At 34.2% G+C, this 96,522-nt stretch carries 87 protein-coding genes and 1 pseudogene; 44 read left to right on the top strand and 44 right to left on the bottom strand.

All coding sequences use genetic code 11. The annotated features are described in order from the left end of the window. Positions 1-254: 254 nt before the first annotated feature. Genes HNP36_RS18445 through HNP36_RS18425 form a run of 5 tightly spaced genes read left to right on the top strand, consistent with a single transcriptional unit; the run spans position 255 to position 3,645 of the window. Positions 255-575: a hypothetical protein gene (locus HNP36_RS18445; RefSeq protein ID WP_184167294.1), complete on the top strand. Its 321-nt coding sequence runs from the start codon at positions 255-257 to the stop codon at positions 573-575. Positions 576-590: 15 nt separating this feature from the next. Then, on the top strand, positions 591-1,667 hold the full coding sequence (gene ribA / locus HNP36_RS18440; RefSeq protein WP_184167292.1) for a GTP cyclohydrolase II: 1,077 nt from the start codon (positions 591-593) through the stop codon (positions 1,665-1,667). Between the two features lie 3 nt (positions 1,668-1,670). Next, complete coding sequence (locus HNP36_RS18435; RefSeq protein ID WP_184167290.1) at positions 1,671-2,183, top strand: thiamine pyrophosphate-binding protein; 513 nt, start codon at positions 1,671-1,673, stop codon at positions 2,181-2,183. After that, positions 2,173-2,772 (top strand): thiamine pyrophosphate-dependent enzyme, encoded by a 600-nt coding sequence (locus tag HNP36_RS18430; protein WP_184167287.1) that lies wholly within the window; start codon positions 2,173-2,175, stop codon positions 2,770-2,772. Before HNP36_RS18435 ends, HNP36_RS18430 begins: the two co-directional genes overlap by 11 nt. A 15-nt stretch (positions 2,773-2,787) precedes the next feature. Further along, the gene (locus tag HNP36_RS18425; RefSeq protein WP_184167285.1) at positions 2,788-3,645 is read left to right on the top strand and encodes an inositol monophosphatase family protein; all 858 of its coding nucleotides are present in this window, start codon (positions 2,788-2,790) and stop codon (positions 3,643-3,645) included. Here HNP36_RS18425 and HNP36_RS18420 read toward each other — a convergent pair whose 3' ends face one another. Further along, complete coding sequence (locus HNP36_RS18420) at positions 3,646-4,047, bottom strand: NUDIX hydrolase (protein WP_184167283.1); 402 nt, start codon at positions 4,045-4,047, stop codon at positions 3,646-3,648. A 135-nt stretch (positions 4,048-4,182) separates the two neighbouring features. Continuing rightward, the gene (locus HNP36_RS18415) at positions 4,183-4,428 is read right to left on the bottom strand and encodes a hypothetical protein (protein WP_184429296.1); all 246 of its coding nucleotides are present in this window, start codon (positions 4,426-4,428) and stop codon (positions 4,183-4,185) included. Between the two features lie 52 nt (positions 4,429-4,480). Between HNP36_RS18415 and HNP36_RS18410 the strand changes: the two genes are divergently transcribed. The 5 genes from HNP36_RS18410 (at position 4,481) to HNP36_RS18390 (ending at position 12,182) form a co-directional block, all read left to right on the top strand. Further along, on the top strand, positions 4,481-4,936 hold the full coding sequence (locus HNP36_RS18410; RefSeq protein ID WP_184429294.1) for a DapH/DapD/GlmU-related protein: 456 nt from the start codon (positions 4,481-4,483) through the stop codon (positions 4,934-4,936). Next, entirely contained in the window at positions 4,933-5,856 is a 924-nt protein-coding gene (locus HNP36_RS18405) for an aminoglycoside 6-adenylyltransferase (protein ID WP_184167279.1), read from the top strand. Before HNP36_RS18410 ends, HNP36_RS18405 begins: the two co-directional genes overlap by 4 nt. Next, positions 5,853-7,187, top strand: a complete 1,335-nt coding sequence (locus HNP36_RS18400) for an MATE family efflux transporter (protein ID WP_184167276.1) — start codon at positions 5,853-5,855, stop codon at positions 7,185-7,187. The genes HNP36_RS18405 and HNP36_RS18400 overlap by 4 nt, the downstream gene beginning before the upstream one ends. A gap of 741 nt (positions 7,188-7,928) precedes the next feature. Then, positions 7,929-9,269, top strand: coding sequence for a T9SS type A sorting domain-containing protein (locus HNP36_RS18395; protein WP_184167273.1), 1,341 nt, complete (start codon positions 7,929-7,931; stop codon positions 9,267-9,269). Between the two features lie 672 nt (positions 9,270-9,941). Beyond that, positions 9,942-12,182, top strand: a complete 2,241-nt coding sequence (locus tag HNP36_RS18390) for a T9SS type A sorting domain-containing protein (protein WP_184167270.1) — start codon at positions 9,942-9,944, stop codon at positions 12,180-12,182. Positions 12,183-12,588: 406 nt separating this feature from the next. Here HNP36_RS18390 and HNP36_RS18385 read toward each other — a convergent pair whose 3' ends face one another. The 3 genes from HNP36_RS18385 to HNP36_RS18375 all read right to left on the bottom strand — a co-directional run bounded on the left by HNP36_RS18385 (position 12,589) and on the right by HNP36_RS18375 (position 16,350). Then, positions 12,589-13,338: a hypothetical protein gene (locus HNP36_RS18385; protein ID WP_184167267.1), complete on the bottom strand. Its 750-nt coding sequence runs from the start codon at positions 13,336-13,338 to the stop codon at positions 12,589-12,591. 286 nt (positions 13,339-13,624) lie between these two features. Next, positions 13,625-14,347, bottom strand: coding sequence for a LytR/AlgR family response regulator transcription factor (locus tag HNP36_RS18380; protein ID WP_184167265.1), 723 nt, complete (start codon positions 14,345-14,347; stop codon positions 13,625-13,627). A gap of 5 nt (positions 14,348-14,352) precedes the next feature. After that, positions 14,353-16,350, bottom strand: a complete 1,998-nt coding sequence (locus HNP36_RS18375) for an ATP-binding protein (RefSeq protein ID WP_184167262.1) — start codon at positions 16,348-16,350, stop codon at positions 14,353-14,355. Positions 16,351-17,231: 881 nt separating this feature from the next. Between HNP36_RS18375 and HNP36_RS18370 the strand changes: the two genes are divergently transcribed. Together HNP36_RS18370 and HNP36_RS18365 are read left to right on the top strand one after the other, a co-directional pair. Then, positions 17,232-17,969, top strand: coding sequence for a hypothetical protein (locus HNP36_RS18370; RefSeq protein WP_184167259.1), 738 nt, complete (start codon positions 17,232-17,234; stop codon positions 17,967-17,969). A gap of 114 nt (positions 17,970-18,083) precedes the next feature. Continuing rightward, on the top strand, positions 18,084-18,683 hold the full coding sequence (locus tag HNP36_RS18365) for a helix-turn-helix transcriptional regulator (RefSeq protein WP_184167256.1): 600 nt from the start codon (positions 18,084-18,086) through the stop codon (positions 18,681-18,683). A gap of 132 nt (positions 18,684-18,815) precedes the next feature. Here HNP36_RS18365 and HNP36_RS18360 read toward each other — a convergent pair whose 3' ends face one another. From HNP36_RS18360 to HNP36_RS18340, 5 genes are all read right to left on the bottom strand, one after another. After that, positions 18,816-19,139 carry a helix-turn-helix domain-containing protein gene (locus HNP36_RS18360; RefSeq protein WP_184167253.1) on the bottom strand — a complete coding sequence of 108 codons (324 nt, stop codon included), beginning with the start codon at positions 19,137-19,139 and terminating at the stop codon, positions 18,816-18,818. Then, positions 19,117-19,560 (bottom strand): transposase, encoded by a 444-nt coding sequence (locus HNP36_RS18355; RefSeq protein WP_184167250.1) that lies wholly within the window; start codon positions 19,558-19,560, stop codon positions 19,117-19,119. Before HNP36_RS18355 ends, HNP36_RS18360 begins: the two co-directional genes overlap by 23 nt. Positions 19,561-19,709: 149 nt before the next feature. Continuing rightward, positions 19,710-20,552 (bottom strand): hypothetical protein, encoded by an 843-nt coding sequence (locus tag HNP36_RS18350; protein ID WP_184167247.1) that lies wholly within the window; start codon positions 20,550-20,552, stop codon positions 19,710-19,712. A gap of 581 nt (positions 20,553-21,133) precedes the next feature. Beyond that, on the bottom strand, positions 21,134-21,469 hold the full coding sequence (locus HNP36_RS18345; RefSeq protein WP_034701927.1) for a DUF3276 family protein: 336 nt from the start codon (positions 21,467-21,469) through the stop codon (positions 21,134-21,136). 99 nt (positions 21,470-21,568) lie between these two features. Further along, on the bottom strand, positions 21,569-23,230 hold the full coding sequence (locus HNP36_RS18340; protein ID WP_184167244.1) for an ABC transporter ATP-binding protein: 1,662 nt from the start codon (positions 23,228-23,230) through the stop codon (positions 21,569-21,571). Between the two features lie 90 nt (positions 23,231-23,320). Here HNP36_RS18340 and HNP36_RS18335 point away from each other — a divergent pair, with 90 nt between their 5' ends. The 4 genes from HNP36_RS18335 to HNP36_RS18320 all read left to right on the top strand — a co-directional run bounded on the left by HNP36_RS18335 (position 23,321) and on the right by HNP36_RS18320 (position 26,195). Beyond that, positions 23,321-24,226 carry a transcription antitermination protein NusB gene (locus tag HNP36_RS18335; protein ID WP_184167241.1) on the top strand — a complete coding sequence of 302 codons (906 nt, stop codon included), beginning with the start codon at positions 23,321-23,323 and terminating at the stop codon, positions 24,224-24,226. Between the two features lies 1 nt (position 24,227). Next, positions 24,228-24,749, top strand: a complete 522-nt coding sequence (locus HNP36_RS18330) for a DUF1573 domain-containing protein (protein ID WP_184167238.1) — start codon at positions 24,228-24,230, stop codon at positions 24,747-24,749. A 9-nt stretch (positions 24,750-24,758) separates the two neighbouring features. After that, the gene (yajC, locus tag HNP36_RS18325) at positions 24,759-25,121 is read left to right on the top strand and encodes a preprotein translocase subunit YajC (protein WP_184167235.1); all 363 of its coding nucleotides are present in this window, start codon (positions 24,759-24,761) and stop codon (positions 25,119-25,121) included. A 339-nt stretch (positions 25,122-25,460) separates the two neighbouring features. Further along, entirely contained in the window at positions 25,461-26,195 is a 735-nt protein-coding gene (locus tag HNP36_RS18320; protein ID WP_184167232.1) for an SDR family NAD(P)-dependent oxidoreductase, read from the top strand. Here HNP36_RS18320 and HNP36_RS18315 read toward each other — a convergent pair. The 10 genes from HNP36_RS18315 to HNP36_RS18270 all read right to left on the bottom strand — a co-directional run bounded on the left by HNP36_RS18315 (position 26,192) and on the right by HNP36_RS18270 (position 34,728). Then, positions 26,192-26,731, bottom strand: a complete 540-nt coding sequence (locus HNP36_RS18315) for a hypothetical protein (protein ID WP_184167228.1) — start codon at positions 26,729-26,731, stop codon at positions 26,192-26,194. The genes HNP36_RS18320 and HNP36_RS18315 overlap by 4 nt on opposite strands. 49 nt (positions 26,732-26,780) lie before the next feature. Then, positions 26,781-28,646 carry a DNA ligase D gene (gene ligD, locus HNP36_RS18310; protein WP_184167225.1) on the bottom strand — a complete coding sequence of 622 codons (1,866 nt, stop codon included), beginning with the start codon at positions 28,644-28,646 and terminating at the stop codon, positions 26,781-26,783. Positions 28,647-28,717: 71 nt separating this feature from the next. Further along, positions 28,718-29,320 (bottom strand): DNA polymerase ligase N-terminal domain-containing protein, encoded by a 603-nt coding sequence (locus tag HNP36_RS18305; RefSeq protein WP_184167222.1) that lies wholly within the window; start codon positions 29,318-29,320, stop codon positions 28,718-28,720. Further along, a complete protein-coding gene (locus HNP36_RS18300) occupies positions 29,320-30,105 on the bottom strand; it encodes a Ku protein (RefSeq protein WP_184167219.1) in 786 nt (261 codons plus the stop codon). Before HNP36_RS18300 ends, HNP36_RS18305 begins: the two co-directional genes overlap by 1 nt. Before the next feature lie 241 nt (positions 30,106-30,346). After that, on the bottom strand, positions 30,347-31,078 hold the full coding sequence (locus HNP36_RS18295) for a carbon-nitrogen hydrolase family protein (protein WP_184167216.1): 732 nt from the start codon (positions 31,076-31,078) through the stop codon (positions 30,347-30,349). A 44-nt stretch (positions 31,079-31,122) separates the two neighbouring features. Beyond that, positions 31,123-32,877: an aspartate--tRNA ligase gene (aspS, locus tag HNP36_RS18290; RefSeq protein WP_184167213.1), complete on the bottom strand. Its 1,755-nt coding sequence runs from the start codon at positions 32,875-32,877 to the stop codon at positions 31,123-31,125. Between the two features lie 107 nt (positions 32,878-32,984). Next, entirely contained in the window at positions 32,985-33,431 is a 447-nt protein-coding gene (locus tag HNP36_RS18285) for an ankyrin repeat domain-containing protein (protein WP_184167210.1), read from the bottom strand. A 10-nt stretch (positions 33,432-33,441) separates the two neighbouring features. After that, positions 33,442-33,645 carry a helix-turn-helix domain-containing protein gene (locus HNP36_RS18280; protein ID WP_184167207.1) on the bottom strand — a complete coding sequence of 68 codons (204 nt, stop codon included), beginning with the start codon at positions 33,643-33,645 and terminating at the stop codon, positions 33,442-33,444. Positions 33,646-33,647: 2 nt separating this feature from the next. Beyond that, positions 33,648-34,232: a DUF2975 domain-containing protein gene (locus HNP36_RS18275; protein ID WP_184167204.1), complete on the bottom strand. Its 585-nt coding sequence runs from the start codon at positions 34,230-34,232 to the stop codon at positions 33,648-33,650. Between the two features lie 130 nt (positions 34,233-34,362). Then, positions 34,363-34,728: an ankyrin repeat domain-containing protein gene (locus HNP36_RS18270; RefSeq protein WP_184167201.1), complete on the bottom strand. Its 366-nt coding sequence runs from the start codon at positions 34,726-34,728 to the stop codon at positions 34,363-34,365. Between the two features lie 112 nt (positions 34,729-34,840). Between HNP36_RS18270 and HNP36_RS18265 the strand changes: the two genes are divergently transcribed. Then, a complete protein-coding gene (locus tag HNP36_RS18265) occupies positions 34,841-36,235 on the top strand; it encodes an MATE family efflux transporter (RefSeq protein WP_184167198.1) in 1,395 nt (464 codons plus the stop codon). A gap of 128 nt (positions 36,236-36,363) precedes the next feature. Here HNP36_RS18265 and HNP36_RS18260 read toward each other — a convergent pair whose 3' ends face one another. The 3 genes from HNP36_RS18260 to HNP36_RS18250 form a co-directional block, all read right to left on the bottom strand. Next, positions 36,364-37,017: a DUF937 domain-containing protein gene (locus tag HNP36_RS18260; RefSeq protein WP_184167194.1), complete on the bottom strand. Its 654-nt coding sequence runs from the start codon at positions 37,015-37,017 to the stop codon at positions 36,364-36,366. Positions 37,018-37,097: 80 nt separating this feature from the next. Further along, positions 37,098-38,357, bottom strand: a complete 1,260-nt coding sequence (locus HNP36_RS18255; protein WP_184167191.1) for a protein O-mannosyl-transferase family — start codon at positions 38,355-38,357, stop codon at positions 37,098-37,100. Positions 38,358-38,360: 3 nt separating this feature from the next. Beyond that, on the bottom strand, positions 38,361-38,870 hold the full coding sequence (locus HNP36_RS18250; protein ID WP_184167188.1) for a DUF2480 family protein: 510 nt from the start codon (positions 38,868-38,870) through the stop codon (positions 38,361-38,363). A 78-nt stretch (positions 38,871-38,948) separates the two neighbouring features. Here HNP36_RS18250 and lpxB point away from each other — a divergent pair, with 78 nt between their 5' ends. From lpxB to HNP36_RS18195, 11 genes are all read left to right on the top strand, one after another. After that, positions 38,949-40,052 carry a lipid-A-disaccharide synthase gene (gene lpxB / locus HNP36_RS18245; RefSeq protein ID WP_184167185.1) on the top strand — a complete coding sequence of 368 codons (1,104 nt, stop codon included), beginning with the start codon at positions 38,949-38,951 and terminating at the stop codon, positions 40,050-40,052. Positions 40,053-40,085: 33 nt separating this feature from the next. Continuing rightward, positions 40,086-41,174 (top strand): glycoside hydrolase family 99 protein, encoded by a 1,089-nt coding sequence (locus HNP36_RS18240; protein ID WP_184167182.1) that lies wholly within the window; start codon positions 40,086-40,088, stop codon positions 41,172-41,174. A gap of 280 nt (positions 41,175-41,454) precedes the next feature. After that, a complete protein-coding gene (locus tag HNP36_RS18235; RefSeq protein WP_184167179.1) occupies positions 41,455-43,224 on the top strand; it encodes a ComEC/Rec2 family competence protein in 1,770 nt (589 codons plus the stop codon). A gap of 143 nt (positions 43,225-43,367) precedes the next feature. Then, entirely contained in the window at positions 43,368-44,030 is a 663-nt protein-coding gene (locus tag HNP36_RS18230) for a succinate dehydrogenase cytochrome b subunit (RefSeq protein ID WP_184167176.1), read from the top strand. Between the two features lie 15 nt (positions 44,031-44,045). After that, positions 44,046-46,058, top strand: coding sequence for a fumarate reductase/succinate dehydrogenase flavoprotein subunit (locus tag HNP36_RS18225; RefSeq protein ID WP_184167174.1), 2,013 nt, complete (start codon positions 44,046-44,048; stop codon positions 46,056-46,058). A 24-nt stretch (positions 46,059-46,082) separates the two neighbouring features. After that, positions 46,083-46,850, top strand: coding sequence for a succinate dehydrogenase/fumarate reductase iron-sulfur subunit (locus HNP36_RS18220; protein WP_184167172.1), 768 nt, complete (start codon positions 46,083-46,085; stop codon positions 46,848-46,850). Positions 46,851-47,156: 306 nt separating this feature from the next. Then, the gene (locus HNP36_RS18215; protein WP_184167170.1) at positions 47,157-48,680 is read left to right on the top strand and encodes a TlpA family protein disulfide reductase; all 1,524 of its coding nucleotides are present in this window, start codon (positions 47,157-47,159) and stop codon (positions 48,678-48,680) included. 119 nt (positions 48,681-48,799) lie between these two features. Continuing rightward, the gene (gene rlmD, locus HNP36_RS18210; protein ID WP_184167168.1) at positions 48,800-50,206 is read left to right on the top strand and encodes a 23S rRNA (uracil(1939)-C(5))-methyltransferase RlmD; all 1,407 of its coding nucleotides are present in this window, start codon (positions 48,800-48,802) and stop codon (positions 50,204-50,206) included. Positions 50,207-50,236: 30 nt separating this feature from the next. Beyond that, positions 50,237-50,713 carry a DUF6452 family protein gene (locus HNP36_RS18205; protein ID WP_184167166.1) on the top strand — a complete coding sequence of 159 codons (477 nt, stop codon included), beginning with the start codon at positions 50,237-50,239 and terminating at the stop codon, positions 50,711-50,713. Next, positions 50,679-51,347: a DUF6048 family protein gene (locus HNP36_RS18200; RefSeq protein WP_184167163.1), complete on the top strand. Its 669-nt coding sequence runs from the start codon at positions 50,679-50,681 to the stop codon at positions 51,345-51,347. Before HNP36_RS18205 ends, HNP36_RS18200 begins: the two co-directional genes overlap by 35 nt. Before the next feature lie 470 nt (positions 51,348-51,817). Beyond that, positions 51,818-56,200, top strand: a complete 4,383-nt coding sequence (locus HNP36_RS18195; protein WP_184167160.1) for a GEVED domain-containing protein — start codon at positions 51,818-51,820, stop codon at positions 56,198-56,200. A gap of 99 nt (positions 56,201-56,299) precedes the next feature. On the opposite strand, the gene HNP36_RS18190 is transcribed toward HNP36_RS18195, so the two are convergent. From HNP36_RS18190 to HNP36_RS18165, 6 genes are all read right to left on the bottom strand, one after another. Next, positions 56,300-58,408: a peptidase domain-containing ABC transporter gene (locus HNP36_RS18190; protein WP_184167157.1), complete on the bottom strand. Its 2,109-nt coding sequence runs from the start codon at positions 58,406-58,408 to the stop codon at positions 56,300-56,302. Further along, on the bottom strand, positions 58,395-58,922 hold the full coding sequence (locus HNP36_RS18185; RefSeq protein WP_184167155.1) for a TlpA family protein disulfide reductase: 528 nt from the start codon (positions 58,920-58,922) through the stop codon (positions 58,395-58,397). The genes HNP36_RS18190 and HNP36_RS18185 overlap by 14 nt, the downstream gene beginning before the upstream one ends. Before the next feature lies 1 nt (position 58,923). Further along, on the bottom strand, positions 58,924-59,568 hold the full coding sequence (locus HNP36_RS18180; protein WP_184167153.1) for a hypothetical protein: 645 nt from the start codon (positions 59,566-59,568) through the stop codon (positions 58,924-58,926). Positions 59,569-59,936: 368 nt separating this feature from the next. Next, positions 59,937-60,098: a hypothetical protein gene (locus HNP36_RS18175; RefSeq protein ID WP_184167151.1), complete on the bottom strand. Its 162-nt coding sequence runs from the start codon at positions 60,096-60,098 to the stop codon at positions 59,937-59,939. 14 nt (positions 60,099-60,112) lie between these two features. Continuing rightward, positions 60,113-60,274, bottom strand: coding sequence for a hypothetical protein (locus HNP36_RS18170; protein ID WP_184167149.1), 162 nt, complete (start codon positions 60,272-60,274; stop codon positions 60,113-60,115). Between the two features lie 259 nt (positions 60,275-60,533). Beyond that, positions 60,534-62,171 carry a helix-turn-helix domain-containing protein gene (locus HNP36_RS18165; protein ID WP_184167147.1) on the bottom strand — a complete coding sequence of 546 codons (1,638 nt, stop codon included), beginning with the start codon at positions 62,169-62,171 and terminating at the stop codon, positions 60,534-60,536. A 470-nt stretch (positions 62,172-62,641) separates the two neighbouring features. Between HNP36_RS18165 and HNP36_RS18160 the strand changes: the two genes are divergently transcribed. From HNP36_RS18160 to HNP36_RS18150, 3 genes are read left to right on the top strand one after another with little or no spacing between them, the layout of a single operon-like run. Then, positions 62,642-64,834: a prolyl oligopeptidase family serine peptidase gene (locus HNP36_RS18160; protein ID WP_184167143.1), complete on the top strand. Its 2,193-nt coding sequence runs from the start codon at positions 62,642-62,644 to the stop codon at positions 64,832-64,834. A gap of 1 nt (position 64,835) precedes the next feature. Further along, entirely contained in the window at positions 64,836-67,079 is a 2,244-nt protein-coding gene (locus HNP36_RS18155) for a lantibiotic dehydratase family protein (protein WP_184167139.1), read from the top strand. A 2-nt stretch (positions 67,080-67,081) separates the two neighbouring features. Next, on the top strand, positions 67,082-67,924 hold the full coding sequence (locus HNP36_RS18150) for a thiopeptide-type bacteriocin biosynthesis protein (protein WP_194304158.1): 843 nt from the start codon (positions 67,082-67,084) through the stop codon (positions 67,922-67,924). Between the two features lie 49 nt (positions 67,925-67,973). On the opposite strand, the gene coaE is transcribed toward HNP36_RS18150, so the two are convergent. The 4 genes from coaE to ruvB are packed head-to-tail and all read right to left on the bottom strand — an operon-like array spanning position 67,974 to position 71,133. Beyond that, positions 67,974-68,603 carry a dephospho-CoA kinase gene (gene coaE, locus HNP36_RS18145; RefSeq protein ID WP_184167137.1) on the bottom strand — a complete coding sequence of 210 codons (630 nt, stop codon included), beginning with the start codon at positions 68,601-68,603 and terminating at the stop codon, positions 67,974-67,976. A 9-nt stretch (positions 68,604-68,612) separates the two neighbouring features. Beyond that, positions 68,613-69,479 carry an MBL fold metallo-hydrolase gene (locus HNP36_RS18140; protein WP_184167135.1) on the bottom strand — a complete coding sequence of 289 codons (867 nt, stop codon included), beginning with the start codon at positions 69,477-69,479 and terminating at the stop codon, positions 68,613-68,615. A 14-nt stretch (positions 69,480-69,493) separates the two neighbouring features. After that, positions 69,494-70,105 carry an FMN-binding negative transcriptional regulator gene (locus HNP36_RS18135; RefSeq protein WP_184167131.1) on the bottom strand — a complete coding sequence of 204 codons (612 nt, stop codon included), beginning with the start codon at positions 70,103-70,105 and terminating at the stop codon, positions 69,494-69,496. Positions 70,106-70,110: 5 nt separating this feature from the next. Beyond that, positions 70,111-71,133 carry a Holliday junction branch migration DNA helicase RuvB gene (ruvB, locus tag HNP36_RS18130; protein ID WP_184167127.1) on the bottom strand — a complete coding sequence of 341 codons (1,023 nt, stop codon included), beginning with the start codon at positions 71,131-71,133 and terminating at the stop codon, positions 70,111-70,113. Between the two features lie 217 nt (positions 71,134-71,350). On the opposite strand from ruvB, the gene hutI reads away from it, so the two are divergent. The 4 genes from hutI to HNP36_RS18110 all read left to right on the top strand — a co-directional run bounded on the left by hutI (position 71,351) and on the right by HNP36_RS18110 (position 76,033). After that, complete coding sequence (hutI, locus tag HNP36_RS18125; protein WP_184167124.1) at positions 71,351-72,577, top strand: imidazolonepropionase; 1,227 nt, start codon at positions 71,351-71,353, stop codon at positions 72,575-72,577. Between the two features lie 2 nt (positions 72,578-72,579). Then, entirely contained in the window at positions 72,580-73,677 is a 1,098-nt protein-coding gene (locus tag HNP36_RS18120; protein WP_184167121.1) for a DUF695 domain-containing protein, read from the top strand. Between the two features lie 10 nt (positions 73,678-73,687). Continuing rightward, a complete protein-coding gene (gene hutG / locus HNP36_RS18115) occupies positions 73,688-74,602 on the top strand; it encodes a formimidoylglutamase (protein WP_184167118.1) in 915 nt (304 codons plus the stop codon). Positions 74,603-74,740: 138 nt separating this feature from the next. Continuing rightward, positions 74,741-76,033, top strand: a complete 1,293-nt coding sequence (locus tag HNP36_RS18110) for an aldehyde dehydrogenase family protein (RefSeq protein ID WP_184167115.1) — start codon at positions 74,741-74,743, stop codon at positions 76,031-76,033. Positions 76,034-76,150: 117 nt separating this feature from the next. Here the strand turns inward: HNP36_RS18110 and pyk are convergent, their stop codons facing one another. The 5 genes from pyk to HNP36_RS18085 are packed head-to-tail and all read right to left on the bottom strand — an operon-like array spanning position 76,151 to position 80,328. Beyond that, complete coding sequence (pyk, locus tag HNP36_RS18105) at positions 76,151-77,596, bottom strand: pyruvate kinase (protein ID WP_184167112.1); 1,446 nt, start codon at positions 77,594-77,596, stop codon at positions 76,151-76,153. Continuing rightward, a complete protein-coding gene (locus HNP36_RS18100) occupies positions 77,589-78,062 on the bottom strand; it encodes an IPExxxVDY family protein (RefSeq protein ID WP_184167109.1) in 474 nt (157 codons plus the stop codon). Before HNP36_RS18100 ends, pyk begins: the two co-directional genes overlap by 8 nt. Beyond that, on the bottom strand, positions 78,040-78,801 hold the full coding sequence (gene rnc, locus HNP36_RS18095; RefSeq protein ID WP_184167106.1) for a ribonuclease III: 762 nt from the start codon (positions 78,799-78,801) through the stop codon (positions 78,040-78,042). Before rnc ends, HNP36_RS18100 begins: the two co-directional genes overlap by 23 nt. Before the next feature lie 9 nt (positions 78,802-78,810). After that, positions 78,811-80,055: a beta-ketoacyl-ACP synthase II gene (gene fabF / locus HNP36_RS18090; protein WP_184167103.1), complete on the bottom strand. Its 1,245-nt coding sequence runs from the start codon at positions 80,053-80,055 to the stop codon at positions 78,811-78,813. A 33-nt stretch (positions 80,056-80,088) separates the two neighbouring features. Further along, the gene (locus tag HNP36_RS18085; RefSeq protein WP_002976354.1) at positions 80,089-80,328 is read right to left on the bottom strand and encodes an acyl carrier protein; all 240 of its coding nucleotides are present in this window, start codon (positions 80,326-80,328) and stop codon (positions 80,089-80,091) included. A 746-nt stretch (positions 80,329-81,074) separates the two neighbouring features. Between HNP36_RS18085 and HNP36_RS18080 the strand changes: the two genes are divergently transcribed. The 5 genes from HNP36_RS18080 (at position 81,075) to HNP36_RS18060 (ending at position 86,115) form a co-directional block, all read left to right on the top strand. Further along, positions 81,075-82,367: a phage integrase SAM-like domain-containing protein gene (locus HNP36_RS18080; RefSeq protein WP_184167100.1), complete on the top strand. Its 1,293-nt coding sequence runs from the start codon at positions 81,075-81,077 to the stop codon at positions 82,365-82,367. Positions 82,368-82,377: 10 nt separating this feature from the next. Further along, complete coding sequence (locus HNP36_RS18075) at positions 82,378-83,868, top strand: hypothetical protein (protein WP_184167097.1); 1,491 nt, start codon at positions 82,378-82,380, stop codon at positions 83,866-83,868. Between the two features lie 117 nt (positions 83,869-83,985). After that, the gene (locus tag HNP36_RS18070; protein ID WP_184167094.1) at positions 83,986-84,255 is read left to right on the top strand and encodes a helix-turn-helix domain-containing protein; all 270 of its coding nucleotides are present in this window, start codon (positions 83,986-83,988) and stop codon (positions 84,253-84,255) included. A gap of 117 nt (positions 84,256-84,372) precedes the next feature. Beyond that, on the top strand, positions 84,373-84,687 hold the full coding sequence (locus tag HNP36_RS18065; RefSeq protein WP_184167091.1) for a hypothetical protein: 315 nt from the start codon (positions 84,373-84,375) through the stop codon (positions 84,685-84,687). Between the two features lie 204 nt (positions 84,688-84,891). Further along, positions 84,892-86,115, top strand: a complete 1,224-nt coding sequence (locus HNP36_RS18060) for a BT4734/BF3469 family protein (protein ID WP_184167088.1) — start codon at positions 84,892-84,894, stop codon at positions 86,113-86,115. A gap of 107 nt (positions 86,116-86,222) precedes the next feature. On the opposite strand, the gene HNP36_RS18055 is transcribed toward HNP36_RS18060, so the two are convergent. After that, the gene (locus tag HNP36_RS18055) at positions 86,223-87,914 is read right to left on the bottom strand and encodes a hypothetical protein (protein ID WP_184167085.1); all 1,692 of its coding nucleotides are present in this window, start codon (positions 87,912-87,914) and stop codon (positions 86,223-86,225) included. A 221-nt stretch (positions 87,915-88,135) separates the two neighbouring features. On the opposite strand from HNP36_RS18055, the gene HNP36_RS18050 reads away from it, so the two are divergent. From HNP36_RS18050 to HNP36_RS18035, 4 genes are read left to right on the top strand one after another with little or no spacing between them, the layout of a single operon-like run. After that, on the top strand, positions 88,136-89,356 hold the full coding sequence (locus HNP36_RS18050) for a DNA cytosine methyltransferase (RefSeq protein ID WP_184167082.1): 1,221 nt from the start codon (positions 88,136-88,138) through the stop codon (positions 89,354-89,356). Continuing rightward, positions 89,356-91,818 (top strand): sensor histidine kinase, encoded by a 2,463-nt coding sequence (locus tag HNP36_RS18045; RefSeq protein WP_184167079.1) that lies wholly within the window; start codon positions 89,356-89,358, stop codon positions 91,816-91,818. Before HNP36_RS18050 ends, HNP36_RS18045 begins: the two co-directional genes overlap by 1 nt. Next, on the top strand, positions 91,818-92,516 hold the full coding sequence (locus HNP36_RS18040) for a hypothetical protein (protein WP_184167076.1): 699 nt from the start codon (positions 91,818-91,820) through the stop codon (positions 92,514-92,516). Before HNP36_RS18045 ends, HNP36_RS18040 begins: the two co-directional genes overlap by 1 nt. Then, on the top strand, positions 92,509-93,150 hold the full coding sequence (locus tag HNP36_RS18035) for a hypothetical protein (protein ID WP_184167073.1): 642 nt from the start codon (positions 92,509-92,511) through the stop codon (positions 93,148-93,150). The genes HNP36_RS18040 and HNP36_RS18035 overlap by 8 nt, the downstream gene beginning before the upstream one ends. 41 nt (positions 93,151-93,191) lie before the next feature. Here HNP36_RS18035 and HNP36_RS18030 read toward each other — a convergent pair whose 3' ends face one another. From HNP36_RS18030 to HNP36_RS19380, 5 genes and pseudogenes are all read right to left on the bottom strand, one after another. Beyond that, positions 93,192-93,713, bottom strand: coding sequence for a very short patch repair endonuclease (locus HNP36_RS18030; protein ID WP_184167069.1), 522 nt, complete (start codon positions 93,711-93,713; stop codon positions 93,192-93,194). A gap of 124 nt (positions 93,714-93,837) precedes the next feature. Then, positions 93,838-94,218 carry a hypothetical protein gene (locus tag HNP36_RS18025; protein WP_184167066.1) on the bottom strand — a complete coding sequence of 127 codons (381 nt, stop codon included), beginning with the start codon at positions 94,216-94,218 and terminating at the stop codon, positions 93,838-93,840. A gap of 1 nt (position 94,219) precedes the next feature. Further along, a complete protein-coding gene (locus HNP36_RS18020; RefSeq protein ID WP_184167063.1) occupies positions 94,220-94,672 on the bottom strand; it encodes a hypothetical protein in 453 nt (150 codons plus the stop codon). Positions 94,673-94,938: 266 nt separating this feature from the next. Continuing rightward, the gene (locus HNP36_RS18015) at positions 94,939-96,054 is read right to left on the bottom strand and encodes a hypothetical protein (RefSeq protein ID WP_184167060.1); all 1,116 of its coding nucleotides are present in this window, start codon (positions 96,052-96,054) and stop codon (positions 94,939-94,941) included. Between the two features lie 162 nt (positions 96,055-96,216). Beyond that, positions 96,217-96,465, bottom strand: a pseudogene (locus HNP36_RS19380) (hypothetical protein); the annotation flags it as partial. Between the last annotated feature and the right edge of the window lie 57 nt (positions 96,466-96,522).

Genomic DNA, 96,522 nt, shown 5'->3' with positions numbered 1-96,522 from the left:
CTCCTTGTTGACATAACTTATTTGATGTTAAAATTAAACTTTTTTTTGCTAATTTCATATCTTAAATTACTGTCTTAATTTTGGGGAGTATTATACTTTGTGCAATAAATTAATGTTATCAAATAACGAATATTTAGAAAGAAACGAATTTATTATAAAAGTAAAATCAATAAATGAAGAGATTAAAGATATTGGTTTAAAAAAAATATGTGAACAAAAATTAAACAAATTAACAACTAATTAAAATTTAAATTATGGAACAAATTGATGTAAAAATCGGAGAAATTGGAACAAAAGTATTATTTGAAACTGAACACGTAAAAGTTTGGGATTTAACTTTAGCTCCTGGCGAAGCAACCAAATGGCATAAACACCAAATGGATTATATGTTCGTTGTTGTCAAGAATGGAAAAGTTGCTACAGAATATATTAATGGAGAAATTGAAAATCAAGATGATGAAATTGGAATTGTTGATTTTAGAAAAAAGGACATTCCTCATAGATTAGTTAATAATGATAATCAAGAGTACAAGAATATAGTTGTTGAGTTCAAAGCAACATTTAGTGAAGATTGATAAAAATTTTAGAAGATGAAAGATAGTAACGATATTTTATTCTATGACGAAGATGGATTGTTTTTTGAATTTAGTAACTTTTATCCATTACCAGTTAAAATTGATGGGGCTTTCTGGTTGACTTCAGAACATTTCTATCAAGCACAAAAATTCATAAATGACTCTTCAAAAGAAAAAATTAGATTAGCAAAGACCGCTGAAGAGGCATACTTATTAGGTAATAATCTTCAAGAAAGTCGAGTAGATAATTGGGAGAATAGAAGAGTCCAAATTATGGAAAGGGCAGTTTATGAAAAATTTTCTCAACATGATTTTTTAAAAGAAAAACTGTTGGAAACCGGAGAACTTCTAATAAAAGAAAATTCTCCTACAGATAGTTTTTGGGGAATCGGGAGTGATGGGTTAGGGAAAAATGTTTTGGGCAGGATTCTAATGGATATTAGGAATAAATTTAAAAACCTAGAGGAGGCAAAACAGTCAGTAAAGCCAAAGTGGATGTGTATTGAAGACTCTGTTGAAATACCCACAGAATATGGTAAAATGTTTTTTAACGTATATATGGATCATAAAGGGAAAGAACATTTAGCAATTATCTCTGGTAATATTGATGTAGATGAGCATGTTTTAGTGAGAATACATTCTGAATGTATAACTGGAGATGTTTTTAAATCTAGTAAGTGCGATTGCGGAATACAATTAGATAGGGCTTTTAAATTCATAGGAGAAGAGACGCAAAAAGGTAAGGGAGGAATAATCTTATACATGAGAGATGAAGGAAGAGGAATAGGACTTGGAAATAAATTAAGAGCTTACAAGTTTCAGCAACAAGGTTTCGATACGATAGATGCGAATAAAATAATACAAACTCCTGTAGATGATAGGAACTATGTATTACCATCACAAATATTAAAAAGTCTTGGTATTAACAAAGTGAGACTAATAACAAATAATCCGTTGAAAATAAAAGATCTAGAAAATGAAGGTATAGAAGTAAAGAGAGTAAAAATAAATTCTTCAGTTACCCCATTTAATAAAGACTATCTTTCTGTTAAAAATAATATTATGGGGCATAATATAGGAATTGATTACTAGCTGATGAGACCTGAAAAAACTATACATAACTGTTTGGTACAAGAGAAGGTTAAATATGCTATATGTTTACCAGATTCATTAACTTCTCCATTAATCAACGAAATTAGAAATAATGAATCTATTTTTTATGCGCAGGCTACACACGAATCTGATTGCGTAGGTGTTAGTACTGGTTTGAATATTACTAATAATTTAAGCGTTGTAATAATGGAAAACTCTGGAATTAGAAATGCTTGTGAAACTATTGCACGATTTCACTTATCCCATGCATTATACAATATCTACCTAATATCTTTTAGAGGAAATTTTGGGGAGAGAAATTGGTGGGGACAAGCTCATTCAACTACGATGCAGCCGTTGTTAGATTTGTTAAGATTTAGATATGTTTTTATTGATGATATAAAAGATTTTAAGAAAGTATTTAAGGATGCTGTGAATGATTTTCAAGCTAGACAATCAAGTGTTGCAATAATATTGAAGCCTAATGTTTTAAAAAACATCAACAATGACAAGTAGAGAAGTAATTAGTTATCTCAGTAGTAAAATTGATAAAGACACCTCTATAGTTAGTTCTTTAGGCAGAACATCCCAAGAAGTCTATAATGTGTTACCAAACCAAACATTATTTTTGGATTCTATGGGTGATATTGTTTCAATATCTTGTGGGATAGCATTGGGACTAGAAAATAAACCTGTTATTGCTATTGATACAGATGGAAGTAATTTAATGGGTATTAGTATTTTGTCACTTATCTCATCTATTAAAGAAAGGATACACAATTTATCTATCATAGTTATAAATAATAAGATACTGGAATCTGGAGGTGGTATCGAAACAACAGTGAATGATCTTAAGTGGGAATATTTAGGTAAAGCGTGGGATATTAATATTGTTGAAGTTAATACCTTAGATGATTTGAAAAAGAATTTTGAAGCCTTTGCTTTTAAAGAGCTAACTTATTTTGTAGTAAATGTTGATAACACAAGTCTTCTTCAAAGTGACTCTACAAAGTCAATTGATGGGATAGAATCTAAATATATATTTTCGAGACACCTTGAAAAGGTTAGAAAAGAAAAGTTTATAAAGCCATGTTTGAAAAATTAATTAAAAAAGATTAAAATGGAATTAGAATCAATAATGAATTACACTATTGGTCTTGCATATAGGGCTGGTAACTTATTACTTAATCATGAAAACAATCATGTATTCTCAAAAAAAAACGAATTTAATGATATTGGTGCTTATGTTTCAGAAATGGATAAAAAAAGTGAAGAGTTGATTATGAAAATGATTAGTGTACAATTTCCTTCGCATAATCTATGTGGTGAAGAAAGCGGATTGATTGATAAAAATTCAGAGTACACTTGGTATATCGACCCTTTAGATGGTACATATAATTATATTAGAGGATATCCGATGTGGGGGGTGAGTATTGGATTGTCAAAAAACCAAACTCCAATTATAGGAGTTCTGTATTTTCCAAAATTAAATAAATTAGTATATGCTGGACAAGAGCTTGGAGCATATAATAATGAGAAAAAACTACAAGTTTCAAAATTAGATTATACTGACGGTTGCTATTCAGTCCCTACTTATAAGTATCAAGAGAAACAGCAGGCAATTATTGAATTAATTGAAAAGATGAGTACAACCAAAATTCATCACTGTTCTAGTTTTGATTTTGCCTGTTTAGCGGAAGGTAATACTGAGGTTATTCTGAGTGGTACTTTAGCACCATGGGATTCGTGTGCAGGAGTCTGTATTGTTAGAGAAGCTGGGGGAGTTGTTGTTAATTTAAATGGAAATGATTGGATTATGTCTAGTGAGTATATTATAGCAATGAATAAATATGACAATTCAATCATTGAATTAATAAAAAATAAAAAATTAGAAATTCTTGAGAAAAATTTTCTTATCCCAGAAATTAAAAGGTCAGAAAAAAACAACCCCAGTCAAATAGAAAAATTAAAACATTAGTTATCTGATTAACCCTTTACTATGTAAGTCATCAAAAATTAATTGATCAACAAATGATGTTTTTTCTTTGTCTTTAAATTCTAGCCAACTAAAACTTTCTATCTCATTATTAGGCATTAAATCACCCGTGAAATCAGCAAAATAGCATAACATTCGTACAATTACATTATCAGAATGTCCGTATGCTGGAGCTTCAAAACAACCAAAAAAAGTAATAGAATCATTAATTAATTTTACATTTAGTTCCTCGAAAATCTCTCTTTTCAAACACTCAAAATCAGTTTCGCTATTTTCCCTTTTTCCGCCAGGCAAAAAGTATCGGTCTTTACTTTTAGAAATGGTGCTTAAAATCTTATAATTATTAATATGAATCAATGCAACTTTATCAATAATGTTTTTCATTTGCTTATGATATTTAAATTAAAAACAAATGTAACATTTTATTAAACAAAAAAATATGAAAATTTATTTTATCCGATTTGTTTTTATTTTCCTTGTCAGATTTATTATATATTTAATTTCTATAATTCCTCTTGCTTATTTTCTTGCTTTTACTGAAACTTCTTTATTAAAATTATTTTTAATAATATTTTCATTGCTAATTATTCCTTTCATAATTATTTTATTTTCAGGATTACTATACAGGGTTACACCAAAGGTTGGTGTAGGAGCATATCCTCCATTTTCTAAGCCATTTATTAAATGGTTCTTAAGAGATTTAATATCTGATGTTGTATTGTCTTCGAGTTTTTTAAATAATATTACAAATAGAATCGATTTCATTAAGATTATATACTATCGACTTCTTGGGGTAAAAAACATTTCATCTTTGGTTATGGCATCTGGAGTTTTAATATTGGATCCAGATAGATTCGTTTTTGGTAAAGATATATTTATAGGATATTCAACATTGATTAGTGGTCACTTTGTAAAAAATCGTAAACTAGTATTAGAAATGGGAAAAATTGGAGATTATGTACAAATTGGAGCATGTTGTAAAATTGCACAAGGTGTTAAAATAGGAAATAACTCAATAATAGGATTTGGTGTTACAATTGGCGTTAACTGTATAATTGGGGAAAATGTTAAAATTTACGATGCAAGCGTATTAGATGACAATTCTATTATTGGAGACAATTCAATTATTGGAAAAAAGTGTATTGTTGGTAAAAGAACGGAAGTGAAAAATAATTGTTACATAGGAAATTATAGTTCAATTGGATCAAAATTAGTAATTAAATCAAATACAAGAATAGAAGAACTATCTACTATTAAAAACAACATCGTATGATAGATATTATTGCAAAACAATTAAATGATAGTAATATCAAAGGAATTATATCCTTTGGCTCATTTCATTCTGGTACTTCTAATAAAGATCATAATGATGAGTTTTCAGATTTGGATTTGTTTGTTTTTACAAAAAATCCGAACATTTCATTAAACATAGATAATATTGGATGGCTTAAATGTCTTGGGAAGCCTATTTCGGTATTGACTATAAAAAATCCAGTTGAAGGGAATATGATTACTCGTATTATGTATGAAAATCTTTTTAGTGTAGATGTTATTCTAATTAGTTACAGCAAGTTTAATTTGATAAAAATTTATTTGTTTTTTAAAAAGATGAAATTAAATAAGTTTATCCCAGACTATATCAATATTGAAAAGGAACTGACAACTTTTAATGCATATTTAAAAAGAGGATACTCTATTGTTTATGATAAAAAAAATATAAAGAAAACCGTTTCAGACATTAATCAATTTTTTCCAATAGTTGAAGAAAAATTAGATGAGAAAAAATTTTTAGAATGCTATGATGAATTTTGGCAGACTGCATACCGATTTTTAGGAAAAATTGTAAGGGGTGATATTTACTACGGATTAATATTACTTGATAATGTGCTTAAAAATAGGATGGTAGAGATGATAGCTTGGGAAAGTAAATATTTTTTTGATAATAAAGATGACTTATACTATTATGGAAAAAAAATAAACTCATGGGCAGACAAACATACTATCTTAAAACTTTCAAAGACAACCTTTTCAACTGATTATAAAAATAATCTAGAAGTTCTAAATAATCACATTTTAATATTCAAAAACTGTAGTAAAAATGTAGCTGTAAAAAAAGGATATAGTTTAAATAATGTACTGGAGCACAAAATATTGAGTAAAGTTGGTGATTATTTAAAAAATTTCGAACAATGATAACTCTTCTAAAGGAAAACATAAAACTTGCGACACCAATATTTTTAGGGCAAATATCTTTTACTTTAATTGGATTTATTGATAATATAATGATAGGCAGATTAGGAGCAGTATCTTTATCAGCTTTCTCATTAGGTAACAATATTATGTTTTTAGCTTTTGCTTTAAATATTGGATTTACTATGATGTTTACCCCTCTGATTTCTGAAATGTACAGCTTAGGTAAAATAAGAGAAACAAAAAATATTTTTTTTCATGGCATTATAGTATACTTAACTTTGGGATTTTTTTTATTTTTTTTACTTAAAATTGCATTATTAAATATTTCTAGTTTAGGGCAATCAGAGGAAGTAGTAATAATTTCAAAACCTTACTTGTCCGTTTTACTTTACTCATTCATACCTGCATTTTTGTTTCAAATGCTAAAACAATTTTCAGATGGTTTAAGTAAAACAAAAATAGCAATGTATTGTATTTTAATTTCTTTAATATTAAATGTATCAGTTAATTATTGTCTGATTTTCGGGAAGTTTGGACTGCCTAAATTTGGCATATTAGGATCTGCAATAGGGACATTGATATCAAGATGTTTTTTATTTTTACTCTTTTTGATTTGTTTATTAAAAAATACGCAAACAAATATTTTTTTTAAAAATTTAATAAATCATAAATTCAATTTTAGTTCTGCAAAACAAATAATAAGTTTAGGGTCGTTTTCAAGTTTTCAAGTCTTTTTTAAAATAGTATTACTGACGGCAACTGTTATTTTATCTGGAAAATTGAATATAACTTATCAGGCATCTAACCAAATAATGCTAAGTTTATCAGCTATTATGTTTGCAATACCTTTTAGTTTGGGAACGGTGTCAGCAATACAATCAAGTAAATTTTTAGCTCAAAAAAATATTTTATTTTTTAAACAATCAATAAAAACACTTGCTATTTTGTCATTAATTAGTTCAATTATTTTCACAATAATTATATTTGTTTTCAGAGATGAAATTCCCTTAATTTATATAAAGGATAATTCCGTTATAATGACTGTGTCAAAGACACTTATTTTTTTATCAATATTTCAACTAATAGATAGTTTAGAAACAATAGTTTTAGGAACCTTAAAAGGAATAAAAGATACCTATATTCCTTTTTTTGTAACATCAATTGCTTATTGTGTTATTTCTGTTCCACTATCGTTATATTTATCAAATATTATATCATTAAAAGGTATTTGGTTAGGCTTAACAATTGGAGTGTTTGTTTCGTTTATATTTTTGATTATTAGAATTTTCAGAATGGTTTCGTCGTATGAAGAGAATATATCTAAACGATAAAATTGTTAGAGTTGTAAAAATAGAGATAAGGATGCATGTTTTTTGAATAAAGACGCAAAAAATGAAAACAAATGGTTCGAGACCCATAAGGGGTTGTAAATCAGTGTAATTATTTGATAATCAAAGACAAACGGTTCGAGGTGTGACCTATGATCCACCCAAGAAAAGTACACTTTTTAAAGTGTACTTTTTTATTTCTGTACACTGAACACATCTCAACTTAAGAAAACATTATTCCTTAATTGTTTGATACTCCACAAGAAAAGTATATTTTTGCGATCCACAACATAAGGTCATAGTGATGATACGTGTTGTCACTAAAAACCTGAATTTGAAAAACAATTAAATCATGAAAAAACTATCCTGAATTTTATTCTTTTAATTCATTAATACTGATTGTTCCCAGCAATTTAGAATCCAAACAAATTTTCAGAATTTCTTTAAAGATACACGTTGTGTGATCAATAGGTTTTATTTTAGTAATCATACAAGAAACTGTATCAGTCTGGAGGAAACTTCCAATGTTCTACAGATAATAATCCGGTATTATTTAATCAACAAGAATACTTTTAAAATCAGACCTTGATCAAAGCCTATTTTTCAAGAATGAATTTGATTTTGAAAAATTTTCATTTCATATGGAGAGCTTAGAAACTATTCAAACGAAGCGAAACCAAAAAACTAAACAAGTAGGAAAAATATTATAAAAACTTAAATATGAAGAAAATTCTTTTTTTATTAGTGTTAATCAGTTTACAGTCATTTGCTCAATGCTGGCAAAGTGTGAGTGCAGGATGGAGCCATTCGGCAGGAATAAAAACGGATGGAACCCTTTGGATGTGGGGAAGAAATAATTCCGGACAATTAGGTAACGGAACAACAACCGATGGACTTATTCCAACACAAATCGGAACAGCAAATAATTGGCTAAAAGTAGCTGCCGGAGGTTATCAGACTTTTGCTATCAAAACAGATGGAACACTTTGGGCATGGGGGGATAATCAGTATGGGCAACTCGGAGATTTAACTGTGATTAATAAACTTACTCCAACACAAATCGGAACGGCAAATAATTGGCAAAATGTTAGTGCAGGAGGCTTTCATACTCTTGCCATTAAAACCGATGGAACCCTTTGGACATGGGGCAGAAATGATGATGGGCAATTAGGTGATGGAACAGTAATTTCAAAAGCTTTCCCAATACAAATCGGAACAGCAACAAATTGGCAAAGTGTTAGTGCAGGATATGGTCATTCGGAAGCAATAAAAACAAACGGAACACTTTGGGCTTGGGGAGATAATGGTGATGTACAACTTGGAAACGGAACAGGAACTTCAAGTAAAGTTCCAATACAAATCTTTGGTGCGGCATCTCAAAATGTTTCAGCAGGAGATATCCATACTATTGAAGTAAAAGCAAATGGGACACTATGGGCATGGGGTTGGAATTACTATGGGCAATTGGGCGGAAGTACTGCAACCTTTCAATCTTCTCCAATACAAATCGGAACAGCAACAAATTGGCAAAATATTAGTGTAGGACATACTTATTCGATAGGAAAAAGAACAGATGGAACATTATGGGCGTGGGGTGATAATGATTATGGACAATTGGGAGATGGAACTAATATTGATAGGAAAAATATCCCGACACAAATCGGAACGGCAAATAATTGGCTAAAGATAGCTGCTGGAAATTCCCATGTTCTTGCTGTCAAAACGGATGGAACACTTTGGGCGTGGGGTAGTAATATGTATGGACAATTGGGCGATGGCTCTAATGTTGACAAAAATGTTCCAACAACTATTGCCTGTCCAACTACTTTGAGTGTTGATGATTTTACAATGTCGAACAACACCGTAAAGGCTCACCCGAACCCGGTTAATGACAAACTCATTATTTCGTTTGATCAGAAGATTTCTTTGGTATCGGTTTATAATGTTTTGGGTCAGGAAATGCTGAATAAAACAATAAATGCTAATGAAGGTACAATAGATTTTTCGGGCCTGGCAACAGGAGTTTATCTTGTTAGAGTAAATTCAAATGATGATGTAAAAACATTAAAAGTTATTAAAAAATAAAATAAACTCATACAAAAATTAGATCCGTGAATCATCAGACTCATGCGATTCTAGCTTGTGACGATGATTCACCTAAGAAAAGTACACTTTTTAAAGTGTACTTTTTTTATTTCTATACACTTTATCAATATCAACTTGATAAAACACTATTTGGTGTGTAAATTCTCATTAATTGTTTGATACTCCACAAGAAAAGTATATTTTTGCAGTCCACAACATGAAAATCATAATCATGATACCTGTTGTCACTAAAAACTAAATTAGAAAAACCATTAACCATGAAAATGAAAAAATACCCTGAATTTTTATTCTGTTAATTCACTAATACCTATTATTTCCGGCAATAGAACTAAAGTAAATCCTCAGGATTTCTTTAAAGATATAAGTGTTGTAAAACTCACTGTATTTGGTGTCAATAATCATAAAAAATTATCCATACGGAGGGAATATCGAATGTTCTGTCGGTAATTATGTAGTATTATTTAATCAACAAAAATACTTTTCTAATCAAAATTTAATGAAAGCCCTTGGTTTTTTCATGACGTTGATTTTGGAAATTTTCATTTCATATGGAGCTCAGAAACCATTCAAACGAAGCGAAACCGAAAAGCTAAACGAGTAGGACAACTATTATGAAACTTAAGCATGAAGAAAATTATTTTATTAAAAACTATGAAAAAACTCTACTTTTTACTCTTAATCCTCAGTTCAATTTCTGCATTTGCACAAACGTATAGTTACACAACATACAATACTTCAAACTCAGAAATAGGGAGCAATTACATTGCGGATATTAAAACCGATGCCAATGGCTTGTTATGGTTGGCGACTTATAATGGAGTTTCAACTTTTAACGGAACTACTTTTACCAATTATAATACGGCTAATTCCGGTATCGCATCCAATTCAATTATAAAAATTCAAATTGATGGATTGGGCAGAAAATGGATTGCCTCTCAACTCAACGGAATTATTTTGTATAATGGAACAACCTGGACTAATTATACAACTTCCAATTCAGGATTGCCAACTAATGCGATCAATGATATAGCTGTTGACGGGCAAAATAATCTTTGGATTGCAACAGATTCAGGGCTTACAAAATTTAACGGGACTACCTGGGCTACTTATACTGCTGTAACAAATCTGAAGTCTGTGGCAACCGACAGTAACAATGGCGTTTGGGTTACAAATGATGGTGTAATGTATAAATTTAATGGAACTGATTTTGATTTTATAGCTCAAGGTACCCAAAGAATATTAAGAATTGCCAATAATACAATCTATGTAAAAGGTTCTGATAGTTTAATTACGTTAACAACAAGCGGAACTAACATTACATTCACCTATCAAAGCAATTCTTGCCTTGCAGGATATAATCCGAACGCTCTGGATGTTGACAGTAATAGCAAAGTATGGATTGGATTTAATGGAGCAGGTTTGCAAAACTTTACGAATTGTACAACTTATACCACGACAAGTACAAATTCTGGTTTACCCGATAACTATTTTAGTGCAGTTAGGACACAATCTTCAGGGACTATTTGGCTGGGAACCTTGCAGCTTGGTTTGGTGAAAATGTCGCCAAGTACTGTTCAAACAGGCTGCTTTCAAAAAATAAACGCAGGTAGTTTGCATAGTGTAGCCATAAAAACAGATGGAACATTATGGGCCTGGGGAAATAATTATTCAGGACAATTAGGAAATGGTACAACTACTAATACATCAACTCCAAAACAAATAGGAACAGGTAATAACTGGAAAGAAATTGCCGGGGGAAGCAATCATACAATTGCTCAAAAAACAGATGGAACACTTTGGGCCTGGGGAGCCAATTCAGGTCAGTTGGGTAACGGTACAAATACAGATCAGCATACACCAATACAAGTAGGAACTGCTACTGATTGGAAAACTTTTGATAGTGGAATGTATCATACAGTGGCAATAAAAAATAATGGAACGCTATGGGCCTGGGGCCTCAATCCTTACGGTCAGTTAGGTACTGGCAACACGACTACCAGTTTGGTGCCGATTCAAATAGGAACTGCTGCCAACTGGTTAGCTGTTCAATGCGGACAGGATTTTACCGTTGCATTGAAAACAGACGGAACGCTTTGGGCCTGGGGAAGTAATACTTACGGGACTATTGGAGACGCTACCAATACTAATAGGTTAGTACCTACTCAAGTTGGAACTGCCAGCAATTGGCAAAGTCTTGGTGTTGGGGCACTTCATGTGGCTGCATTAAAAACGGACGGAACATTTTGGGCTTGGGGATATAATGCCAATGGACAATTGGGAGACGGAACAACTACAAATAAGAATATCCCAACGCAAATCGGAACAGCTACTAACTGGCAGACCATTGCTTCAGGAGGAAATCACACCACTGCTATAAAATCCAACGGAACACTTTGGGCTTGGGGAAGAAATCAATATGGCCAATTAGGAAACGGACTTACGACAAACAGTAATGTTCCTGTACAGATAGGCAACCTTACAACCTGGAAAAATATTGCAGGTGGAATATCGCATACATTTGCCTTAAAGAGCGACGGAACTGTTAATACATGGGGGTTAAATCTTTATGGACAATTGGGTGATGGCTCTAATGTTGACAAAAATGTTCCAACAACTATTGCCTGTCCAACTACTTTAGGTGTTGATGATTTTACAATGCCGAACAACGCTGTAAAGGCTTACCCGAACCCGGTTAATGACAAACTCATTATTTCGTTTGATCAGAAGATTTCTTTGGTATCGGTTTATAATGTTTTGGGTCAGGAAATGCTGAATAAAACAATAAATGCTAATGAAGGTACAATAGATTTTTCCGGCCTGGCAGCGGGAGTTTATCTGGTTAGAGTAAATTCAAATGATGATGTAAAAACATTAAAAGTTATTAAAAAATAAACTCATACAAAAATTAGATCCGTGAATCATCAGACTCATGCGATTCTAGTTTGTGACTATGGTTCACTCAAAAAAAGTACACTTTTTAAAAGTGTACTTTTTTATTTCTATACATTATATCAATTTAATAAAACACTATTTGGTGTGTAAATTTTCATTAATTGTTTGACGCTCCACAAGAAAAGTATATTTGCAGTCCACAATATGAAAATCATAATCATGGTACCTGTTGTCATTAAAAACCTGAATTTGAAATAGATTAATACGGATATATGATTCGATCTCCACTATGTGGTCATAGTCTTTACTTCCGATTCTGTGTAAACATCAGTTTTAATCGTATTCAAACCTATATCTGAAAAGTATAAGGGCAAAGGAAAGTTAATCACTCTGCCCTTAAGCTGTATTACCAGAAGTATAAAGCATTGTAATTTGACGCATCAGGATTTAATGGTGCCATATTATCAAGAAATGTAGATAAATCCATACTTTTTATTTGAGTATCAAAGTTACCGGTAGCAGTATCCAAAGTGTTGGTATACCATACTACCGATCCTGTACCTCCTTGTTTCCAATCAATGCTCCACACTGTATAATAATGCCCGATTCTTCCTCCGGTTGATTTTGGAACAGATGAAATGACGATAAAAGGTGTCTGGCGGGTATCTATGTGATTTAGCATTGATTTAATAAAATTAAACCTTCCCGTGCTGTTATCGCTTTTAGAATCCAATGAGCATGATATTTTACCGGAATCGTTACTGAGACAATAACTTTGTAATTTAGTAATTATTGAACTACTTCCACACCAATTTTTTACTGCTGTAATTTGAGCATACGTGGCGGGATATGTATATCCTTTTGTTCTGGCAATTGCTCCGGCACATAAAGTATAATTAGTCCAGCTACACTCACCGCTTTTCTGTAAAAGATGTGTGTAATTTGTTTTATATGCATTATTTACACGGTAAAATTTAGAGGGAATATCACTGGCTGTCTGCGCAGATAGAATATTAGTTACCAATCCTGTCTTATTACTTAACGAATTGGCTTCGTTATTGCGAATACTCTCTTGTTCGTTCAAACTATCATCCTGATTACAAGAAAATAGTGACACAATCAGCAGGCTTACTGCCATGATTTTTAATGATTTCATTTTGTATTAATTTTTGGGTTGATATTTTTGTTTACTCTTTCCATTTCTTTATCACTACAGTTTCTAATGAGCTAGGTTTCCTACAGCAATAATTTGTTTTTTTAATAATTATTGAGATCGTATGATTATTATACATTCATTGGAATTATGCTTTTTCAAGTGAAATTGTTTTTTCAAACTTACAAGAAAAAACCACCATGAAATATAGGTGGTTACATTGTAAGTGGTGTATTGTACAGTCCTTATACTGAGTGGGGAAGTTTATTGAGTGAATTGGTGAATTTATTTAGTTTGATTTTGCAACCAAAAGCGTTTGTTTTACTTTTTCCATATACAAATCACTAATTGGCAGTTCAATGAATTCATTTTGCAAGGAGATACCTTTTAACTGAATGAACTTTTTTGTGGTATTCAGCATGTGTATATATTGAGTATTTACTATATAGCTTTTATGGATTCTGATAAAAGGCAGTGGTAAAATGGTTTCTATTTCTTTAAGTGTTTTGGTAACAAACATTTGTGTATTATCCTTTTTGATAATTCTGCAACAATTATTATCGGATTGTATGTGATGTATTTCTTCCAACTGCATAAAGAAATGTCCCTCTGTATTTTTGATAGTAATATGACTTTGCATTTCGAGATATTTTTTTTCAAACTTATGTAATGCAATAATCAACTCATCAGGATCAACAGGTTTATCCAAAAAATAAAGCACATCACTATTCACCGCTTTCTTCGCATATTTGTCATAATGGGTGTTCATAATAATAAATGGCATTTCGGAGGTGAACTGTCGGATTTCTTTTATCAGGTCGAATCCTTTTTCATCACCCAATTCTACATCCAAAAAAATAATATGCGGTTTGGCGGAAAGAGCTAAAGAAATTCCTTTAGAAACCGAATGTGCAACCCCTGCCTCCTTAAAATTTTGATGTTGTTTCATTGCTGTTTGCAGGTTTTGTAAACTGCCTAAGTTATCTTCTACAATAATATAATTATAATTCATGGTTATTAGCTGTATTTATAATCTTTCGGTATTTTTACTTCTACTTTTGTTCCTTGTTCTTTATCAGTGATTTCAAAAATAGCGTTTTCTTTATTTTTTTGATTAAGAGTGGTAAAAAGTTTCTGATATGTTGAAGTTCCGATTCCACTATCTGATAAAATGTTTTGGTTTCTTCCTTTTCCAGAATCATCAATGCTGATAAAAATGAAATTATCTTTTTCCAGTAATTTTACTTTTATTTTACCTCCATTTTCCTTTCCTTTAATACCATGCTTTATAGCGTTTTCCACCAAGTTTTTCAACATCAGTCTTGGGATTTGTACATCTTCATTTTCTATTTTATTTTCAATGGAATATTCTAAGGGTTCAGATAACATACTTTTTTCCAAACTTAAAAAATCTTCAATTTGATTAATTTGTGTTTTTATACTTTCTGTCAAAGAATGGCTGTTTAAACTTGCTTTTGTAATGTTGAATAATTTCAGCATATTTTTATAAGACTCCGGAGCTTTCTCCTGAATTTCGGGAGAAATGAAAGCCAGCAGATTTTTTATTTCATGAGGATCAAGTTGTTTATTCAGACTTTGAAGTTCCATTGCATTGAGGCTGTGCTGCAGACTAAGCAATGTATTTTGATTCTGGAGCTCTTTTTGTTGCTGATGGTTTTTGAAAAATAAAAATCCTCCTCCCGAGAGCAGTAATAAAAATCCGATACTGGAAATCGCAACATTCCGATTAGTTTTTTCTTTTTCAAGTTCTAATTGTTGGGATTTAATTTGATCCTCTTTTTCCGCAGTTTGGTATTTGGTATTCCAGTTAGTAAAATACATTTTGTTTTCATCGCTATTAATTTTCCTTTCTATAGAGTCATATTTTTCCAGAAGATGAAGTAACTCTTTATCATTGTTCTTTTTTAACCGGAAATGCAAATAGTCATAAATGAGATCTTTCTCTCCTGTTTTATTCTGATCTTTTTGCAAAATATCCAATGATGTTTCAAAATGAATTTTTGCTTCTTTAAAATTACCAGAGTTAGCCATAAGATTAGCGTATAAATGATAGTAACTTAATGGCATTTTATTATTCTTATGAGTTGCTATTTTTCGTAAGTCTTTTAATGCATCATCAAAATTCCCTTCCTTATATTTTATTAAAGCTAATTGCAGTCTATTTATCAATAAATTGTTATCACTTTTCAGTATCCGGAACTTATCAATAGCAAGATTATAATATTCTTTGCTAAGCTTGTAATGTTTTAATTCGGCATATTCTGTTGCAATATTTGCTAAGGTATAGGCTTCGTTTTCCATCAAGTTGTATTTTCTATCGATAGAAAGTCCTTTCTTATGATATTCAATTGCTTTTTCATTCATCGATAAACTGCCAAAATTAACACCAATTCTACCATATACAGCACTTAACCCTAACCAGTCTTTATGCTTTTGAAGAATAGGGATCGTTTCTTCGTATAGTAAGGTTGATTTGAAAAAATTATTTTGATTGGCATATAGATAGCCAAGATTTAATTTTATTCTGGCAATTGTCTTGTCATCATTTATTTTTTTGTAATTATTAATTGCTTTTTCATATTCTAGTATTGCCTCTTGTAATTGATGTTTATAAAACAAATGATTTCCATAATTATAGTAATAAATACCTTTTAATTTAAATTCATCAGATGGGATTTTATTGATTATTTTTTTAAAAATTGAATCCGATATGTCCATTTTATCTATGGCTTCATAATTCACAGCGGTATAAATTTCGGAGATGATGATACCATTAAGATGTTTTTTTTCCAAGGAAAGTTTTTTCAATCTATTAGTATAGCTAAACGCAGAATCAATACTTTCTGTCCAATATAGAGTAATTATTTTCTCATATAAATCAACTTTTGATTCTGTATCGGTTTTGCTTTTTAGTTCGTTTTTCAAACTATCGATTCTCTTATCTTGTCCGAAAGCAAAATAATTCAGTAAAACAAAGAATAGGATTTTTCTCATTGTCTGTCGGTATTTGTGTTTGGTTATTTAATTTTTTAGTCAAAAGGCTAGTTTTTTATTTCAGATAGTAAATCTATTGAGGGATAGGTTTTATTGATTGAAATTCAGTGGTTTAAGTGTTAAAATTAACAAAAAAAGCCATAAAAAAGAAATTTATATGGAGTAGGATATTAGCAATTCTAAAATCATATAAATCGGGGCAGATCTCCAAAGATATATTTCGGAAATATTGATTTCACTATTAACCGTTACGCGATTGGGAAAAGAATTTCGGAGGGATAAGCAAAACAAAAACTGGCAAAGACTAAAGAGAATTCTATGAAAAAGATGTTTACTAATTTAAGTTTGTAATATGAAGTCGGTTTGTCAAAAAAGGGACAAAGCCTGTCAAAAAATGTGAAATTGTAGAATATATGATCCAAGGGTACTTTTTGAACATCAGAAAGGTTGCAGTTATTTGCTAGTTGGAAAAGAATAGTTGTTTATTATCATTCTAAGCGAAAAGAAGATTCTGGTCTCATAACTTGCTTGAAACAAATTTTCAGAGAAACATCCAGGCTATGGATTCAACAAAATTTTACAAGACCAACAACATCGGAATGAAATATTTTATAGCTTTACAAAAAACACTGATACCCATCATTCACCCCAAGAATCCTGCATTTTTATGCAGGATTTTATATATATATCTTTTTATTTATTCTTAAACTCATATAAAAAATATTTTTCCAGAGGTAAAAAGAGGAAAATCTTGACATGAATTTATTCTTACTTTAACAAAAGACTTGATTTTTTTACAGAATCTACATAAATTTCAATTTGTTTTTAAACATCAGATAAATAAATGGGGAAAATTGTTAATTTTGAAGAAATTCCCTCTCATGAAAACAAAGCTGCTTATTCTTATATTCTTTCCTCTTGTTTTTTTGTCGCAAAGTTTTTCTAAACAAAGAATAGAGTTTTTAACAAAACAACTAAAAGGAGAAAATATTGATGCAAGATTTGGAGAGGAAAAAGCTATCTCAATTTGTAATGAGCTTTACATGCTTTCAAAAGAAGAGAATGATAAAAGTGGGATGTTGATAGCTATAACGTATCGTTCAAGAGCATACATCACCAGAATGGATACGAATGCGTGCTTAAAATCTGTAGAAGAAGGATTACCCATAGCAGAAGAATTAAAATCGTATAAAGACTGGGTATCCCTTCTTCTATACAAAGCGAAGTCGTTAATGCTTGTGAAAGATTTTGATAATGCCCGTTCCTGTTTTTCCAAAGCATTTAAGATTGTCAATCTGATTGATGATAAAAATACAATGCATAAAGAAAAATATTATATTTATGAAAATCTTGCATTATATTCCATACCTCTTTTTAAAGACTACAATAAAAGAAGTTATAAAGACTCCATTTTATATTTTGCACTAAAAAGCTATTCTGAGATATCAAAAGTGCCTGATCCATGTCCTCAGAAAGGACAATCGCTCCAGAATATAGCATTTGCCTATGATACACAGGGTAATTATAAGGAAGCAGATAAATATTATGATTATGCCGAAAAAAGACAGATAAAAGAAAACGATAAAAGATATATAGCGAATGTGTATGCACTAAGATGAAATCATAATTTTGATTCGGGTAATGATCAGGAAGCCTTAAAATATTGGAATGAAAGCCTGCCCATTTATAAAGAATACAAATACTCAGACGGATTATTGGTCATTTATCCCAAAATGATAGAATATTATAAAAAGATTGGAGACAACAAAATGGAAGCTTATTATCTTGAAAAAAATATGCGACTAAAAGATAGTCTGGGAAGAATCAATCAATCTGCACTTATAACCCAAAATAAAATTGATAAAAAAGCTTTATTAACTCAAAAAAAAGACAACCCATTATTTTATTTACTAGTTCCTATTGTATTGCTTGTTCTGCTGTCACTTATTGTAATCTATTTTTACAGGAAAAAGCAGCATAAAAAGTATATTTCGCCTAAGCTGCCTGATAGAAACACAGATTTACAGGGGGATACTTCAGATGGAGATAACCTTCTTTTATTATTGGAAATGGTCAAGCGTAATGATAAACATTTGCTCGCGGTTTTCCAGAATGTATTTCCATATTTATACAAAAGGTTATTGGAATTTCCGGAACTTACACCACTAGATCTCGAAATGTGTGTATATCTAAAATTGAATATCCAGACTAAAGATATTGCTACTTATATGCGGTCTTCAATAAATTCTGTAGACAGCAGAAAGTATCGTTTGCGAAAAAAACTGAATATTCCTCAAAATACCAATTTATATGTGTGGATCAATAAACTTTAGAAAGGCTTTCAGAAAAAATTATAAAAGCCGATAGTTAAAAACTATCGGCTTCATTTCATTGTGTTTTTGACCTTCTTGATTTGGTAAAGTTATTTTTAATTGGTTTCTGTCATTTATGCGAAGTTAATAAAGTTATTGTGAGAGCATTATATAGTTTTTTTTCCATTTGGCAATGGTATTCCTGCTTACTCTAAAGTGAGCCGCTGTCTTTTTGTTAGAATAACTGTATTTTTTTTGAAAGGTTAAAATTTCCAATATTGAAGATTCATCATACGAACGATGTTTTTTATCTTCATTAACAGGACTGAAAATTAAATCATTTAGTTGTATAATGTCCAACAGAGTCAGTTTAGCTTTTGATAAAATTCCGTTGCATAATTCTTTTTTTTCGGGATATTTTAGTGTAATAATATCCTGATATATTTTTCTATAATCAGGTTGGGTTTTCTTTTTCATCCACGTAGTTGTTGTATTTTTTCATCCAATTATATAAAGTTGTTTTCGGGATTTTGTATTCCTCAATCACCTGATCTATACTTTTTGTTTCAGCTTCTATAAGCTCTAAAACAAAATCAATAATCTCTTTTGTATAGAGGTTCTTTCTAAACTGAGGGAGGCTTTGTTTTTTTTGCTGATCTATAGCTCGAGGTGGGGAATACAAAATAAGATGCTGAGAGTATAACCTGAAAAAATCATATTTCAACAGTTTAGACCATTTGAGCAAAACTCTGGTATCTAAGTCTTTTTGCTTAAACATATCCATTATGTATTCCTCTCCGTAATTAAGAAAGTTGCAGGCCCTTTCCATATTAATTTCAGATTCCAGCATGCGCTTTTTAATAAGACTACCTATATGAATGTCTTTGAAATTTATCATAATATTGATCTTTACTAAATTCTAAAACTGCCTCCTCGAAATTAAGGCATTATATCATTTCGTCTCATCTAACTAAAAGCATACTTCAACAGAAAAGAATGTCGGTTGCAAAAATTTATTTCTCATCAGTAGTCGTTTGTTATTTAGGATTAGAATTTCTCAGCAATCAATGCGAAAGTATAAGGGGCACTGCTTCCTGATACATAAAACGTTACCCTGTAATATTTGCCATTTGTTGTATCTATGAGGTGTATGATATTTAATTCATTTGGAGCCAAACTAACACCACTTGCCGGAATATCTCTGAAAGTCGAATAGTTTGCAGCAGTAAAAGAGAGAGCATTGTTCGCATATTCAAAGCCATCTAACGAATAGAGCTGGTTAACGCCCACATTTACATTAACAGTAGTTCCGGGAGTATTAATCATCGCGATCTGAGGAGTGACAGCTGATGGAGAACCTCCACTAAATCTGAATATAAAATTACCAACTATAGTAGTTTTAGTGGTATCTCCGTTGTTTCCGGAATAAATGACCTGTCCATTATTTGACTGATTCACATTGGTATCTGTCATGTGCGTTATCATCCAAGTTTTTCCACTTGTAGCGCCTGTATTTTTAATAGTTATTGCATACCCTCCAGGAACATTAAATGAACTGATGGAGGAACCTATATTATCTATCGTTTCAGCGTTGCTGGTTTGAACTGTAACCGTATTACTAAGTCCCCCATTACGAATCTGATATTCCCTGCCAACAAAATTTCCATTGCCTGATATTGCTGCTGGCAAAGTAAAAGTACCTGAACTGGTAAAATTGATTACAGATTGGTTTTTGTCTCCGGCAGTATTTGCCGCTACTGATTGTAAAGGTGTTGCAAAAGAGCCTCTAAGATCGAATGTACTTCCAGGATTTGGGGTATTAATCCCAACTTGAGCTAAGAGGCTTGTACTTATAAAAAGAAGGACAAGCCGGATAAATTTATTTTTCATTATAAAAAGTTTTTAGATTTTCATCGATTAGTAAGGCAAAGCTATAATTGTTGGAGAAAATTTTCAAAAATTCATCCTTTCAACATTTGTTGATTTTCTGTCAAAAATCGTCAATCACTGATATTCAGTTGATTATATTTTGTCTTAGAAGGTTGGAAATGGAATTTGTGAAAATTAGCTTTTAAAAGAATAGTATCATTAAACATTTCAACAGTTAAATTACAATTAAGAAATGGTGGAACAAAAAAACGAAACTGCAAACGGCCAACACCTAAAGCAACCTCTTCGATGGAGTCCTTTTAAAAATGGCAATGAGTATTTTGCTCCTTCAAAAAAGGAATTATGATCAACTACAGAGTTCGGAGTATTGAAGGCTTATCAATCAGTTGAAAGAGAATGGTGTCAATGTGCTTATTGAAATTTCGAGCTGCGATTACGGGAAATTTGTTCATATCATGGGTGCTGAAGGAAACAAGATCGCGATGGGAGGAAGTTGTAAGTAATATTATAATACTATTCTTAATTGACGGGCATAAAAAAAGCATCTTTTTCAGATGCTTGTGTTTTTAGAATATTCTTTTTTAAACTTCGTCGTCAGAATCAATTGTGAATGATTTGCTTTTGAAGTCCTTGTCATGTTTTTCTGATATTACATCCTCACCTTTTTCGTTAATGATGAAATCTGTGGATTCATTAAACATCTCCTGGAAACTTTTAAAATCCTCTTTATAAAGATAGATTTTGTGCTTCTCGAATGTAGCTTCCCCATTCTCCCCGAAGTTCTTTTTACTTTCGGTAATCGTAAGATAATAATCTCCTGCTTTCGTCTCGCGCACATCAAAGAAATAAGTTCTTCTTCCTGCTTTTAACACCTTCGTGAAAATTTCATTTTCATGGCGTTCCTTGTATTCACTCATTGTTAGATATTTTTTAATCTTGTTAAGAACAAATATAAAAGAATTCTTTTAATCACAAAATTTTTTTTATGATTTATTTAACAATTGAGAACGAAATGGCTAAGCGGTTACAGAATTGGTAATTTCGGTAAGATTGATAATTTTATCGGCTCTTTGAGCGCTAGACTCTCTGTGTGTGATAATTATAGAGGTGGCGTTGCTGATTTTCCTGTCAATATTTTCAAGGATATTCTGCTCGGTTTCCGTATCCAGTGCAGACAGGGAATCGTCAAAAATAATGATATTCGGGTCCTTAATTAAGGCTCTTGCAATACATATCCTTTGTTTCTGTCCTCCGGAAAGCATTACCCCGCGTTCACCTACGAGTGTTTTATACTGTTCTTTAAATTCAACAATATTTTTATCTACGTCTGCAATCTTAGCGTACTCTACTACTTTTTCATGAGACGGATTGTCGATGGCAAAACCAATATTATTTTCAATGGAGTCGGAGAATAAATAGCTTTCCTGGGGAATATATCCAATAAAGTTTCTGTAATTCGTAAGATTATGGTCCTTCAGATTTTTACCATCAATTAATATTTCGCCTTCCGTAGGATCAATAAATCTGCATAAAAGAAGAGCGATTGTAGATTTCCCGCTTCCGGTTTTACCCATGATCGCAAGAGATTCACCGGCCTTGATCTTAAAGCTTAAATTATCCAGTGCCCTGATTCCTGTATTCGGATAAACGTAGGAAACATTTCTGAATTCGATATCTCCTTTAATAGAGGAGTTTTCAAAATTTGTATTGATAACCTCTGACTTTTTATCCAGAAACTCATTAATTCTCTGCATAGAAGCTTCAGCTCTCTGGTTCACGGAAGTTACCCAGCCTACCATGGAGAACGGCCAGATCAGGATATTGATATACATGAAAAAATCGGCAATTTTACCAACACTCAATCCTCCTGCAATATATTTTTGCCCGCCAATCAGTATAACAGCAACGTTCAATAACCCAATTACAAATAAGATGATAGTAAAGAAATACGCTTCTGTTTTAGCTAAATCCAGCGCTTTATTCTGATAATCGGTTACTTTTATGCCGTAGTTTTTCTTGATGTAGTTTTCTTTGGCAAAAAACTTAACAACCCTGATCCCTGAAAAACTGTCCTGTACAAAAGTGGATATCGCAGACTGGCTTTTCTGCATAATCTTCGATTTCTGATTGATAATTGAACTTACCTTAAATATAACATAAGACAGCACAGGAAGTGGCAACAGCGTCCATAATGTCATGGAAACATCCGTTTTGAGCATATAAATGCTGGTGATCAGAAGAAGGATTACCAGGTTTACCACATACATCACACCAGGACCCAGATACATTCTCACAGCAACAACGTCTTCGCTTAACCTGTTCATCAGGTCACCGATGGTTGTTTGCTTGTAATCCGTAAGAGAAAGCTCCTGATAATGCCTGTAAATTTTATTTTTCAACTCGTATTCAATTCTTCTGGACGCAACAATGATCGTCTGGCGCATCATGAAAGTGAAAAATCCTGTGAGAAGCGAGCAGCCTACGATAATGGCTACATACACCAACACCTGTTTATTGAAACCCAGATTTCCACTCTTTGTAAGTTCATCTACAGACTTTCCAACAAACTGGACCTTATAAATATTAAAGAAATTACTGGCAATGATAAATAACAACCCCCAAAACAATAATATTTTGTGCTTCCAAAAGTAAGGGTTTAAGGTTTTTAGCGCTTTCATAAAGTTTTACAAATTTACAAAAATGTAGACAGACTACGAATTTCATCAATTTTAATTTTTGTATCTTTGCACCCATAAAAAGCTCTTTGAATGTTAGGAAGACGACAAATCCGTGAAAAAGTAGTACAGACAGTGTATTCTTATTACCAGAATCCTGTAAAATTTGATGTTTTAGAGAAAAACATGTTCTCAGGAATAGAGAAAATCTATAATCTCTATATCTATCAGCTTAATTTTTTAGTAGCTCTGAAAGAATTGGCAGAGACTCAAATTGAAATCGGAAAGAACAAATACATTAAAACCGATGCTGATATTAATCCTAACCAAAAATTCATCAATAACCAGGTACTGAACAAGCTTGAAGAAAACCCTGAAAGATTGTTTTTCACAGGACAGCAGAAGCAGTTGAAATGGGATCTGCACGATGATCTGCTGGTAAAAACTTTCCAGAGAATCACAGCAGGAAAACGGTATCAGGATTTTATGAAAGAAGACGGATATTCTTTTGAGGAAGATCAGAAATTTATCGGAAAGCTGTTTTTAAGATATATCGCTGAGAATGATGATTTCCAGGACTATCTTAGTGATAAGGAACTTTCATGGTATGATGATATCCACATTGCCAACTCCATGGTACAGAAAACAATCGGTTTCCTGAAAGAAGATGAGGAAAGCAGAACTTTAATCAAGATGATTAAAGATGAAGAAGATAAAACTTTTGCCGGAAAACTTCTTAGGGATACTCTTAACAATTGGGAAGCCAATGAGAAGAAACTAAGTGAAAGATTGGAAAACTGGGACCTGGAAAGAGTTTCTTTAATGGATAAAGTAATTTTGGCAACTGCTATTTCAGAACTGGATAATTTTCCTTTTACCCCTTCAAGAGTTATTATCAATGAATATATTGAAATTGCAAAAGTATTTGCAACAGACCGTTCCAATATCTTCATTAACGGAATTTTGGATAAATATTGTAAAGATCAAAATAGAATTTAACATGAAAAAGACGTTATCAATTATCGCTTTGTCTATTATAGGCCTTGGTTTGGTTTCTTGTAAAAAAGAAAATCAGCAAGCTGCTGCCGGTGCAGAAGCTGCTAATATTACAGATTCTACTGCCGGTGCAACCAATTTGGCTCCCACTAACCCTACCGCTGCTCCGGTTTCAGCTGAAACTGCCGCTGCAGCTCCGGTTTCTAACCAGCCATCAACATCTGTTGCACTGTCTGAAAGCAATTTCGATTTTGGGAAAATCAAAAAAGGAGAGAAAGTACAGCACATTTACGAGATTACCAATACAGGAAAAAATCCATTAGTGATCTCTGAAGTAAAACCTGGGTGCGGATGTACGGCTCCTGATTTTACAAAAGATCCTATCCTTCCTGGTAAAAAAGGAAATATCACTTTGCATTTTGATTCTTCAAGCTTTGACGGAAACGTTCAAAAGTATGCAGATGTATTTGCAAACGTAGATAAAGCTCCTATTAAATTAACGTTCACAGCGAACATTCAACCATAATTATAAAATATGCTGACAATCTTTTTACAGGCACAGCCACAGGGATCTTCATCAATGATGCTGATCATGATGGGAGTGATGTTTGTTGGGTTTTATTTTCTGATGATAAGACCACAGATGAGAAAACAGAAGCAGGAGAAGAATTTCCAGGAAACCTTAAAAGTTGGAACAAGAGTCGTTCTTACTTCCGGTCTTCATGGAAGAATTGCTCAGGTTCAGGATGACGGATTTGTTATTGAAACTTTATCCGGTAAACTGAAATTTGAAAAAGCGGCTGTTTCAAGAGAATTTACTGAAGCCCGTTTTGGAGACAAAGCAAAAGCTGCAGAAAAAACAACAGAGAAAAAAGAAATTGAAACTGAAAAGAAATAATTTTTTAGTTTGAAAATATTGCTCGGCGCGGTGAACAAAGTTCACCGCGCCGAGCTTTTTATAAGGATAAATGTTGTTTTTTATTTAATGCAAAATTTTATTTTGATATTGCAGATTAGAAGAATACAAAGAAGAAATCAATCTTTGACTGATCTGATTAAGCAGATGAATAAATGCATACTTAATCAGTGACCTCTTGCTTAACTTAAAATAATACATTCAGCATTTAAATCTTTGCGTTAAATAAACTTAGTTACAGCATACTTTCAGATTTGTATTTAAAACTCGAACTTTTCTTAAAATCTACGTTTCATAAAATCAAATAAATATCTTTGCACAATGAATCAAAATACAGGCAAAACCGTTCTTATTTTAGGAGCCAATTCAGATGTAGCCAAAGAGTGTATCAAACAGTACATAGAAAAAGGATTTTCGGTATTGGCAGCTTCGCGGGATACTGTTTCGCTGGAAAAATTTGTTGCGGATAATCATGTAGATCATTCAAAGATGAATATTCTTTATTTTGATGCTGTAGATTTTGATTCTCATCAGAAATTTTATGATGATCTTCCTGCAAAACCTCATATTGTGGTGTATGCTGCCGGTTTCCTTGTTGATAATGAAAAAGCGCTGAAAGACTTCAAAGGAACGAAGCAGATGATGATGGTTAATTATATGGGAGCTGTCTCCATCCTGAATAGGATTGCAACAGATAAAAGCAATACAAATCTTGAAAGAATTATAGGGCTTTCTTCCCTTTCAGGAGTAAGGGGAAGGAAGAGTAATTTTGTGTATGGAAGTACAAAAGCGGCATTTACTCAATATTTAGCAGGTTTAAGGCAGGAATTGGCATCAAGAAAAATAAAAGTTAATGCTTTGGTTATCGGTTATATCAGAACAAAGATTAATGAAGGCTTGCAACTCAATGAATCCCTGATTATGGAACCGGATTATGTGGCGAAATTTATTGTTAATGCCGGAAATTCCTTTACTATTGTTCCGAATTTTAAGTGGAAAATCATTTATTTTATCCTAAAAATACTGCCGGAAAGCTTGGTGGCAAAACTCCCTTAATTTTGTTTTTTTGAATATTTTTGAAGATAATTTAATATGATGTCAAATTCATTATTTTTAAATTCTGGTTTTTGAATAATAAAGGATAAGGTATTGATTGGATTAATGATAATAGTATCATTTGATTCTATATAAGAAACTTTTTCCCAAACGGAAGAGATGGTATAGAATACATTTTTAAATTTAATACTGTTATCATCTAAAATAATGAAAGAAGACTCATTCTTCGCCTTGAAATCAGCGATAATCTGATCAATTTCTTTTCTGAATTTCTTTCTGGAAACAAAATAGTGATTGACTAAAATGGAACAATATCCAAATAGAAAAATACCGACATATTTACAGATGTAATAGAGTAAATTTTTATCAAAGTTTTCTATTGGATAAAATCCTAAGAATAAAAATACTAAGGTGAAGAGTGCAATTTTCCACCAGTTTTTTATCGTTTTACCCCATACATATTTAAAATAAAAATCTTGGTTTTGTCTTTCAAATTTCTCATTAAAAGGAATTTGAATTGTAATAGTTTCGTTCATTGCTATTAGTGATTATGGTCAATTTTTTGACCATTTCAAAAATAGAGTTTTAATCGCCGTCTTGCAACAACTCCAATGCCTTCATTATATCAATTCCTTTTCCTAAAACAGGTTTAAATAAATCCCCTTTTTCTTTAATTCTCTCCAAGGCATTATCAATAGTGAAATCAGTAGGCTTTAATCCGGGTTTCAATTCTTCCCATTCCAGAGGCATTGAAACAGATGCACCTTCTTTTGGTCTTAAACTGTACGCACTTGCCAAAGTCTGTCCGGTTCTGTTTTGAAGATAATCCAGATAGATTTTATTATCATCTCTTTTCTGTAAACTTCTTTCCAGTGTTGTTATCTTGGGAAGCTTTTCGTTGACCTGCTTCATCAGGATATGGGCAAAGTCTTTCACCTGGTCAAAATCATATTTCCCACCCATCGGAATATAAATATGTATTCCCGTGCTTCCGGAAGTTTTGCAATACCCTTTAATTTTGACTGAACTTAAAACTTCGTTGACCTGCAGTGCAGTTTCAATCACATCGTCAAATGTATTTTTCTTTGAAGGATCGAGGTCCAGGACCAGGTAATCAGGATGTTCAAGATCAGGAAGAGCACTGTTCCACGGGTTCATATCAATACAGCCTAAATTATTCAGATAGGCTAAAGTTGCTTTATCATTGCAGTAAACATAATCAATATATTTATCATTGGATTCCGAATAAACTTTGGTAGTTTTAATCCATTCCGGCATATTGTCTCCTGCATCCTTCTGGTAAAATCCCTTTTCCTCAATTCCATTTGGGAAACGGTTAAGGGATAAGGGACGGTTTTTTAAATAAGGCAAAATATAAGCAGCAACAGATTGATAATACTCTATTACATCACCTTTTACAATCCCATCTGTTGGAAAATAAATTTTATCTTGGTTGGTAAGTTTTATTGTATGTTTATCCAGTGTAATTTCCTTTTCTGAATTTTCTGTTTTCTTTGATGAAGTTTTAGCTTTCATTTTTTTAGGTTTTTCGTTAATCAGGGTAGATGTAATTTCTTCAGGCTCTTTGTCTTCCCGTACGGCTATGAAAACAGGGTGGCGGTAAATTCCGTCTTTCGTTATTTCGGAATATTTGATTTCACAGACCAGTTCAGGTTTGGTCCAGGTTACGGGCATATTGGTTTTGGGGATTGTTTCAAAAGGGGATTTTTTTATAATAAACTCTTGCAGCCTGTCATAAAGCTGTTTCAAAGATTCATTATTGAAGCCTGTTCCCGTATGCCCACAATAAATAAGTTTGCCGTCAATATATTTGCCCAAGATTAAAGCTCCAAAGCTTTTACGTGAACCTCTGGGCTCTGTAAATCCGCAGATAATTGCTTCATCCGTGTTGGTGAATTTTATTTTAAGCCAGTCGCTAGTTCTGCTGTTTTCAACATATAAGCTGTCCGCTTTTTTCGCGATCATTCCTTCCAGCTTCATTTCCTGCAGCTGCTTAAAAAAAGCAGTTCCTTTTTCCGGAATGTGGTCGCAGTATTTGATAATGTCTGTTTCCGTTAAAGCCTCTTTTAAAAGTTCTTTTCGTTGTAGAAGAGGAAGTTCTTCTGTAGAATGGCCGTTCAGCCAGAGAAGATCAAAAACCTGGTAAGTCAGGGCAAGATTGGGGTTGTCACCAATCTGTTGTAAAAGTTGAAAATTAGGCTTTCCATGTTCATCATATGCCACAATTTCTCCATCGAGGATCATGCTGTGCTTTTGATGTTCAAAACCTTCAGTAATCTTCTCAAATTTTAATAAAAATGAAATCCCGTTCCGGGAATAGAAAAGGGGTTCCTTATGACTGAGATCGGCAATAGCCCTGTAGCCGTCCCATTTTATTTCAAAAACCCAGTCTTCATCATCGAAAGCCTTATCAGAAGATCTGGCCAGCATAGGTTTGATAAATGAAGCAAGCTTCTTTTCATTCGTTAAAGAATTGAAGTTCCTGAACTTGCTTTCTGAAGTTATGACTTCTTTTCTTCCTTTATTTTCAGGCTTTTTTTTTCCTCTAAAAATTTCGTTACCAGGGATTTTGATGAAGTGTTTTCTTCGGCATCATAAGGACTTTCTGTAAATTCATCTTTATGCTTGATCAGCAGCCAGGCATTATCCTCGGTATTTTTCATTTTAACAAGGGCAAATTCACCTTTGAGTTTTTTACCGTGCAAAATGAACTTTAATGACCCTGAATGCAGTTCTTTTAAAAGTTCTTTTTCATCAGATAATTTGGTTTCTTCCAGGGGTTCATAAGTTCCGCTGTCCCAGATTTCCACCTGTCCGGCTCCGTAATTTCCTTCCGGAATGTTTCCTTCGAAATCTTTGTAATCATACGGATGATCTTCCACCATCATGGCGAGCCGTTTATCTTTCGGATCGAGGGACGGTCCTTTAGGAACGGCCCAGCTTTTCAAAACACCTTCCATTTCCAGCCGGAAATCATAATGAAGCCGGGATGCTGCATGCCTTTGAATGACAAAAATAAGCTTGTCTTTACTTTTTTTTGTTTTCCCTTCAGGTTCTGTGGTTTCGTTGAACTTACGTTTTTCGTTATAATCTTTGAGAGCCATTACGATGCGGATTTGGATTTGGAATGTTGTAAACTGGCTTTTAGCTGAGCCATAAGATCAATCACTTTGCCTTCTTTTACAGGCTCGGTTTTTTGAGCTTTTATATTTTTACCTTTCGCTTTCTGCTTAATGATCTTCATCAGTTCATCAGAATAAGTATCTTTATACATAACAGGATCAAAATCCTGGGAGAGTTGCTTGATAAGGCTCACGGCCATTTTAAGTTCTGCAGGTTTGGGAGCTTTCTGAGCCGGAATTTTGAGATCTTTATAGTCTCTGATTTCCTGATCGAATCTGAGTCTGTTCAGAACCAGAATCTCTTCATTGTAAGGCCTGATCATCCCGATTGCCTCACTTTCACGGAGTACAAAAGTACCAATGCCTGCCATTTCTGTTTCCAGGAGTGCTTTTAGCAGTAGCCGGTAAGCATTTTCACCATTTTTCTGAGGTTCAAGAAAGTAGGGATTTTCAAAATATACGCTGTCTACTTCCGATTCCTGTACGAATTGGTCAATGGAAAGTATTTTTGTTTTTTCGGGGCTTGCAGCCTCGTAATCTTCTTCATCGAGAACGATGTATTTATCATCCATGAGATAACCTTTTACAATATTTTCCCATTTCACTTCCTTTCCTGTAGTCTCATTTACTCTTTTAAATTTGATATTGGAATAATCAGATTTATCGAGCATGTCGAGATCAAGTTTAGTAGTTTCTGTGGCGGAGTAGATCTTAACAGGGATATTAACTAAACCGAATCCAATGGCGCCATTCCAAATTGCTTTCATTGTACTCTATTTTGTGTAAAACGTACAATGATTATGCCGTTAAGTATTTAAAATATTTTAATATTTATTTTAATTTGAATTTTTTTTCAAGACATTGAAGATAATTGATAAAATTTATTTCATCGGTGTTTGCTTTATTGAATGGTGTCTCTTGAATTTAAAATTACCCTGTTAATTATCTCTAATGCTTTCTTTTGAATTTTTAACAGGGATAAATTCTTTGTCCGTAGTTTTTAAAATATTAGTTTGTATAAACTTTTTCTATCTGATCATTGTCCGTATCTAAAATAAGGATTCCTTCATCTTCACCATTGAGCTGACCAAGTAAACTTCCTTCTTTACTCCATACGGAAGATTTTCCGGCACATTCATAACCTCCGGATTTTCCTGTAAAATTTGCCATTAAAACATACATATGATATTTTGCCGCAATATTGGAAAGTTTAACAAGATCATCATTAATACCATTTACAGAATTGAGGACACTTGCTGTATAGATATCTGATCCTGCCTGATAAGCCTCCTGAGAATGCAGAGGGTCAGATAGATCATAACATATGGCTAATGAAATTTTCTTCTGCAATACTTCCATTTGAAAAAAGCCGTTACCTTTTGAAAAGATGCCGGTTTCGGTTGGAAAAAGATTACGTTTCAAATAAACATTTCTTCTTTTTCCCGGCTGGAATATGATACTGCTGACAAATAAAAGATCATCGAACTTTGTAGGCATTCCAACAGTAATGCTTATGTTATTTTCATCTGCTGTTTTTTGAAAAATATCTAAAACAGAATCTTCATAATGAATGGAAAGCTGTTCTGCCAATTCGGGTTCATAGCCGGTAATTGACAGTTCTGGAAAGATAATCAAGTCAACATTGTGGTCAATGGCGGCTTTGATTATCATTTTGTGCTTTTCAATATTCTCAAGAATATTTCCTTTTACGGGGCTGATTTGGGCTGCTGCGATTTTCATTTTTTTTCTCATTAAAAAAGCGGGGCATTTGCCCCGCTTTATATTTATGCTTTTAAATTAAGTTGTATTTCCAGTTCATCCAGTTGTGCATCAGCAATAGATGCCGGTGCATCGATCATTACGTCTCGTCCTGAATTATTCTTAGGGAATGCGATATAATCCCTGATTACTTCGTTTCCGTCAAGAATAGCCACCAGACGGTCAAATCCGAAAGCCAGACCACCGTGAGGAGGTGCTCCGTATTTGAAAGCGTTCATCAGGAATCCGAATTGGGCTTCTGCTTCTTCTTTGGTAAATCCTAAAAGATCAAACATTTTAGACTGAAGGTCTTTATCAAAAATCCTGATGGAACCGCCACCGATCTCGTTTCCGTTAAGAACCATATCATAAGCGTTGGCTCTTGCTTTGCCCGGATCTGTTTCCAGTAAGTGGATATCTTCCGGTTTAGGAGAAGTGAAAGGGTGGTGCATGGCGTGGTAACGCCCGCTTTCCTCATCAAATTCCAGCAATGGGAAGTCTACTACCCAAAGCGGAGCAAATACGTCTCCTTTTCTTAATCCCAAACGGTTTCCAAGCTCCATTCTAAGCGCAGAAAGTTGTGCTCTTACCTTGTTTTCATTTCCGGATAAGATCAGTATTAAATCTCCTTCTTTGGCACCGAATTTTTCAATGATCTTTGCCAGGTCTTCTTCGCTGTAGAATTTGTTGACAGAGGAAGTCTTCACGCCGTCATGCTGGAATTTAGCCCAAACCATTCCGGATGCTCCGATCTGTGGACGTTTTACCCAGTCTACCAGTTCGTCAATCTGCTTTCTGGTATAATCTGCGCAGCCTTCAACATTAATTCCAACAACCAGTTCTGCGTCATCAAATATTTTAAAATCTTTTCCTTTTACAAGTTCGTTCAATTCTACGAATTTCATTCCGAAACGGATATCCGGTTTATCATTTCCGTATGTTCTCATCGCATCAGCGAAAGTCATTCTTGGGAAAGCTCCGAATTCCTGTCCTGTAATATCTTTGATTAATGTTTTTGTCATTCCTTCAAAAACATTCATAATGTCTTCCTGTTCTACGAAAGCCATTTCGCAGTCGATTTGTGTAAATTCCGGCTGTCTGTCCGCTCTTAAATCTTCATCACGGAAGCATTTTACGATCTGGAAGTATTTATCCATTCCGCCTACCATCAAAAGCTGCTTGAATGTTTGTGGCGATTGTGGAAGTGCATAAAACTGTCCCGGATTCATTCTGCTTGGAACAACAAAGTCTCTTGCACCTTCCGGGGTAGATTTAATTAAAACGGGAGTTTCCACTTCAATAAAACCTTCCTCTGAAAGATAGTTTCTTACTTTCTGAGCCATTTTATGACGGAAGATCAGTTTTTCTTTTACAGGATTTCTCCTGATATCCAGATAGCGGTATTTCATTCTTAATTCTTCACCGCCATCCGTTTCATCTTCAATAGTGAAAGGCGGAAGCTGAGATTCATTAAGAACCGTTAATTTTTCAACTAAAATTTCAATTTCTCCTGTTGGAATATTAGGGTTTTTGCTTACTCTTTCAATTACTTTTCCTGTAACCTGGATCACGAATTCACGGCCCAGTTTTTTTGCTTCTTCTATAAGTTGGGCAGAAGAACGTTCCTGATCAAAAACCAGTTGGGTAATTCCGTAACGATCCCGAAGATCTATCCAAATCATAAATCCTTTGTCGCGGATAGTTTGTACCCATCCGGAAAGTGTAACTTCTTCATTTAGATTTTTCAGAGATAATTCTCCGTTCGTGTGTGATCGAAACATAATTATTGGTTTGAAATTTTCGGTGCAAAGATAGGACTTTTATACAAAAATCCTTTCAGATTTTGAAGTCTGAAAGGATTTATATGTTTATGGGGCAATTAATTAATTTATTCCAGAAGTTTGATAATATCCGGTTTTTCATATTTTTTGGCATAGTCCAACGCTGTATAGCCCTTATCTGTTTTGGTGTCTTTTTTTGCTCCGTTCTGTAACAGTTTTTTTGCAAGTTCTGTATTGCCGTATTTTGCGGCAAACATTAATGCTGTTTTACCATCACAAATTTTTTCCGGATCTGCTTTTTCATCAATAAGCTTCTGAAAGACCTGAGTACTGTCCATTTTAATGGATAAGGCCAATAAAGTATAGGAATTGTTTTCTACAACATAACATGTATTGATGTTTTCTTTATTAACCAGAGTAGGGAAATAAGCAGTGTTGTCATATTTTAACATCTGCTTGTGCTCATTGGTCAATTCTTGTCCATAAAGGATCGATGCTATAAAAATATTCAGGATAAGAATAATTTTTTTGTTCAGCATTTGAGGTAGTTCCATAATTATTTTTTTAAGGTTTAAATTCCAGTATATCGCCAGGCTGGCATTCTAAAGCCATACAGATGGCTTCCAAAGTCGATATTTTTATTGCCTTTGCTTTTCCGTTTTTCAGAATGGAAAGATTGGCCTGCGTAATCCCGATTTTCTCGGCCAGTTCCTGAGACTGCATTTTACGTTTGGCAAGCATCACATCTATATTGATTATAATAGGCATAGTTATATGGTTAAATCATTTTGTGTCTGCAGTTCGAAGCCTTTCTTGAAAAATTCTATAATAAAGAGAATAACAACTCCTATTGAAAAATGGAGTAGTATGAATATGGGATCAATATGGAATAAGGATTTGTCAATGAAAAACAAAAGAATGCAATAAAAAGGAATGAAAAGAAGGTTCAGTAATCCAAACCGCTTTAAATCAACAATAACCTTTTTATTAAAAATAATATCAGTGCTCATTCCTTTGAATATTTTGAATAAATACAATGTAAAAAGGCAGTAGAATCCTAAGAAAAAAATAATGGAGGTAAGGGCAAACAGACTATAATCACCTGTTGTTACACTATCTGAAAAGGGCATTTTGAACTGAAAGTCCAGGGATTCGGAATTTACCTTTTTTACTTCATCCTCAAAGTTTCCGATTTTGAATGTTTCCGCAAAATAACTGCTTGCCGTATTCCGGTTGATATAACTGATAATAAATCCAAAAATCAGATATCCTAAATACATAACCTGTACTGCAAAACCAATGATCAAAAGTTTATTGATAACAGTTGAGAGAGAGTTTTCACCAATGAGTTTCATAACATCTTATTTTGTTGTAAATGTATAAAAATTTATTGTATTACGATAAAATTTTATTGTAATTTATTGAATTTAGAAAATAAAAAAACTTCCTTTCGGAAGTCTTGTGTATTATTTGAGGGCTTTTTAATTAATTATTTGCAGCGCCTTTTTGTATCAACAACTGTACAGTTTCTTCTTTTTTCCCCAATTTAGCTAATGCAAGGGGAGTTTTACCGTTACACTCTTTATTAATATCTGCCTGGTTGTCTAACAGGAATTTAACGATATTATTTCTGCCGTAAAGTGAACTGAAGCCTAATGCGCTGAAAGTTTCATCCTTAAGTGGAAAGCATTTGTTGTAATCTGCTTTTGAGAAATTCTTTTTAAATGAAGCAACATTATCAGATTGAATAGCTTGCATCTGTGCTTTGCTGAGAGACTGAGTCTGAGCGGAAAGCATGTTGGCAGATGCCGAGATGACAAGTAGAAAAGCAGTAGAGATTATTTTTTTCATAAGATTCATTTTAAGAATATACAAATCTAAATTATTTTTTTGATATGAGTAACTAATTTTTTATAAGAATTGAATTTGTATTTTTGGAAATCAGATAATTATTGATTAGAAAATGTCAAAATATATAGAATTTTTGAAAAGGGCCTTTAGCGGCGATGAAGTAGATTACACAAAAATAACAATAAGAAGCGCAGTTCTCCTCCTGGCTATTCCTATGATGCTGGAGATGGCAATGGAATCCGTATTTGCCTTAGTTGACCTGTATTTTGTGGGGCATTTAAAAGAAAGCGGTTATGCAATCCAGAGTGTTGGACTAACAGAATCGGTACTTTCGGTAATGTACTCTATTGCAATAGGAATGAGTATGGCTGCAACGGCTTTGGTGGCACGGAGAATCGGGGAGAAAAACCCGCAGCAGGCTTCCAGAAGTGCAGCACAGGTTTTACTGGTTTCATTTATTGTTACTTCAATACTCAGTTTGTTCGGGGTTATTTATGCTGAAGAAATTTTAATTCTGATGGGTTCAAAACCTGAAGCTGCGGCTTACGGAAAAGATTTTACGAGAATTATGATGGGGAGCAGTGTGGTTATTATGCTTTTATTTCTGATCAACGGGATCTTCAGGGGAGCGGGAAATGCAGCCATTGCCATGAAATCTCTTTGGATTGCCAATATTGTGAATATTATTCTTTGCCCGGTGTTCATTAAAGGTCTGGGGCCTGTTCCTGCGATGGGACTTACGGGGGCAGCTTTGGCCACTACAATAGGCAGAAGTATCGGTGTTATTTACCAGCTGTATCATCTTTTTGTAGCTGATACCCAGATCCGTATTCTACTTTCTTACTTTATTCCTGATTTCAATCAGATAAGATCTATTATAAAGATTGCAACTCCCGGTATTTTTCAGTTTGTGATTGCTTCCTGCAGCTGGATTTTTCTTGCCCAGCTGGTTGCAACTACCGGCGGAGAAAACGCTTCTGCCGGATATCAGACGGCTCTGAGGCTGATGATGTTCTTTATGCTTCCCGCATGGGGACTTAGCAATGCGGCTTCCACACTGGTGGGACAGAATATGGGAGCTGATGAAATGCTGAGAGCAGAACAGTCTGTGATGAAAACAGTAAAATATAACGTCATCTTCATGCTGGCCGTAAGTTTAATATTTTTCTTTCTCGGAGACTTTCTTGTCGGTTTCTTTACACAGGAGGAGGCAATTAAAGATTTTGCCAAAAATGCATTGCACATTATGAGCGTAGGATTTATTTTCTACGGAATCGGGATGGTATTGATCAATGCTTTTAACGGAGCAGGTGATACCTGGACACCAACCTGGGTGAACTTTTTCGGGTTCTGGTTATTTCAGATTCCATTGGCTTATTTTCTTTCCAGGCACTTTGAAATGGGGCCGAAAGGGGTTTTTATCTCTATTCCTGCCGCAGAAACTTTAATAACTATTGTTGCGTTCGTTCTGTTTAAAAAAGGAAAGTGGAAGACTGTGAAAGTGTAGATTTGATGGAACCCGGAAGTCATTATTGAGTCTGTCATTCCAGTTGGATCTTCTGAAACTGAAGCGGAGAGCTAAAAATAAAAAGGCTGAAGATCAATCTTCAGCCTTTTTCAATATGCAAAATTAAATTATTTTCCTCCTAAAATGTTACCAAGGATACTTCCTAATCCGCCCCCTTGCTGTTGTTGCTGTCCGCCACCCAGTACACTTCCCAGGATGTCGTTAAGTGGATTGCCTCCGGATTGAGCCTGTCCGCCTCCAAGAACACTTCCTAAAATGTCATTTAAAGGGTTGGATTGCTGTGCCTGAGCCTGGTTGGATGCATTTCCAAGAATTCCTCCCAAAAGATCTCCTAAACCTCCGGCTCCTACATTGTTCTGTTGTTTTTCTTTACCGATGTAGCCCATAATTACCGGAGCCAGCATCGCTAAAACAGGTCCAATTTTATCAATGGAGATTCCTGTATTCTGAGATAACTGGTTTTCAACGGTACTTTTCTGGCTGCCAAAAACGTGATCAAGGATAGATCCTCCTTCAGCCTGTCTTGCTTCAGCTTGTGAAGCATCATCAAGTATACTTCCGTCGTGGTCTTTATCTAATGCATTGTTCAAAGCTTCTGCTTCATTGGCATCCTGAGATTTGTTTCTAAGATAAGAAATAACCAAAGGAGCTGCTACCGCCAACAGGGCAATAATCTGGTTTCTGCTGATACCGAATTTGTTTTCTGCCTGTTCAGCAACCTGGTTGCTGGTGTTACCTGTAAGTAGGTCGATTAAACTCATGTTGTGTTTATTTATAATATTAAGTAAATCAAAGATATTAAAAAATGTGTTTCACAAGTTTTTTGTATTCACAATTATTGTTAAAGTTTTTTAATCTCTTCTTCTGTATATCCTTTACTTTTCATCAGCTCTATATAATCCTTCGCTCCATTAATCATCCAGTGCATCGGATCGGGGGATTTTTTCTTTTCGATGATGAATTTCAGGATGCCTACATTGTTGTTCATCCAGGGAACCAGATAATAATCAAGCCCACCCTTGTACTTTTTAGCTTCATGGAAGCTTCTTCCCGGTTCCGTTAGGAATGCTGTTTTATAGGTAGCATAATAGCCGAGAGGAATAAAAAGACATACCCATGAGAATTTTTTCAGGGGTTCGTATTTCGGCAATGCAAGTCCATACCCAATTGAAAGGGCAAAGATCATATTAAAAGGGATGAAAAATACATAGTTATCTGAAACCGCATAAAATGTAGAAAAACCGTACACACATACAGCAGCGGTGAAAAATACAAAAAACATCTTTTTGTCCGATTGGTATAAATGAACCATCCCGATAATCCCGAAAACGATGAAAATATTGAAATTGTAAACCAAATAGGCTACAGACTGAACAAAATCTATAAGGTACTGCTTAGGTGTTTTCTTAAAGGTATCCTGTATCCAGTGACCTCCTTCCGCAGTATAAGGAGAACTTAACGGAAGGCCCTGAGAAACATTTAAAACAGTTATAGAAACGAAAAGAAACAAAAATAAAAAAAGTGAAGTGTAAGCGTACTTTTTCTCTTCTTTAAAATAATATAAAAACAATAGCAGGGCAGGGATCAGCAGTACATTCTGGATATGCAGCCACAGACTTATTCCTAAAAATAATCCACTTAATACAATATATTTCTTCTTATGCTCCGTAAAACTTTTTACCATTGAAAAGAAGAAAAGGCTTATCCAGAATGAATTGTATGTATATACTTCCACAATCTCTGCATTTCTCCAGAAAGAAAAGCTGAGCCCGAAAACGATTGCAGCCGTAACAGAAACCCATTCTTTTTTAGTAATGCTTTTTATTGTAAGATAGATAACGGATACCGTAGCAGCGGCAGAGCCAATAATTAAAAGCCTGCTGGCGGCAATAGCATCTAACCCTGTAATATCCTTAATCAGGATACCTGTATTTACATAAAGAAAATGCGTGATAGCAGTTGCTACTGTAGCATATTTACCCAATTCAACAGTGTGTACAAAACCTACACAGTCAGCAAACGGGATCCTTGTAAAACTGCCAACGTAATAAATGGCTAAAAAAATGAAAAATAAAAATAATGCGTATAAATTTTTAAACATACATTAATTCTTTACAATAGGAACATTAGAGCAGGCTTCACCAAACATCAGGGATTTTACCATTGGTTTCAGCTGTTCAACAAGTTCTATGTATGCATTTTCAGGGATTTCTTTATCAGTGCATCCTTTTACAAGGACTCTTTTGCCTCTCATATCTTCAAAATCATGAGTCTGGATGGCATTGTGCATCAGGATTACTTCCAGGTCTTCACGGTCCCCGAAAACAATCTTTCTGGCAACATCTGTAAGCTTTGCAGTCAATACAAAATAAGCCCATAGCGGAACAATAGTATCTACAGAATTGTAAATGTATATATAAGCGTCTTTATACTCTTCCGGATCAATGGCGTCTACTTTCTCCCTGAAATCTTTTTCCTTCAGGATCATTTCCTGGAAAAGAAAATCTTTAAGGTCAATACCCTTTCTTATCCCTTTAGGAACCAGAGTAGACAGGTCGAAATTCACAAGACCGCTTTCAGCAACTTTATTTCGGATTTCAAATTCTTCTGACATTTTTTATCATTATCTTTGGACAAATTTACAAATTAAGATCAAGTAAACCTTAATTTGTTCTCTATCCTTACTATAGAAATGAAGTATTATATTATTGCAGGAGAAGCTTCCGGTGATCTGCATGGGAGCAACCTGATGAAAGCCCTTAAACAGAAAGATCCGCAGGCAGAAATAAGATTCTGGGGTGGAGATCTTATGAAAGCACAGGGCGGAATTCTGGTAAAACATTACCGTGACCTCGCTTTTATGGGATTCCTGGAAGTGGCAATGAATTTAAGAACCATCCTGAACAATATTAAATTCTGCAAAGAAGATATCAAAAACCATAAACCTGATATCCTTATCCTGATCGATTATCCCGGATTTAATTTAAGAATCGCAAGATTTGCAAAAGAACTTGGGATAAAAGTAGTTTACTATATTTCTCCGCAGCTTTGGGCCTGGAAAGAAGGCAGGGTAGAGATTGTTAAAAAATATGTGGATGAAATGATGGTCATTCTTCCTTTCGAAGAAGATTTCTATAAAAAACATGGGGTTCACTCTCATTTTGTGGGGCATCCGCTTCTTGATGCTATTGCGGGACTGAATGATCTCAGCATTGAAGAATTTAAAAAAGAAAACGGCCTTAATGAAAAGGAAATTATCGCACTTCTTCCCGGTTCCAGAAAACAGGAAGTGGAGAAAATGCTTGAGATTATGCTTTCCGTAAGACCGCATTTTAAAAATTACCAGTTTGTTATTGCCGGTGCGCCAAGCCTCCCGAAAGAGTTTTATCAAAAATATGTGGATGACAATGTTCATTTTGTATCCAACAGAACATACGATCTGCTGAGATGTTCAAAAGCAGCTTTGGTAACTTCGGGAACAGCAACATTGGAAACAGCTCTGCTGAATGTTCCGGAAGTGGTATGCTATCGTGGAAGTAAAATTTCTTACGCCATTGCAAAAAGACTTGTGAAAAACATAAAATATATTTCCCTGGTCAATCTGATTATGGACAGGGAAGTAGTAAAAGAGCTGATCCAAACCGATCTGAATACCAAAAACCTTGTAGATGAACTTAATAAAATGATAGAAGGCGAAAAAAGAAACCAGGTTTTGGCAGATTACAGTCTTTTAAGAGAAAAACTGGGCGGAAAAGGGGCCAGTGAAAAAGCCGCTGCAGTTATTGTAAGCGTGTAAGGCAAGTTGAGGTTTGATTTAAATTTTATAACCATGAATTTTAAAAGCTTACTGATATTCATTCTGTTGATGAACATTTCCGTGAAAAGTTCTGCCCAGAATAATAAATCGCGGGAGAAAGTTCAGATTTTTTATTACGGATGGTATGCAAATCCGGAAGTAGATGGAAAGTATGAGCACTGGAACCATGATATTCTCCCTCACTGGAGCAATCAGAAATGGAACAACCTGGGACATCATAGGGGAGGAGACGATATTGGTGCTAATTTTTACCCTGCTTTAGGAAATTACAGTTCCAATGATCCGGAAATCATTAAAAAACACATGGAAATGATCAAAGAATCCGGTGTTGGTGTGGTTGTTTTAAGCTGGCTGGGAAAAGACTCATTTGTTGATAAAAGTATTGCTCAATATCTTGATATAGCTGATCAGTCTGGCCTTAAGGTAGCTTTTCATATAGAACCGTTTTACAAAAATATAACAGAGCTTAGAGAACAGCTTACCTACCTGGTGAAGACTTATTCTCACCATCATGCTTTTTATAAAAAAGATGGAAAGCCGTTGTACTATGTGTACGACAGCTATAAAATTTCCCCCGGAGAATGGACAAAACTCCTTTCTGAAAATGGTGAAAAAACAGTTCGGAATACAGAATTGGACGGACTTTATATAGGATTGTGGGTTGAAAAGGAACATGCAGTTTTTTTTGAAAAATCCGGGTTTGATGGTTTTTATACCTACTTTGCCAGCGAAGGTTTTGTTTTTGGAAGTACAGTGTCCAACTGGAGCTACCTTTCTCAATTTGCAAAAGATCATAAACTTATTTTTATTCCTTGTGTAGGGCCTGGATATTCAGATACAAGAATAAGACCCTGGAATGAAGCCAATTTCAAAAGCAGGGAAAACGGAAAATATTATGAAAGAATGTTTCATGCAGCAGCAAAAGTAAATCCGGACTATATCGGGATCACTTCATTTAATGAATGGCATGAAGGAACACAGATTGAACCGGCAATTCCTAAAAAGACGGGCAATTTCAAATATGAAGATTACGGAAAAGATTCCTGGTTCTACATCAAAGAAACCAGGCGTTTGACAGATCAGTTTTTAACGGGTAAATAATCCCGGAAATATCTTTTGATAAATAGATTTGTTTTTCAGAAAGTAAGATTCGATTAAAAAAATAAATGAATTAAAATAAAACTGCTGATAATAGCATTTTTTAAATATAAAGCTGTCTGCAAAAGGCAGCTTTTATTTTTTATATAAAACCTTATTTCGTAGTAAATTATCAGGCCTTATATTATTCTTGAAATAGGAAATAATATCCAAATTCTGCAAAATCTGTGTTACTGAATAATCAGGCAAATTAATTACTTTTTGGCTGTAAATAATTGATAATTTGAACAAACAGCCGCTTCTTATTTTGTCTGTCTGCTTTATCCTCGGAATTTTTCTTCAGGATAAATTACTATTAGGGGAAACCATAATTTATATGATTTCGGCAGGTTGTCTGTTAATTTTTGCTCTGTATTTTTTACATTCTTATTTTCTTCATAAAGCAAAAGCAGTCTTGCTGGGACTGCTGTTTTTCGGAGCCGGAATGACCCTTCACTTTTTTAATACCTTTTCGTCCGGCAATATGTCTCTTCCTCCAAACACAACAGTATTCTTTAAAATCTCAAAGAAACTGAATTCTACGGAGAAAAATAAAAAATATGAAGCCATAATTCAGGCCGGAAAAGAAAATTTCAATGCTGTTATGTATATTCCCAAAACGAATAAGGAACTTGATTTCAACCACTATTACAAGGCCAATGCTTATCTGTCGAAACCAAAATCTCCGCAGTATGATTTTCAATTTGATTATACAGGATATCTGAGAAGAAAAAATATTGAATATCAGTGCTATTTATCGGATGAAATTTCTGCTGCCGGAAGAGTTGATTTAAATCTAAATGAATGGTTTCAGCAACGAAGATTATTCATGCTTCAAAAAATTGACAAAACAGAAATGTCACCCAAAACCCGGGAATTCCTCAAAGGAATCATTCTCGCAGACAGAACGGAAATGGATGCTGGAATGGTACAGGATTTCAGCAAGTCCGGAATGGTTCATTTTCTGGCTATTTCCGGAACCCATATTGTCGTAATTTTCGGAATGTTTTACTTTTTGCTGACAAGGTTCAGTCCGCTACGGTTCAGGAAATATGCAATTATTTCCAGCATTGGTTTTATCTGGCTTTTTGCGGTATTCATAGGTTTCGGAAACTCTGTGATGCGTTCCTGTATTATGCTTACAGTATATTTTATTTATGTGCTGCTTCAGAGAAAGCCGGACTTGCTTCATTCCCTTTCACTCTCAGCTATGATTATTCTGGTAATTGATACACAGCAACTCTTCGATGTAGGTTTTCAGCTAAGTTTTCTGGCTGTGTTAGGGATTTTTTGGCTCAACCAGCCTCTTTTGAAATATTTTCCCCGACAGGACGGTTATTTTAAAAAGCTGATATACAATACCATTACCATTTCGCTTTCTGCCCAATTGGCGACACTTCCGCTGGTGCTTTATTATTTTCACCAGTTCTCATTAGTTTCTGTTCCTGCCAATATCCTGATTGTCCCGTTTTCAGAAATACTCATACTATTTTCCTTTTTGATGACGGCCCTCATAGGATTGGATCTGGATTTTGAACTGATTAATTCCATATACGACGGGTCAATGCGGATTTTATTAAGCCTCATTCATTGGTTTGCAGAAAGAGGCACATTGTTTTTTTCAAACATAGCGATGAATCTGACCGAAGTTTTATCTTTATTTGTCATTGTTTATATGTTGAGACCATTATTGTTGAAGATCAGTTTTAAAAATGTATTCAGGTTGACAGTTGTGGTTTTTATCTTTTTTGCGGTCAGAACAGGATTCAATATTTTTGAAAATCAGAAAGAAGAAGTATTGCTTCATGATTTTAATAAAACTAAAGTATTGTCCGTAAAGAAAGGGAATAGAGCCTGTTTCTGGATAACAGGAAACTCAGATAAAAAGAATGTTTCCAAATTTTTAGCCACCCCTTACAGCTCTTCCAGACGTGTTGGAAATGTAGAAATAAAGACCTTTCCTCAAATGACAGAAAAGGTAGTTTACAATGGCAGAATTTACAATTTGAAATAATAAATCGCATATTTCATTTTTTCCTTTAAATAATGCGTCAGATCCTTATTTAGAAAGATTACAAACTGGCTAATTGTGAGATTTCTCACTTCCCGATATTGTTAACATTTCTTAATTTTGTGGAAATTCAAATTTAAACTTATATGGCAGGTTTAACGAGTTCTACGATAGGTAGAAAATATGCGATGGCATTATCAGCTATGTTTTTGCTGATCTTTCTTATACTGCATTTGACGACCAATTTGTTATCAGTCCTGAATCGTGATGCATTCAATACCGCATCGGATTTTATGGGCTATAATCCTTTTGTGCAGTTCTTAATGCAGCCTGTTCTTGGCTTTGCAGTTATTTTCCATTTCATTATGGGATTTGTGCTGGAAATTAAGAACAATAAAGCGCGTCCTATAAAGTATGCTTCCAACAATCCTTCCGTGAACTCTTCATGGATGTCCAGAAATATGATTATTTCAGGAGCAGTTGTTTTGGCATTCCTTGCGCTTCACTTATATGATTTCTGGCTTCATGAAATCAACTACAAGTATGTAGAAGGACTTGCTCCCGATGCAGAACGTTTCTGGCCGGAGCTGCATGAGAAATTTGCAGACATCTGGAGAGTGGCTTTATATGTGATCTCTTTTGTTTTGCTTGGTCTGCATTTGGCTCACGGTTTCCAGTCTTCATTCCAGTCTGTTGGTGCAAGGCATCCGAAATATACTCCGGTAATTAAAGCTTTTGGAAAATGGTATTCCATCCTTATTCCTGCAGGCTTTATTTTTATTGCAATTTTTCACTTCGTAACTCAATAATATCAATATACCAATATGAGTAAATTAGATTCAAAAATTCCGGCTGGTCCTTTAAAGGATAAATGGAAGCATCATAAAGACCATATGAACCTTGTTGCACCAAACAACAGAGATAAGATTGATATTATTGTTGTAGGTACAGGTTTGGCAGGAGGTTCCGCTGCAGCTACACTGGCTGAACAGGGATATAACGTAAAAGCATTCTGCTATCAGGATTCTCCGAGAAGAGCACACTCAATTGCTGCACAGGGAGGTATCAATGCTGCTAAAAACTATCAGGGTGACGGTGACTCTACTTACAGATTGTTCTATGACACCATCAAAGGTGGTGACTACAGAGCAAGAGAGGCCAACGTTTACAGACTTGCTGAAGTTTCTGCAAATATTATCGACCAGTGTGTTTCACAAGGTGTTCCCTTTGGAAGAGATTACGGTGGCCAGTTAGATAACCGTTCATTTGGTGGAGTTCAGGTAAAGAGAACTTTTTATGCAAAAGGACAGACAGGTCAGCAGTTATTATTAGGTGCTTATTCTTCAATGAGCCGTCAGATCGGTAAAGGAAGAATCAAAATGTACAACCGTCATGAAATGATGGAATTGGTAATTGTAGACGGAAAAGCAAGAGGAATTATCGCAAGAAACCTGGTGACAGGTGAGATCGAAAGACATTCTGCTCACGCTGTTGTTATCGCTTCTGGAGGTTACGGAAATGTATATTTCCTTTCCACCAACGCAATGGGTTCAAACGTTTCTGCAGCTTGGAAAATCCACAAAAAAGGAGCGTATTTCGCAAATCCTTGTTATGTACAGATTCACCCGACTTGTATTCCGGTTCACGGAACACAGCAGTCTAAACTTACTTTGATGTCAGAATCTCTTAGAAACTCAGGAAGAATCTGGGTTCCTAAGAAAATTGAAGATTCTGTAGCCATCAGAGAAGGAAAGCTTAGACCGGAAAATATTAAAGAAGAAGATAGAGATTATTATTTGGAAAGAAGATATCCTGCATTCGGAAACTTGGTGCCTAGAGACGTTGCGTCCAGAGCTGGTAAAGAAAGATGTGATGCTGGTTTCGGAATCGAAAATAATGATACTAAAGAAGGTGTTTACTTAGATTTCTCTACAGAGATCATCAAAAAAGGTAAAGAAGCCGCTATTGAAAAACATATTCATAATCCTACAGATCAGCAAATCTATGATTTAGGAAAAGCCTGGATTGAGGAAAAATATGGTAACCTATTCGTAATGTACGAAAAGATTACAGCAGATGATCCTTACAAAACTCCAATGAAGATTTATCCTGCAGTACACTACACAATGGGTGGTGTTTGGGTTGATTACAACTTACAGTCTACAATTCCTGGATGTTTCGTAATTGGTGAAGCTAACTTCTCTGATCACGGGGCTAACAGATTGGGAGCTTCTGCTTTGATGCAAGGTTTGGCAGACGGATATTTTGTACTTCCTTACACGATTGCAGATTACCTTTCAGCAGACATTAGAACAGGTGTAATTCCTACAAATTCTAACGAGTTTGATCAGGCTGAAAAAGAAATTAAAGATAAAGTAGATTTCTTCTTAAATAATAAAGGAACCCATTCAGTAGATTATTTCCACAAAAAATTAGGACACATTATGTGGAATAAAGTGGGAATGGGAAGAACTCCTGAAGGTTTGAAAGAAGCTATTGCTGAAATTGCTCAGGTGAAAAAAGATTTCTGGGCAGACGTTAAGGTTCCCGGTGATGCCGATGGAATGAACACTGAACTTGAAAAAGCGTTCAGAGTGGCAGATTTCATCGAGCTTGGACAATTGATGGCTATTGATGCTTTACACAGAAACGAATCTTGTGGTGGACACTTCAGAGAAGATCATGCTACTCCAGAAGGTGAAGCAGAAAGAGATGATGTTAACTTTAAATATGTAGGAGCTTGGGAATATCAAACAGATGATATCACCACAGAAGTTCTGCATAAAGAAGACCTGATCTACGAGAACATTGAAGTTAAAGCAAGAAGTTACAAATAATCTCCAACCTATAAATAAATAATTATGAGTGCAAAAAAAGGCCTTCATCTTACCCTGAAAATTTGGAGACAAAAAAATAGCAAAACTAAAGGTCAGTTCGAGACCTACAAAATATCAGACGTTTCTACAGATTCTTCTTTCTTAGAAATGTTGGATATTCTGAACGAGAATATCATCAACGAAGGAAAAGAACCTATCGCTTTTGATCACGACTGTCGTGAAGGAATCTGTGGTATGTGTTCCCTTTATATCAACGGTAGAGCACATGGTCCCGATACGGGAATCACAACATGTCAGCTTCACATGAGAATGTTCAAAGACGGTGAAACCATCGTTATTGAACCTTGGAGAAGTGCGGCTTTCCCGGTTATCAAAGACTTAATGGTAGACAGGAGCGCATTCGACAGAGTAATGGCTGCCGGAGGTTTCATCTCCGTGAACACTTCAGGTAATACATTGGATGCCAATGCTATTCCGGTTCCTAAAGAAGATGCAGACAAAGCAATGGATGCTGCAGCATGTATCGGATGTGGTGCATGTGTGGCTACTTGTAAAAACGGATCTGCAATGCTGTTCGTAGGAGCTAAAGTTTCTCAGTATGCCCTTTTACCTCAAGGTAGAGTAGAAGCGAAAAGAAGAGTTCTGAACATGGTAAAAGCTATGGACGAAGAAGGATTCGGGAACTGTTCGAATACAGGAGCATGCGAAGTAGAATGTCCGAAAGGAATTTCTCTTGAAAACATTGCCAGAATGAACAGAGAATACATGGCTGCCATGGTAGATAACGGATAGAATTTATTCAGATACATATAAAAATCGCCTTCATTACGAAGGCGATTTTCTTTATACATACCCGTGGCTGTTAAAGTTTGTTAAGTTGTTGATCAGGTAAGGTATTCTTATTTAATAAGTTTATATTTGGTGAGCACGAGAAAAAGATTATCATTTCTAGTATTCTTTTTCCTGTGAAAAATTTTAGAGAATAAAAATGCCTTCGAAGTCCCATTTTTAAAGGTTCTCATAAAATTTTCAAAAAAAATAAATAGTGTTAATCAGCAAGCCGTAAAAAACGTATTTTTGCGTAATATTAAAATTGAAATGAAAAAATATCTTTTATTGTTTATCATCACAGCTTTTGTGATGTCTTGTTCAAAAAAAGTTGAAGTTAAAGGAAAAATTACAGGAAGCTCACCACTCGAAAGAATTGAATTTGTTGAAGCTTCCGGTGTGGCTACCCTTCCTCTTGTTAATATTGGTTTAGATAAAGATGGAAGCTTTACAGGAAGCTTTGAAGCTCCTAAAGAAGGAATGTATGTAATCAACTACGCAGGAAAACAAAACCTGATTTATCTTGAAGGCGGGCAGAAATTAAATATTTCCGGAAATTCAATGACCTTCCCTAATGAATTTGTAGTTACAGGAGATGCTAAGAAAAATAATGATTTCCTTCAGGCAAGCCAAAAATTCCTGGGAGAATACGGAAGTAAGATCAACATCCAGCAGCTGATGTCCGGAGATGAGAAAACATTCTTAAAAGGAGCTCAGAAAATCGAAGCCGATATCAATAAAAATGTAGAAGAGCTTGCTCAGAAAAATAATCCGGGCAAAGGAATTCTGGAGTGGAAAAAGAATGACGTGAAAGTAACCGTTCTTAACCTTCTTGCCAACTATGAAATGGCACAGCGCCAGATGTCAGGAAACCCGTCATTTAAAGTTTCCAAGGCGTTCCAGGATTACGAAAACAAATTGCAGGATAACAAAGACGTATTGGTAAAAACCATTCCGCTGTACAGACAATATTTGCTTGTAAAAATGAGCCCTGATTTCCAAAAATATGCAGAAGCAAAAACTAAAGGTAAAACAGATGTTACCACTTCTGAAATTTTTGCACAGTTCCTGAAAGACAGAAAAGAAGTTTCGCAGACAGCGAAAGATTATCTGTTGGCATTTGTGGTAGCTCAGGATATTCATCCGGGTGCTCCTGCAAAGAATATTGATAAAGTTAAAAAAATCATCGATACAGATATTACAGATGCTGCCATCAAAGCAGATCTAGTTAAAATGCAATTAGCCGTTAACGGTCTTAAAGTAGGGGAAGCTGCTCCTGAAGCACCATTGGTAAAAGCAGACGGTAAATCTTACCAGCTTTCTGAAAACAAAGGAAAACCTTATATGCTGTTCTTCTATGCATCATGGAACCCTTACATTAGTGAAGGAACAGTTCCTGTACTGAAAGAAGTCGTAAATTTCTATAAATCTAAAATGAACTTCGTTTTTGTAAACGTAGACGATACAAAAGATCAGTTTGTGAAAACCAGCAGCGCATTACTAAAAGGAATTCCTGGAACAAATGTTTACGGAGAAAAAGGATTGGAATCAGATATTGCAAAAAAATACGGAGTGTACGGATTTAAACTGCCTTGCTTTGTAATTGTTGATAAAGACGGTAAAATTGCCGGCAGATCTTTTGTAAACCTTGGCGAACAGGAAGTAGTAACAATATTGGATAAACTTACAGGGCTTTCCGCACCAAAAGTACAGCCTAGTGCTCAGGTGATGCCGGGAATGCAGATTGACCCTCCTGCACAGCCTGCAAGTCCGCAACCTGCACCAACAAAATAATAAACTTTAACATAGATGGAAACCTTATCTTCGGATAAGGTTTTTTTTATTGTATTTTTGCCAGATCAAAGCGGAGATTTATTTCAGCTGTATTAGAAAAAATAGAAATAGAGTTTAGGATGAGAAAGAAGAAAGATATAATTCTTGAAAATATTAAATTATTTGGCGCAGGAGCAAAAGGTGTTGCCATAGGAAAAACGGAAGAAGGAAAGACTGTGCTTATTTCCGGAGCAGTTCCCGGAGATGTGGTTAATGCCAGAGTGAAAAAATCCAAGTCCAAGTATTATGAAGCAGAAACTGTAGAAATTCTGGAAAAATCGCCATTCAGAGTAGATCCTAAATGTATTCATTTCGGAACCTGCGGCGGATGCAAGTGGCAGAATATGAGCTACGAAAAACAGCTTGATTTCAAACAGGAAGAAGTATATAACAATATTAAAAGAATCGGGGGAATTGATGATTTTGAAACCGTTTCAATTTTAGGAGCCGAAGAACAGTATTTCTACAGAAATAAAATGGAGTTTTCCTTTTCCAATGCAAGATGGCTTACCCAATATGAAATAAGTTCCGAAGAGAATTTCGGAAACAAAGATGCATTAGGATTCCATATTCCGGGAATGTGGAGTAAAATCCTGGACCTGAAAGAATGCTTTCTGCAGGAAGACCCGTCCAATGCAATACGTTTAGCTGTAAAAAAGTTCGGTGTAGACAACGGGCTGGATTTCTTTGATGTAAGAAACCAGGAAGGCTTTTTGAGAACCCTGATGATGAGACAAAACTCTAAAGGCGAGTGGATGGTTCTATTTCAGCTTTACAGAGAAGAAAAAGAAAACAGAGAAAAGCTTTTCCAGTTCTTACTGGAACAGTTTCCACAGATAAAAACGCTGGTTTATGCCATCAATTCAAAGCAGAATGATTCCATTTATGATTTAGATATCAATACCTATTCAGGAGAAGGATTCCTGATGGAAGAAATGGACGGACTGAAATTTAAAATAGGTCCCAAATCTTTCTTTCAGACCAATTACAAACAGGCATTGGAACTGTACAGAAAAACATTGGAATTTGCCGACCTGAAAGGTGATGAAGTTGTTTATGACCTGTATACAGGAACCGGAACTATTGCACAATATGTTGCCAGAAACGCAAAGCATGTTATCGGTATAGAATCCGTTCAGGAAGCCATAGATGCTGCTATTGAGCACGCCAAATTAAATGGCCTTACCAATACTACATTCTATTGTGGGGACATGAAAAATGTCTTCAACGATGAATTCCTGGAAAATCATCCAAAAGCAGATGTCTTAATTACCGATCCGCCAAGAGACGGGATGCATCAGAAAGTGGTAGAGCAGATTCTTAAGCTTGCTCCTGAAAAAGTAGTTTATGTAAGCTGTAATTCAGCAACACAGGCGAGAGATCTTGCCTTGATGAAAGAACATTATACCCTTGTAAAAATATTGCCGGTAGATATGTTCCCGCAAACCCACCACGTTGAAAACATAGCACTGCTTGTTAAAAAATAAATTATTTAAATTTGAATCTCAAATCTTAATATGAAGTATTTTAAATTTCTCATCATGATCTGCTTTGCAGGAATCCTTTTTTCCTGTGGTGGCGATGACGATATCTGTGAAAGCGGTGAAGGAACACCAAGAATGAAAGTGGCATTCAAATCTTTGGAATCCGGTAAAGCAGTGACTTTAGATTCATTATATGTAGCAGTAGACTATGGAGCCGGTAAAGTACAGCTGGGGAAAACCGAGAAAGTAGATTCAAGGCTTATTCCGTTAAGAGTTGATGATTCACCTTACACAGACGTTTTTTTCAGGCTTGCGGATAAAGGAACAGAATCTCATGTCCGGATTAATTATACAACAAAAAGTATATACGTTTCTCCGGGATGCGGAATCAAAAAGACTTACGAGAATTTAAGCTCACAATTAACACAATCCAATCCTGTACAGAAGCTCGAAGCAGGACAAAATCAAATAGAGAATGAAGACAAGACTAATCTTTTCCTTATTTTTTAGCATCATAGCCATAACCGGTTTTGCCCAGGAAAAAAAAGAAACCAAAGAAGCCCCAAAAGTACAGGAAAAATACAAACCTAATTTTATGGTAGGTTTTGATGTCCTTAATGCCGGTGTTTCTTTCTTTTCAGACAGGGTACTTTACCAGGGATTTATTTCATCAAAAGTGAAAGGGAATGTTCATGCTATTGCAGAGGCCGGTTTTGAAAAAAATGTGTACCAAAAGAATGGTTACGATGCCAAAGCAAGCGGTCCCTTTGTAAAACTGGGTGCATTTTATATGCTGGCAAAAGATCTTGAAAATGAATTCAACGGTTTTTATGCAGGAGGAAAGATAGGAGGGGCGTTCTACAATCAGGAGTATATGGCAGTTCCGGTCCGCGGATATGGAGGCAGTGCGTCATCTGTAGCATTTCCGTCATCATCACAGACTTCTGCCTGGCTGGAAGGAACGTTAGGTGGAAGAGTACAGCTATTTGAATCCAATTTTTATATAGATGTTAATCTTCAGCCAAGATATTTGGTATACACCTCCAAACAGGATGAAATTATACCAATGATAGTTCCCGGATTCGGAAGAAGTTCAAACAAATTCAATATGGGCTTTGCATGGAATATTGCCTATAAGTTTTAATAAAAAATAGAGCATATCGACTACAAATGAAGTTGGTAATCCGAATAACGATATCCGGATTTACCCTAATCCGGTAAGTGATATCCTGAATGTAGCCAAAGTATCGGATAAGACAGCTACGTAATCACGATTGATGAAAAAGAAAAAGATCGGTTCAGTTCTAAATTCATTAAAAAATAAGAACAATTAAAGCAATATACAATCCTCAGGCCCGCTTGAGGATTTTATGTTTTTATATGCAGAATGTATTATTATTGTGAAATTTTTACAAAAAAATATTTGAATGGATATATTAATAGTGAAAAAATTATTAGATTTGTGTAATTATTAAAATATTAGCGTATGAATTAAAAAACTACTTTTTTCAATACAGATTATCTGTAAAAATGGATGTTTCAAACTTAGAACACCATTGAATAAGAAATACTATACCTTATTTACTATTGTTATTATAACTAAATTCAAAAAATATGAGTGTATTTTTACTCTGTAAATTGAGCAGGCCTTCCAGGGCGCTCATAACATTGCTTTGTATGGTCTTCGGACTCATTTTACAGGCACAAACGGTTACAATTGGTACAGGAACCAGTACTCAAAGATATCCTTTGGGCTCTTTTTATGGTTATGAAAGATCTGCATCGCTTTATACCGCTACGGAAATAAATCTGCCCGCGGGTGGAAGCGTACTGTCCGTAGCATGGAATGCTACAGCAGCAACTTCCGTAAATACCCCGGTAAAAATTTATTTAAAGTCAGTACCAGCTGCAACAGGAACTATTACAGCACAGAACTGGGCAACAGCAACGAGTGGAGCAACTCTGGTATATACCGGAAACTCTGCAAGTTTTACTACCGGATGGAATACTTTTACGTTACAAACCCCCTACTATTACAATGGAACAGAAAACCTTATGGTATTGGTTGAAACCAACTATGGAGGAGGTGGAGGAGGAACTTCTACAGGAAGTGCCTTTACCTATTCTTCTGCTACCTCAAGGCATATGTATTTCCAACAGGATACTACAGCTCCTACAAGTGATGGTACTGTTACATCCAACAGACCCAATGTTCAGCTGACTTTTGGACCAGCTCCTTCATGTATACCTCCTTCAGGATTTACATTAGGTACTGTGACCCCAACAAGTGCGGCAGTAAGCTGGACCGCTCCTTCACCTGCCCCTGCAGGAGGATATGAAATATATTACAGTACATCTGCTACAGCTCCAACCCCTACAACTCCAGCTTCACAAACTATTACTACAGGAACAAGTGCAACACTTTCTCCATTGATTGCCAATACTGCTTATTATGTATGGGTAAGATCAAAATGTAGTACAGCGGATCAGAGTACATGGGTGGGACCTATTAATATATTTACAGGATATTGTACACCTACGGGAGGTACTTCAACCACATATTATCTGAGAACTGTTAACACAACAGGTGGTATCACGAATTTAAACTATGCGGCCACTTCTTATTCCGCTTATGTCAACAGTACAGCTTCAGCCATTACAGCGTTGCCTAGTAACACTGTAACAATGAATCTGAATTCCGGAACAAGTACTTACTATTATTATGTTTGGATTGACTGGAATAATAATATGAACTTTAATGACCCGGGCGAAACTGTTCTGGCAACTACCACTTTTGCCACAAACGGAACAGCATCAATTGTTATTCCTGCAGCACAGGCTCCCGGTAATTACAGGGTAAGGACTGCAACTTCCTGGTCAGGAACACTTACTCCTTGCGGACAAGCGAATTCCGGTAACTATGTAGACTTTACATTAACAGTTATGGCATTACAGCCATGTACTACGGCACCTCCAAGTAATATTTCGGTTTCAAATGTTACTCCAACTACAGCTCTCGTAAGCTGGCTGCCTTCAACAGGTGCTACTTATGTACTAAGATATAAAGCTGTAACTGCTACAACATGGACTACAGTAAATATCACGACTCCTCTTACGAGCAGTTATCAGATAAACAACCTTACAGAACAGACACAGTATGAAGTTCAGATTGCCACAATCTGTGGAACACAAGGTCCATTCTCTACAAGTACGACCTTTACAACTCCTACCATTACATATTGTACTTCTGCTTCTACAAGCGCCACTATTGATGGCTATATAAGCAAAGTTACTGTAAATCCGAATGCTGCTATACCAATGACCAGTACTTCAGATTTCAGCAATTATACAGATTACACTACAGATCCTGCAAGACTGATTACCCTGGTAAGAGGTTTAGGAGCTAATACTGTTACTATCGAAAAAACCTGGCCGGGGACTCAATGGTCATTTGGAACAGGAGTATGGATTGATTTTAACAGAAACGGTATTTTTGAAACTTCTGAGCAGGTATTGAACTCACCAAGTAATACTACAACACCTGTTACTGCAACCTTTGCTGTACCAAATGCAGCCGGGGGAGTTTATACAGGAAACCTTACTACCCGTATGCGTGTAGCGTTGAGAGAAAGTGCTACGGCGGCTGCTTGTGGAACTTTCACCTGGGGTGAAGTAGAAGATTATGCGGTGAAACTTATTGACCAGCCTGCATGTACTACTGCGCCACCTACAAACATTACCGTTACCAACCTGACGGCTTCTACAGCTACAGTATATTGGTTAGGTGCTGCGAATGCTACTTATACCATCAGATGGAAACTGGCAACTGCAGGAACATATACAATCCCGGCTGTAACTTTACCGGCCGGACAAAATTATTATACTATTCCTGGTCTTGCTGAGCAGACTAAATATGACGTGCAGATTTCTACTACATGTGGAACATCTACAGGACCATATTCTACAGCAATTCAATTTACAACACCGCCACTTTCATACTGCCCGATGACAGGTACGGGAACTAACGACCACATTTCAAATGTAACCGTTACATCTTCCAACCCTGGAGTTCCGGTGATGAGTAATACCACTGTACAGAATAACTATACAAGCTATACAACACCTCAGACATTAATTACTCTTGATGCAGGTTCTGCCAACAATAAGCTATCTGTAGCAAAAGGATGGACAGGTGCAACAAGTAATGATGCCGTATCAGTTTGGATTGACTATAACAGAAACGGAGTTTTCGAAACATCTGAACAGATATTGAATTCAGCGGCAAGTACTGCTACTCCTGTTACTGCTACTTTTGCAGTTCCGGCAACAGCTTATACAGGTCCGCTTACTACTACAATGAGAGTTGTACTTAAACGTACAAGTGCTCCGGTATTATGTCAGAATGCGGCAAATGGTGAAGTTGAAGACTACGCGGTAAGAATCAGACCTTGTAGTAATGCAACACCAAACCAGCCTACGATTGTAGCAACTCATAACTCTGCAACACTTACATTAACAGGATCGGCAACCAACGTAACCTATCTTGTAAGATACAGAGTTCAGGGACCTCCTCCGGGAGCATGGACAGAAGTATATGCTTCGGCATTGCTGGCTAACCTGCCCCTTGTATTAACCGGCTTAACTCCGGCTACAATCTATGAAGTTCAGGTAGCTACTGTTTGTGGAGATGTTACAGGAACATTCACACCTATCAAAACATTTGTAACAAGATGTGATCCTACGCCTCCGAATGTGACGGTAAGTAATATTACTACAAACTCCGCATTGATTACGTGGGCACCGCTTTCAGCAAGCTCTACATATACACTGGAATGGAGAAAAGTAGGAGCTGCCACATGGACTCAGGTTCCTAACATTGCACCTCCTGCCAATACTCATCTGTTAACAGGTTTAGATCCATATACAAAATATGAAGTAAGAGTTGCTAATAAATGTGTTGGAGAAACTACTCTTAACCCGTACTCAAATCCGAAAGTATTTACTACGGAAAGAACTTGTGAACTTCCTCCTCCGGGATTAACGATCACTCAGATCGCTCCTACATGGGCTGAAGTTACATGGGAAGGCTTCCCTGGTGCAACTTATATCCTGAGATACAGAAAGGTAGGTATTCCAAGCTGGACTAATGTTCCTTTAACAACGAATACTTACACAATAACAGGATTACTGGAAGAAACGAAATATGAAATGCAGGTTGTAAACGTTTGCGGTGGTACACCGGGTACATACACACCTCCATACTATTTCACTACCCCTACAGTAGTTTACTGCCAGATGGGATCTCAGAATGCTGTTAACGAGCATATCTCCAAAGTTACGGTAGTTCCGAACGGAAGACCTAAGATGGAGAATGAGTCAGGACCTTCCAGCTATACAAACTATACAGGAGTACCTGATACATTTATTGAAATGGTTCAGGGATCTACAGGAAACCAGATCACGATTGAGAAAAAATGGAACGGAACTAATCACGATGAAGGTATCGCGGTATGGATCGATTTCAACAGAAACGGATATTTCGATCTTGATGAAAGAATATTTACATCACCTCCAAACACTACAAGTCCTGTTACAGGAACATTCAGCGTACCTGTAGATGCTTACGTAAGTATGACTAACTATAAGTATGTGGTAATGAGAGTGGCAATGATGAGAGACGGAATTCCTGTGAACTGTACTAATTTTGCCAATGGGGAAGTAGAAGATTACTCAGTGAGAATCTCTAAACCGGGAGTACCGAACTCTGTTAATCAAACGGAGATTCTGATTTACCCTAACCCTGTAAGCTCAGTATTGTATGTGAAGAATATCAGCAAAAGAGCGAAGTATAAGATCTACAATTCTACAGGACAGGTTATCGGAGACGGTATTCTGCTTAACAACCAGGTGAATGTTAGCAAATTGATCAGTGGTATTTATGTAATAGATATCGAAGACAATGGAGTAACAGTTCAGAAGAAATTTATTAAAGAATAATATTTAAATTTCAAATAGAAGAAGCCCTCAGTAATGAGGGCTTTTTTATTGCGGGTATTTGGTGAATTGTATCTTGGAGTTAGTTATCCAAGATGTATATTAATTAACTGAATAATTCATGATTTGAGTGTTCCTGATTGTTAGAATATCATCTGAAATTTCTTTCAGATCCTCTAAATAATGACTGATGATGAAAATAGCCTTTTCAGATTTTAGCTTTTGAATTAATTCATAAATAAATCTCCTGTTTTCTTTGTCTAAAGAAGAAGTAGGTTCATCCAGAATCAGGAATTGCGGATCATGATACAAAGCACGCATCCAGCCAAGCAATTGTTTCTGGCCGCCAGACAGATTAATTCCTTCTTCGCCTACCAATGTTAAAAAGCCCTGAGGCAGAGAATTAATAAACCTATCAAAACCAAGTGAAATCAGCTTTTGCAGTTTATGCTGATCAACCTGCTCTTCCAGCATGATGTTTTCCAGAATACTTCCGTTGAATAGCTGTATATTTTGTGGAACTATACCGGTGAGGCTACGCCAGTTGATTATAGAAATGTCTTTTAAATGGATACTGTTATTAATGATAATTTCCCCGTTTTCCGGCAGGTAATTCTTTTGTAATATTTCCGTTAATGTGGTTTTACCACTTCCGCTTTCTCCAAGAAGACACGTTACATTTCCTTTTTGTATAGAAAAAGAGATCTGGTTTAACAGCCTGCTTCTTCCGTTAAATCTGAAATCAATATTGGCAACCTCAATCGTTTTAATCCCTGTAATTTCCAGGCCTTCTGTTTTCTCTTTTTCTAATGAAGAATATTCAAACATTCTGTCGAAAGCAACTTTGGCTTCCTGTATAGGAATGGTAACCAATGCTAAATTAGTGATGGAAGAAAGCAAGGAACTGGAAATTCCTATAATAGCCATTAATTCCCCTGTTTTAATCTCTCCGTTCAAAACATTATAGGAAGAAAAACCAAGAATGATGAGAAGAAAAGACACTAATACCAATCCTGAATACAATGCAATGCTTAAATTAAGTTTTCCAAGCTCAAAGATCCTTGTCTGGAAAAGCCCGAATATGTTTTCATTTCTCCTGATAAACATAGACTGCCTGGAGAATCCCTTGATAACTTCTATTCCTCTTATACTGTCAATATAATTCGCTTCATTGATACTGTAAGACTGCATAACATTTCTCTGGGCATCAATGATTTTTTTATTAAAGCTGAAGATAATATAGAAAATGACCGGTGAAATGATGATGCATACAACAGCCAGCTTCCAGGAATAAGAAAAGAGAAAACCTGTAGATATTAAGATACCCAGAATATCAACGGCAGTGTTTGTAATAAGTTGTTTTATGACGTTTTGAATTCTTTGGGTGTCATTAAGCCTTGCCACAAAATCACCCACCTTCCGGCTGTCGAAAAACATTTTGGGAAGATGGAGCAGGGAAGAGTAGAAATTCTTATTAATCCTCTCATTAAAGGATTTACTTTGCTTAATAATATAGAGTTCTCTCAGTGCCTGAATAATTACTTTTGCAAAAAGAAGAAACCCGAGAAATGCTATGCTTAATAATAATACAGATACTTTTTTCTTTGGCAGAATATCATCTATCAGTTTCTGTGAGAAAATAGACATTGACATACCCAATAATGAAAAAACCAGACCTAGAAAAATAATGGTATAAATGGCCTCCTGGTCTTCCTTTATGAGGTTTTTAAGCCATTTCCTTTTCTGTAAATCTGTTTGAACTTTTTTTTGAAATCCATCATTAGGCTTCAGGGTAAGGCAGGTCTTGGACTGCCATACTTCTTCCAGGTATTCCCTTGTCCAGTATTCTAGACCCTGTGCAGGATCTCCGATAAGAAATTGATGATTTTCAGAAAGATTGTAGCTATAGCATATAACATAATGTTCAAATTTTTGATCTATAATAGTATGTAAAATAACGGGTTCGCCATGTTCAATGAGGGCTTCTATATCAGCTTCACAGCCTTCGGCATCAAAACCTATGGAATTGGCGCACTGATGCAGTCCCAGTAGGGTAGTTCCGGTTTTGCTTGTTCCGCTTTTTTCACGTAAAGTCTCTAATGAAATATGGCCGCCATAATATTGAACCAGAGATTGCAGGCATCCAACACCACAGTCGGTTAAATCCTTTTGAAGAGAGAATGTTTTTTTTATGTGCTTATTTTCCTTCATCAAAGTTATTTATGATTTTTTCTAGTTTTATAGCTCCTGAAGTTCTTTTGATGAGATGGTTGTTTTTATCATAAACAAGAAAATAAGGAACACTGTTCATCCCCAATTTTTGATAAAGTGTTGCCATTTCATCATGACACCAATAAATATCTGGTTGTTTATCCAGTTTGTATTTTACAGCAAATTGTCTGATTTCCTGCAACGGTTCACTGGCCACCCATATCCACTGGATATTTTTATAGTTTTTATAGTTTGCAGACAATTCCTCTGCTTCCGCCTGGCAAAAGTGGCAGCCGGGATTGAAATATATGATGACCTTAGTTTGTTCGTTGACTAAATTTTGCTGGGTAAAAGTTTTTCCGTCAATAGTTTTGAGGCTGAATGCGGGAACGTTTTTCAGTGCTTCTATTTTTTCTTTCTTCTTCAGGAAGTTTAAAAATAAATAGACTATTAACCCAATTAACAGAATGGGAATAGCTGCGGCAGATATTTTTAAGAGTTTATTTTTTTTCATATTAATACTGTGCATTTAAGATGAAAAACGAAACAACACCTACCCAAAACAACAGACCAACCCCATAAGTTATTGTTGTTAAGCCAAAAGATTTTTTGAAGCTGATTTTCTGTTCCGAAAGTTCCCAGATTCCCCATGCCAGAATTCCCCAATAAACAAATTCAAACAGATTAACCAGCTGCAAAGGATAAGCAAGCCATTTCTCCGGTGAAATGTATTCTTTCATATTCAATAAGGAGATAGGATAGTATGTTTGCAGATTCTCCACTGTATAATCCGTATCAATCCAGTAGAAATTGACAAACTTATAAAACCCTGCGATAATGAAAGCAAATTCTGCTATTAAAACAAGGGTGATTAAATCTGAAAATTTTAATTTTTCCAGTCCCGGTAAATCAAAGAGTTTGATAAAGTTAAGGCAGAAAGCAACTAGTAAAATTTTGAGTCCGATAAGTATGGGGGTTATGGAATATTCAAGCCACCACCATTTTTGCCGGCTTTCTATATAATCCTGTATTGCTTTACTGGGATAATCTTTGGCTAAAAAATCTATGATTTTAGAGTTTGTAGTAATGTAGGTTGTATCTAAATAAATAAGTAAAAGATAGCATAGAACAATACTTATGAAAAGTATGGAATTTTTCATTATTAAAGAGAATAAGAAATTAAAGGTTATTGTCGGATAATTTTTAGACTGCTTAAAAGCGGCTGACAGTTAGAATGTTTTTCTAACAGGTACATAACAATTAAAAATATTTAATAAGATATAGAGATGAGTTTTCCTGGTAGAATTTAGTTTTTAATCATTTTTCTTAAACCTGCTATTCCTAAAAACAGAAAAAGGACATAATTAATAACCCTATCTGTTTCCATAGGCCTTCGAATAAATAATAAATAGAGGATCATAACCGTACAAAATACAATGTATAAGATCTGGATATTTTTTCTCATAATTTCATCCGATAAAGTATTTAAAAATTAGTGCTGTCTAATTTTAGACAGCACTAATACTAATTAAAACCCGCAGCTGTGATAAGCAAGGTATGCTCCGAAAGGATTTGTAACAGTAGCAAGTCCATATCCGCAAGCTAATCCGTCAAGAAAGTAATCCCAATCACTTTTTTTACCTCCTTGTCCTTGAAATTTTTCCAGTTGTGCTAAATCTAATTTTTTCATAATATTAATTTTTTTTAAGAATCTCCGTTAATACACAAAGCCAAAGCTAATAATGATAATCCGCCTGTAGCTGCAAATCCTCCGATTGCAATTCCAACTCCTACACCACATGAGAATGCAGCTCTAGGGCTTGCTCCTTTCAGAGCTTCCATTTGTGAAACGTTTAATTTTTTCATTTTGTAAAAATTTTAAATTTTAGTATTAATTTTTTTTGTCATATAAACCCTGACATGGGCTTTTTGCTGATCAGCTTTAAATTGGTTTTTTATACTGTGCACATACAAAAAACTGGTTATTTGTGTTCTTACCCGGAGCAAACTTACATAAGAACCTGACGCAAAAAAAGAACATGAATCCTAGATTTATAAATCCAGAGCTATAGATTTATAAATAATTCAATTTTAAAATTTTGAAAATGAAAGTATTGAGATTTTATTATGAATTATTAGATTTCTCAATCTCTTTAATGTAGACAGAAAGTGTGATTCCCGTTTTTTTCTTAAAAGCCAGGGAAAAAGACTGTTCATTATTATAGCCTAATTCCTCTGCAATAGCCATTAATTTATATGAACGGAATTTTTTATCTTTTATCAATCTGTTCAGTGCATAATCTATCCGCAGATCATTGAGATAGGTCGCGAAATTTTTCCCTTTCTGGGTATTGATAACCTCTGATAAATAGGTAGTATTTGTTTTTATATTTTTTGCAAGACTGGCAGATGTAATACCCTTTTTCAAAAAAAGTTCCTTGGCTTCGAAAATTTCCAGTTCTTTTAAAATGAATTGTGTAATATCTTCAGGAGTAGCTTTTGCTGTTTTATCCTCTGTTATTTTATCTTCTGGTTTGTCTTCTGTTGCAATTTCCTCTATAACTGGAGAAGGATTTATGACAATTTTAGCTTCTCTAGTTTCAAGATCTCTCATCTCAATAGAATTGATGAGGTCCTGAGCAATTTTCCTATGCTGCTTTTCTGTTTTCTTTGATCTGTAGTACAGGAATGAAAGGAACATAAGTACGATCAGTAAAAAAACAATAGATACATTGAGAATTGCTTTTCTGTTTTGCAGATCATTGATGATGCTTTCCTTTTCCTGTAAAAGGTTCGGTGTATCATATTTTTTAGGGAGCTCCGTAGACAAATATTTGAATTGCTCATCCAGTTTTTCATCCACTTTTATAAATCTTTCAATATAATACAGCTGTTTTACCTTATCATTTTTCTCTTTGTAGTAATCAATAAGATAAGTATATACTTCCCGAAGCTCAGGGAAAGAAGTGGAATTTGTTTTCTGAATATTAGCATCTAGCGTGATGAAGTTTTGTACTGCTTTCTCTTTATTTTTTAAGGCTGCATAGGATTTACCTATGTTGAATAATGCGTAATTTGCGTTATTATCATTGATGCTGGAAAAATAATCATAGGCTTTTGATAACTCGCTGATAGCATCATTATATTTTTTCAGTTTAAAGCTATACAATCCTGATAGATAAGAATACTGGCTGATATTGTATTTGTTTTTGCTGATAACCGCAGCCTTTTGCCCTTCCCTGATTAAGATATTCGCAGAATCGGTTTTATTAAGCTCAATATAGCAGGTAATAAGACTTACACGCATGGGGTCTTGCTGGTATTCATCCTTTGTATGATATAAATAGTACCTGAAAGTTTTTGCAGCAGCAGCATATTTGCCCATATAATAATTCAGATAGGCGATATTCATGTTGGCAATATCAATCAATTCCTGATTGTTCTGCATTTTAGCATGTTTCAATCCCAGAATATAATTATCCAGAGAAGCCTTTAAATTATCATTTTTATAATATAGATTTCCTTTTGTTAAATAGGTTCTGGCTGGATACAGGTTACCTTTAATATTTTGTGTTATGATATCTAAGCTGTCGATGTACTTTAAAGCGGTAGGAACAGTTTCATTAAACTGCATAAGAATATAGCCTTCTGCAATTTGAAGATTATTCTTATCATTCTTGGCTTTTTGTAAATAATATTTAGCAATTAATTTAGATTCAGTTGATTGATCATGATCGTAATAATCATAAAACTTATTTTTCAATTCTGGGTAATTGAATTTTTTCAAAGTATCAGCTCTTTCATTTTGGGCAAAAATTAAATTGCCAAAAAATAACATAATAGGAAATATAAATCTCATCACCTTATAAATACAATACAAAAGTACATTTTTCTTCATCAAAGAAGCGAATAAGAAAAAAATTAATGAATGTATATTTATTTCATTTAATATCAGAACTTTGTATTGATGAGATAATATAAATTTATAAATCTATATTATATACTTATGGTTAATCTGAAAAATATTCTTTAATTTACATCGAATTTTAAAATATAATTGTTGATGAAAAAACAGATTGTAAATGAAAAAAAATTGTCGTTAAAGAAACTACAATTGATGAAAGTGAATAACATGAGAGTTATTAATGGCGGAGGCGGAGGTATGGCATTTTCTATTGAAGACAATGAGGTTGAACCAACCCCACCAATTGTTAAGGATCCGCCAATCAAAAGATGAGAATCTTAATATTTATTATTACGAGCTGTTTCGTAGTCTTTATCAGAGCCCAAAAATCTAATCCGGCCCCTTCAGTACCTGCTAATGATGATTATCATGGAGTAAAGATATTGGATGAGTACAGGAATTTGGAAAATCTACAGGATTTAGGCACAATTAATTGGATGAAATCTCAAACCAATTATGCCAATTCAATACTTGATAAAATCCCCAACCGGAATTATTATCAGGAAAAGAGACTGGAGTTTGATAAAAGACAAGGATATTCAATATCCGATCTCAAAATAGCTCGTAATAACAAATATTTTTATCTGAAAAGAAACGGAGATGAAAAAATAGCAAAATTATATTACAGAGAAGGATTTCAGGGCAAAGAAGAAATGCTTTATGATCCTGCTGATTTTATTTCTGCGGATAAAACCCCAGACAATAAAAATGAATTTATAATTAACTATATAAGTCCGGATTGGGAAGGTAATAGAATTGCAATTTCCCTCTCTAAAAACGGCAAAGAAATTTCCGAGATCATTATAATGGATGTAAAAGGCAAACACATTCATCCTGAAATTATTACCAATACAGAACCTGCAAATGTAGGAGGAGTAAAATGGCTGGATGATAACAGCGGTTTTTTCTATTCTTATTTTCTTATTAACGATTCCCAATCTCAGGAATTTTATAAAAACACTAAAACCATACTATATAAATTAGGTACTGATCCTAAAAAACTGATCGATGTATTTTCATCAGCTAATAATCCGGATTTAAAAATAACGGAAGAAAAATTCCCAATTATTTTAGATTTTGATGTACATGACAAATATTATGTCGGAATGCTGGTTGACTATGAAGATTACAGGCAGACCTTTATTATCAAAAAACAAGACTTACTGCAAGGCCGGAAAAACTGGAAACCTTTATATAATAGAGATGATAAAGTCAGGTCCCTGCAAGTAGTTAATAATGAGGGTTTTTTCTTATCCAGGTACAATAATACACCCAATTATAAGCTGTGCAAAACTAATATTGAGAATCCGGATTTTAAAAATCCGGAAATTCTGATTCCGGAGAAAAAGGATGAGGTCATTAAAGCCTATAATGTAACCAAAGATGGGATTTATTATACCACAACAAAAAACGGAATAGAAGCCAAACTGTATTTATATAAAGACGGAAAAGATATTCCGATCCATCTTCCTTATATATCGGGAAGTATTGATCTTCAATCCAAAGGGAAAGATTATTCAGACATTTGGGTGACCTGTTCCGGTTGGGCCAATGATGAACAGCGCTTCAGATATAACCAGAAATCAGGCACATTTTCTTTGGAAAGTCTGGTGCCGATAATAGAGTATCCCGAATTCAAAGACGTTATTGTTGAGGAAATTACAGTAAAAGCAAGAGATGGAGAAGAAGTTCCGTTATCCCTGATCTACAGTAAAAATCTTAAAAAGGATGGAAAAAATCCGGTTTTGATTGATAGCTATGGTTCTTATGGAACGTCTAATAGTCCATATTTTGCCAAAGGGTATATGCTATGGGCGCTTCAGGGAGGAATTACAGCTATTGCCCATGTGAGAGGAGGGGGTGAAAAAGGAGAGAAATGGCGCTTAGGAGGGTTTAAAGAAACTAAACCTAATACATGGAGAGATTTAATTGATTGTACAGAATATCTGATAAAAGAAAAATATACTTCCAAAGATAAAGTAGCTATCTGGGGAGTTAGTGCCGGAGGAATTACCGTAGGAAGAGCAATGACAGAAAGGCCCGATCTGTTCAAAGCAGTAATTCTTGAAGTAGGAATGGCTAATGCTATCAGGGACGAAATTTCTGCCAATAATAATGCCAAAGAATTTGGAACGGTAAAAGACCCTAAAGAATTCAAAGCCTTATTGGAAATGGATGCCTATCATCACATTAAAAAAGGAGTAAAATATCCATCAACTCTTATCACAGGAGGAATAAATGATGAGAGAGTTGCTATATGGGAGCCTGTAAAATTTGCTGCAAAACTTATGGCCAGCGATGCTTCTGCCAATCCCGTACTGTTAAAAGTAGATTATGAAGGAGGGCACGGAGGTAATGTATCCGTAGAACATGCGTACTCTAATTTATCTGATATTTTTGCTTTCGCTTTGTGGCAATTAGGAAATCCTGATTATCAGCCAAAAGAAAACATCCAAAAATAAAATGTCTCGTTTCCCTTACCAGTTTCTCGAAGAATTTATTGTTCGTACCCCGCTTTTCTCACTTAAGAGCTTTCGCGAAAAATTAGGAGATATCTATCTTTCAGATCAGGAACTCGGGGAAATTTGCCATAATTCTGTTTTTCAGGAAGCAATTTACCTTGCATCTCCTTATCTGTATGAAGAACTTATGCGGTGGCTGGGTTCAGAAAATGAACTTTCAGCTAACCAGCACCAAAAGTTAAAGAATACCATACTGAAATACTATAACAGAATGAGTACACGATGTACTCCTTTCGGGCTATTTTCAGAAGTGGGATCAGGAGAGTTTGCCAATAATGCAGGCCTATCCTATATAGATGGGAAACATCCAATAACAGATAATAAAGTTCGTGATACTAAACTTGATATGCACTTTCTGGTTGGTTTGGCCCACTACTTTGTAACAGTACCGGAAATCAGAAATCGACTTTTATTTTATCCTAATAACAGTATTTATACAATAGGAAATAAAATCCGTTATATAGAATATCAGTATACGTCAGGAAAGAGAGACTATATTATTTCATCTGCCCCGCTTTCTGATGAAATACAGCATATTTTAGATTTTTCAGCACATGGAAAAACTATTACACAGATTGCCGGAATTCTTGTTAATGATGAAATAAACAAAGAAGAGGCCGAAGAATTTATCAATGAGCTTATTGATAATCAGGTTTTGGTCAGTGAGCTGGAACCCACTGTTTCCGGGAACGATTTTTTAGACACCATCATCTCCGTTTTAAATAGAAGAGGAGCTGAAAATAAAGCCCAAACCCTAATTTCTGTAAAAGATCATCTGAACAGATTGGATCTTAAGTTAGGAAACTCCATTTCGGTTTATACAGAAATAGAACGACTTATCCGGTCTGTTTTCATTTCGGCGGAGGAAACATCAGGTGAGCCTGAATATGAGAAGAAATACCTTTTTCAAACGGATCTGTATTTCCAGAATACAATCTATCTTTCATCCCACTGGAAAAAAGAATTGAAAAATGGAATCAGTTTTCTGAATAAATTAACATTACTCAATAAAAATAGCCATTTAGAAGAATTTAGAAAAGCGTTTTACGACAGATTTGAAGCTGAGGAAATGCCTTTAGCCTATGTTCTGGATATGGAAGTAGGGATTGGTTACAGGCAGGATATTTCAGTAAAAGGCTTGCATCCTTATTTGGAAGATCTGAAAACTTCCGGAAGTAAAAAGAAACAGGAGCTTCATATTCAGCTCAATCCTGTTCAGGTCATTCTCAATCAAAAATTACAGGAAGCATTATCAGATAAGGAATACACTATTAAATTATCTGATGAAGATTTTAATGATTTTGAGATAAACTGGAACGATCTTCCCGATACAATGTCCATTATGGCTGAAATTATTTCGGAAGATAGCCGGGAAAAGCTGGTTTTAAATGGAGGTGGAGGAAGCAGTGCAGCCAATTTATTAGGAAGATTCTGTTCAGAAAAATCAAGAGTGCAGCATATGGCAAAAGTCATTGTAGGAAAAGAAGAGAAGCTTAATCCGGATTATGTTGTAGCAGAAATTATCCACCTTCCCGAAGCACGGATAGGAAATGTAATCAGAAGACCCAACTTAAGACATTATGAGATTCCTTACCTGGCACAATCTACTTTGCCGGAGGAAAACCAGATTCCAATAGATGACCTGTATATTTCATTAAGAAATAATAGAATTGTTTTACGCTCCAAAAAACTGAATAAGGAAATTAAACCTTATTTAACCAACGTCCATAATTATTATACCAATACTTTGCCGGTTTATCATTTTTTATCAGATCTGCATTCACAGGACTCCCGTACCGCATTGTATTTTAATTGGGGAGGTTTAAGCGAAATTTATCAGTTCTTGCCAAGAGTTGAGTATAAGAATATCATTCTGTCAAAAGCTCAGTGGAAAGTAACGGAAAAAGAAATCGGGCAATTTTCACCATTAATTAATAATAAAAAGGAGCTTCTTGCTGAACTTAAAAACTGGCGAAAGAAAAGACAGATTCCTCAGTGGATACAATGGGTAAAATCCGACAATAAACTTACCGTTAATCTGGAAAACAGCGATTTGGTAAACATGTTTATTGATGCTATAAAAAATCAGAAATCAATTATCATTGAAGAGTTCTTATACAATGAAAATGATGATTTCAAACGTGAATTTATTTTCCCAATGTATAAAGTGAATCAAAACCAATAACGATGAAAAGAAAATTTGCTCCCGGATCCGAATGGCTGTATCTGAAAATCTATACAGGAGTAAAGACGGCTGATGTTATTCTGGAAGAAGCCATTCAACCGTTAACAGAACTTTTTAAACAAAATACATATATTTCACAATGGTTTTTTATCCGGTATAATGATCCTAAGCCGCATGTAAGGCTAAGATTTAAATTAAATACTGCCGAATATTATAATGAAATACTAGGTAAAATTAACAAAGCTCTTCAGCCCTTTACAGAAAGTGGAGAAATTTCTAATATTCTGCTTGATACTTACAACAGAGAGATTGAAAGATATGGAGAACATACCATCGAAAATGCCGAGACTTTATTCTATAAAAACAGCGAATTTACTCTACAATGTTTGCATTACGATGATGAAGAGAAGATTATTGTAAGTCTTTTTTATATTGATGAAATTCTGAATAAACTTAAAATCCCGGTTCAGGAAAAACTGGGATGGATCAAAGATTTTAATGCTGCTTTTAAAAGAGAATTTAATGCAGATAAAAATTTGAATAGCCAACTGGATAAAAAATACAGGGAATTTAAACCGAAATTTACAGACTTTCTTCAATCAGAAGAATTTTCAGAAGAAAGAACAACGATTGTTTCCCATATTGAAGAAAGCAGCATTGTTTTTCAAAACATTACAGATCATAATGAAAAAGGTTCCTTAAAAATATCTTTGCAGGATTTTTTCCAAAGCATTTTTCACATGAATATCAACCGGCTTTTTGTTTCAAATCAAAGATTATTTGAAATGATAATTTATGATTATTTGTTGAGGCACTATAAAACCTGTGTCTACAGAAATCAGTAAAGTTGTAGAATAAAAACCCCCGATAGAATTTTCTGTCGGGGGTTTTTATTTATTCGATATTGAAAATCACCTGTTCGGTTTGTTCCTTGAGATCTTCCAGGTTGGTATTGTTGTAGATAATGCAGTCGGCAAGTTTTATTTTATCCTTTTCAGGCATTTGCTTTTCCATGACGGCTTCTACTTCGCGGTAGGTCTTTCCGTCCCTGTCCATCACCCTTTTAGCTCTGATATTATCCTCAGCGGTAACCAGAAGCGACTTATAACATTGCCTGTTCAGCTTTAATTCAAACAATAAAGCTGTTTCTTTAAATACTAAGTACTTGGTTTGTTTTTTCAGCCATTCTTCAAAATCGATCTTTACAGCAGGATGAATGATTTCGTTTAATTCCTGCAGCAGATCTTTATTATTAAAAACCTTTTCTGCAACAAATTTTCTGTCATAAAGATCATTGGTATCATAAGCTTCATTCCCCAGTAATTCCTTGATCCTGATCTTTAAATCTTCGCTCTCGTTTACAATGGCTTTTGCCCTGTCATCAGAATAGTAAACCGGAAATCCGAATTCTTCAATAAAACGGGCTACCGTTGTTTTTCCTGAGCCTATACCACCGGTGAGCCCAATAACCTTGGGTGCTGGTTCCGGTTCTGCTTTCTGTGTTTCTGAATGTAAATCTTCCATAATTAAAAATTAATATCCAAAAACATCATTAAAACTGTGAATTTCATCTAATCTTACCCCTTTTTCGGTCATTTTAAGACTTGCAAGCTCGTTATGGGCATCATGTTCAAAGAACAGAAGATATTCATTATCTACACATTGCTTCAGGAATTTGCCTTTCTCTTCCATAGTCAGAAGAGGTCTTGTATCATATCCCATCACATAAACCTGGTTGATGTGTCCTGCAGTAGGAATGAGATCTGCTGCAAAAACAACCGTTTTTTCCTGGTACTGGATTACCGGAAGCATTTGTTTTTCCGTATGCCCGTCTACAAAGATCACGTCCATTTTCAGATCAGGGGCAAATCCGTAATTTCCTGTAGTAGGAAGCGGTAAAAAATTAAGCTGCCCGCTTTCCTGCATAGGAAGTATATTTTCTTTTAAAAAGCTGGCTTTTTCCCTTGCGTTAGGCTCTGTAGCCCATTGCCAGTGATTTTCATTGGTCCAGAATTGTGCATTTTTGAAAGCCGGTCTGTATCCTGTTCTGTCATCATTCCATTCAACAGCACCTCCGCAGTGGTCAAAGTGAAGGTGGGTAAGGAAAACATCCGTAATATCTTCTCTTACAAAACCGAATTTCTTTAAATTTTTATCAAGGCTGTCGTCTCCCCAAAGCGAATAATGCCCGAAGAATTTATCATCCTGTTTATTACCGAGACCACAGTCTACCAGGATCAGTTTTTTGCCGTCTTCTATAAGCAGGGAACGTGTTCCCAGTTCAATCAGGTTTCTTTCGTCTGCAGGATTGGTTTTTTCCCACAGACTCTTTGGGACGACTCCAAACATGGCACCGCCATCCAGTTTAAATTTTCCACATTGTATTGGATATAGCTTCATATATATTTTGATTATTATTTCTTGATTAATTTCATTTTCTCAGCAATCTTTTTCCCGTTCTCATCCGAATGTTCAAGCTCCGAAATGATATTCTGAAAATCATGATCCTTCCTGTTTTGAGAAAGCTTCTGCTTGATGAATATTTCTGTAGGAATTATTTTCAGGCCGAAAGCTCCCTTCATTTCCTTTTCTACGAATTCCCTTCCCATATCTTTTACCATCACAGGGCATTTCTGGGATGCTTCATATTTGGAAGTTAATTTTTCCAGATGCCGGTACAGCTCATCATGGTTCATCAGCTGCACTTTTCCATAAATCTGAACTGCTTCATAATTCCATGTTGAAACATTGATATGATCATACCAGCTGCTCGAAATATACGTATGAGCACCCAGAAAATCACAAAGGACATCATCACCGTCTTTTAATGTTTTTGCCTGAGGATTAGCTCTTGAAATGTGAGTTTCAATATAAATATTCTCAGGATCAGCTTCATTAAGCATCATCATAGAATGAGTGGCCCTTATCTTTTCAACAGAAGAAACGAGCAAAGCAAAAGCATTTTCCCTGATGATTTCCTTCATCAGATTATAATCTTCACTTCTGTATAATTTTGGTATAAACATAGAGGTTAAAATAATTCTCCCGGATTTTTAGGACGGGCTATGTTTAAATGCTGATAAGCCTTCTCTGTTACTTCTCTTCCCCTCGGTGTTCTGATGATGAATCCTTCCTGGATCAGAAAAGGTTCGTAAACCTCTTCCAGCGTTTCAGGATTTTCAGCAATGGATGTTGCCAGTGCAGAAATTCCTACAGGTTTTCCTTTGAAGTTTTCAATCATGACACGCATGATCTTATTATCCATTTCATCTAATCCAAACTCATCTACATTCAGAGAGTTCAAGGCATATTTTGTAATATTGATCTCAATTTCCCCATTTCCTTTGATCTCCGCAAAATCACGGACCCTTCTTAATAAGGCATTTGCAATTCTCGGAGTTCCGCGGCTTCTTCTGGCAATCTCTATCGCTGCATCCTCATAAATCTTACTCCCCAAAACCCTGGAACTTCGTTGAATAATCATAGATAAAAGCTCAACGGAATAATACTCAAGTCTGCTTTGGATCCCAAATCTGGCCAGCATGGGCTTTGTCAGCATCCCGCTTCTCGTTGTAGCACCTACCAAAGTAAAAGGATTCAGGCCAATCTGAACACTCCTCGCGTTAGGACCGGTCTCCAGCATAATATCTATCTTGTAATCCTCCATGGCAGAATACAGATATTCTTCCACAACAGGAGATAAACGGTGAATTTCATCAATAAAAAGAACATCATTTTCTTCCAGATTCGTCAATAAACCTGCTAAACTTCCGGGTTTATCCAAAACAGGGCCGGAAGTAATCTTACAGTTTACCCCAAGTTCATTAGCAATAATATTGGCTAAAGTTGTCTTACCCAGACCCGGCGGACCATGCAGAAGAACATGATCAAGGGCACCCCCACGCCTTTTGGCAGCACTCACAAAAACTTCAAGGTTTTCCAAAGTTTTTCTCTGCCCGGCAAAGTCCTTAAAACTCTGGGGACGGATCTGCTCCTCCTGCATAAGTTCTTCATGCGAGTAGTTTTCCTTATCTGGATGTAAAAAATCTGGCATTAATTCATTTCATTTACCTCAAAGATAGGAAATTTAGGCTAAGGTTAAAATTTGGATCGAGAAAATTCAGCGATTGAGAAATAAGGTTACGGTAAAGGCTGAGGTAAATACATTAACAGAGGCTTAAACTGATTTTGATTTAGCAGATTAAGATATTTTTAAGTATTTTTGAGAGAAGAAAATAGTATAAACAAGCTGTAGCTTTAATCTTAGATAAATGAAATTAATAGGGCCTTTCAAGCAGATCGTGACGTTGGCAGATCTTCCGTTAAGAGGAAAAATATCCGATGAGCAAATTGATATTATTACAGACGGTGGAATTTTAGTGGATAATGGCTTGATTAAACAAATGGGGAATTTTAAGACATTAAAGGATGAAAACTCAGATGCTGAAACAGAATCTGTTGAAGGAGATCAGATTGCTCTTCCCGGGTTTGTGGATTCCCATACCCATATCTGTTTTGGAGGGAACCGTGCCAATGATTTTGCTATGCGTAATGCAGGAAAAACATACCTTGAGATTGCAGAAAGTGGCGGCGGGATATGGAGTTCTGTACAGCATACCAGAAATGCTTCGGAAGAAGAACTGTTAAAAACATTACTTGAACGTATCAGTTTCCTGGTTTCATTGGGAATTACTACTATTGAGATAAAAAGCGGCTACGGGCTGGATGTTGAAAATGAGCTGAAAATGCTCAGAATTATTAAAAAAGCACAGAGTCAGACGAAAGCTAAGCTTGTGCCAACATGCCTTTCCGCACACCTGAAACCAAGAGATTTTGAAGGAAATAACCAGGAATATTTAGATTATATTCTTACGGAAATTCTGCCTAAAGTAAAAGAAGAAGGATTGGCCCGGCGTGTAGACATATTTATAGAAAAATCTGCATTCCAGCCTGAGGAAAGCAAAGATTTCCTGCTTAAAACTAAAGATTTAGGTTTCGATATTACAGTTCATGCAGACCAGTTTACGCCCGGAAGCTCAAGAATTGCAGTGGAAGTAGGCGCAAAATCTGCAGACCATCTGGAAGCTACAATTGATGAAGATATTGAGTTTCTGGCAAAATCAGATACAGTAGCTACGGCCTTGCCGGGCGCGAGTTTGGGATTGGGAGAAAAATTTACCCCTGCCAGAAAATTATTAGACGCAGGAGCCATCCTGGCCATTGCCAGTGACTGGAATCCCGGATCCGCTCCGATGGGAAATCTTATTACCCAGGCTTCCATTCTGGCAACATTTGAAAAACTAACCACAGCCGAAGTGTTGGCCGGAATGACCTTCCGTGCTGCCTATGCCTTAGGTCTTGAAAATATTGGAAAACTGGAACCCGGAAAAAAGGCAGATTTTGTTACCTTTAAAACAGACAATTTCCAGAATGTACTTTATCATCAGGGAAGCCTGAATGCAGAAAATGTGTACATTGACGGAAGCCTAATTGACTAAATATGGGAATTTTTGATAAGATCTTAGGTAAAGGTAAACCTGAAAAGAATATCCGGACGTATCAGGACTTTTGGGATTGGTTTTTGACGAAAGAAAAGACTTTTTTTGAAGTCGTTAAAGACAGAGAAAATATTGAAGAACAGTTTTTTGATGTGATCTCCCCTGAACTCGCTAAGATCAACAGCGGCTATTATTTTCTTTCCGGAATGAGCGATGAGCATACCGCAGAGCTTATCATAACAGTGGAAGGAGATGTAAGGAAAATTATTTTTGCTGAGGAACTTATTGCAGTGGCTCCACAACTTGATCGTTGGAAATTTACAGCTTTAAAACCTCAGACTGATATAGAAAATGTAGGAATCAGGATGAACGATCTGGAGTTCAGAAAAGATAATATCTGGTTTTATTCCAATGAAATAGAAGGATATCCTGATGAAATTGATCTTGTTTTTGTATATGAAGACCTGAATGAAGAAAACAGAAGTTCTGCAACAACAGGAATATGTATTTTTCTCGATAATTTCTTAGGTGAATTGAATTTCGCTACTCAGATTGACACTTTCAGCATTATCGGTAAGAATGAAGCTGAGAAAGAGCTTGTACCCATTGAAAAATTAAAAGATTTTCTCCTTTGGCGGGAAAGAGAGTTCACCGAAAAATATAAAGATTCAGAAATCCTGGTAGCTGATGATCAGTTTTCTCTTCTTGAAGGAACTTTGGAAAACGGGATGCCGCTTATGGCAGTAGTTAATGCCGCTTTATTGAAATATAAGGCAAAAGCTTCCTATCCGTGGATCTCAGTTCTGAAAATTACCTACGATGGAAGTAATAATGATGGCCTTCCTGAAGAAAAAGATTATAACAGGATAAATAATATTGAAGATCTTGCAATAGAAAAACTTCCTCTTAAAGATGGCCATTTGTACATCGGAAGAGAAACAGCAGACAGCTGCAGAAGCATATTTTTTGCAAGCAAAGATTTCAGACAAGCCTCAAAAATTTTTGATCAGGTGATAAAAGATAATCCTGAGTATAAAATTACACTTGAAATTTATAAAGACAAATACTGGCAGAGTTTTGAAAGCTATAATGTAAATTAAAAGGACATTTATGATTTGGCAAGGCAGATTAGACGGAGAAGAACCTCTTTTCCACAGAATATTTCAAAGAGTTAAAGAAGAACATAATTACGATAATATAACGGCTGATGACTTTGCACTGCACGGTTTTGCCGTAGATGAAGGAGTAAGAAGAAATAAAGGCCGTCAAGGTGCCAAAGATGCCCCTGATGTCATCCGGAGAAATATGTCTAATTTCCCGGTTATCCGTCCTGATTTTTCCCTTCTGGACTTTGGGAACCTGACATGTGAAGACGGTAATTTGGAAAATACCCAGAACAATCTTGCAAAAAATGTTTCAAAAGTACTGCTGAAAGGCGGAAAATCAATTGTTCTGGGAGGCGGGCATGAAGTTACCTATGCTCACTATTTAGGCGTAAAAACTGCTTTTCCTGAACAGAAAATCGGGATTATCAATATAGATGCCCATTTTGATAACAGACAGCTGGAAGAGGGAGTGGGAGCGAGCTCAGGAACCGGATTCTGGCAGATTGCCCAGGAAGGGCAGATCAATTCACTTCATATTGGTATCCAGAGGAATTCCAATACCCTGAAACTGTTTGATACAGCCCATCAGTATGGAATGAAATATATCCTTGCAGATGAAATCTTCTTTGAAAACCTTTCATCCATTTATCAAAGGATTGATGAACTGGTGGATAGTGTAGATTTCCTTTATCTTACAATCTGTATGGATGTTTTCAATGCATCGGTGGCACCGGGAGTTTCCGCTTCTGCCTATAACGGGATCTTTGCAGATACAGCTTTTATGCATTTTTACAGACATATTTTAAAAAGTGAAAAGCTCCTTGCATTGGATGTTGCTGAGGTAAATCCTTCCCTTGATATTCAGGACAGAACAGCAAGACTGGCGGCATGTCTTGTGAATGAGTGGTTTATGATCTAAAAGGGAATTATATTATTTCGATAGAGAAAAATCATTGCTTTATTTAGCCTTAAGGAATAAAATTTGTTACTTTCACAGTGCTTTTAGAATGAAAGCATTAATAAATTCATTTTGTGAATTTAAAACAGAAATTATATTATGGAACAGTTAATTGAAAATAAGCTTATTAAAGCAGATAAGACATTTTCAGAATGGAGAAAAGTACCGTTTGAAGAAAGACAGAGGCTGATTGCAAAAGCGGCAGAAATTTTAAAAAGCAACTCAGAGAAATTTGGCAGGATCATCACAGCAGAAATGAATAAGCCTATTTCACAGTCGATTGCTGAGGTAGAGAAATCTGCACTGATGATGAATTATTATGTTGAGGCTGAGAATATTTTAAAACCTGAAAAAGTAGATTCTGAATATACCTACTCTGAAATCCATTATGTTCCGAAAGGCGTAATTTTAGGTGTAATGCCATGGAATTTTCCTTTCTGGCAGGTGCTGAGGTTTGCTACACCAGCTATTTTATCCGGAAATACAGTCGTTCTGAAACATGCTTCAATCTGTTTCGGGAGCGGAAATGCTATTGAGGAAATATTCCTGGAAGCAGGTTTTCCTGAAGGTGTTTTCCAGAACCTGGAAGTAGGGCACAAAGAAGTAAAAGAAATCTTAGAACATGATGCGGTAAAAGGGGTAAGCCTTACAGGAAGCGGGAAAGCAGGCGGGGAAGTGGCTGCCACTGCAGGACTGAACGTTAAAAAATCCCTTCTTGAACTTGGCGGAAGTGATGCATTTATCGTTTTGGATGATGCTGATCTGGATAAAGCTGCAAAAGTGGGTGCTCAGGCAAGGCTTCAGAACTGTGGCCAGACCTGTGTCGCTGCCAAAAGATTTATTATTGATAAGAAAACAGAAGATGAGTTTCTTCCGAAATTCATTGAAGAATATAAAAAGTTTGTTCCGGGAGATCCGAATGATAAGGAAACCAAAATCAGCGGTATGGCAAGACCGGACTTAGCTGATGATCTGGAAAAACAGTTTAACAAAGCTTTGGAGAACGGAGCGGAAATCATTATTCCGCTGGAAAGAATTTCAGATAATGAATTCAATCCGGGATTGATCCGGGTGAGAGAAGGAAATCCAATCCTGCAGGAAGAGCTTTTCGGACCTCTGGGAATGGTTATGATTGCGGAGAATGATGAAGAGGCGCTAAAAATGGCGAATGATATCCCTTTCGGACTTTCCAACTCTGTATGGACAGCAAATAAAGAACGCCAGTTATTTTTTATTGAAAATCTTGAATCTGGGACGGTGAATATCAACAGAATGACGAGTTCTGATCCGCGTTTTCCCTTCGGTGGAACTAAAGCTTCCGGTTATGGAACTGAACTTTCATTGCTGGCTTTGAGGGAATTTGTAACACCTAAGACTATTGTGGGAAATTAAATGATTTAATTATTTAAACCATAAAAAACTCCCGGAAAAACTAATTTTCGGGAGTTTTTTATTGAGTAAAAGTAACTTTGCCTTTTAGCAATTTTACCTTTTTGCTTTTCTGCCTTTTTACACTGTTGTTAACCTCAATGTATTGGTTTTTCCACCTTCGTAAGATGGAGTAGCATTGATATTGATGACAAAGTCTCCACTTTCGATATAACCGTGGTTGTGTGTCAGCATGTTTACCTGAATGATAGTCTCATCGGTAGATTTCTTCATGTCGTAATAATAAGCATGAACTCCCCAAAGAAGGTTCAGCATTGTAATTACTCTTTTGTTTCCGCTGTATACAATGATATGAGAGTTTGGTCTGTGGGCTGCAAGCTGAAATGCTGTATATCCTGAATGCGTCAGTGTAACGATTGCAGAAACATTGGTTGTTTTAGCAATTCTTACCGCTGCAAGACATACTCTGTTGGTAATGAATCTCTCATCGATGCAATTGTAATCTTTCTCGATAGGTTCGTTTTTATGCTGATAAAAATGGGTCTTTTCGATATTCTGTACAATTTTAGCCATATTTTCAACTACCTGTATAGGATATCTTCCCACAGAAGTTTCTCCGGAAAGCATTACTGCATCAGCGCCGTCCAGTACGGAATTGGCAACGTCATTTACCTCTGCTCTTGTAGGCGTAAGGCTGTTGATCATTGTTTCCATCATCTGTGTAGCAATAATTACCGGTTTTGAATAGAATCTTGCTTTTTCTACCAGGTTTTTCTGGATAGCAGGAACTTCTTCCATAGGAACTTCTACGCCAAGGTCACCACGGGCAACCATCAGTCCATCGCATTCCAATAGAATTTCGTCAATATTTTTAACGCCTTCAGGCTTTTCAATCTTAGCAATGATCGGTGTTTTAAACTTACCGTTCGGATGGCTGTTGATCAGTTTTTTCAGGTCAATGATATCCTGTGCATGACGAACGAAAGAAAGAGCGATCCAGTCTACCTCCATATCAAGCATGAAATTAGCATCCTGAATATCTTTTTCCGTAAGGGCAGGAAGAGATACATTGGTATTAGGCAGGTTTACTCCTTTTTTTGAACTTAGAGGCCCCCCTTGAATCGTTTTAGCTTTTACAGTGTCTAATTCGTTAGTTTCAGTAACTTCCAATACCAGTTTACCGTCATCGATTAGGATTCTTTCTCCAACTTTTACGTCCTGGGGAAACTGCTGGTATGTCATGTAAACTTTGGTAGAATCCCCTTCTATCTTCTCATTGGTGAAGGTAAGAATGTCTCCGGGATTCAGGTAAGAACCTTCCTTTACAACACCTACTCTCAGTTTCGGACCCTGAAGGTCTCCCAAAATACCTACAGAAAAGCCATATTCATGGTTAAGTTCTCTGATAATTTCAATATTACTTCGAACTAATTCATAATCTGCATGGGAAAAATTTATTCTGAAAATGTCAACACCCGCTTTCATTAGTCCTAACATTACCTCCTTCGACGATGAAGCAGGCCCTAGTGTTGCAATAATTTTTGTCTTCTTTAAATACTTATTCATAATACTGGATAATTTGATAAAGTTCTTCTTCAGAACCTAGTGTATAGTCTTGTATTGGAAATACAAGATTTTCAGGGAGCAAAATTACGGAAAAATCAGGAATTTGTTCCGAAGTATGCAGAATATATTCCACATCTACCTGATTATTTAATAAAAATTTAATGTTTTCTTCTTCTGTGAAGAGTTCAGTTTGTATTTTTTTTTGTTTACTTTCAGAAGATTTGTTTGAAATGAAAGTAAAACATGTCTTTGTAAACTTGTCATAAGCCTCAAACCTCGGGAAATAATAATCATAATAAGCCCCGTGAATAATCATATCTTTTTTTCTGGAAAAGGAGAGGCCGTTGATTTGATTTATGTTGTAGAAAAATTCATGAGCGGGTATATCTTTTGCTAATCTTACCAATCCTATGGCAATATCTTCAAATTCTATATCATCCAGATCATAAAGTTTTTGAATTTCCAAGTATGTTTTCTTTTTTGTTTAAAATATAAAATGCTCTCTGTGCTGCTTTTTCTTCGGCCTTCTTTTTGGAAGTTTCTGTTGCATTGGCAATCTTTTCTTCTCCCAGCCAGACATGGCACCGGAATACCACCGATTTATTAACCTGAACCTCTTCGCAGGTTTCGTATTTTATATTTACTTTTTTCTTCTGGCTCCATTCAAGCAGAAGACCTTTATAGCTTACAATTTTATTCTCTAGCTTGTTAATTTCAGTAGGCGTAAGTAATCTTTCCAGAATGATCCTTTTACAGGTATCGTAATGGAAGTCCAGATAAACAGCGCCAATAAGTGCCTCAAATAAATTTCCGGAAATATTTTCACCTAATGCTGCGGATCCCTGCTTCTGCAAAAGATCAATGAGCTTAAGGTCTTCTCCTAATTTATTAAGGTTTTTCCTGTTAACAATTTTAGATTTCATCTGTGTAAGGTATCCTTCGTTAGCCTGGGGATAGGTCTGAAACAGATGACAGGAAATAATTGTACCCAAAACAGAATCTCCCAAAAATTCAAGTCTTTCGTAGTTGCTGTCTTGATTTTTAGAAGAACTTTTTAAAGAAAAAGCTTCACGGTAAAGAGCAACATTCTGAACCTCGGTACCCAATATTTTTTTCAGTTCGGTACTAAGGAAGTAGTCTCTCTCCGTTAATTTTCTTTTTCTTTGTCTGAGAAGGAATTTAGAAAAGTATTTCTGTAACTCCATTCATTGAATTTAGATTTTCTTAAATAGAACGCAGGCGTTGTGCCCGCCAAATCCAAAAGTATTGCTCATGGCTACTTTTACATCTTTCTTAACAGCGGTGTTGAATGTAAAATTCAGTCTGCTGTCAATATTTTCATCATCAGTAAAGTGGTTGATGGTAGGGGGAACAATACCATGAATAATAGTTCCCAATGCAGCGATAGCTTCAATAACCCCGGCAGCTCCCAGAAGGTGGCCGGTCATTGATTTTGTAGAATTAATCTGAATATCATAAGCGTGCTCGCCCAGTAATTTGGAAATTGCGTTGGATTCTGCAATATCTCCTAATGGAGTAGACGTACCATGCATATTGATATGGTCTACTTCATCAGCAGTAAGGCCTGCGTCTTCCAGACAGTTTTTCATTACCAGATAAGCTCCTAATCCTTCAGGATGCGGGGCAGTCATGTGATGTGCATCTGCACTCATACCGCCACCTTGCAATTCTGCATAAATTGTAGCTCCACGTTTTACTGCGTGCTCATATTCTTCAAGGATGATACAACCTGCTCCTTCGCCTAACACAAAGCCATCTCTGTCTTTGTCAAATGGTCTTGAAGCTGTTTTGGGATCATCATTTCTTGTAGAAAGTGCCATCATCGCATTGAATCCACCGACACCACTTGCTGTTACGGCTGCTTCAGAGCCTCCGCATACAATAACATCTGCTTTTCCAAGCTGGATAATCATTTTGGAATCAATAAGAGCATTGGCTGAAGATGCACAGGCAGATACCGTAGTATAATTCGGCCCATGAAAGCCATATTCTATAGAGATATGTCCAGGAGTGATATCCGCAATCATTTTAGGAATAAAGAATGGGTTGAACCTTGGAATTTCCGTATTTGCCCATCCTAAAACCTCAGTTTCGAAAGTTTCTAAACCTCCGATTCCGGATCCCCAGATTACTCCGACTCTGTTTTTGTCTACATTGTCTTCTATAATTCTGGAATGTGTTACCGCTTCTCTTGCAGCTACCAGCCCAAGCTGGGTATTTCGGTCCATTTTCTTAGCTTCTTTCTTATCGAAATGCTGTAACGGATCGAAGTCTTTCACCTCACAAGCGAACTTGGTTTTAAAGTTTGTGGCATCAAAAAGAGTAATCGGAGCAGCACCGCTCTCACCTTTAACAAGATTTTCCCAGTATTCTTTCGCATTATTTCCAATCGGTGTTATTGCGCCAAAACCGGTTACAACTACTCTTTTTAATTCCATAAACTTTTAAAATTTTCTTTTTGTTGAAGAATATTATTTATTTACTACTTCTTCGATGTAAGCGATAGCGTGACCTACAGTAGTAATTTTTTCAGCCTGATCATCAGGTATTTGAATGTTGAATTCTTTTTCAAATTCCATGATTAACTCAACTGTATCCAATGAGTCAGCTCCTAAATCGTTAGTGAAGCTAGCTTCAGGAGTTACTTCTGTTTCTTCAACGTCAAGCTTATCAGCGATGATAGCTTTTACTCTTGATGCAATGTCTGACATAGTAAATTATTTTTTTAATTGTTAGATGGTGCAAATATATAAAATTCTTCACGATAAAACATTTTTTTAGTCTTTTTTGTGGGTAGACTGTACTTATTTTAAGGTGAAAAGTTTTAGTGTTTTCGTTTTCAGGTGTTTATATTTATTGAACTGCATATATTTAAATACCATGAAAATTATATTAAAATAATCTTGGTTTATATTTTAAAGGATTCTAAGTTATCCATATATAAAATGTATTGCTTGGGTTGTAAATAGATAATTAACTTTGAATATGACTAGGTTCTTTGAAGGATTAACCGAGTTAGTATTTTCAGAAATTTGCTCACTTGTGGTGAAACAACATGGGAAAGTCTATTAGCAATATTCAAATTTATTAGAAAGAACATTATTTGAAATCTTAAATAAGATGTAAAAATGTGGTAGAGTATTCCGGTAGATGAAATTTTAGTAGATGATGAACAGGATATTATCAAACTAAATCTTTTAAGCGTATTATATATAGATAAGGAGAATATTTAGCCCAAAAACAAAAAAGAGAATCTGTACAGATTCTCTTTTTTGTTTTTTAGTGGAGTTGGAGGGACTAGAATTTTAAATCTGTTAAAATCTTGATTAATTTATAAATGCTTTGTACAAAGGGTTTTTAAGGTTATTTAATTAAGTTGAATTTATTGAAATTAAACTATATTTGAATTTTATGGGTACAATTTTGGGTACAACTTTAAATTTTAATCATTTTTATTATGGCATCAGTAAGTTTTTTTATTAGAGGAAAAATAGAGGACAAAGAAAGTACAATTTGGGCAAAATTTAGAGATAGGAATATTGATATACGTGTTCCTGTTCCTTATTTGAGTTGTAAACCTAAAGAATGGAAAGACGGAAAATGCAAAATGCCATCTAAAAAAATGCATAAAGATGATACTGAAACTATAAACACTCGTCTTTCACAATTAGAAGCTAATATTATTTCAAGTTATATAAACGATATTCCTGAAGTAGATTTAAAAGAATGGCTAAAATCAATTATAGAACCTACAACTTTAAAAAAAGAAGATAATAACTATTCGGATAATGTGATTGCTTTTATTGACACTTATATTTCTTTAAAAAAAGATAGTGTTACGGAATCGACTATTAAGAAGGCTAACGTTGTTAAGCAATTAATGATAAGATATGTAGCAGATAGAAAAATCAGGAAGAAAACATTTAGAGAATTAAAGTTTAAAGATTTAGATAATTCTTTTAGATTTGATTTTGAAGATTATTGTAATAAGGAGAATTATAAGATTTCAACAACATATCGCAATCTTAAATTCTTAAAAATGATTTGTAAAGTTGCGGGATCTTTTGACATTGAAGTTCATAAGCATGCGGAATTATGGAAATTTGAAGTTGAGAAAGCAACAAAGCATATTCCCAAATCTATTTATTTAACATTTGAAGAATTAGATAAAATTGAACAGAAAAAAATGCCACATGATTATTTAGATAATGCAAGAGATTGGTTACTTATTTCTTGCTATACAGGACAGCGTGTAAGTGATTATATGAGATTTAATTCTTCTATGATTGTGGAAGATAGTGAGGGACAAAAATACATTGAATTTACACAGCAAAAGACGAATGCTAAGATGCAAATTCCTTTGTTAAAAAAAGTCCAAGATATTTTGGCAAAACGAAATGGAGAGTTTCCCCGAAAAATTTCAGATGTAAAACTAAACCTTTATATTAAAGAAGTGTGCAAAATCGCTGAAATAGATGAGATTGTATATAATGGTAAGACTGAGACAATAGAAAAAAAAGGTAAGAACATCACTCGAAAAATTTTTGGTAATTTTCCAAAATATAAACTTGTTACATCTCATATAGGAAGAAAAAGTTTTGCTTCTAACTTTTATGAGAAAATTCCTACGACTTATTTACTTAATTTTACTGGGCATACAACGGAAAAACAGTTGTTAGCCTATATTAATAAAACTGAAGTGGAGAAAGCAAGGTCAACTGCAAAAATATTTAACAGTCTAGGGTATTAATAATTATCGTATGATTAACATAGAATCCAAAAGAGGAATAGCATTAGATTTCATTGTTTATGTTATTGCCGTTGAAGATCCTGTTTCAAGTCATGGAATACATGAGTTCTTTTTACAAAATTTTGATGTAAAAAAACCTGAAAATGCTAATATTGAGAATGTAAAAGCAAAGGTAGATTCTTTATCACCCTTTTTCCAGTTTGGCAGTGACAACATAATACTTTCAGAAACAGTCAATGACTTGTTATCATATTACCCAAAAGAACTATCTCCGCAAAAGACTGAAAATTTAACAGATTTTACAGCGGATTATTTTGAGTATATTACCAGTTTTGTAGATGTAGATAGAATAATTGTTAATGATGAATCTGTTGATTTTTATGATATGGAATCATCTATTGAGGAAAATTATAATGATAAAGAAATTAACAATATTTTAAATGCGATTAATTCTATCATCACATCTAATGAATTATACCAACAGAAAAAACATCAATTTGAAAGTTTATCAATTAATCAAAGCGAAGTTAGTTTAGCATCAATTATAGAGCATTTTGAGAATTATTTTATGTTGAGAATTGTAGCTCCAGATGTTTACATAAGTTACTATGCCTCGCTCATATTTTCTTTGTACAAACGAGCATCAAATTTTTTGAATCGTTTTATCAGAGAAACTAATGGTGTATCAGAATCATTTTTTCTCAATAAATATTTTAACAGCAAGAGTTTTAGCAGTAAAGAATACTTAGATTATCAAATAAATAAAAATGAGAAATTACTTTTTGAACATTCATTTGAAGTTCCGCAACTTGATGGTGTTTTTGCTAAGAATAACAAATCTTTTATTTTTTCTTTACAGGCGTCTCTTAAAAATTACTATAGTATATTAAGCGCCTCTGAATTATTACGAAGCGTAAACCTTACATGTATAAATCCTTATCAGTATTCAGAGTTAAATGCAGAGCAATCATTATATATAATGAAATTAAAATACCTGAATTTTCTGAGGTATGGAGACAGAATTCATTCACAGGAAGATAAAGGGATTGAGAATAATTTGGACGAGTTTATGACTGAGAAATCAGATTTTATCGAATATCTTAAATCTAAAAATTTTGATATTGATGAGATTAAAATTGTTTTAAGCGCATTGTCTGAAAATAAATATAGTAGCATTGGTATTAAGGAAATGGAATTTAAAACTGATATTTATTTCTTTAGGTTTTGTTATTTTTTCTACATTTTTGATTACTTCAAAGATGTTGTAGGAAAAAAATTTGATACAATTGCTTCCTTTAAAAGGATTACTAAATTTAATAAAGATAATATGAGAGAAAATAAACAGCAATATCACAAATATTTCATCGATATTGACAATTCACATGGTAAACACTTCCCATTTTCTACTAAATCTACTAATGCTTTTCTTTCAGAGATAGAATATTCGTTAAGAATTGATAGGGAAAAATTAAAACCAATTCCAGAACTAAAAAAATATTAAATTTTTCTTACTGATTAACAGTTGGTTGTGTTTAGTTAAGCGAAAAATATTTCCCCTAATTTTTCCCTACTTTCCCTGTCTATATGTTTGCATCATAATAATTAAACAAAAAATATTATGACAAATTCAGCTATTCAATTGATGCAAATAGATATAAATTCTTTTGGTCAATTTATTCAAAAACTTGTTAGGGAAGAATTAGAAAAAATTATTCCTGTACAATCAGAAGAAAAAGAGTTTTATACTCGTGAAGAAACTGCAAAGCTTTTAAATGTTAGTTTAACAACATTGTTTCACTGGAATAACCAAGGAGTATTAAAAGCCAAGAAATTAGGAAAGCGAGTGTATTACTCTAAATCTGATGTCCTCTCACAGCTAGATAGCTAACAATAACTTGTGTGATCCGATTCGGGAACTTAACCCTCTTATATAAATAATTAACAACATAATAGCCACCGTAATAAACTGCGGAATGCTTCAATATTAACTTTAAATATAAAAAAAATGAAACAAGATTCAATTAAATCAAAAGAAAGTATTAATATTTCTAACACAATTTTCCAGCTTTATGAACCTCTTCTTAACTTTGCTGATTGGGAAATAGATCAAATACTTGTATACTCTGATAAATACTTCTGTGCTGACATATATATATGTGAAGATACTGGTTATAATGATATTTTTGTGGGAATAACATATAATCCAATTTTTGAAATACATTTAGAATATATAGAATCTAGAATAATAAATTTTCTAGTTTCTGAAAGAGGATATGATATCTCTAAACTTGATATTGCCAAGGTAGCATTTGATTGGTAATTTAGATCTTTTTAAAAATTAAATTTTAGAAAACCTCTACGTCATTTTATAATTCGTTTCTAAGCAATATTATCATTGAAACGATTTAGCTTCAACTGCTAAGTAACAATCTTTTTAAATCTCCAAAAATTTTAACGAATCAAGATATAGCTGTAGTAAAGATACTATGGAGGGCTATTGCTATGTCTTTTTCACAGTAATTTTATGATAAATAGAATATCACATTGTACCAACAGAACTATTACAGGCTCATTTCAAAATATCGGAGAAGTTATTGAATTTATTCGTAATCCACCACCAGAACATATAGAATTAGTTGAGAATGCTCGATCTTTAAAAAAGGGATCTTCTGAGTATCAAAATACGAAAAAATACAAGCTTCCTGCAATAACTATTAATTTTAGCTTCTCTAACGGTTACATCATAGGTAAGAATGTATCGAAACCAACAGGATACTTATATATTGATGTTGACGACATGACTGAAAAAGATTTCAAGATTAATACAGCTTATGTATGTGCTTACTGGCGTAGTTTATCTAATAAAGGTTTGACTTTAGTAGTAAAAGTTGATGGATTGACACCTGATAATTTTAAAATTGTTACCCAGAAGATTGCAAAGCTGTTAAATATACCTTATGATCCGCAGGCAGTATCTGTTGAAAGGCTGACAGTATTGTCATACGACCCGAATGCATATTATAATGATCACGTGGAAGTGTTTTCTGTTGTTGAGCTGATACCTTCTCAAAACAGTGCAGTAAAACACAGTAGTATGGGAACTCAGATTTTCCGCGACACTATCATTAAAGATAACTCTTTAATAAGTATACACTGTGACGGAAAAATAAGATACAATAACCTTGATGAGGCTGCTCAAGGGCTCAATCCCGAATATAACGATCAAGGTGTTCATGACTGTGGTGAGAACAAGGTCAAGTATCACAGTGCTTTTATGCCTAAAAGAGTAAAAGAAGGAAACCGTGAAAAAACATTAAATCTGTATGCTAAACGTCTGATATATCTAAACCCCGATCTTAGTATAGAAACGCTTTCTAAGTTGATTCACACAGCTAATATGCTCAATCTGCTTGTACCATTAGAAAATAAAGAAGTGCGGGAAATAATAGACAAAGCGTTTAATGCCAGAAAAGCTCTCAGAACCAATAAAACAAAAAGATTCTTTTTTCAGGATGTTACCCTGACTCCTGTTGAAAAAAGTAGAAAATGTCTAGATGTATTAAACCAAGAAAAACGAGAAAAAACACTAGAAAAGAAAAACCAGATCTCGGAATTATTCTGCAATTGGGATTGTCATACAGGCGGTAAGGTTACTCCCAAAAAAGTAATGGATCTGACGGGATTAAAAAAGACAATGGTCTATAACTATTTCAGAGATAATAAGAACAATGTTCCCAATTGTGGATAATAATATTTAAAAAGAGATATGAGAAAAAGACTTGAAGGCCGTAATTATAATTCCAGAATAAAAATTTGGATTAATCTAATTTAAAGATTTTAAATAATTAGCTTAAATTATGGAATATGAGATATTGAAAAATTTTTAAAATTAATTTTAAAACTACTATCAATGGCAATATTCTCATTTCGTTCCATCCTTTTAAATGGGTGGAATGCTTTTATTTTTACAAACATTTCCCTTATGGGATCATTAAATTCAGTTTTAATACTCGCATGACTTTCTATTAACTGGTACCAAGAGCTCCAGGCGGCATTCTCATTCAGCTCAACACCTGTGTAATTTATCTGGTTCCGTGAAACTATGAAGATATATATATCTTTGATCTCGGTTTTTATATCAAGCTCCTTATCGATTTGTAATGCATTCAGAATAGTTTGGTTGCTATTTATATCCAACCAATTTTGTATTTTTTTTATCCATTCATTTGCCTTAGGGAACAAATTAGATATTCTACTATATCTTTCCTTCATAGAAGCTGCATATGGATCTTGCCATTTTAGTTGAAATAAGCCTAAAGTGCCTGTTTCCTTATCAAAAATAACTGCGTCAATATCGGTTCTGATATCTTGAAAAGAGATATTAATTTCTTTTTTAATTTTTATTATGTTTTCTTGTGGAAACAAATAAAATAACTCATTTCTAAATCTTGTTTCGCGGTTATTTACAGCTTTATCATAATCTTTTTTATATTTACGTTTTAGCTCCCTGTTTAAAATAGAAAAAGGATTTGAAAAACAACCTGCAATTGATCTTATTAATAGCTCTCCACCCACTTCAATAAATATGGGGGGTGGCGTGCAGGGATATTCAAGGTAATAATCAAAATTATCTTTTGTTAAGGTGATTGCTTCAAATATTTGTTTAACATCATTTAATGACCAGTTTAAATATTCTGCGTAGTCGCTAATTGCCTTGTTTTTTGATTGTGTATATGTTAATGTGTTTTCAAACATTGTTTGGGGATTTTTTTCAATTAACATGAAACAGGCATCTGTATGTTTTAAACCAACGCCAATAATTAATTCAATAATGGTTATATACTTCCAGTATTCTATTCCTCCAAAAGAATCACTATTCGCAAAATCGTCATATCCCTGCATTAATAATAGGCGATAATGCCCTTCCTCATCATAATATTCATCAATCTCAGGAGTTGTATTATAGCTAATTAGTTTCCCAAAAGGATTAAGAATTAATTTTTTAAAGTCACTCTTTATCTTATTTATATTGAAAGGTTTAGCAGCTCTTTTTTCTTCAATGATTTTTTTTACAAAATTATCTTTATAGAAATCCAAACTATATCTGTCAAATGATTCGATTCCATTATTTTTTTTATTACAAAATGAAAAAGTATAATGTGTTTTATTTTTCTTTTTAAAGTTTATTAAGCCTGCTTTTTCATATGAAAGTAATTGTCTACAAAATTCAATCTTGCCACAATAAGTTATATTTAACGTTGTCCAACTTACTGATTCATCTGTCATAATCGCAAAAGGCAAATTCTCATTAATATCTAAATTAAAATAATATGGTTTTAACAATCTTGGCCAACCATATTCAATAAGACTTCTATATTGATTGACTTCTTCTGGAGATAATTTTTCTGAATGTCTATAAAATGGCAATACTGTATCTATACAACGAATTATATTTTGTATCGCCATATAGGGAGAGCCTGTATAAGTAGTTCCAATTATTTTGCTGTTCTCTTCTAATAGTAAAGCTATTTCCTCAGCTGGTGTCATTATTTTGTTTTAAGTCTAATATATTAAAACTTATTCAATTCAGATGTTGGAATTTTAAATTAGTGTATTATAATTAAAATAATTGACCTATAGTTGTGCTTTTAAAAAATGAAGTAAAATGGATTATGCAATGAACTGCTTTTAGATATACTCAATTAAAAAAAATCTTTTATATTATAAAGTTATTAAATACTTTTGTATATTAAACGAATTTTGTATACATGAAAACTAACAACCTATATATCGATCTATTTGCAGGCTGTGGGGGCCTTTCTTTAGGGCTACATAACGCAGGTTGGAATGGTTTATTCGCAATAGAAAAAAACCCAGATGCTTTCAAAACATTAGAACACAATCTAATAAATAAGAAAAAACATTTTGATTGGCCAGAATGGTTACCTAAACAAAACCACGATATCAATTCTGTCTTGAAAACTTATAAGAAAAATTTAAAGTCTTTGAGGGGTAGTGTTTCACTGGTTGCTGGGGGGCCTCCATGCCAAGGTTTTTCAATGGCGGGTAGACGAAATGAAACTGATGAACGTAATGACTTGATAAATTCATATATTAAATTCGTAGAATATGTTAAGCCAAAAGTCATTTTTTTTGAGAACGTCAAAGGCTTTACTATGGAGTTCAAAAAAAATAAAGAAAAGGGTATTGCTTACTCTTCAGTTGTAACACAAAAATTACAAAACCTTGGATATTATGTAAAAGGAAGGCTTGTGAATTTTGGCGATTATGGTGTACCACAGAAGCGAACCAGATTTATACTTATAGGTGTTAGAAATGATATTCAGAATTCATCTCAAGAGTTAGTTGATAACTTTTTCTTATCACTTGAATCTAAATCTTTTAGTTTTCTCGAAAAAAAAGGGCTATCAAAAGATACCAATTTACAAGATGCCATTTCTGATCTTCTTAAGTCAAACGGAACAGCGGAGTCACCAGACACCAGAAGTTTCCAAGCAGGAAAATATGGTCAACAACAATCTTCCTATCAGATATATATGCGTAAATGGATCCGTCGTGAAATAGCTGATAGCCATAGGTTTCCAAAGCATACACCTGCAACTACAGAAAGATTCAAAATGATACTTGATTTGTCAACTAATCGTAGAAATCTAGATCTAAGCAAGGATGTTCGTGAAAGATATAATTTAAAAAAACATACCATAATACCATTATGCGGAGACAGTAAAAGTCCAACTATTACCACTCTGCCAGATGATTATATACATTATTCCGAACCTCGTATACTCACAGTTAGAGAATACGCACGGATACAATCATTTCCTGATTGGTACGAATTTCAAGGTAAATATACAACAGGAGGACTTAGAAGAACTCAAGAGGTTCCGCGCTATACCCAAATAGGTAATGCTATTCCACCGTTATTTGCAGAACAAGCGGGCATAATTCTTCAAAAACTTATCGTATAATGGCAAAAGTAAATTTTAGAACGAATGTATTGCTAAAAAATATTATTGGAAAAGATTTAATTACCGATGATAATGTTGCTGTATTGGAATTGGTTAAAAACTCATTCGATGCTGGCTCTAAAGACGCAAACATTATATTTAGAGATGTTATTACAAATAAAACACCCCAAGAATATAAAAAGTCAAATAATTCAAAATTTATTCTCCGTGATACTGGCTCTGGAATGTCAGAATACGATCTGATAAATAAATGGTTAAATATAGCTTATTCTGAAAAAAAAACTAAAAAGCATGAATTTAATAGAAATCTAGCAGGTAATAAAGGAGTTGGGAGGTTTTCTTGCGATAGACTTGGAAAATCACTTGTTCTATATACTAAGAAAGCAGGTAATCCTTTACTAAAGCTATCGATTGATTGGACAAGATTTGAGAAAATAGATGATATAAAAAAAAATATTCAGGATGTTGATTTTGAGTTAATTGAGATTTCTTCGTCACAATATATACAAGAAACTGGCCTAAAGGCATTTAGAAGTGGAACCACTTTATTCATTGATAATTTAAGAGATATTTGGGATTTCGATAAAATAAAATCTCTTAAAAGGCAACTTGAACGTTTTATAAATCCAAATCAAAACTTTGAATCTGAGGCTTTTGATATTACAATAGATGCTAAAGAATTTGAAGAGTTTGAAGAGGACTTTCCTGAGAGTGAAAAAATTAACGGAACAATTAAAAATCGAATTTTTAGTGAATTAAATTTCAAAGCCACTTATATTAATTCTGTCATTTCTGCGGACGGAAGTCTAATTACTACAAAATTAACTGATAGGGGAAAAGAGATATTTACTTTAGTAGAGCATAACCCATACAATCTGTTGAAAAATATTGAAATTAATATCTATTATTTAAATCCATATTCTAAGGCTTATTTTAGAAGACAAACAGGCATTAGGTCAAAAGAATTTGGATCAATTTTTCTATTTATTAATGGTTTTAGGATACCTCCATATGGTGACGATGGTAATGATTGGCTAGGAATGGAAATAAGAAAAGGACAGGGATATAATAGATTTTTAGGGACTCGTGAAGTTATAGGAAGGATCGAAATTAATGAAGTTGAGTTTGATGATGAAAATGAAAATTTTTTTATTATTTCTAATAGATCAGGTGTCGATAATAATAAACACTTTGAGCAATTGACTAAAAATGATACACCATATGGATATTATTTCAAAACATTTAGGAGGCTAGAAAGATTTGTTGTAGAAGGTATTAAATGGGATAGTTCCAAAATTCCTGAGTCTGAAATAGAGAAAAAAGTTCTTAATGACAGCAAATGGAATGAATCAAAGGAAGAGTTTAAAGAGGATAATTTAACAAGAAACAAAAGAGTAATATCTGTTATTGAAAAGATAATTAATGTCAAAAGTGACGATGTTATTTCCTTGTTAATTAATAACGAGTTAGTTACAGAATTGGCTGAGCAACAAGCTCAAAAAGTTAAATCTGAAATAGATTCCATTGTTGGCCAATTGGCTAATAAAACACTAACATCAGAACAAATATCTCAAATCATTTCTGAATTAAATGTCTCAAAAAAGGAAGTAGAAGGCTTTCCCAGTCAGGAATCAGGAATCGAAGAATTAAAGTTGGAACAAGAAAAACTAAGACTGGAACTTCAAGAGAAATATGAGCAGACAAAAAAGCTTGAGGAAGAAAGGAAAAAGTTGAAAGCAGAATTGGAACTTGAAAAGCAAAAAAACACATATTTATTAACTTCAAAAAGAACCTTAAGTGAAGATGCAAAAGGGCTAATACATAATGTAAAGCAAACTAGTAAAAAGTCAAAACAAAATGCGCAAAGTTTGTATAATTCTTTCATTGAAGAAAATGTAAAAAAGAGTAGTGCATTAAAAAATCTCAGTACCATTATATACAATTCTGATAAAGCTTTAAAAATTTCCAACCTAATTACAAGGGCTAATTTTAAAGCTAATTCTGATTATCAAGATGTGAACATAATTCGATTTATTGAACAGTATTTGGATCTCTATAATGTGATGTTTGAAGATAATAATATAGCTTTTTCAATTGAAAATAATGTTGATTCTTTCTGGAAAAGAATTAGTATTTTAGATATTTCACTTGTATTTGACGATTTAATATCAAATTCTATTAAGGCTAGGGCTGAAAATGTTAGAATTATAACATCTTTGGATGAAGAGGGAAATTTAATTATAATTTTTTCTGATGATGGAACTGGATTGGCTGAAAATTTTATTAACAAGCCAGATGTAATTTTTGAGTTGGGAGTAACAACGACAGATGGTTCAGGTATTGGCTTAAATTATGTTAAAAATACCCTATCTAAAATGCAGGGAAAAATTAAATTTATTGGAAACAATGTTAATTTGAAAGGTGCTTCTTTTGAATTAAGAATATCTAAAGCTTATAATTAATGGCAAAAAATTTACTAATAATCGATAATGAGAATCTTGATGAAACAATCGAAGAACTTCATAAACAAGCTAGAAAAAAGAGTATAGCTTTAAATTGTTATCCTTTGTATATAGGGCTACCTGATGGAAATGATGTGGTTGATGATAATGGGAAAATAGATTTGAAATTAGTTAGAAAGAAATTTGAGGAAAATTATGGTGAAACAAGATTTCATATGGTTGCTTCAGATTTTGCTCTTAATGATGAGATTGTGGATGGGATCGACATTATTAAGCAATTTAATAATATTAGTAATACATTAAAAGCCAAGAAGATTCTTTATTCTTCTGAACTAGAAGAAATAGTACAAGGTTATTTAAATGATCATAAGAAAAGTAAGAAAAACTTTGATGAAGCCTGGGATAAATTTAAAACACTTATTAAAATAGATATAGTTGATTTTGCAAAACGTGAGGAAGTCGAAAGTAAAATTATCTCATATATAGAAAAGGTTGTTGATGACAATAATGATTTTATTATAGATAATTTGTTAGCAAATGGGGATTTAGAATTTAATGGATCAATGGATATATATAGGGGGTATAGTTTAAAAGAAATCGCTGATAAAATAAAGGATAATGACGAGCAAGCAAATGCGTTCAAAATAAAATTAATAGAATTGGCAATTGCCGAATTGATAGAATTGAAAGATGTGTAAGAAAATTTGTATAATACATCCAGCTGATCCGACAACTGACTTTTTAAGCAATATTTATAATGAGATTGACGAGTCTTTAATTAGTGTTTTTCGATTAGAAGCACCAGATGCAAATTTTTCATTTTATAAATCTATTCCAACAGAAAGTGTAATTTTGTTTCTTGGCCATGGCACTAGTGATAGTCTTAATGGTGCCTCATCTATTGGTCATCAAGAAATATTCATGTCCGAAAATCAATTGGCTGTTTTTGAAAACAAAGATGTTATTTTATTTTCATGTAGATCAAATCAATATGTGAAGAAGTTTTACAAGTCAGCTAACTTGAAGCATGGAATCGGTTTTCCAAATATGATAACAGACTATGATGAGGTTCAGCATTATGATGATCCCGAACGAGCGGAAGGACTAACATCTGAGGATATTGATAGTTTTAAAAAAGAGCTAGTTAAAATAATGAAAGGTTCATTAAATGATTATATATTAATGAACCTTAATATTTATCAATTTTACAATCGGATTATTTTAAGAACTAATAAATCTATATTAAAATATTTTAAAGAAAATGGCGGAGATGAACCATTAGGTAGAATGTTAAATGATTTTAGAAACGGGATAATCTTAAAAAAGAATTGACTATATACTAATAAAAAAATTATCACCCTTGTCTAAAATATTTATAATCCTGAATTTTTATTATTATATTTAAAAATGTCTTCACTCACTTTTGATACACTTTCCTCATTTTCTGTGTATAATGTTATTTTAAATGTTTTATCTTCCAAATCTTCAGAAATAGCATCTAGTATTCTATTATAAATATTCTCTAGGTTGTTTTTATTGATTTCGCATTCCCAAATTACTAAAACCTTCCACCCAAGCAGTATATTATTTTGAATATTTTTATTATCCCTTTCGATATTTTTATTTATTTTATTTTGCCAAAAATCTGTATTTGTTTTCGGTAAATGAGCAATTTTACAATTTTCGTGGCCATGCCAAAAACAACCATTTACAAAGATGATAACTTTGTGTTTAGGGAATACTATATCTGGTTTTCCAGGAAGCTTTTTGTAATTTATACGATATCTCATACCTTTTCTAAACAAGAATTTTCTTAGCATCAATTCAGGTTTAGTGTTGGTTGATCTAATTTTACTCATTACATCTGACCTTTTTTCTTTATTCCAGATATCCATAATATATTAATAACTAATTGTATACCAAACAAAATAAATGTAATTTTAACTTAAAATAGTTTATTTTGACTGGACTATTAATTATCATTTAGCTGCTTGAGCTAAAAATTAGTGAACGTAAATATTATTTGATATTGATATATCTTGTTCCATTTCCTGCAATATTCATAATTTCTAATCTGTTTTTATTGTAAGAGAAAAGATAGAGTTTTCCTTCTTTGCTTCTTAAAAAACAACTTATTGTTTCTTCCAATTTTCCAAACTTGTCACAATGGCTTTTCGGATCTATTTTAAAAACGTAAGGTTTCAGTAGTTCTGAATCTTTTATACTTACAGTTTTTTTAGTATTGTCAAGTATAATCTTAGTCTTTTGAGGTAAAAGTTCAGTTAGGTTATTACTTTCAACGATCTGAACCATATTGTAGTTGAAAGTTTTGATCTGCGCAGAAATGGTTTTTATAGAAAAAATCATCATCAAACCTGCAATAATTTTTATTTTCATCATTCTAATTTTCTGAGATTAAAAAGCTATTTCTTTTTTCACTTGCTTCAGTATAGCTACTAAAAACGAATGTTTCTTTCTGTGTTATCTTGCCTTGATAAGCTTTTGCACTTGGCGAATTAAGATATTCGCCGACTATCTGATCTTCAAATCTTGCTTTAACTTCGTCATTAATATTGTTGAGTTCTTGAATCTGAGAAACAATATTAGATTCCTGCATTTGACTTATCCTGTTTTCAGTAACCGATAATTTAACAAATAGGTAGTGTATTTGTAGTTTAGAGTGTGATTCTAATTTACGATCAATCTCATCAAATTGTACTTTTTGATTAGCTTTAATTTTAGCCATCATAGAGTCAATGTGTGGATCTTCTCCTGTTTTGAATTTAGGTTTTGGATTTTCACAAGATAATGAGCAAAGTAGTGCGGTGAAAGAAAATAAGTGAATCTTTTTCATAAATGAGTAATGCATCACTCAGTCCCAAAGTGAAAAATTAATTAAACAGAAAGCGTGGGACTTAGGCTTACTGTTACTGAGGTACTGGTATACCTGATACACAAATAAACCAAGCCCACGCCAAAGCATGGGCATTAGGTCTACTTATCTCGTGTATCTTTAAATTACCAGTTTTCAGTAACAAGAATAAATAGCTAACGCTTTATTTTTTTAATAAAATTCAGTCACAAATATATGAATTTACATTTAGTAGTTTAAAGGATTTCTTACTCTTTCAAACTATTAAAGATTTCCTCGATTATTACATCATCAGATATATCACTATAGTCATAATCATCAAACTCTCTATCATTTGCCATTTCTATCTGATGATCGACATAGCGATCATGATCTTCAGCTTTATCCTCTAAGAATTTTAATTCATCGGATAAATCTAAGGGGTAAATCCGAGATATAGTTTCAATTATGGGTTGATAATAAAATACATCCTCTCCTGTAATGTCTTCTAATGCTTGTCTAATAATGTAATAAGCCGTTTCTGCAAAATGTTCTGAATTGATCCACTTTTCGTAAGTAGTAGGAAACAATAAGCCAAATTCATCAAAAATTTCCAGCTCTTCGATAGTCTCTATATCTATAAAAAAATCGCTTATTAATCTTTCTTCTTCAAATTCAAATCTAGTTAGATCTAAATTATGTAATAATTGAATATACTCTGATTTATAGCTTGAGTGATCAAATTTTATGTCAAAATTTCTATATATAAAATTCATTACACTTTCAGACTTTTCAGAATAGTTATTGTTAAGGTAATTTAGGAATTGATATAGATAATCTTCACTTTTAACAAATTCAAATTTATCACCATAATTATTATTACGATAAACCTTACATGTTTTTAGATTATCCTCCAAATCAAATATTCTATCTCCTATAATTTTAATTTGATCATTGTTTAACATTATTTTTCCAGGTAATTCCTGTCCAGAAAATATTGTTTGAAATTGGTCAATAAATACGAATGACGATATTAAAATATTAATAATTCTATTTTTACCGTCTAAATAATATAATAAAAAATCATAAATGGATGGATTTTGGTATTCGATAATGAAATTGCCCATTTTATCAATATCTGTTTTAATGAAAGTGTTTTCCAGTTCCCTTACAGATTTTTCGAATATCATAGGTTCGTAACTTGCACCAAGCATTGAGTTTTTTACAAAAAAACTTTCTACAGCAATTTCTAAATCTGTTAACAATACAGGAGTTCCTAGGGTAGCTAAAACTAAAAGTGTATACTTCGAAAATTTATTTAGGGAAGTTTCAAAACTATTCAGCCAAACAGACTGTGGATTATCAAAATTTTTTTTAATAACCATAAAAAAATCTTCTGGAGAGCATTTATTCCAAATTTTTTGTTTTATAAATGTTTCAATAATTCTTGGGCTATAATTTGGATGTGTTATTAAACTTTTGTAATTATTTTTATTAATTAAAATTTCGAGATATTCCTCTGGAATCTCTCCATGAAATAAGTGATTATATAATATTTTTGCTTTAATAACTTTTGTATAAGCTGATAAATCAATTATACATTTTGCGATATCTATATTGTTGATTTTAAAAGCTTCATATATTTCTTTTGCTTGATTAAAAATATATTCTCTAGTTGCAAATATTAAAACTTTATCTGGTGAACTCTGAATTTTCTTTATAAATTTTACAATCTTATCATCATTTTTCTGAAGAGATTTATAATACTCCCCAAAATTAAGACAGTAATTTAAGATATGAAATTAGCAAAAAAAAGTTTAATTTTAACATCAAATAAGTTATGTCAACAAGGA

It is taken from the genome of Chryseobacterium shigense (genome assembly GCF_014207845.1).
In the GTDB taxonomy this organism is placed as follows: domain Bacteria; phylum Bacteroidota; class Bacteroidia; order Flavobacteriales; family Weeksellaceae; genus Chryseobacterium; species Chryseobacterium shigense_A.
Note: the sequence above shows the minus strand (reverse complement) of the source record. Positions and strands in the feature narration are given on the sequence as shown.

Coding starts and splice junctions, on each gene's coding strand:
- HNP36_RS18445 (WP_184167294.1), top strand. CDS start 255: ATGGAACAAATTGATGTAAAAATCGGAGAAATTGGAACAAAAGTATTA.
- ribA (WP_184167292.1), top strand. CDS start 591: ATGAAAGATAGTAACGATATTTTATTCTATGACGAAGATGGATTGTTT.
- HNP36_RS18435 (WP_184167290.1), top strand. CDS start 1,671: ATGAGACCTGAAAAAACTATACATAACTGTTTGGTACAAGAGAAGGTT.
- HNP36_RS18430 (WP_184167287.1), top strand. CDS start 2,173: ATGACAAGTAGAGAAGTAATTAGTTATCTCAGTAGTAAAATTGATAAA.
- HNP36_RS18425 (WP_184167285.1), top strand. CDS start 2,788: ATGGAATTAGAATCAATAATGAATTACACTATTGGTCTTGCATATAGG.
- HNP36_RS18420 (WP_184167283.1), bottom strand. CDS start 4,047: ATGAAAAACATTATTGATAAAGTTGCATTGATTCATATTAATAATTAT.
- HNP36_RS18415 (WP_184429296.1), bottom strand. CDS start 4,428: ATGAAATCGATTCTATTTGTAATATTATTTAAAAAACTCGAAGACAAT.
- HNP36_RS18410 (WP_184429294.1), top strand. CDS start 4,481: ATGGCATCTGGAGTTTTAATATTGGATCCAGATAGATTCGTTTTTGGT.
- HNP36_RS18405 (WP_184167279.1), top strand. CDS start 4,933: ATGATAGATATTATTGCAAAACAATTAAATGATAGTAATATCAAAGGA.
- HNP36_RS18400 (WP_184167276.1), top strand. CDS start 5,853: ATGATAACTCTTCTAAAGGAAAACATAAAACTTGCGACACCAATATTT.
- HNP36_RS18390 (WP_184167270.1), top strand. CDS start 9,942: ATGAAAAAACTCTACTTTTTACTCTTAATCCTCAGTTCAATTTCTGCA.
- HNP36_RS18385 (WP_184167267.1), bottom strand. CDS start 13,338: ATGAAATCATTAAAAATCATGGCAGTAAGCCTGCTGATTGTGTCACTA.
- HNP36_RS18380 (WP_184167265.1), bottom strand. CDS start 14,347: ATGAATTATAATTATATTATTGTAGAAGATAACTTAGGCAGTTTACAA.
- HNP36_RS18375 (WP_184167262.1), bottom strand. CDS start 16,350: ATGAGAAAAATCCTATTCTTTGTTTTACTGAATTATTTTGCTTTCGGA.
- HNP36_RS18370 (WP_184167259.1), top strand. CDS start 17,232: ATGAAAACAAAGCTGCTTATTCTTATATTCTTTCCTCTTGTTTTTTTG.
- HNP36_RS18365 (WP_184167256.1), top strand. CDS start 18,084: ATGATAGAATATTATAAAAAGATTGGAGACAACAAAATGGAAGCTTAT.
- HNP36_RS18360 (WP_184167253.1), bottom strand. CDS start 19,139: ATGAAAAAGAAAACCCAACCTGATTATAGAAAAATATATCAGGATATT.
- HNP36_RS18355 (WP_184167250.1), bottom strand. CDS start 19,560: ATGATAAATTTCAAAGACATTCATATAGGTAGTCTTATTAAAAAGCGC.
- HNP36_RS18350 (WP_184167247.1), bottom strand. CDS start 20,552: ATGAAAAATAAATTTATCCGGCTTGTCCTTCTTTTTATAAGTACAAGC.
- HNP36_RS18345 (WP_034701927.1), bottom strand. CDS start 21,469: ATGAGTGAATACAAGGAACGCCATGAAAATGAAATTTTCACGAAGGTG.
- HNP36_RS18340 (WP_184167244.1), bottom strand. CDS start 23,230: ATGAAAGCGCTAAAAACCTTAAACCCTTACTTTTGGAAGCACAAAATA.
- HNP36_RS18335 (WP_184167241.1), top strand. CDS start 23,321: ATGTTAGGAAGACGACAAATCCGTGAAAAAGTAGTACAGACAGTGTAT.
- HNP36_RS18330 (WP_184167238.1), top strand. CDS start 24,228: ATGAAAAAGACGTTATCAATTATCGCTTTGTCTATTATAGGCCTTGGT.
- yajC (WP_184167235.1), top strand. CDS start 24,759: ATGCTGACAATCTTTTTACAGGCACAGCCACAGGGATCTTCATCAATG.
- HNP36_RS18320 (WP_184167232.1), top strand. CDS start 25,461: ATGAATCAAAATACAGGCAAAACCGTTCTTATTTTAGGAGCCAATTCA.
- HNP36_RS18315 (WP_184167228.1), bottom strand. CDS start 26,731: ATGAACGAAACTATTACAATTCAAATTCCTTTTAATGAGAAATTTGAA.
- ligD (WP_184167225.1), bottom strand. CDS start 28,646: ATGCTGGCCAGATCTTCTGATAAGGCTTTCGATGATGAAGACTGGGTT.
- HNP36_RS18305 (WP_184167222.1), bottom strand. CDS start 29,320: ATGGCTCTCAAAGATTATAACGAAAAACGTAAGTTCAACGAAACCACA.
- HNP36_RS18300 (WP_184167219.1), bottom strand. CDS start 30,105: ATGAAAGCAATTTGGAATGGCGCCATTGGATTCGGTTTAGTTAATATC.
- HNP36_RS18295 (WP_184167216.1), bottom strand. CDS start 31,078: ATGAAAATCGCAGCAGCCCAAATCAGCCCCGTAAAAGGAAATATTCTT.
- aspS (WP_184167213.1), bottom strand. CDS start 32,877: ATGTTTCGATCACACACGAACGGAGAATTATCTCTGAAAAATCTAAAT.
- HNP36_RS18285 (WP_184167210.1), bottom strand. CDS start 33,431: ATGGAACTACCTCAAATGCTGAACAAAAAAATTATTCTTATCCTGAAT.
- HNP36_RS18280 (WP_184167207.1), bottom strand. CDS start 33,645: ATGCCTATTATAATCAATATAGATGTGATGCTTGCCAAACGTAAAATG.
- HNP36_RS18275 (WP_184167204.1), bottom strand. CDS start 34,232: ATGAAACTCATTGGTGAAAACTCTCTCTCAACTGTTATCAATAAACTT.
- HNP36_RS18270 (WP_184167201.1), bottom strand. CDS start 34,728: ATGAAAAAAATAATCTCTACTGCTTTTCTACTTGTCATCTCGGCATCT.
- HNP36_RS18265 (WP_184167198.1), top strand. CDS start 34,841: ATGTCAAAATATATAGAATTTTTGAAAAGGGCCTTTAGCGGCGATGAA.
- HNP36_RS18260 (WP_184167194.1), bottom strand. CDS start 37,017: ATGAGTTTAATCGACCTACTTACAGGTAACACCAGCAACCAGGTTGCT.
- HNP36_RS18255 (WP_184167191.1), bottom strand. CDS start 38,357: ATGTTTAAAAATTTATACGCATTATTTTTATTTTTCATTTTTTTAGCC.
- HNP36_RS18250 (WP_184167188.1), bottom strand. CDS start 38,870: ATGTCAGAAGAATTTGAAATCCGAAATAAAGTTGCTGAAAGCGGTCTT.
- lpxB (WP_184167185.1), top strand. CDS start 38,949: ATGAAGTATTATATTATTGCAGGAGAAGCTTCCGGTGATCTGCATGGG.
- HNP36_RS18240 (WP_184167182.1), top strand. CDS start 40,086: ATGAATTTTAAAAGCTTACTGATATTCATTCTGTTGATGAACATTTCC.
- HNP36_RS18230 (WP_184167176.1), top strand. CDS start 43,368: ATGGCAGGTTTAACGAGTTCTACGATAGGTAGAAAATATGCGATGGCA.
- HNP36_RS18225 (WP_184167174.1), top strand. CDS start 44,046: ATGAGTAAATTAGATTCAAAAATTCCGGCTGGTCCTTTAAAGGATAAA.
- HNP36_RS18220 (WP_184167172.1), top strand. CDS start 46,083: ATGAGTGCAAAAAAAGGCCTTCATCTTACCCTGAAAATTTGGAGACAA.
- HNP36_RS18215 (WP_184167170.1), top strand. CDS start 47,157: ATGAAAAAATATCTTTTATTGTTTATCATCACAGCTTTTGTGATGTCT.
- rlmD (WP_184167168.1), top strand. CDS start 48,800: ATGAGAAAGAAGAAAGATATAATTCTTGAAAATATTAAATTATTTGGC.
- HNP36_RS18205 (WP_184167166.1), top strand. CDS start 50,237: ATGAAGTATTTTAAATTTCTCATCATGATCTGCTTTGCAGGAATCCTT.
- HNP36_RS18200 (WP_184167163.1), top strand. CDS start 50,679: ATGAAGACAAGACTAATCTTTTCCTTATTTTTTAGCATCATAGCCATA.
- HNP36_RS18195 (WP_184167160.1), top strand. CDS start 51,818: ATGAGTGTATTTTTACTCTGTAAATTGAGCAGGCCTTCCAGGGCGCTC.
- HNP36_RS18190 (WP_184167157.1), bottom strand. CDS start 58,408: ATGAAGGAAAATAAGCACATAAAAAAAACATTCTCTCTTCAAAAGGAT.
- HNP36_RS18185 (WP_184167155.1), bottom strand. CDS start 58,922: ATGAAAAAAAATAAACTCTTAAAAATATCTGCCGCAGCTATTCCCATT.
- HNP36_RS18180 (WP_184167153.1), bottom strand. CDS start 59,568: ATGAAAAATTCCATACTTTTCATAAGTATTGTTCTATGCTATCTTTTA.
- HNP36_RS18175 (WP_184167151.1), bottom strand. CDS start 60,098: ATGAAAAAATTAGATTTAGCACAACTGGAAAAATTTCAAGGACAAGGA.
- HNP36_RS18170 (WP_184167149.1), bottom strand. CDS start 60,274: ATGAAAAAATTAAACGTTTCACAAATGGAAGCTCTGAAAGGAGCAAGC.
- HNP36_RS18160 (WP_184167143.1), top strand. CDS start 62,642: ATGAGAATCTTAATATTTATTATTACGAGCTGTTTCGTAGTCTTTATC.
- HNP36_RS18155 (WP_184167139.1), top strand. CDS start 64,836: ATGTCTCGTTTCCCTTACCAGTTTCTCGAAGAATTTATTGTTCGTACC.
- HNP36_RS18150 (WP_194304158.1), top strand. CDS start 67,082: ATGAAAAGAAAATTTGCTCCCGGATCCGAATGGCTGTATCTGAAAATC.
- coaE (WP_184167137.1), bottom strand. CDS start 68,603: ATGGAAGATTTACATTCAGAAACACAGAAAGCAGAACCGGAACCAGCA.
- HNP36_RS18140 (WP_184167135.1), bottom strand. CDS start 69,479: ATGAAGCTATATCCAATACAATGTGGAAAATTTAAACTGGATGGCGGT.
- HNP36_RS18135 (WP_184167131.1), bottom strand. CDS start 70,105: ATGTTTATACCAAAATTATACAGAAGTGAAGATTATAATCTGATGAAG.
- ruvB (WP_184167127.1), bottom strand. CDS start 71,133: ATGCCAGATTTTTTACATCCAGATAAGGAAAACTACTCGCATGAAGAA.
- hutI (WP_184167124.1), top strand. CDS start 71,351: ATGAAATTAATAGGGCCTTTCAAGCAGATCGTGACGTTGGCAGATCTT.
- HNP36_RS18120 (WP_184167121.1), top strand. CDS start 72,580: ATGGGAATTTTTGATAAGATCTTAGGTAAAGGTAAACCTGAAAAGAAT.
- hutG (WP_184167118.1), top strand. CDS start 73,688: ATGATTTGGCAAGGCAGATTAGACGGAGAAGAACCTCTTTTCCACAGA.
- HNP36_RS18110 (WP_184167115.1), top strand. CDS start 74,741: ATGGAACAGTTAATTGAAAATAAGCTTATTAAAGCAGATAAGACATTT.
- pyk (WP_184167112.1), bottom strand. CDS start 77,596: ATGAATAAGTATTTAAAGAAGACAAAAATTATTGCAACACTAGGGCCT.
- rnc (WP_184167106.1), bottom strand. CDS start 78,801: ATGGAGTTACAGAAATACTTTTCTAAATTCCTTCTCAGACAAAGAAAA.
- fabF (WP_184167103.1), bottom strand. CDS start 80,055: ATGGAATTAAAAAGAGTAGTTGTAACCGGTTTTGGCGCAATAACACCG.
- HNP36_RS18085 (WP_002976354.1), bottom strand. CDS start 80,328: ATGTCAGACATTGCATCAAGAGTAAAAGCTATCATCGCTGATAAGCTT.
- HNP36_RS18080 (WP_184167100.1), top strand. CDS start 81,075: ATGGCATCAGTAAGTTTTTTTATTAGAGGAAAAATAGAGGACAAAGAA.
- HNP36_RS18075 (WP_184167097.1), top strand. CDS start 82,378: ATGATTAACATAGAATCCAAAAGAGGAATAGCATTAGATTTCATTGTT.
- HNP36_RS18070 (WP_184167094.1), top strand. CDS start 83,986: ATGACAAATTCAGCTATTCAATTGATGCAAATAGATATAAATTCTTTT.
- HNP36_RS18065 (WP_184167091.1), top strand. CDS start 84,373: ATGAAACAAGATTCAATTAAATCAAAAGAAAGTATTAATATTTCTAAC.
- HNP36_RS18060 (WP_184167088.1), top strand. CDS start 84,892: ATGATAAATAGAATATCACATTGTACCAACAGAACTATTACAGGCTCA.
- HNP36_RS18055 (WP_184167085.1), bottom strand. CDS start 87,914: ATGACACCAGCTGAGGAAATAGCTTTACTATTAGAAGAGAACAGCAAA.
- HNP36_RS18050 (WP_184167082.1), top strand. CDS start 88,136: ATGAAAACTAACAACCTATATATCGATCTATTTGCAGGCTGTGGGGGC.
- HNP36_RS18045 (WP_184167079.1), top strand. CDS start 89,356: ATGGCAAAAGTAAATTTTAGAACGAATGTATTGCTAAAAAATATTATT.
- HNP36_RS18040 (WP_184167076.1), top strand. CDS start 91,818: ATGGCAAAAAATTTACTAATAATCGATAATGAGAATCTTGATGAAACA.
- HNP36_RS18035 (WP_184167073.1), top strand. CDS start 92,509: ATGTGTAAGAAAATTTGTATAATACATCCAGCTGATCCGACAACTGAC.
- HNP36_RS18030 (WP_184167069.1), bottom strand. CDS start 93,713: ATGGATATCTGGAATAAAGAAAAAAGGTCAGATGTAATGAGTAAAATT.
- HNP36_RS18025 (WP_184167066.1), bottom strand. CDS start 94,218: ATGATGAAAATAAAAATTATTGCAGGTTTGATGATGATTTTTTCTATA.
- HNP36_RS18020 (WP_184167063.1), bottom strand. CDS start 94,672: ATGAAAAAGATTCACTTATTTTCTTTCACCGCACTACTTTGCTCATTA.
- HNP36_RS18015 (WP_184167060.1), bottom strand. CDS start 96,054: ATGGTTATTAAAAAAAATTTTGATAATCCACAGTCTGTTTGGCTGAAT.